General features: G+C 69.7%; 91 protein-coding genes, 1 tRNA gene, 9 pseudogenes and 1 riboswitch (2 of these 102 cut by a window edge). Of the genes and pseudogenes, 32 read left to right on the forward strand and 69 right to left on the reverse strand.

From position 1 onward, the window contains the following. Nucleotides 1-2,753, forward strand: partial view of a TonB-dependent receptor plug domain-containing protein gene (locus I8J32_RS00290; RefSeq protein ID WP_200614062.1) — the 3' portion only. Its footprint begins 229 nt before the window's first position; the window shows 2,753 of its 2,982 coding nt (coding positions 230-2,982); the start codon falls outside the window, past its left edge; its stop codon occupies nt 2,751-2,753. 430 nt (nt 2,754-3,183) lie between these two features. Here the strand turns inward: I8J32_RS00290 and I8J32_RS00295 are convergent, their stop codons facing one another. From I8J32_RS00295 to I8J32_RS00305, 3 genes are all read right to left on the reverse strand, one after another. Beyond that, entirely contained in the window at nt 3,184-3,963 is a 780-nt protein-coding gene (locus I8J32_RS00295; protein WP_200614064.1) for a DUF1223 domain-containing protein, read from the reverse strand. Between the two features lie 235 nt (nt 3,964-4,198). Then, nucleotides 4,199-5,989, reverse strand: coding sequence for a phosphoenolpyruvate carboxykinase (GTP) (locus I8J32_RS00300; RefSeq protein WP_200614065.1), 1,791 nt, complete (start codon nt 5,987-5,989; stop codon nt 4,199-4,201). A gap of 13 nt (nt 5,990-6,002) precedes the next feature. Then, nucleotides 6,003-6,710 carry a TetR/AcrR family transcriptional regulator gene (locus tag I8J32_RS00305; protein ID WP_200614066.1) on the reverse strand — a complete coding sequence of 236 codons (708 nt, stop codon included), beginning with the start codon at nt 6,708-6,710 and terminating at the stop codon, nt 6,003-6,005. A 235-nt stretch (nt 6,711-6,945) separates the two neighbouring features. On the opposite strand from I8J32_RS00305, the gene I8J32_RS00310 reads away from it, so the two are divergent. The 3 genes from I8J32_RS00310 (at nt 6,946) to I8J32_RS00320 (ending at nt 10,396) form a co-directional block, all read left to right on the forward strand. Continuing rightward, the gene (locus tag I8J32_RS00310) at nt 6,946-9,414 is read left to right on the forward strand and encodes an acyl-CoA dehydrogenase (RefSeq protein WP_200614067.1); all 2,469 of its coding nucleotides are present in this window, start codon (nt 6,946-6,948) and stop codon (nt 9,412-9,414) included. Between the two features lie 75 nt (nt 9,415-9,489). Beyond that, the gene (locus I8J32_RS00315; RefSeq protein ID WP_200614068.1) at nt 9,490-9,963 is read left to right on the forward strand and encodes a hotdog fold domain-containing protein; all 474 of its coding nucleotides are present in this window, start codon (nt 9,490-9,492) and stop codon (nt 9,961-9,963) included. Between the two features lie 67 nt (nt 9,964-10,030). Further along, nucleotides 10,031-10,396 (forward strand): hypothetical protein, encoded by a 366-nt coding sequence (locus I8J32_RS00320; RefSeq protein ID WP_200614069.1) that lies wholly within the window; start codon nt 10,031-10,033, stop codon nt 10,394-10,396. Between the two features lie 119 nt (nt 10,397-10,515). Here I8J32_RS00320 and I8J32_RS00325 read toward each other — a convergent pair whose 3' ends face one another. Genes I8J32_RS00325 through I8J32_RS00335 form a run of 3 tightly spaced genes read right to left on the reverse strand, consistent with a single transcriptional unit; the run spans nt 10,516 to nt 13,078 of the window. After that, nucleotides 10,516-10,866 (reverse strand): DUF1304 domain-containing protein, encoded by a 351-nt coding sequence (locus tag I8J32_RS00325; RefSeq protein WP_200614070.1) that lies wholly within the window; start codon nt 10,864-10,866, stop codon nt 10,516-10,518. A gap of 17 nt (nt 10,867-10,883) precedes the next feature. Continuing rightward, nucleotides 10,884-11,762, reverse strand: coding sequence for a metallophosphoesterase (locus tag I8J32_RS00330; RefSeq protein ID WP_200614072.1), 879 nt, complete (start codon nt 11,760-11,762; stop codon nt 10,884-10,886). Then, on the reverse strand, nt 11,759-13,078 hold the full coding sequence (locus I8J32_RS00335) for an NTP/NDP exchange transporter (protein ID WP_245156374.1): 1,320 nt from the start codon (nt 13,076-13,078) through the stop codon (nt 11,759-11,761). Before I8J32_RS00335 ends, I8J32_RS00330 begins: the two co-directional genes overlap by 4 nt. Before the next feature lie 158 nt (nt 13,079-13,236). Here I8J32_RS00335 and I8J32_RS00340 point away from each other — a divergent pair, with 158 nt between their 5' ends. Next, nucleotides 13,237-14,823, forward strand: a complete 1,587-nt coding sequence (locus I8J32_RS00340) for a GMC family oxidoreductase (RefSeq protein WP_200614073.1) — start codon at nt 13,237-13,239, stop codon at nt 14,821-14,823. 54 nt (nt 14,824-14,877) lie between these two features. On the opposite strand, the gene I8J32_RS00345 is transcribed toward I8J32_RS00340, so the two are convergent. The 3 genes and pseudogenes from I8J32_RS00345 to I8J32_RS00355 form a co-directional block, all read right to left on the reverse strand. Continuing rightward, nucleotides 14,878-16,548, reverse strand: a complete 1,671-nt coding sequence (locus I8J32_RS00345) for a tetratricopeptide repeat protein (protein ID WP_200614075.1) — start codon at nt 16,546-16,548, stop codon at nt 14,878-14,880. Nucleotides 16,549-16,640: 92 nt separating this feature from the next. Then, entirely contained in the window at nt 16,641-18,590 is a 1,950-nt protein-coding gene (locus I8J32_RS00350) for a M48 family metallopeptidase (RefSeq protein WP_200614077.1), read from the reverse strand. A gap of 322 nt (nt 18,591-18,912) precedes the next feature. Then, nucleotides 18,913-19,449, reverse strand: a pseudogene (locus I8J32_RS00355) (LemA family protein); the annotation flags it as partial. 82 nt (nt 19,450-19,531) lie between these two features. Here I8J32_RS00355 and I8J32_RS00360 point away from each other — a divergent pair. The 7 genes from I8J32_RS00360 (at nt 19,532) to I8J32_RS00390 (ending at nt 28,247) form a co-directional block, all read left to right on the forward strand. Then, the gene (locus I8J32_RS00360; RefSeq protein ID WP_207526702.1) at nt 19,532-20,818 is read left to right on the forward strand and encodes a serine hydrolase domain-containing protein; all 1,287 of its coding nucleotides are present in this window, start codon (nt 19,532-19,534) and stop codon (nt 20,816-20,818) included. Nucleotides 20,819-21,181: 363 nt separating this feature from the next. Continuing rightward, nucleotides 21,182-23,635: an LPS assembly protein LptD gene (gene lptD, locus I8J32_RS00365; protein WP_200614081.1), complete on the forward strand. Its 2,454-nt coding sequence runs from the start codon at nt 21,182-21,184 to the stop codon at nt 23,633-23,635. Then, nucleotides 23,632-24,999, forward strand: a complete 1,368-nt coding sequence (locus tag I8J32_RS00370; RefSeq protein WP_200614082.1) for a peptidylprolyl isomerase — start codon at nt 23,632-23,634, stop codon at nt 24,997-24,999. Before lptD ends, I8J32_RS00370 begins: the two co-directional genes overlap by 4 nt. Before the next feature lie 2 nt (nt 25,000-25,001). Continuing rightward, on the forward strand, nt 25,002-25,991 hold the full coding sequence (gene pdxA / locus I8J32_RS00375) for a 4-hydroxythreonine-4-phosphate dehydrogenase PdxA (protein ID WP_200614083.1): 990 nt from the start codon (nt 25,002-25,004) through the stop codon (nt 25,989-25,991). A gap of 93 nt (nt 25,992-26,084) precedes the next feature. Next, nucleotides 26,085-26,906: a 16S rRNA (adenine(1518)-N(6)/adenine(1519)-N(6))-dimethyltransferase RsmA gene (gene rsmA / locus I8J32_RS00380; protein ID WP_200614084.1), complete on the forward strand. Its 822-nt coding sequence runs from the start codon at nt 26,085-26,087 to the stop codon at nt 26,904-26,906. 74 nt (nt 26,907-26,980) lie between these two features. Then, nucleotides 26,981-27,358 carry a Co2+/Mg2+ efflux protein ApaG gene (gene apaG / locus I8J32_RS00385; RefSeq protein ID WP_200614085.1) on the forward strand — a complete coding sequence of 126 codons (378 nt, stop codon included), beginning with the start codon at nt 26,981-26,983 and terminating at the stop codon, nt 27,356-27,358. A 10-nt stretch (nt 27,359-27,368) separates the two neighbouring features. Beyond that, a complete protein-coding gene (locus I8J32_RS00390; RefSeq protein WP_200614086.1) occupies nt 27,369-28,247 on the forward strand; it encodes a symmetrical bis(5'-nucleosyl)-tetraphosphatase in 879 nt (292 codons plus the stop codon). A gap of 226 nt (nt 28,248-28,473) precedes the next feature. On the opposite strand, the gene I8J32_RS00395 is transcribed toward I8J32_RS00390, so the two are convergent. The 8 genes from I8J32_RS00395 to I8J32_RS00430 all read right to left on the reverse strand — a co-directional run bounded on the left by I8J32_RS00395 (nt 28,474) and on the right by I8J32_RS00430 (nt 34,397). Further along, nucleotides 28,474-28,992, reverse strand: coding sequence for a dihydrofolate reductase (locus I8J32_RS00395; RefSeq protein WP_200614088.1), 519 nt, complete (start codon nt 28,990-28,992; stop codon nt 28,474-28,476). Nucleotides 28,993-29,091: 99 nt separating this feature from the next. Beyond that, nucleotides 29,092-29,886, reverse strand: coding sequence for a thymidylate synthase (locus tag I8J32_RS00400; RefSeq protein ID WP_200614090.1), 795 nt, complete (start codon nt 29,884-29,886; stop codon nt 29,092-29,094). Between the two features lie 62 nt (nt 29,887-29,948). Continuing rightward, the gene (lgt, locus tag I8J32_RS00405; protein ID WP_200614091.1) at nt 29,949-30,851 is read right to left on the reverse strand and encodes a prolipoprotein diacylglyceryl transferase; all 903 of its coding nucleotides are present in this window, start codon (nt 30,849-30,851) and stop codon (nt 29,949-29,951) included. Nucleotides 30,852-30,958: 107 nt separating this feature from the next. After that, nucleotides 30,959-31,447, reverse strand: coding sequence for a TPM domain-containing protein (locus I8J32_RS00410; protein ID WP_200614092.1), 489 nt, complete (start codon nt 31,445-31,447; stop codon nt 30,959-30,961). 19 nt (nt 31,448-31,466) lie between these two features. After that, the gene (locus I8J32_RS00415) at nt 31,467-32,381 is read right to left on the reverse strand and encodes a TPM domain-containing protein (RefSeq protein WP_200614093.1); all 915 of its coding nucleotides are present in this window, start codon (nt 32,379-32,381) and stop codon (nt 31,467-31,469) included. A 28-nt stretch (nt 32,382-32,409) separates the two neighbouring features. Next, nucleotides 32,410-33,069: a LemA family protein gene (locus tag I8J32_RS00420; protein WP_200614094.1), complete on the reverse strand. Its 660-nt coding sequence runs from the start codon at nt 33,067-33,069 to the stop codon at nt 32,410-32,412. Nucleotides 33,070-33,187: 118 nt separating this feature from the next. Beyond that, nucleotides 33,188-33,913, reverse strand: a complete 726-nt coding sequence (locus tag I8J32_RS00425; RefSeq protein ID WP_200614470.1) for a TerC family protein — start codon at nt 33,911-33,913, stop codon at nt 33,188-33,190. Between the two features lie 103 nt (nt 33,914-34,016). Next, nucleotides 34,017-34,397, reverse strand: a complete 381-nt coding sequence (locus tag I8J32_RS00430) for a diacylglycerol kinase (RefSeq protein ID WP_200614095.1) — start codon at nt 34,395-34,397, stop codon at nt 34,017-34,019. A 250-nt stretch (nt 34,398-34,647) separates the two neighbouring features. On the opposite strand from I8J32_RS00430, the gene I8J32_RS00435 reads away from it, so the two are divergent. Further along, entirely contained in the window at nt 34,648-35,139 is a 492-nt protein-coding gene (locus tag I8J32_RS00435; protein WP_200614096.1) for a VOC family protein, read from the forward strand. 76 nt (nt 35,140-35,215) lie between these two features. Here I8J32_RS00435 and I8J32_RS00440 read toward each other — a convergent pair whose 3' ends face one another. From I8J32_RS00440 to I8J32_RS00470, 7 genes and pseudogenes are all read right to left on the reverse strand, one after another. Next, nucleotides 35,216-35,686 carry a hypothetical protein gene (locus tag I8J32_RS00440; protein WP_200614097.1) on the reverse strand — a complete coding sequence of 157 codons (471 nt, stop codon included), beginning with the start codon at nt 35,684-35,686 and terminating at the stop codon, nt 35,216-35,218. Between the two features lie 205 nt (nt 35,687-35,891). Beyond that, nucleotides 35,892-36,908 carry an isoaspartyl peptidase/L-asparaginase family protein gene (locus I8J32_RS00445; protein ID WP_407060979.1) on the reverse strand — a complete coding sequence of 339 codons (1,017 nt, stop codon included), beginning with the start codon at nt 36,906-36,908 and terminating at the stop codon, nt 35,892-35,894. Nucleotides 36,909-36,986: 78 nt separating this feature from the next. Beyond that, complete coding sequence (locus I8J32_RS00450; protein WP_200614099.1) at nt 36,987-38,219, reverse strand: ABC transporter permease; 1,233 nt, start codon at nt 38,217-38,219, stop codon at nt 36,987-36,989. Further along, nucleotides 38,216-38,926: an ABC transporter ATP-binding protein gene (locus I8J32_RS00455; protein ID WP_200614100.1), complete on the reverse strand. Its 711-nt coding sequence runs from the start codon at nt 38,924-38,926 to the stop codon at nt 38,216-38,218. The genes I8J32_RS00450 and I8J32_RS00455 overlap by 4 nt, the downstream gene beginning before the upstream one ends. Further along, nucleotides 38,923-40,452 (reverse strand): efflux RND transporter periplasmic adaptor subunit, encoded by a 1,530-nt coding sequence (locus I8J32_RS00460; protein WP_200614102.1) that lies wholly within the window; start codon nt 40,450-40,452, stop codon nt 38,923-38,925. Before I8J32_RS00460 ends, I8J32_RS00455 begins: the two co-directional genes overlap by 4 nt. A gap of 296 nt (nt 40,453-40,748) precedes the next feature. Continuing rightward, nucleotides 40,749-42,067 (reverse strand): annotated as a pseudogene (locus I8J32_RS17980) (sensor histidine kinase). Nucleotides 42,068-42,081: 14 nt separating this feature from the next. Beyond that, nucleotides 42,082-42,792, reverse strand: a complete 711-nt coding sequence (locus I8J32_RS00470; RefSeq protein ID WP_200614105.1) for a response regulator transcription factor — start codon at nt 42,790-42,792, stop codon at nt 42,082-42,084. Nucleotides 42,793-42,919: 127 nt separating this feature from the next. Between I8J32_RS00470 and I8J32_RS00475 the strand changes: the two genes are divergently transcribed. Next, nucleotides 42,920-43,261, forward strand: a complete 342-nt coding sequence (locus I8J32_RS00475) for a DMT family protein (RefSeq protein ID WP_200614107.1) — start codon at nt 42,920-42,922, stop codon at nt 43,259-43,261. A 30-nt stretch (nt 43,262-43,291) separates the two neighbouring features. Here I8J32_RS00475 and I8J32_RS00480 read toward each other — a convergent pair whose 3' ends face one another. The 4 genes from I8J32_RS00480 to nudE form a co-directional block, all read right to left on the reverse strand. Beyond that, complete coding sequence (locus I8J32_RS00480; protein ID WP_200614108.1) at nt 43,292-43,594, reverse strand: DUF962 domain-containing protein; 303 nt, start codon at nt 43,592-43,594, stop codon at nt 43,292-43,294. A gap of 73 nt (nt 43,595-43,667) precedes the next feature. Next, nucleotides 43,668-44,501: a nucleoside triphosphate pyrophosphohydrolase gene (mazG, locus tag I8J32_RS00485; RefSeq protein ID WP_207526703.1), complete on the reverse strand. Its 834-nt coding sequence runs from the start codon at nt 44,499-44,501 to the stop codon at nt 43,668-43,670. 44 nt (nt 44,502-44,545) lie between these two features. Continuing rightward, nucleotides 44,546-45,355 (reverse strand): 3'(2'),5'-bisphosphate nucleotidase CysQ, encoded by an 810-nt coding sequence (gene cysQ / locus I8J32_RS00490; RefSeq protein WP_245156376.1) that lies wholly within the window; start codon nt 45,353-45,355, stop codon nt 44,546-44,548. Then, the gene (gene nudE / locus I8J32_RS00495; RefSeq protein WP_200614111.1) at nt 45,352-45,900 is read right to left on the reverse strand and encodes an ADP compounds hydrolase NudE; all 549 of its coding nucleotides are present in this window, start codon (nt 45,898-45,900) and stop codon (nt 45,352-45,354) included. The genes cysQ and nudE overlap by 4 nt, the downstream gene beginning before the upstream one ends. 104 nt (nt 45,901-46,004) lie before the next feature. On the opposite strand from nudE, the gene bioA reads away from it, so the two are divergent. Continuing rightward, nucleotides 46,005-47,378, forward strand: coding sequence for an adenosylmethionine--8-amino-7-oxononanoate transaminase (gene bioA, locus I8J32_RS00500; protein ID WP_407060980.1), 1,374 nt, complete (start codon nt 46,005-46,007; stop codon nt 47,376-47,378). Then, a complete protein-coding gene (locus I8J32_RS00505) occupies nt 47,369-48,103 on the forward strand; it encodes a 16S rRNA (uracil(1498)-N(3))-methyltransferase (RefSeq protein WP_200614113.1) in 735 nt (244 codons plus the stop codon). Before bioA ends, I8J32_RS00505 begins: the two co-directional genes overlap by 10 nt. A 54-nt stretch (nt 48,104-48,157) precedes the next feature. On the opposite strand, the gene I8J32_RS00510 is transcribed toward I8J32_RS00505, so the two are convergent. The 3 genes from I8J32_RS00510 to I8J32_RS17905 all read right to left on the reverse strand — a co-directional run bounded on the left by I8J32_RS00510 (nt 48,158) and on the right by I8J32_RS17905 (nt 51,322). Then, nucleotides 48,158-48,631, reverse strand: a complete 474-nt coding sequence (locus tag I8J32_RS00510) for a chemotaxis protein CheW (RefSeq protein ID WP_200614114.1) — start codon at nt 48,629-48,631, stop codon at nt 48,158-48,160. A gap of 68 nt (nt 48,632-48,699) precedes the next feature. Beyond that, nucleotides 48,700-50,271 carry a chemotaxis protein CheB gene (locus tag I8J32_RS00515; RefSeq protein WP_200614115.1) on the reverse strand — a complete coding sequence of 524 codons (1,572 nt, stop codon included), beginning with the start codon at nt 50,269-50,271 and terminating at the stop codon, nt 48,700-48,702. Continuing rightward, nucleotides 50,264-51,322 (reverse strand): response regulator, encoded by a 1,059-nt coding sequence (locus I8J32_RS17905; RefSeq protein WP_343225243.1) that lies wholly within the window; start codon nt 51,320-51,322, stop codon nt 50,264-50,266. Before I8J32_RS17905 ends, I8J32_RS00515 begins: the two co-directional genes overlap by 8 nt. Here I8J32_RS17905 and I8J32_RS17910 point away from each other — a divergent pair. Beyond that, nucleotides 51,273-51,683: a hypothetical protein gene (locus I8J32_RS17910; protein ID WP_343225244.1), complete on the forward strand. Its 411-nt coding sequence runs from the start codon at nt 51,273-51,275 to the stop codon at nt 51,681-51,683. The genes I8J32_RS17905 and I8J32_RS17910 overlap by 50 nt on opposite strands. A gap of 681 nt (nt 51,684-52,364) precedes the next feature. On the opposite strand, the pseudogene I8J32_RS17985 reads toward I8J32_RS17910, so the two are convergent. Beyond that, nucleotides 52,365-52,730, reverse strand: a pseudogene (locus I8J32_RS17985) (Hpt domain-containing protein); the annotation flags it as partial. Nucleotides 52,731-52,732: 2 nt separating this feature from the next. Here I8J32_RS17985 and I8J32_RS17990 point away from each other — a divergent pair. Continuing rightward, nucleotides 52,733-53,146 carry a pentapeptide repeat-containing protein gene (locus tag I8J32_RS17990; protein WP_407061000.1) on the forward strand — a complete coding sequence of 138 codons (414 nt, stop codon included), beginning with the start codon at nt 52,733-52,735 and terminating at the stop codon, nt 53,144-53,146. A gap of 504 nt (nt 53,147-53,650) precedes the next feature. Here the strand turns inward: I8J32_RS17990 and I8J32_RS18180 are convergent. The 5 genes and pseudogenes from I8J32_RS18180 to pilG form a co-directional block, all read right to left on the reverse strand. Further along, nucleotides 53,651-56,706, reverse strand: a pseudogene (locus I8J32_RS18180) (Hpt domain-containing protein); the annotation flags it as partial. A 109-nt stretch (nt 56,707-56,815) separates the two neighbouring features. Further along, nucleotides 56,816-58,829 (reverse strand): annotated as a pseudogene (locus I8J32_RS17420) (methyl-accepting chemotaxis protein). Nucleotides 58,830-58,896: 67 nt separating this feature from the next. Then, nucleotides 58,897-59,463, reverse strand: coding sequence for a chemotaxis protein CheW (locus I8J32_RS00560; RefSeq protein WP_207526705.1), 567 nt, complete (start codon nt 59,461-59,463; stop codon nt 58,897-58,899). A gap of 1 nt (nt 59,464) precedes the next feature. After that, entirely contained in the window at nt 59,465-59,830 is a 366-nt protein-coding gene (locus tag I8J32_RS00565) for a response regulator (protein ID WP_207526706.1), read from the reverse strand. Nucleotides 59,831-59,848: 18 nt separating this feature from the next. Next, complete coding sequence (gene pilG / locus I8J32_RS00570) at nt 59,849-60,244, reverse strand: twitching motility response regulator PilG (protein WP_200614120.1); 396 nt, start codon at nt 60,242-60,244, stop codon at nt 59,849-59,851. A 230-nt stretch (nt 60,245-60,474) separates the two neighbouring features. Between pilG and gshB the strand changes: the two genes are divergently transcribed. Both gshB and I8J32_RS00580 read left to right on the forward strand, forming a co-directional pair. Then, the gene (gshB, locus tag I8J32_RS00575) at nt 60,475-61,434 is read left to right on the forward strand and encodes a glutathione synthase (protein ID WP_200614121.1); all 960 of its coding nucleotides are present in this window, start codon (nt 60,475-60,477) and stop codon (nt 61,432-61,434) included. Between the two features lie 112 nt (nt 61,435-61,546). Next, nucleotides 61,547-62,440 carry an energy transducer TonB gene (locus tag I8J32_RS00580; protein ID WP_200614122.1) on the forward strand — a complete coding sequence of 298 codons (894 nt, stop codon included), beginning with the start codon at nt 61,547-61,549 and terminating at the stop codon, nt 62,438-62,440. A 557-nt stretch (nt 62,441-62,997) separates the two neighbouring features. On the opposite strand, the gene lepB is transcribed toward I8J32_RS00580, so the two are convergent. The 6 genes and pseudogenes from lepB to mrcB form a co-directional block, all read right to left on the reverse strand. Next, on the reverse strand, nt 62,998-63,651 hold the full coding sequence (gene lepB, locus I8J32_RS00585) for a signal peptidase I (RefSeq protein WP_200614123.1): 654 nt from the start codon (nt 63,649-63,651) through the stop codon (nt 62,998-63,000). Between the two features lie 92 nt (nt 63,652-63,743). Continuing rightward, nucleotides 63,744-64,454, reverse strand: a complete 711-nt coding sequence (gene tsaB / locus I8J32_RS00590) for a tRNA (adenosine(37)-N6)-threonylcarbamoyltransferase complex dimerization subunit type 1 TsaB (protein WP_200614125.1) — start codon at nt 64,452-64,454, stop codon at nt 63,744-63,746. Between the two features lie 25 nt (nt 64,455-64,479). Continuing rightward, a complete protein-coding gene (locus I8J32_RS00595) occupies nt 64,480-64,878 on the reverse strand; it encodes a VOC family protein (RefSeq protein ID WP_200614127.1) in 399 nt (132 codons plus the stop codon). A gap of 43 nt (nt 64,879-64,921) precedes the next feature. Continuing rightward, a pseudogene (locus I8J32_RS00600) lies at nt 64,922-66,955 on the reverse strand (ATP-dependent DNA helicase); the annotation flags it as partial. Nucleotides 66,956-66,962: 7 nt separating this feature from the next. Beyond that, entirely contained in the window at nt 66,963-67,541 is a 579-nt protein-coding gene (locus I8J32_RS00605; protein ID WP_207526707.1) for a hypothetical protein, read from the reverse strand. Between the two features lie 29 nt (nt 67,542-67,570). After that, nucleotides 67,571-69,970, reverse strand: coding sequence for a penicillin-binding protein 1B (gene mrcB / locus I8J32_RS00610; protein WP_200614133.1), 2,400 nt, complete (start codon nt 69,968-69,970; stop codon nt 67,571-67,573). A gap of 415 nt (nt 69,971-70,385) precedes the next feature. Between mrcB and I8J32_RS00615 the strand changes: the two genes are divergently transcribed. Beyond that, a complete protein-coding gene (locus I8J32_RS00615) occupies nt 70,386-72,506 on the forward strand; it encodes a glycosyltransferase (RefSeq protein ID WP_200614134.1) in 2,121 nt (706 codons plus the stop codon). A gap of 15 nt (nt 72,507-72,521) precedes the next feature. Here I8J32_RS00615 and I8J32_RS00620 read toward each other — a convergent pair whose 3' ends face one another. Continuing rightward, entirely contained in the window at nt 72,522-74,183 is a 1,662-nt protein-coding gene (locus tag I8J32_RS00620) for a hypothetical protein (RefSeq protein WP_200614136.1), read from the reverse strand. 42 nt (nt 74,184-74,225) lie between these two features. After that, a pseudogene (locus I8J32_RS00625) lies at nt 74,226-76,399 on the reverse strand (RelA/SpoT family protein). Between the two features lie 105 nt (nt 76,400-76,504). Here I8J32_RS00625 and I8J32_RS00630 point away from each other — a divergent pair. Further along, complete coding sequence (locus I8J32_RS00630; protein WP_200614477.1) at nt 76,505-77,005, forward strand: hypothetical protein; 501 nt, start codon at nt 76,505-76,507, stop codon at nt 77,003-77,005. A 155-nt stretch (nt 77,006-77,160) separates the two neighbouring features. Beyond that, a pseudogene (locus tag I8J32_RS00635) lies at nt 77,161-77,466 on the forward strand (VOC family protein); the annotation flags it as partial. Here the strand turns inward: I8J32_RS00635 and hrpA are convergent. Further along, nucleotides 77,355-81,458: an ATP-dependent RNA helicase HrpA gene (hrpA, locus tag I8J32_RS00640; protein ID WP_455423544.1), complete on the reverse strand. Its 4,104-nt coding sequence runs from the start codon at nt 81,456-81,458 to the stop codon at nt 77,355-77,357. The pseudogene I8J32_RS00635 and the gene hrpA overlap by 112 nt on opposite strands. Before the next feature lie 218 nt (nt 81,459-81,676). Between hrpA and I8J32_RS00645 the strand changes: the two genes are divergently transcribed. Beyond that, the gene (locus tag I8J32_RS00645) at nt 81,677-82,240 is read left to right on the forward strand and encodes a Dps family protein (protein ID WP_200614141.1); all 564 of its coding nucleotides are present in this window, start codon (nt 81,677-81,679) and stop codon (nt 82,238-82,240) included. A gap of 114 nt (nt 82,241-82,354) precedes the next feature. Next, nucleotides 82,355-84,163, forward strand: a complete 1,809-nt coding sequence (gene recQ / locus I8J32_RS00650; protein ID WP_200614142.1) for a DNA helicase RecQ — start codon at nt 82,355-82,357, stop codon at nt 84,161-84,163. Nucleotides 84,164-84,783: 620 nt separating this feature from the next. Here the strand turns inward: recQ and I8J32_RS00655 are convergent. The 19 genes from I8J32_RS00655 to aspS form a co-directional block, all read right to left on the reverse strand. Beyond that, a tRNA-Lys gene (locus tag I8J32_RS00655) sits at nt 84,784-84,859 on the reverse strand. Nucleotides 84,860-84,995: 136 nt separating this feature from the next. Continuing rightward, entirely contained in the window at nt 84,996-85,676 is a 681-nt protein-coding gene (gene queC / locus I8J32_RS00660; RefSeq protein WP_200614144.1) for a 7-cyano-7-deazaguanine synthase QueC, read from the reverse strand. Between the two features lie 57 nt (nt 85,677-85,733). Continuing rightward, complete coding sequence (queE, locus tag I8J32_RS00665) at nt 85,734-86,408, reverse strand: 7-carboxy-7-deazaguanine synthase QueE (RefSeq protein ID WP_200614145.1); 675 nt, start codon at nt 86,406-86,408, stop codon at nt 85,734-85,736. Nucleotides 86,409-86,472: 64 nt separating this feature from the next. After that, nucleotides 86,473-87,279, reverse strand: a complete 807-nt coding sequence (gene ybgF / locus I8J32_RS00670; RefSeq protein ID WP_455423545.1) for a tol-pal system protein YbgF — start codon at nt 87,277-87,279, stop codon at nt 86,473-86,475. A gap of 142 nt (nt 87,280-87,421) precedes the next feature. Further along, a complete protein-coding gene (gene pal / locus I8J32_RS00675; RefSeq protein ID WP_200614148.1) occupies nt 87,422-87,937 on the reverse strand; it encodes a peptidoglycan-associated lipoprotein Pal in 516 nt (171 codons plus the stop codon). Nucleotides 87,938-88,206: 269 nt separating this feature from the next. Further along, the gene (gene tolB / locus I8J32_RS00680; protein WP_200614150.1) at nt 88,207-89,520 is read right to left on the reverse strand and encodes a Tol-Pal system beta propeller repeat protein TolB; all 1,314 of its coding nucleotides are present in this window, start codon (nt 89,518-89,520) and stop codon (nt 88,207-88,209) included. Between the two features lie 109 nt (nt 89,521-89,629). Next, on the reverse strand, nt 89,630-90,559 hold the full coding sequence (locus tag I8J32_RS00685; RefSeq protein WP_200614151.1) for a TonB C-terminal domain-containing protein: 930 nt from the start codon (nt 90,557-90,559) through the stop codon (nt 89,630-89,632). 61 nt (nt 90,560-90,620) lie between these two features. After that, nucleotides 90,621-91,064: a protein TolR gene (gene tolR, locus I8J32_RS00690; protein ID WP_200614153.1), complete on the reverse strand. Its 444-nt coding sequence runs from the start codon at nt 91,062-91,064 to the stop codon at nt 90,621-90,623. A 90-nt stretch (nt 91,065-91,154) separates the two neighbouring features. Continuing rightward, entirely contained in the window at nt 91,155-91,955 is an 801-nt protein-coding gene (gene tolQ / locus I8J32_RS00695; RefSeq protein WP_200614155.1) for a protein TolQ, read from the reverse strand. After that, the gene (gene ybgC / locus I8J32_RS00700) at nt 91,952-92,359 is read right to left on the reverse strand and encodes a tol-pal system-associated acyl-CoA thioesterase (RefSeq protein WP_200614157.1); all 408 of its coding nucleotides are present in this window, start codon (nt 92,357-92,359) and stop codon (nt 91,952-91,954) included. Before ybgC ends, tolQ begins: the two co-directional genes overlap by 4 nt. A 236-nt stretch (nt 92,360-92,595) precedes the next feature. Beyond that, complete coding sequence (gene ruvB, locus I8J32_RS00705) at nt 92,596-93,669, reverse strand: Holliday junction branch migration DNA helicase RuvB (RefSeq protein WP_200614158.1); 1,074 nt, start codon at nt 93,667-93,669, stop codon at nt 92,596-92,598. 117 nt (nt 93,670-93,786) lie between these two features. Next, nucleotides 93,787-95,703 carry a potassium transporter Kup gene (locus I8J32_RS00710; protein WP_200614160.1) on the reverse strand — a complete coding sequence of 639 codons (1,917 nt, stop codon included), beginning with the start codon at nt 95,701-95,703 and terminating at the stop codon, nt 93,787-93,789. 50 nt (nt 95,704-95,753) lie between these two features. Further along, nucleotides 95,754-96,344: a Holliday junction branch migration protein RuvA gene (ruvA, locus tag I8J32_RS00715; RefSeq protein ID WP_200614161.1), complete on the reverse strand. Its 591-nt coding sequence runs from the start codon at nt 96,342-96,344 to the stop codon at nt 95,754-95,756. After that, nucleotides 96,341-96,862 (reverse strand): crossover junction endodeoxyribonuclease RuvC, encoded by a 522-nt coding sequence (gene ruvC / locus I8J32_RS00720; protein ID WP_200614162.1) that lies wholly within the window; start codon nt 96,860-96,862, stop codon nt 96,341-96,343. The genes ruvA and ruvC overlap by 4 nt, the downstream gene beginning before the upstream one ends. Before the next feature lie 162 nt (nt 96,863-97,024). Next, nucleotides 97,025-97,756, reverse strand: coding sequence for a YebC/PmpR family DNA-binding transcriptional regulator (locus tag I8J32_RS00725; RefSeq protein ID WP_200614163.1), 732 nt, complete (start codon nt 97,754-97,756; stop codon nt 97,025-97,027). Between the two features lie 183 nt (nt 97,757-97,939). Then, nucleotides 97,940-98,602, reverse strand: a complete 663-nt coding sequence (locus tag I8J32_RS00730; RefSeq protein ID WP_200614164.1) for an alpha/beta fold hydrolase — start codon at nt 98,600-98,602, stop codon at nt 97,940-97,942. Then, a complete protein-coding gene (locus I8J32_RS00735; RefSeq protein WP_200614165.1) occupies nt 98,599-99,123 on the reverse strand; it encodes a GNAT family N-acetyltransferase in 525 nt (174 codons plus the stop codon). Before I8J32_RS00735 ends, I8J32_RS00730 begins: the two co-directional genes overlap by 4 nt. Before the next feature lie 3 nt (nt 99,124-99,126). Then, on the reverse strand, nt 99,127-99,444 hold the full coding sequence (locus tag I8J32_RS00740; protein ID WP_200614166.1) for a DNA primase: 318 nt from the start codon (nt 99,442-99,444) through the stop codon (nt 99,127-99,129). A gap of 5 nt (nt 99,445-99,449) precedes the next feature. Further along, entirely contained in the window at nt 99,450-101,237 is a 1,788-nt protein-coding gene (aspS, locus tag I8J32_RS00745; RefSeq protein ID WP_200614167.1) for an aspartate--tRNA ligase, read from the reverse strand. 461 nt (nt 101,238-101,698) lie between these two features. Between aspS and I8J32_RS17425 the strand changes: the two are divergent. Further along, nucleotides 101,699-101,818 (forward strand): annotated as a pseudogene (locus I8J32_RS17425) (DUF3011 domain-containing protein); the annotation flags it as partial. Nucleotides 101,819-101,924: 106 nt separating this feature from the next. Beyond that, a complete protein-coding gene (locus I8J32_RS00755) occupies nt 101,925-102,518 on the forward strand; it encodes a DUF3011 domain-containing protein (protein ID WP_245156460.1) in 594 nt (197 codons plus the stop codon). 91 nt (nt 102,519-102,609) lie between these two features. On the opposite strand, the gene I8J32_RS00760 is transcribed toward I8J32_RS00755, so the two are convergent. Beyond that, nucleotides 102,610-102,936, reverse strand: coding sequence for an FmdB family zinc ribbon protein (locus I8J32_RS00760; protein WP_200614170.1), 327 nt, complete (start codon nt 102,934-102,936; stop codon nt 102,610-102,612). Nucleotides 102,937-103,077: 141 nt separating this feature from the next. After that, nucleotides 103,078-104,946, reverse strand: a complete 1,869-nt coding sequence (locus I8J32_RS00765) for an ABC-F family ATP-binding cassette domain-containing protein (RefSeq protein ID WP_200614171.1) — start codon at nt 104,944-104,946, stop codon at nt 103,078-103,080. A 264-nt stretch (nt 104,947-105,210) separates the two neighbouring features. On the opposite strand from I8J32_RS00765, the gene ybaL reads away from it, so the two are divergent. Beyond that, a complete protein-coding gene (gene ybaL, locus I8J32_RS00770; protein ID WP_200614172.1) occupies nt 105,211-106,890 on the forward strand; it encodes a YbaL family putative K(+) efflux transporter in 1,680 nt (559 codons plus the stop codon). Between the two features lie 86 nt (nt 106,891-106,976). Here ybaL and btuB read toward each other — a convergent pair whose 3' ends face one another. Continuing rightward, the gene (gene btuB / locus I8J32_RS00775; protein WP_200614174.1) at nt 106,977-108,884 is read right to left on the reverse strand and encodes a TonB-dependent vitamin B12 receptor; all 1,908 of its coding nucleotides are present in this window, start codon (nt 108,882-108,884) and stop codon (nt 106,977-106,979) included. A 114-nt stretch (nt 108,885-108,998) separates the two neighbouring features. Beyond that, a riboswitch (cobalamin riboswitch) is annotated at nt 108,999-109,242 on the reverse strand. Between the two features lie 275 nt (nt 109,243-109,517). Here btuB and I8J32_RS00780 point away from each other — a divergent pair. Together I8J32_RS00780 and I8J32_RS00785 are read left to right on the forward strand one after the other, a co-directional pair. Then, the gene (locus I8J32_RS00780; protein WP_200614176.1) at nt 109,518-110,558 is read left to right on the forward strand and encodes a hypothetical protein; all 1,041 of its coding nucleotides are present in this window, start codon (nt 109,518-109,520) and stop codon (nt 110,556-110,558) included. Then, a complete protein-coding gene (locus tag I8J32_RS00785; protein ID WP_200614178.1) occupies nt 110,555-111,337 on the forward strand; it encodes a hypothetical protein in 783 nt (260 codons plus the stop codon). Before I8J32_RS00780 ends, I8J32_RS00785 begins: the two co-directional genes overlap by 4 nt. 63 nt (nt 111,338-111,400) lie before the next feature. On the opposite strand, the gene clpB is transcribed toward I8J32_RS00785, so the two are convergent. Beyond that, nucleotides 111,401-114,001, reverse strand: a complete 2,601-nt coding sequence (clpB, locus tag I8J32_RS00790; RefSeq protein ID WP_207526710.1) for an ATP-dependent chaperone ClpB — start codon at nt 113,999-114,001, stop codon at nt 111,401-111,403. A 136-nt stretch (nt 114,002-114,137) separates the two neighbouring features. On the opposite strand from clpB, the gene otsB reads away from it, so the two are divergent. Further along, nucleotides 114,138-114,983, forward strand: coding sequence for a trehalose-phosphatase (gene otsB / locus I8J32_RS00795; RefSeq protein ID WP_200614180.1), 846 nt, complete (start codon nt 114,138-114,140; stop codon nt 114,981-114,983). Further along, nucleotides 114,980-115,040, forward strand: the beginning of a protein-coding gene (locus tag I8J32_RS00800) for a glycoside hydrolase family 15 protein (RefSeq protein ID WP_200614181.1). Its footprint extends 1,721 nt past the window's final position; the window shows 61 of its 1,782 coding nt (coding positions 1-61); its start codon is at nt 114,980-114,982; its stop codon lies off the right edge, out of view. Before otsB ends, I8J32_RS00800 begins: the two co-directional genes overlap by 4 nt.

Here is a 115,040-nt window from a genome sequence, read left to right on the forward strand (position 1 = left end):
CGCAGCCGGTTTCTGCCGAAGACTTCCTGAAGCAGCAGCCCAGCGCCGTCCCGGCCATGGGCCCGGGCATGAACAACGGCAACGCCGGTGCCGCGACGCTGAACCTGCGTGGCCTGGGTGCGAACCGCACGCTCGTCCTGCTGGACGGCCGCCGCCTGGTGCCGTTCGATCTGAACGGCGTCGTCGACACCAACATCATCCCGGTCGCCCTGCTGCAGAGCGTGGACATCGTGACCGGTGGCGCCTCGGCCGTGTACGGCGCCGACGCCATCGCCGGTGTCGCCAACTTCGTGCTGCGTCGTGACTTCGAAGGCCTGGAAATCGCCTCGCAGTACGGCATGTCGCACGAAAACGACGGTGACCGCTGGCGCACCGACGTCACCATGGGTGCCAACTTCGACGACGGCCGCGGCAACGTGGCGCTGAGCGTTGGTCGTTCGCACACCGACGACGTCCGCCAGGGCTCGCGTCCGTGGGGCCTGGTCTCGCGTTCGTCGGCTTCCGGCAACGCGCAGGGTTCCGGCACCGCGACCCCGACCAACATCTTCGGTGAGTTCGATGTGGGCGGCACGGTCGACCAGACCACCGGCCTGATCACCGGCCCGAACGCGACCTACAACTTCAACCCGCTGAATTTCTACCAGGTCGGTGGCGATCGCTACCAGGCCACGGCCCTGGGCCGTTACGAAATCACCGAGAAGGCTGAAGCCTACGCCCAGCTGCTGTACACCAAGTCGGACGTCTTCACCCAGCTGGCCTCGTCGGGTACGTTCCTTGACACCTTCGCGGTGAACATCGGCAACCCGTACATCAACGACGCCATGCGCGCCCAGCTGTGCGCGGACCGTGCTGCCCTCAACGCCTCGGAAATCGCTGCTGGCGTGGATCCGGCTGACGCCACCCCGCTCATCGCCGACTGCTCGCTCAACAGCCTGGAGACGGTCAACCTCACGCTCGGCCGCCGCTTCACGGAAATGGGCCCGCGTCTGAATGACTTCTTCAACAAGACGTTCCAGTTCACGGTCGGCCTGCGCGGCGACCTGACGGACCACTGGCGTTACGACGCCTACTGGACCCACGGCGAATCCGACCAGCTGCAGACCCGCTCCAACTGGGGTTCGCTGTCGAAGGTCCGTCAGTCGCTGATCGCGATTGCCAACCCGGACGGCACGCTGTCGTGCGTCAACGGCGCCAACGGCTGCGTCCCGCTGAACCTGTTTGGTCCGTCGGGCTCGATCGCCGACGACCAGATCGGCTTCATCAACCAGGGTGCGCTGCTGACCCAGGGCGTCCGCCAGAACGTGTTCTCGGCGTCGGTTTCCGGCGACCTAGGCGACACCTTCAAGAGCCCGTGGGCTGATTACCCGATCGGCCTGGTGTTCGGTGTGGAGCGTCGCTCCGCCTCGGCCTTCAACGCCTCGGACACGGCCAGCCAGCAGGGTGACGTGCTCGGTACCGGCGGCGCCTCGCCGGACCTGGACGGCAAGTTCTCGCTGAAGGAGCTCTACACCGAGTTCCTGCTGCCGATCGTCAGCGGTCGCCCGGGCGCCTACGCGCTGAACCTCGAAGGCGGCTACCGTCGTTCGTCGTTCAACGTCGCCGGCGGCGGTTCGCAGTCCTACGGCACCTGGAAGTACGGCCTGGAATGGGCACCGATCGAAAGCCTGCGCTTCCGTGGCATGTTCCAGCACGCCGTGCGCGCGCCGAACGTCAACGAGCTGTTCTTCCCGCAGACCACGATCCTCGACAACCGCGACGAAGATCCCTGCGCCGATGACTCGCTGGATCAGGCGAACAACACCATCCCCGGCACGCTGGAATACCTGTGCGTCCAGACCGGCGTGCCGGCCTTCCGCATCGGCGGCGACCCGACGACCGAAGACGACGAAGGTCTGCAGCAGCCGTCGGCTGGCCAGATCAACGCCCTGTTCGGCGGCAACCTGAACCTCGACCCCGAAATCGCCGACACCCAGACCATCGGCCTGGTGTGGACCCCGACCTTCGGCGGCAACGAGTTCGCGCTGACCCTGGACTACTGGAACATCGAGATGGAGGACCTGATCTCGTCCTTCACCGCCGATGACGTCATCGACGGCTGCTACACCGCCGCCCTGAACCCGGGCTTCAACCCGGCCAACCCGTTCTGCGCGCTGCAGGGTCGTAACCCGGCCAACGGCACCTGGAATGGTTCGGGCTCGATCGGCGTGTACGAAGTCCTGAGCAACCTGGGCAACCTGGAAACGGATGGCTGGGACCTCGGCGCTCGTTACGGCTTCGAGATCGGCAGCGCGGGTCGCCTCGACCTGGCTCTCGACCTGACGCACACGATGAAGAACGACAACCAGGCCACTCCGATTTCGACGGTCCACGAGTGCGCCGGCCGTTACTCGGCCGCGTGCAACACGCTGACCCCGGAATGGAAGTTCAACCAGCGCACCGTGTGGGGCATTGGCGACTTCGAGTTCGGCCTGACCTGGCGTTATGTCGGTTCGATGGAAGCCGAAGAAGGCACCGGTCCGTGGTTCCCGGCGTACAGCTCCATCGACGCCTACAACTACTTCGACCTGTCGGCTACCTGGAAGGCTCCCTTCAACGCGCGCTTCACCTTCACGGTGAACAACCTCGCCGACAAGGAACCGCCGTTCGTGGGTAACACGATCGGTTCGACCAGCCAGAACAGCGGCAACACGTTCCCGCAGGTGTACGACGCGATCGGTCGCTTCTACACCCTCGGCGTGACGATGAAGTTCTAAGCGTCAGCTTCAACGCAGTACCGGGAGGCGGGCTTCGGCCCGCCTCCTTTTTTTTGGGCGCAGTCCAGGGTGAACGTCGGCGGCGCTCAGGTTCGGCAATCCTGCCGATTGAGCCCTGCTCCCAGGCCAGCTGTCGGCTTCGACGTCCGGGCGACGTCCGGGCCGACATTCGCGGCGGAAACATGCGCCACTCGAGGTCAGCGGCGTCGCTTCGCAGACTGCGTCACGCGAGGGGTGGACACGCGACCGTGCCACTCCGGCAACGCTCGTCATCTCGCCGCGCGTCGTGCGGCCAGGCACAGGGAAATGCACTGCGCCCCGCGGCGGCGCACAACGGCACGCGTGGATGGCGGCAGTGGCGCCATCCAACCCGTCTCAACCTGATGCGCGAACCGCTGCTTCCACTGCCCGCCGAAGGCCGCCGCTTCGGCTACTTCGCGCAGCCCGACAGCGGCATCTGCACCGCCTGCAGGCCGGCTCCATTGGTGCCGGACTCGGCGAACAGCACCAGACCCATGCGCGCCACGTCGGCATCGGCGGGCAGCGGGATCCGGGCATCGCCCGCGATCGGCTTCGCACCCAGTTGCCAGGGCCCGTGCAGCGCCCGCACGACGCGGTCGTGGTGGAGGGTGACGTTCTTGTTCTCGCCCGCGCGCACCGCGGAGGTCAGTCCGTCCTGGTAGAGCGCGAGCCACACGTACGCCGGTGCCGCGATGGCCGATTCGGGCGTCGCCTGAAAATCCACCTGCACGGCTCCGGGTTCGAGTTTCGCCGCCAGGCCCAGCCCGACGGGGGCGTCCTCGGCACGCGCCTGCAGCAACGATTCGACGGCGGCGGGCGAGCGCCATTTCACCATCACCTTTTCGCCGATCATCACCGCCGGGGTGACGAGGGCCTTGCTCTTCGCCCAGCCGATGCGCGCCTTCTGGCGCTGGGAATTCATCGGCAGCCCGAACCGGTCCACCCACCCCAGGTCGTCCCAGTAGTCGACATGGAAGGCCAGCGCGGCCGCCTGTATCCCCCCTGCTTCCTGCGTGAGCTGCGAGAGCCATTTGTCGGCGGGCGGGCAGTCGCTGCAGCCTTCCGAGGTGTACAGCTCCACCAGCGGCAACTGCGCGGTCCCGCTGGCGGCCGAACACGCGTCCGTCGCCGCCGATGCCTGTGGGAGCCAGGCCATCGCCAGGGCTGCGGTCAATGCACGAAGTCGCATGGGCACCTCCTGCCGCGCCGGCCCCGGGTGGGCCGGTCTCGCGCCGTCTCCTATGGTGCGCCGACCCGCCTCAGCGCGATATGCAGCGCTTGCGAAACCCTGCAGGCCGACGGCGAACCGACAAACCGGTGCAAGCCTGTCCGGTACTTCCCGCAAACCGGCCGCGGCGCTGCATGAAAAAAGCGACGGTCCCTGCGGACCGTCGCTTCCATGGAGCCCGAACCGGCCCCAGTCCTCAGCCGAGCGCGGCCGCTATGCGCTGCTGTTCGTCCTTCAGCGCCTGCGGCATGCGCGGGCCGTATTCCTCGAGGTACTGCCCGATGCTGGCGAACTCGGTCTGCCAGCCGGCGTGGTCGAAACCGAACAGCTTGTCCTGCGCTTCCTGGTTCAGCGCGATGCCGTCCAGGTTGAGGTCGGCCGGCCGTGGCAGGTGCCCGATCGGCGTCTCAACGGCCGCCGCCTCGCCCTTCACCCGCCGGATCATCCACTCCAGCACGCGAAGGTTGTCGCCGAAGCCCGGCCACATGAACTTGCCATCGTCGCCCTTGCGGAACCAGTTGACGTGGAAGATCTTCGGCAGCTTCGCGCCGGCCGCGTCGAAAGACAGCCAGTGCGCAAAGTAGTCGGCGAAGTTGTAGCCGCAGAACGGCTTCATGGCCATGGGATCGCGGCGCATCACGCCGACCGCGCCGGTAGCGGCGGCGGTGGTTTCCGAACCCATCGCCGCGCCGACCAGCACGCCGTGCGTCCAGTCGCGGGCCTCGAACACCAGCGGCACCAGCGAGGCACGGCGGCCGCCGAAGACGATGGCGCTGATCGGCACGCCCTGCGCATCCTCGGCGCGTGGCGAGTAAGACGGGCACTGCTTGGCGCTCACGGTGAAGCGGGAATTGGGATGCGCGGCCGGCGTCCCCTTGCTGAAATCGTAGTCATTTCCGCGCCAATCAATGACCGGCTTGCCGCCACCCAAGCCCTCCCACCACGGCTGGTTGTCCGCGGTGACGGCGACGTTGGTGAAGATGGTGTCGTGCGCGACGGTCTTGAGCGCGTTGGGATTGGAATTGATGGACGTGCCCGGCGCCACGCCGAAGAAGCCGGCCTCGGGATTGATGGCATACAGGCGGCCGTCGGCCCCGGGGCGCATCCAGCAGATGTCGTCGCCGACCGTCCACACCTTCCAGCCCTGGGCGCGGTAGCCCTCCGGCGGGATCAGCATGGCCAGGTTGGTCTTGCCGCAGGCCGACGGGAACGCCGCGGCGATGTAATGCGTCTCGCCCTGCGGATTCTCCAGACCCAGGATCAGCATGTGCTCGGCCAGCCAGCCTTCCGAACGTGCCTGGTGCGAGGCGATGCGCAGCGCATGGCACTTCTTGCCCAGCAGCGCGTTGCCGCCGTAGCCCGAACCGAAGGACTTGATCGTCAGTTCTTCCGGGAAATGCATGATGAAGCGGCGGTTCGGATCGAGCTCGCCGATCGAATGCAGGCCACGCACGAAGCTGCCCTCGCGCTCGATGCGCGCCAGCGCCGGGGCGCCCATGCGGGTCATGATGCGCATGTTGGCCACGACGTAGGGCGAGTCGGTGATCTCCACGCCGCAACGCGACAGCGGCGAATCGATCGGCCCCATGCAGTAGGGGATCACGTACATCGTCCGGCCCTTCATGCAGCCGTCGAACAACGCGTCCATCTTGGCGTGGCCTTCGGCCGGCGACATCCAGTGGTTGTTGGGGCCGGCGTCGTCCTGCCTGGGCGTGCAGACGAAGGTCAGGTGCTCGACGCGGGCCACGTCGTCGGGATGGGAGCGGTGCAGCCAGCTGTTGGGGTGGGTCTGCTCGTTGAGCCGGATCAGGGTGCCGTCGCCTTCCATCTTCGCGATCAAAGCCGCGTTCTCGGCGTCGCTGCCGTCGCACCAGTGGATGGTGTCGGGCTTTGTGAGCGCGGCTACTTGCGCGACCCAGTCATTCAGGGCGGCAAGCGTGCTGCGTCCAGTGTCATGCACTGGAGTTTTGGGCGACAGGTTGTTCATCAACGGGCCTTTCTCAAGGATTGGAATGGGGAATCAGGGTCGCGGCCATGTGCTCGACGTAGGCCTCGAACTCCTCGTGCTGCATCCGGGTCTGGTGCAGCTGCAGGTTCAACTGCAGGAAGCCGACGTAGGCCGAGTAGAGGAGCTGGGCGCGATGGCGCGCGTCGGTGCGCGCCAGGCCGGCTTGCCGGAAGGAAGCGGTGAGGTAGTCCAGGCGGCGTTCCGAAACGCGGCCGATCACCGGCTGGACCGCCGGGTGGTCCATGGCCTTGATCAGTTCGGAATAGACGACATGCGACTTGTATTCGTGCGCCACCAGGCTGAAGAGCGCGCGCAGGCGGGCCTTCGGATCGGTGATGGGTTCCAGTTCGCCGAACAGCAGGTCCTGCTCCATCTTCTCCCAACGCTCCAGCGCGGCGACCAGCAGCGCCTCGCGCGAGGGGAAATGCCAGTAGAAGCTGCCCTTGGTCACACCCAGCCGCCGCGCAAGCGGTTCGACCGCGACCGCGGCCACGCCCTGCTCGGCGATCAGGTCGAGCGCGGCGTTGGCCCAGTCGTCGGCGCTGAGCCGACCGGTGCGCTCGGGTTTCCCGCCTTCGGCCCTGGCATCGATCTGCTTCCCATCGGCGGGCCTTTCGGCATTCCGGGTGGCCTCGTCGCGGAGCTCGTCTCGAGCGGGCCCTGCGCGGGTCGGATCAGGCTTGGCGGCGGTGGTCGTCATGCCGGTCAGTTTAACCATACGGTGCCGACTGTGACAGTACGCACACCCTCATTGGGCCCCCGCCGCGGTCCAGGTTGACACGGCGGGAACCACGCAACCATACTCGGCCGTATGTTCAGCGTTTCATGCCATCGTTTGAATTCGCACCGGTGAAGCCCGCCGTTGTGGATCCACCGCTGGCGGCTGCTGGACCACTCGCCCTTTTTCGTCCGTCCGCTTCGCGTCGGAGTTCTGCATGAGCATCGCACTGCCTTTCCTTGCCCTGATCCTGGTGGGCGCCGTGGCGGCATATCACCGCCTGCGCCTGCCGATCTGGGTCGCCGCCACGATCAGCGTCCTGGTGCTGTGCCTGCTGGCCGGCGCCAACGTGACCGCCACGATCGTCGCCACCCTCATCACCGCCCTGATCGCCGTGCCGCTGCTGCTGCCGCAGGTCCGGCTGCCCTTCATCACCCGGCCGCTGCTGGGCTTCTACACGAAGATCCTGCCGCCGCTGTCGGAAACCGAGCGGGTGGCGCTGGAAGCGGGCACGGTCGGTTTCGAGGGCGAGCTGTTCTCCGGCAAGCCGGACTGGGATGTCCTGCTCAGCCAGCCCCGTCCAGCGCTCACGCCCGACGAGCAGGCCTTCATCGATGGCCCGTGCGAGGAACTGTGCCGCATGGTCAACGACTGGGAGATCACCCACGTCCACGCCGACCTGACGCCGGAGATCTGGGACTACATCAAGAAGAACCGCTTCTTCGGCATGATCGTGCCCAAGGAGTACGGCGGCCTGGGCTTCACCGCGCTGGGCAACCACAAGGTCATCCAGAAGCTGGCCACCGTCTCCACGGTGATCAGCTCCACCGTCGGCGTGCCCAACTCGCTGGGTCCGGCCGAACTGCTCATGCACTACGGCACGAAAGAGCAGAAGGACTATTACCTGCCCCGCCTGGCCGACGGCCGTGAAGTGCCCTGCTTCGGCCTGACCGGCCCCTGGGCCGGCTCGGACGCCACGTCGATCCCCGACTACGGCATCGTGACGATGGGCGAATGGAACGGCGCGCGCGTGGTCGGCGTGAAGCTGACCTTCGACAAGCGCTACATCACCCTGGCGCCCGTGGCCACGCTGATCGGCCTGGCCTTCCGCATGTACGACCCGGACGGCCTGCTGGGCGATCGCCGGGACATCGGCATCACCCTGGGCCTGTTGCCGCGGGAAACGCCCGGCGTGGAAGTCGGCCGCCGCCACTTCCCGCTCAACTCGCCGTTCCAGAACGGCCCCGTCCACGGCAGGGAAGTCTTCATTCCGCTCAGCCAGCTGATCGGTGGCGAAGCCTATGCCGGCAAGGGCTGGCAGATGCTCGTCGAATGCCTCTCCATCGGCCGTTCGATCACCCTGCCCTCCACCGCCAGCGGCGGCGCGAAGTTCGGCGCCGTGGTCACCGGCGCCTACGCGCGCATCCGCAAGCAGTTCGGCCTGTCGATCGGCCGCTTCGAGGGCGTGGAGGAAGCGCTCGCCCGGATCGGGGGCAAGGCCTATGCGATCAGCGCGCTGGCCGAAGCGTCGGCGGCGGCCGTCGCCCGCGGCGAACTGCCGGCCGTGCCGTCCACCATCTCCAAGTACCACTGCACCGAGATGGCGCGCGAAGTGGCCACCGACGTGATGGACATCCATGGCGGCAAGGGCATCATCCTGGGCCCGAAGAACTACGCGGGCCGCAACTGGCAGGCGCTGCCGATCATGATCACGGTGGAAGGCGCGAACATCATGACGCGCTCGCTGATGATCTTCGGCCAGGGCGCGATCCTCTGCCACCCGTGGGTGCTCAAGGAAATGAAGGCCGCCGGCCTGGCCGATCCGGACGAGCGCCTGCGCGAATTCGACACCAACCTCTTCGGCCACATCGGCTTCGCCCTGTCCAACGCCGTGCGCAGCTGGTGGTACGGCTTCACCGGCGCCCGCCTGGGCAAGGCGCCGGGCGACGCCTACACCCGCCGCTACTACCGCAAGCTCAACCGGTATTCCGCCGCACTGGCGGTGATGGCCGACACCTCGATGCTGCTGCTGGGCGGCAAGCTCAAGTTCAAGGAATCGCTGTCCGGCCGCCTGGGCGACGTACTCAGCCAGCTCTACATCGCCAGCGCCATGCTCAAGCGTTACGAGGACCAGGGCCGTCCCGCGGCCGACCAGCCGCTGCTGGCCTGGGCGATCCACGACGCGGTGAACAAGATCGAGACGGCGCTCTCCGCTGCCCTGCGCAACTTCCCGATCCGTCCGGTCGGCTACCTGCTGTGGATGCTGATCTTCCCGTGGGGCCGCCGCGCGCAAGCGCCCAGCGACCGCCTGGGACACAAGGTCGCCTCCCTGCTGATGTCGCCCAACGAGGCGCGCGACCGCCTCGCGCACGGCACCTTCATCACGCCCTGCGAGAACAATCCGGCCGGCCGCATCAACAGCTACCTGCCGAAGGTGATCCTCGCCGAGCCGGTGGAGCGCAAGTTCCTCAAGGCGCTGAAGAACAGCGACATCGAAGCACTGGACTTTACCGCCCAGCTGGACGAGGGCGTGCGCGAGGGGTGGATCACCCAGGACGAACGCCGCCAGCTGGAAGAGCTGCGCGAGATGACGATCGACGCAATCAGCGTCGACGATTTCGACACCGAGGAACTGCGTTCGGCCGGCTACCGGCGCGAAGGCCTGCACGCGCGCGCGGCGGCTTGACGCTCGCGATCGCAGCGACGGACGGCGGGCGCGTCCCGCCGTCCCTGCCTTCCGCCCGATCCCAGGAAACCGGCGATGACTCCACCCGTCCTCTCGATGTACCGCAAGCTCGTGCGCTGGCCGGCTGGCCGCTGGCTCTTCGCGCGCGCCGTGTGCTTCCGCGTGCCCTACTTCGGCACGATCGGCCCGCGTTTCCTCACGCTCGAACCGGGTCGCTGCGAAGCGACGATCGCCGACCGTCGCCGCGTGCACAACCACCTGGGGACGGTGCACGCGATCGCCCTGTGCAACCTGGCCGAACTCTGCGCGGGCATGCTCAGCGAAGTGTCGTTGCCGCCGACGATGCGCTGGATCCCCAAGGGCATGAGCGTGCAATACCTGAAGAAGGCGCGCGGCACCATGCATGCCGTGGCCACGCCGGACATTCCGATCGTCCATGCCGCGCAGGGCTACGACCTGCCGATCACCGTGCCGGTCACGGACCCGCAGGGCCAGGAAGTCTTCCGGGCGCACATCGTCATGTGGCTGACGCCCAGAAGCGGCGAATGATCAGGCCCGTTGCGGTCTGAAGCCCAGACTGGGCTTTGAAAGCCAAACGCTGGGCTTTGAAAGCCAAATGCTGGGCTTTGAAAGCCAAACGCTGGGCTTTGAAAGCCAAACGCTGGGCTTTGAAAGCCAAACACTGGGCTTTGAAAGCCAAACGCTGGGCTCTGAAAGCCAAACGCTGGGCTTTGAAAGCCAAACGCTGGGCTCTGGAAGCCAAACGCTGGGCTCTGGAAGCCAATCGCTGGGCTACGAAAGCCCGATGCTGGGCTCTGGAAGCCAAACCTTTGGCTCCGAAAGCCAAACTGTTGGCTTCCAAAGCCAGTCGTTGGACTCGAAAAGCCGAAAGCGGGGCCTTGAAGGCCCAATGCCGGGCTCCCGCGACCTGCCGCCGCCATCCCGTCCCGGCCAGCAGGCACAACCTGCTGGCGTTCGATGACGCGCGCACCCGTGGTCCGCCAGCGCGTCCCTCACCCCACAAACGGGGAAGGAGCTGATCGCCGCAAACGGGGGATGGACTTGCTCAACTCGAAGTCGCCTTGCCCACCCCTCCTCCACTCACCCCATCACCACGGCCACAATCGCCAGCAGTGCCGGCAGCGCCTGCACGAAGAAGATCCGCCGGTTGACGCTCCACGCGCCGTAAACGCCGGCCACCACGACGCAGGCCAGGAAGAACAGCGTGTACTCGCGTGAGCCCGTGGCCGCGGCGTACACCAGCCCGGCGGCGAGGAAGCCGTTGTAGAGCCCCTGGTTGGCGGCCAGGACGCGCGACTGCTCGGCCTTCTCCGGCGTCTGCCGGAAAACCTTCAGCCCCGGTGGGCGTGTCCACAGGAACATCTCGAGCACGAGGAAATAGACGTGCAGCAGGGCCACCAGGCCCACGAGGACGAGCGCGACAAGGGACATGCGACCTCCAGTTCGGATCAGGGATGCATTGGCGCCGGCGTCGCACCGCGCAACGTCAGGCGGGAAACTTCGGGCGGCACGCCGAAGCGCACCGGCAGGATGCTCGTGCCGATGCCGGGAGTGACGAACAGGTGGCGCCCGCCCTCGACGATATGCCCGATCGCATAGCGTTCGCCGTATTTCGACGGCACGATCGGCCGGCCGAGCAGCGGCAGCGCCACCTGGCCGCCATGCGTGTGCCCGGCCACGACCAGCGCCGCGCGAGCCGGCATGCGCGGAAACAGGTCGGGGTTGTGGGTCAGTGCGATCACCGGCAGGCCGTCGTGCGCCGCAGGTGCGAACGCGCGCACCAGGTCGGGCTCGCCCTCCCAGTAGTCGCCGATCCCGACGATCCACAGCTCGCATCCGCGCAGCCGCACGCGCCGCGCGTCGTTCTCCAGCATCACCACGCCCGCCGACTCGAGCGCGGCGCGCGTGCGCGGACCGTCGTCCCACCAGTCGTGGTTGCCCAGCACGGCGAACACGGGTTTGCGCGCGGTGAGCGGACGCAGGTGTTCGGCGATGGTGGCCGCGGAAACGTAGCGGCCCAGCGCCACGCCCTGGATCAGGTAATCGCCACCCAGCAGCACCGCGTCGCTGTCGCTGGCGGCCAACCGCTGCACGATGTGGTCCAGGCGCCCGATCCCGTTGTGCGGTGAGCCCACGTGCAGGTCGGCGAGCGCGTCCACGCGCAGGCCGTCGCACTGCGCGGGCCAGCCGGGCAGGTCCAGCGTGTGCGGTGCTTCGAGCAGACGGCGCGGTTCGATGACGAAGCCCCACGCGGCGCCCGCGAGCGCCAGCAGCGTCCCGGCGCGCCAGGCCCGCCGCAGACCGACGCGCCATGCGCCCGGTTTCACGGCTTGGCCGGCGCCGGATGGGCGGCCACCTGACCCTGCCGGGACATGCGCACACCGATCATCGCGGCCATCAGCGCCGCGGTCGCGCTGATCGCAGCGAAGCCGGCGGTGGCCACGCCCACCGCCCGCAGCGCGTTCATGCCCAGCGCGATGCCAAGGTCGCCGAAGCGCCAGACCGCGGTATCGACCGCATTCTGTCCCTTGTAGCGCTCGTTGCGCGGCACGCGGGTGAACAGGCTGTGCCGCGCCGGTTCGGCCATGCCGTACGCCAGCCCCCGGCTCACCACCAGCGCCACCACCACCGCCGGGAATCCGGCCACCAGCGGGGCGTGCGGGTCGGCGGAGAAGATCACCAGCGACAGCGCCACCAGGCTGACGCTGGCCCACACCGCGATCAGCACGCCGGGCCCGCGCCGCGGCAGCAGCCAGCGCGTCACGAACAGCTGCAACAGCACGGTCAGCACATTGGCGGCCAGGTCCGTCTCGGCGGCGAAGCGCGTGCGATCGACCGCGTTGGTGAACGTGGCGCCGGAGTAGTCGGCCACCAGGGCGTAATTGACCGTCCCGATGCCGTCGGCCAGCAGCAGCAGCAGCGCCATCGAACGCATGAACGGATGGGTGAAGATCTGCCGCAGGCCGTCCAGCATGCCGCCGCCGACGGCCGCCTCGTGGTGGCGTTCATGGCGACGCGCGCCATGGGCGCGTGCCCACCGGCCGAGCAGCATCGCGCACCCCACGGCGACGCACAGCAACGTGGCCGACACGCCCAGCAGCGGTGCGACGCCGATGACGTCCACCAGCGCGCGCGTCAGCAGCGGACCGGTGATCGCCCCCAGCGTGCCCGCGATGGCGATGACGGGAAACAGCCGGCGCGACTGCTCCTCGCTCCAGATGTCGGACATGAAGGTCCAGAACACCGACACCACGAACAGGTTGAACACGCTCACCCAGACGAAGAACACCATCCCCAGCGCGCGCGGGCTCAGCAGGCCCTGGTGGGTGAACAGCGGAATGAAACCGACCAGGCACGCCACGAAGAATCCATACACCGCCGGCACCACGACACGGCGCGGATACCGCGCTACCAGCGCCCCGAATACCGGCGCCAGCGCCAGCGTGGCGACGAAGGTCGCCGCGTAGAACCAGGGCAACTGGGTGGAGCCGACCGCCGCCGAGAGCTGCTCGCGCACGGGCCGCATGACGTAGTAGGCGGTCAGCACGCAGAAGAAGTAGACGAACGACAGCAGGACCGCGTGCCATTCGCCGGCCCGGACGCGCGAAGTGGGCACCGGCGCGGTGGCATCCGGAAGGTTCATGCGCGGCCCAGGGCAGGAGGAATGCGCGCACGGTAGCCCAAGGGACAGGCCACGGCCACCTTGCCAGGGCCCCGGGGGACGCGCCCGGGCCGCCCCGCGAGCATTTGCTCTAGTCCCCGGGCATAGTTTCCAGCCGATCACCGCGTGGGGCATCCGCCTTGTACGACTACATCATCATCGGCGGCGGCTCGGCGGGCTGCGTCCTGGCCAACCGGCTCAGCGAAGACCCGGACTGCCGCGTCCTGCTGCTGGAAGCCGGACCCCGCGACTGGAATCCCTTCATCCACATGCCCGCGGGGCTGGCCAAGCTGGTCAACCAGAAGTCGGTCAACTGGAACTACACCACGGCGCCCGAGCCGAACCTGGACAACCGGGTCATGTGGTGGCCGCGCGGCCGCGTGCTGGGCGGCTCCAGTTCGATCAACGCGATGTGCTACATCCGCGGCCTGCCCGCCGACTACGACGAGTGGGCGCGCCAGGGCGCCACCGGCTGGGACTGGGCGAGCGTGCTGCCCTACTTCAAGCGCAGCGAGAACAACACCCGTGGCGGCGACGCGCTGCACGGCGCCCACGGCCCCCTGCATGTCAGCGACCTGCGCTACACCAACCCGTTGTCGCAGGCCTTCATCGAAGCCGGGCAGCAGGCCGGGCACCCGCGCAACGACGACTTCAACGGCCCCTCGCAGGACGGTTTCGGCTTCTACCAGGTCACCCAGAAGGACGGCGCACGCTGTTCGGCGGCAGTCGCCTACCTGCACCCGGTGCGCGATCGCCACAACCTCACGGTCATCACCGGCGCCCAGGCCAATCGCATCACCTTCGACGGCCGTCGCGCCAACGGCGTGACGTACACGGTCAAGGGCCAGGCCTGCCACCAGGCCGCCACGCGCGAGGTCCTGCTGTGCGGGGGCGCGATCAATTCGCCCCAGCTGCTGATGCTGTCGGGCATCGGGCCGGCGGCGCACCTGCGCCAACATGGCATTCCCGTGCTGGCGGACGCCGCCCAGGTCGGCCAGAACCTGCAGGACCACCTGGACATCTGCACCCTGCAGCATTCCACCCAGCGCATCACCTACGACCGCCTCAGCGATGCGGCGATCGCCTTTGACTACTACCTGCGCGGCCATCGCGGCCCCGGCAGCAGCAACATCGCCGAGGCCGGCGCCTTCGTACGATCGGCACTGGCCCCCGATGCGCGTGCCGACGTCCAGATGCACTTCGTGCCGGCCATGCTCGACAACCACGGCCGCCATCGCCTCGCCGGCGACGGTTACACGGTGCATGCCACGTCGCTGCGACCGCGCAGCCGCGGCCAGATCCGCCTGGCCAGCGCCAGCGCGGGCGACAAGGCACGCATCGAAGCCAACTACCTCAGCGACGCGGAAGGCTTCGACCTGAAGATGATGGTGGAATGCGCGAAGCTCTCGCGCGAGGTCCTGGCGCAGAAGGCGTTCGACGAATACCGCGGCGCCCCGATCTTCCCCGCGCGCAACGACCTCACCGATGCCGAGCTGGTGGACTTCATCCGCGCCAAGGCCGAGACGATCTACCACCCCATCGGCACCTGCCGGATGGGCAGCGACGACACCGCCGTGGTCGACCCGCAGCTGCGCGTGCGCGGCGTCGACGGGCTGCGCGTCGTCGATGCCTCGGTCATGCCCAGGCTGATCGGCGGCAACACCAACGCGCCGACGATGATGATGGCCGAGCGCGCGGCGGATCTGATCGCGGGACGGTCGGCCTGAGGCCCACGCACAGCGCGCGCAAGCCGCACGGGGGGCTCCCCGGGCTCCCCGGCGTCATTGCCCGGCGTCAGGCTCCGCCGCCTGGGGGGCTGGCACCGGCTTGAGCTTGCCCAGTGCATCCAGATTGCTCAGGGGCACCGATACCGTTGCCACCTTTCGGCCCGGTGCTCGGTAGAAGGTCAGGCACAGATCAGTGCGGTTGGTGAATCTGCACGCGCTCCCGGCCTGCACGATTTCGCCCGGTTCCAATACCGCGCCGTGGTCGGCCGCACCCAGGCGTCTGCCCACGCGGTACCAGGTGTCGCGAACCGGCAAATCGATGCCGGGTTCCTTCCAGCCGGCCGGGCGCCCCACCTTTGCCAGCACCAGCCGGCGCACCTGCCTGCGTTCGGGACTCGTGCCCACCAGGGTCTGTTCCAGCAACGTGCGGCCGTCCGGGTGCCGGATGTCGGTATCCGCGCCGTTCGCCAGCAGCGCCTCGACCACCGCCACGTTGTCGGCCGCCACGGCACGGTGCAGGGCGGTACCGTAGTCCGGGTCGACGTAGTCGGCATTGACGCCCAGGCTGATCAGACGTTTTACATCCTGCGCCGACATCGCCCAGGCAGCCTCGCCGAACATGTCGCCCGCCAGGTCATCCCCGAATCCGGACACCAGACCGCCGTCCTTCAGGCCATAGATGGCCGGATACGTGGTTCGCCCGTGGCCCAGTCCGCGGGCCACATCCGCCAGGTCGACGTCCAACTGCCTGGCCTGCTCGAACAACGCCGAGGCCTGTGCCGGCTGGCCGTCACGGATGAGCAGGCCGGCTTTGACCAGCAGCATTTCGGCGTGGAAATAGCGGCCGGCACCAAAGTCCATAATCCCCAGCGCATCGCCCGAGTCGCTCAGGGCGCCGTCGGCGTTGCCCGCGTCCCGCCGGATCAGGGACCGCCCGTGCAGCAGCAGCGCCTTCTCCCTTCCCTCTGCGGTCTGCAGGGCCAGCGTGAGATAGCGTTCGGCCTTCTCGAAATCCTCCAGGGCCGACCATGCAGCGCCCAGTTGGCTGGCGGCAAGGCGTTTGCTGCCGTCATCCGCCGGACCGTCGATGACCTTCTCGAACTCCAGCACGGCTTGCCGGATCAGGGCCTTGTCGCCCCGGTACCAGGCCAGCGAGCGCAACGTCGTGCCCTTGCGCAGCCGCAGTTTCACGCTGCGCGGATCGATCGCCTCGGCACGCTCGAGCAGCTCGAGGCTTTCGTCGAATTGGCCGCGCACCCACTTGATCTGACCCAGAACGACCCAGCCATTGGCGTGGCGAGGATCGATCGCTACCGCCTGCCCGGCCAACTGCTCGGCGTGGTCCATCTGCTGGTGGTTCCAACCCGAGGGCGGCTCGCCGTCGCGGTTGCCCAGCCCCGCAACCGCGCGCAGGTATTCCACCCGCGCCAACTGCACCAGGATTTCCGGCTCCCGCGGATGCTGCTCGCGCAGGGCAAGCAATTGGGGTTCGGCGGATTCACGGCCACCGCTGTCCACCTGCTCGGCGAGGCGGGCAATCTGCTCGGCCAGTGGCTGTCCCGACGAATCGCGCTCGGCCCCGCCGGATGCGAGCTCCGACCCGGGCCGGTTCCCCTCCCCAGCAGCCGGCGCCGAACAGGCGACCGACGCGAACGTCAGCAGGGCCAGGCACGCCAGGGCGATGGCGGAACGCTTGAAGCGGTGGCACCAGAAGTAGGGTCTCACGCAAGGCAGCTCGAACGAAGGGCACACAGGGTACCTGCGTCCGGCCGTTGCCGACGCCGCGACAACTTCCCATCTCGCGCCGCCTGAGTCATTCAGGCGGCGCCGCCCGCAACAGCATTTGTTCCCTGCACGGCGAACAGCACCGGCGGCAGCGGGCAATGCAGCACGCCGCAGATCGTGCGCAGTAGTTCGGCTTCGGCCACGTCCATGCGACCGTCGTGGCCGATGGCCGCGGTGACGGCTTCCACCAGCGCCTGCTTGGCCAGCGGTTCCAGCGCATCCAGCGGCGCCCACACGTCATCCAGCGCGAGCACGCCGTTGTCGCGCGGGACGTAGGGGATCGCCACGCGCGGCAGCACGCGCTGCAGGCCGGCCAGGTAGGCGCGGCGCGCGGATTCGGGATCGGCATGCCCGTATTGCGCGACCACGGCCAGCAGCGTCGCGATCTCCACGCGCACGCCATCGAGCCGGGTGCGGCCGAAGACGGCGTGCCGCGACGGGTCCAGCGATTCGCGCACGTAGACGGTCAGCAGGCGCGCCAGGCAGTACTCGAACAGCGAGACCTTGGCGTCGGCGAAGACCATCGCGTTGGCGGCGTCCAGGAACATGTCCAGGTCGGGGCGCGGGCGCAGGCGCAGCACGGGGAATGCCAGGGAGGCCAGCGGCAGCCGCAGCATCGGATGGAGCGCGGCGACGTGTTCCTGGTGCAGGCGCCGGACGTCCATCGCGGCGTTCATGCCCAGCCGCGCGGAGACCTCCGCCGACTGGCGCTGGGCGACATCGGTGCGGTCGTCGAGCAGCAGCGCCAGCACCAGCGGGATCACCGTGTCGCGCTGCGCGGCCAGCGCGCGGATGGCATCGGGCATCCGGGCCACGATGGCATCGGCACGCCGGTAATCATCCGCTTCCGGATGCGCCACCTGCCGGACGACCTGCGCCGGGACGACGGCCTGGCGCTGGTCCGGTGCCGGCAGCGGCGGCGGAAGGGTGCCCGTATCGACCAGCCCCAGCAGCGCGTCCTCGTCCAGGCCACTGGGCGGCTGGGCGTGCCAGGCCTGCGCGAGCAGGGCCATCTGCTCCGATCGGAAGCCCGGTTCCAGTGCCTGGATGCGCTCGATCAGCGGCGGGTGCGTGGCGAACCACGAGGAGAAGCCGACGCCATCGCCGAACAGCATGTGGCTGACCTCCTCGGCGTCGGCGCGGTGGGACAGGCGGCTGCCTTCGCTGACGCCGCCGATCTTCTTGAGCGCCCCGGCCAGCCCCGTCGTCTGGCGGGTGAACTGCACGGCCGATGCGTCGGCCAGGCGTTCGCGCGAGCGGCTCACGCCGGCCTTGATCAGGCGACCGAAGAACAGGCCGATGCCGCCCACCAGCATTGCCACCAGCGCCGCGGCGAACACCGCCAGCGCGCCCTTGCTGTCATCGGCCAGGCGACCGTGTTCGAGGATCTTCCGACCGATCAGCGAGATCATCAGGATGCCGAACAGCACGCCAATCAGGCGGATGTTCAGGCGCATGTCGCCATTGAGGATGTGGCTGAATTCGTGGGCGATCACGCCCTGCAGTTCATCGCGGTTGAGGCGATCCAGCGCGCCGCGCGTCACCGCCACGGCGTCGGCCGGCGAATAGCCGGCGGCGAAGGCGTTGATGGCCGCTTCGTGTTCGAGCACGTACAGGCGCGGCATCGGCACGCCCGAGGCGATGGCGATTTCCTCCACCACGTTGCGCAGCCGCCGCAGGTTGAAGTCGGTGGCGTGCTCGGGCACGGCGGTGGCGCCCAGTTGCAGGGCCACGGCGTCGCCGCCGCCGCGCAGGCTGGCGATCCGGTAGAGCGAACCCAGGCCGATCACCGCCAGCGTGGCCAGGGTGAAGAACACCAGCGCGCCCACCGCGGTCGCCGGATCGCCATCGCCAAAAGCACCCACCGCGACCAGGGCAACCAGGTCCACCGCCAGCACGATGCCCAGCACCGCCAGCACGAAGAGCAGCAGCAGGCGCGAGGAATGGCGCCGGGCGGCGGCCTGGTGTTCGAAGAAATTCATGGCGGGGAAACGGAGGAAGGAAGCTTGGGGACGGGTCGCGCGGACGTCCGGTCGGCCATGTCATGGGGGCGCCGGGCGCGGGCACGGACCCCGCGTCGACGCCCTGGCGGTCGAACCTCACCCCCCATCGCGCCCCCCCGAGCCGTACTTGCCGCCCTAGAACGACACCTTCGGCGCCGCCCGGACCTGGGCCTGCTGCTCGGTCGGAATCTCCAGCAGCGCGGCCGGGGCGAACTGGAACATCCCGGCGACCACGCTGCCGGGGAAGACCTCCCCGGCGGTTGTTGTAGGCCATCACCGAGTCGTTGAAGGCTTGGCGGGCGAAGGCGACCTTGTTCTCGGTGGAGGTCAGCTCCTCGGTGAGCTGCATCATGTTCTGATTGGCCTTGAGGTCCGGGTAGGCCTCGGCGACGGCCAGCAGGCGCCCCAGGGCGCCATTGAGCTGGCCCTGGGTGGCGGCCAGCTGCTCCATGGCGGCCGGGTCGCCCGGACTGGCCTTGGCGGCCGACAGGCCCGAGATGGCCGCCCCCCGGGCCGCGATCACGGCCTCCAGGGTCTCCCGTTCGTGCTTGAGATAGCCCTTGGCGGTCTCGACCAGGTTCGGAATCAGGTCAAAGCGGCGCTGGAGCTGAACGTCGATCTGCGCGAAGGCGTTCTTGAACGCATTTCGGGCGGTCACCAGGCCGTTGTAGATGCCCACCGCCCAGAACGCCAACAGGATCACCAATCCCAACAAAATCAGAAGGCTGAACACGTTTGCTCTCCCCTTGCCTTGATAATTGGCGCTATGATCGAACGCGTTCGGAAGCATACGCAGGCGCAGCGAGCGATGAAAGAAAAAACCCGCCGCCGGCCCCATAGGATGTGGCAAGCCGGGTTGATCATCTCGTGCCTGATGACGCAGGCGCTGGGCTCGGCTGCGCAGACGCCGCTCCGCTGGGATGCCCCCCTCGCCGGCCCAGTCGCCGACGCGCGTATCGCGTTCGGGTTACATCGAACGCGGCCTCTCGCCCGATATCCGCCCGCTTGGCTCCGCCTTCGACATCGCCCAGTTCGAGGCGATGGCGCAGCAGCTGGTCGCCGACCAGCGCGTGCCCGGCCTCGCCATGGCCGTCGTCCACCAGGGTCGCGTGCTGAGCGCGCGCGGCTTCGGCATCACCGACACCCGTGCTCCGCTGCCCGTCGACGGCCACACCGTGTTCCGGCTGGCGTCGCTGTCCAAGGCGTTCGCCGGGACCCTCACTGGGCTCATGGTCAACGACGGCACCCTGCGCTGGGATACCCGCGTGACGCAGTACGTCCCGCAGTTCAACCTCGCCGACCACAACGCCGCGCAGCAGCTGACAGTCGCCGACGTGCTCAGCCACCGCGTCGGTCTGAGTCACAACGCGTTCGACCGGGACCTGGAAGGCAACGCCGATTACGTCACGCTGACGCAGAAGCTCGCCTATGCGCCGCTCAAGTGCGCGCCCGGCACCTGCTACAGCTACCAGAACATCGCCTTCAGCCTGATCGGCGACGTTGTCCAGGCCGCCGGCGGGCTGCCGTACGGGCAGGCCGTGCAGAAGCGCATCTTCCGTCCGCTCGGCATGAACGACGCAAGCGTGGGCCTGGAAGGCATCCTGGGCAGCGGCAACTGGGCGCGTCCGCACGTGCGCACGCGTGGCGGCTGGCTGCCGATGTACCCCAAGCCCACCTATTACCGCGTCGCGCCGGCCGCCGGCGTCAATGCCAGCGCCAGCGACATGGCGCAGTGGTTGCTGGCCCACACCGGCCACCGCCCGGACGTGCTCCCCGCCCCGCTGCTGGCCACGCTGCACCAGCCGCTGGTGGAGACCCCCACCGAACTGCGCGGTTCCGCGTGGCGCCGCGAGCGCCTGTACGGCGCCAGCTATGCGCTGGGCTGGCGTGTGTACGACTACGCCGGCAGCCAGCTGGTCTTCCACGGCGGCGCCGTGCAGGGCTACCGCGGCGTCGTGGCCCTGCTCCCCGACCGGGACCTGGGCATCGCGCTGATGTGGAACAGCGAGAGCTCGCTGCCGTCGGGCATGCTGCCGACCATGCTCGATCGCGCGATCGGCCTGAGTGGCCGCGAGTGGCTGGATATCGACCTGGGCAACGGCGACGACACGCTGTTCGTCAACACGCCCGCCACCAACGCCCCGCCGCGCGCGCATCCGCAGGAAGCCGGCACCGACGTCATCAAGTCGACGTCGGCTCCGCAATAATCCGGCCCAAGCTGCAACAACGGTCCACGGGTCCGTCCGCGGCCCCAGCGCGGCCGGTCCCATCCCTGTTTTTCCCGAGACCGCCGCCGCCCGCTCGCGGGCGTCGGTTCGCGCTGGCGATCGGTGGGTGACGCACTCGTGAAGGCCCGCCCGGTCGCCCGCGGGCGGCGGCGTTTTCTCCCTTTGCCCACGCCATTGGCCGCGGGCCAAGTCCTTGCCCAAGCCGTTGCCGATGGCCAGGGCTGCAGAATTCTGTGGCTGCGGACCGTAATGAACGCAGATGCCGGCACGATGGCGTCTGCATTGCCCGTATGCAGTGGATGGGGCAAGCTAGCGACCGTTTGGCCTGAACGGATCTGCCGCGTGCATAGAAGCCTCCGCCTGCTCCCGTTGTCGATCTGCATCGCGATGGCCCTGCCGGCCCACGCCCGCGACGACGACTACAACTGGAACCTGTGCCCGGTCACCGACACCCTGCCCGCCTTCAATGACGCCCCGGCGCCCGCCGGCACCCCCGACGAGCGCGGCGAGCAGCCCACGCAGATCGAAGGCGACGAACTGAAGGACACCGAGAACGAGAACACGGTGGTCCAGGGCAACGTGGCACTGAGCCGCGGCGACCAGTTCCTGGGTACCGACAAGCTCACCTACAACCGCGAGACCGGTGAGTACGTCGCCGAAGGCAGCGTCCGCTACCAGGACTCGGGCATGCGCGTGGTCGCCCAGCGCGCCTCGGGCAACCAGGACACCGACAAGCACCGCATCGAGGACCTGCAGTACCAGCTCAAGCGCCGGCGCGGCAACGGCGGCGCCGAAGCCATCGAGATGGATGGCTCGCAGGGTTCGCTCTACGGATCGACCTATTCCACCTGCGACCCCGGCCAGCGCGTCTGGGAACTGCGCGCCGGCCGCATCGACATCGACACCGAGGAAGGCATGGGCGTCGCGCACAGCGCGACCCTGCGCATCGGCAAGGTGCCCGTGCTGCACGTGCCTTATTTCGTCTTCCCAATCGACGATCGTCGCCGCACCGGCCTGCTGTATCCGTCGATCTCGCTGTCGGGCCGCAATGGCTTCGACTGGCGCCAGCCGATCTACCTCAACCTGGCGCCCAATTACGACGCCACGCTCAACCCGCGTTACATGAGCAAGCGCGGCGGCCTGCTGGGCGCCGAGTTCCGCTGGCTCTACTCGCAGGGTCGCGGCGAGCTCAGCGGCAACTACATGCCGCACGACAAGCTGCCCGGCGACGAGCCCGACCGTTATCTGTATTTCCCGGACAGCAACGTCCGCATCCCCGGCTCCAGCCTGCCCGAGGAAGACCGCGGGCTGATCCGGCTCAACGCGATCCATCGCCTGGGCAACACCTGGTACGCGCGCGCGAACCTGGGCTGGATCAGCGACACGCATTATTTCGAAGACTTCAGCAACAGCCTGTACGGCATCGCGTCCTATGCGGTGCGCAGCACGGCCGGCGTCTACGGCCGCGGCCGCTGGTGGGATGCGGGCGTGATCGCCGAACACCACCAGCTCGCCGACTACACGCTCACCGAACGCAACCTCCAGTTCGACCGCCTGCCGCGCGCCTACCTGCACTGGGCCCAGCCGTTCGGTCGCTTCTTCGAGGCCGGCCTGGATACCGAGGCGGTGCAGTTCGAGCACGAGGACGTGCGCCGGCCCGGGCCGGACGCCGATATTCCCGGCGGCACCCGCTTCGACATCAAGCCTTACATCAGCATGCCGCTGGAGGGCTCGTCGTGGTTCATCAAGCCCAAGTTCGCCTGGCGCTACACGAAGTACGAACTGGATGGCACGCCGACGGAACGGGCGGCGGAACACCTGGCCCGTTACGGCGTGCTGCCTGCACCCGGGCAGTACCAGAATGACAGCCCCACCCGCAGCCTCCCCGTCACCAGCGTCGACGCCGGCCTGTTCTTCGATCGGCAGACCAGCATCCGCGGCGACCGCTACCTGCACACGCTCGAACCGCGGCTGTTCTACCTCAAAGTCCCCTACCGCGCGCAGGACGACATCCCCTCGTTCGACACCACGCCGCTGACCTTCAGCTGGGGCCAGCTGTTCCGCGACAACCGCTATACCGGCGCGGACCGGCAGAGCGACGCCAACCAGCTCACGTTGGCCGTGAGCACGCGCCTGATCGGCGAAGCCGACGGCCGCGAGCGCCTCTCGGCGAGCCTGGGGCAGATCCGCTACTTCGATGACAGCCGCATCGTCCTGCCCAACGAGCTTCCCGCCGAACGCGGCGAGTCGGCGTGGGTGGCCGAGGCATCGGTGTCACCGAGTGACCGCTGGAACATCAGCGCCGCGTACCAGTGGGATCCCAAGTTCCACGGCACCGATCTGGCGAGCCTGCGCGCGCGCTATCTCATCGGCGACGCCGGCATCGTCAATCTCGGGTATCGCTACCGGCGCAATTCGATCAACCGGACCGACCTGCTCGAGCAGGCCGACCTGTCCTTCCTCTATCCGATCAATCCGAACTGGAGCGTGGTCGGGCGCTACTACTACTCGCTGCTCGATCACAAGGCGTTCGAGCAGCTGGCCGGCGTCCAGTGGGAAAGCTGCTGCCTCGCCGTGCGCGTGCTGGCCCGCCGCTACCTGCGCGACCGCACCGGAGACCTGAACAGTTCCTTCCAGGTGGAGTTCGAACTCAAGGGACTGGGGTCGGCGGGCCAGGACACGAGGCGTATCATGCGCCGTGCTATCCTCGGTTACGACCGCGACGACCTCTATCTCGTCCCGCCCTCGTCGGTGGACTTCACCGACAGCGACACTGTCCCTGATCCCACCCCATGAAGAAACTGTTTGCCTGCCTCCTCGTGGCCGCCGGCATTGCCGGCGCCCCCGCAGCCTTCTCACAGGCACCGTCCACCGGCCTGCAACCCGTCGACCGGATCGCCGCCATCGTCGACGAGGACGTCGTCCTGCGCAGCGAGCTTGATCGCGCCGTCGCCAACGTGCGCAGCCAGTATTCCGGCCGCCAGGTCGAGCTGCCGCCCGAAGAGGTCCTGGAACGCCAGGTGCTCGAGCGCCTGGTGCTGCAGAAGCTGCAGCTGGCCCGCGCCGAGCAGACCGGCGTGCGCGTCACCGACCAGGAAGTCGACGCCGCGCTGGGCAACATCGCGCAGCAGAACAAGATGACCATGGACCAGTTGCGCGCGCAGGTCGCCCGCGACGGCACGCCGTACGAGGACTTCCGTGCCTCCATCCGCGAGGAACTGATCATCCAGCGCATGCGCCAGCGCTTTGCGCAGACGCGCGTGTCGGTCAGCGAATCGGAAGTCGATGCGGCCATGAGCGCCCAGCAGGCCGGCGGCGTGCAGTACCACATGGCCCACATCCTGGTCGGCCTGCCGGAAGGCGCCACCCCGGAACAGATCGAAACCGCCAAGGGCAAGATCGAGGGCATCCAAGGCCTCATCAGCCGCGGTGAGATGGATTTCGCGGCGGCCGCCGTCCGCTACTCCGACAGCCCCAACGCGCTGGAAGGCGGTGATCTGGGCTGGCGCAGCGCCGACGAGATCCCGCCGGCATTCGCGCAGATGATCAGCCAGATGCAGCCGGGCCAGGTCAGCGCCCCGATCCGCGGCTCGAGCGGCTTCCAGCTGGTCAGGCTGGTGGAAGTGCGCAACGCCGAGCAGGGCAGCGGTGCCCAGATGGTCACCCAAGTGCATGCCCGGCACATTCTGATCCGTACCGAGAACGCGGTGGCCGACGCGGCCGCCCGCTCGAAGATCGACACGATCGCGGCCCGCCTCGCCGGTGGCGCCGATTTCGCCGAACTCGCCCGCGCCGAATCGCAGGACCCGAACAGCAAGCCCAATGGCGGTGATCTGGGCTGGTTCGTGCCGGACCAGTTCGGCCTCAGCTTCGGCAGCCAGCTGAGCGCACTGACCGACGGCCAGGTTTCCGCACCGTTCAACACCGATGCGGGCTGGCATATCGTCCAGCGTCTGGGAACGCGCCAGACCGATGCCGGCGAGCAGAACCGCCGCGCGCAGGTCAGCGACGTCATCGGCCGCCGCAAGCTCGAGGAAGAGTGGAGCCGTTACCTGCGCGAGATCCGTGGCGAAGCCTACGTGGTCGACATGCGCAAGGGCATCCCGACCGAGACGCCGGCCGAGGCCCCGCCCGCCACCACCACGCCGCCCAACGGCTGATCATGCGACCCGTCCGGCTCGCGCTGGTTCCGGGTGAACCGGCCGGCGTGGGTCCGGAACTGTGCGTGCGGCTCGCCCAGCAGCCGCGCGACCATGCTCTGACGGTCTTCGCCGATGCGCGCACGCTGCAGGCGGCCGCCCAAGTCCTGCAGCAGCCACTGCAACTGCTGCCCTTCGACCGCTCCCGGCCGGCCGCCGCCGACGCGCCTGGCACGCTGTCGCTGGTCGAGATCCCCCTGCCCGCCCCGCCCTCCTTCGGCACGCCCGATCCGCGCAATGCCGCCGCGGTCGTCCGGGCGCTGCACGCCGCCGCCGCGGGCTGCCTGGGCGGCACGTTCGATGGCCTGGTCACCGGCCCCGTCCACAAGGCCGCCATCAACGAGGGCGGGATCGCCTACACCGGCACGACGGAGCTGCTGGCGCGGCAGGCCGGCTGCGACGTGGTGATGATGCTGGCCAACGACATCGTCCGCGTGGCGCTGGTCACCACCCACCTGCCGCTGCGCGCGGTGGCCGACGCCATCACGCCACAGGCGCTGGCCGACACGCTGCGGATTACCCACGCGGCCCTGTGCCGGGATTTCGGGCTGGCCGATCCGGTGATCGCGGTGCTCGGGCTCAATCCCCACGCGGGCGAGGCCGGCCACCTGGGCCGCGAAGAGCTGGATGTCATCGAACCCGCCCTGGACCGGCTGCGGGCGCAGGGCATGCGCCTGGTCGGTCCTCTGCCAGCCGATACGGCCTTCCTGCCGGGCAAGCTCAGGGACTTCGACGCGGTGGTCGCGATGTACCACGACCAGGGCCTGCCGGTGCTCAAGTACAGCGGCTTCGAACAGGCCGTGAACCTGACCCTCGGCCTGCCCTACCCACGCGTGGCGGTCGACCACGGAACCGCGCTGGACCTGGCCGGCAGCGGACGTGCGGATCCGTCGAGCCTGTTCGCGGCCGCGCGCACCTGCGCGGCCATCGCACGCCTGCGACAAAGCGTCTGACCTCGCCCTCCCCACTGGCGTCCGCCGTGATCCTGCCCCGCCGCGCCGTGGCCACCATCGGCAGGCCCTCCCCGCGCAGGCCATAATCCCGCGATGACCCGCTCCAGCCTGCCGCGCTCCGGCACTTTCTCCGAACCGGCCAAGAAGCATCTCGGCCAGCATTTCCTGCACGACCGCGGGATCATCTCGGACATCGTCCATGCCGTGGATCCGCAGCCCGGCGACCGCCTGGTGGAGATCGGCCCGGGCCAGGGCGCGATCACGTTCCCGCTGCTGGACCGGCACGGCGAACTGACCGTGATCGAGTTCGACCGCGACCTGATCTTCCCGCTGACCGAGGCCGCACGCGCGCACGGCACGCTCGAGGTCATCCACCGCGACGTGCTCACGGTCGACTTCTCCGCGCTGGCCCACAACGGCGGCCCGATCCGCCTCGTCGGCAACCTGCCCTACAACCTGTCCTCGCCGATCCTGTTCCACGCGCTGGACCATGCGCCTGCGATCCGCGACATGCACTTCATGCTGCAGAAGGAAGTGGTCGACCGCATGGCCGCCGGCCCGGGCAGCAAGGTCTATGGCCGCCTGAGCGTGATGTTGCAGGCGTATTGCCACGTGACGCCATTGTTCACCGTGCCGCCCGCCGCTTTCCGGCCGCCGCCGAAGGTGGATTCGGCCGTGGTGCGGATGGTCCCGCGCGATCCGGCCAGCATCGGCGTCGTCGACCCGGCGGTGTTCGCCCATGTCGTGCGCGACGCGTTCGGCCAGCGCCGCAAGACCCTTCGCAACGCGCTGTCGCAGTTGTGCGACAGCCCGCAGATCGAGGCGGCCGGCATCCGCCCCGACGCGCGCGCCGAGCAGATCGAAGTGGCCGACTTCGTCACGCTGGCGAACCAGCTGGCCGCTCGCAGCGCGTGAGCGGCGGCCGTGCGGCACGCGCCGATGGCTGCGCCGCGTATCGCTGGACCCGGCCATCTGGCTACACTGTCGCCATGGAACGCCTTTACGCCATGCAGATCGACGTGGCGGCGCGCTACCTGGACGACCAGTCCGAACCGGCGCAGTCCCGCTACGTATTCGCCTACACCATCCGCATCCACAACAGCGGCAACGTGCCCGCGCGCCTGATCGCGCGCCACTGGGTCATCACCGACGCCAACGGCAAGGTGGAGGAAGTCGAGGGCGAGGGCGTGGTCGGTGAACAGCCCTACCTGCGTCCCGGCGAACGCTTCGAATACACGTCCGGCGCCGTGCTGGAGACGGACCTGGGCATGATGCGGGGCGACTACAAGATGCTGGCCGACGACGGCACGCGCTTCGAGGCGCCGATCCCGCAGTTCACCCTGACCGTGCCACGGACCCTGCACTGATGGTGGCGGCATGAGCGTCTGGGCCATCGGCGACCTGCAGGGCTGCTACGACGCGACCCGTCGACTGCTGGACACGATCAACTTCGATCCCGCGCGTGACCGCCTGTGGTTCTGCGGCGACCTGGTCAACCGCGGCGGGCAATCGGTGGAAACGCTGCGCCTGGTGCACTCGCTGCGGGCCAGCAGTGTGGTGGTGCTGGGCAACCACGACCTGTCGCTGCTGGCCATCGGCGAGCGGCGCGAGGAAGAACAGCGCAAGGTCAATCCCGACCTGCAGGGCGTGCTGTTCGCCCCGGACGGACGTGAACTGCTGGGCTGGCTGCGTATGCAGAAGCTCATGCACGTCGACCGCGAGCTCGGCTGGATGATGGTGCATGCCGGCATCGCGCCGAAGTGGACCAGCCAGCTGGCCGAACGCTATGCCCGCGAGATCGAGGAACGGCTGCGCGGCGACCAGTTCGGGCGCCTGCTCAAGAACATGTACGGCGACAAGCCGGCTTGGCATCCCAAGCTCACCGGCCTGGACCGGGAGCGCGCGATCATCAACATTTTCACGCGCCTGCGTTACTGCACGCCGCGCGGCCGCATTTCCTTCGAAGACAAGGGTCCGCCAGGCACGCAGCCGCCCGGCCTGTACCCGTGGTATTCGGTGCCCGGGCGGGTGGAGCGCGACCTGAAGGTCGTCTGCGGCCACTGGTCGACGCTTGGCCTGTTCATTGGCCACGGCGTGCACGCCATCGACACGGGCGCGGTGTGGGGCGGAAAGCTCACCGCGCTGCAGTTGGACACCGACGAACTGCGCGTCGTGCAGGTGCGCGGCCGCGACGTGCCCGCCAATCCGCCACGCCCGCGCCCGCCCCACCATCGGCCGGCGCCCCCGCCGCGCTGACGCGGCGTGACGGGGAGCCGGCGTACCCGGTGCTGACCAGAGGCCGCCGAAACCTGGCGGTGCCCTGGTACCTGGCCGGGATTTCCCCGTTTCCTGGGCGTCCTGACCGGCGCGCCGCCGATGGCACGCCACTGGTGATCCACAACTTCGGCGGGGACACGCGCGGAGCAGACCGGCTGCTTGCCGGCGCGATCACCGGCCAGTACTGGCCGGTGCTGGCAACCGCTCAGTCCGCGACGTCGGACGCGACGTCGACGCGCGAGTAATCGACGAATTCGAAGGCATGCTTGTGGCGGGCATCGCGCACGTGGCTTTCGCGCGCCATCTGCGTCCACTGCGCCGCCTCGAATCGCGGGAAGAACACGTCGGCGCCGTCGACATCGGTGTCGACGTGGGTCAGGTGCATCCGCTGCGCCACCGGCAGGCAGAGCGCGTACACCTCGCCGCCACCGATCACGCACAGTTCCAGCGCCTCCTGCTGGCGGGCCAAGTCGAGCGCCTCGTCCAGCGAGGCGACCGCTTCCATGCCCTCGAAGGGTGCCGTGCCCGAACGCGTGAGCACCAGGTTGCGCCGCTGTGGCAACGCGCGGCCCAGCGACAACGCCGTCTTCGCGCCCATCAGCACCGGCTTGCCCAGCGTGAGCGCCTTGAAGCGCTTGAGATCATCCGGCAGGTGCCAGGGCAACTGGTTGCCCCGCCCGATCGCGAAGCGGCGGTCCAGGGCGGCAATCAGGCTGATGCGCATCGCAGTCGTCCTCCGGGCGGTCCTGTTCGAGGTCTGTCGGGTTGCGGACGAGTATCGCGACCGGCGCGTGTGCGATCGATCATCGGCATCCTGGCGAACCTAGACCGCGACCGGCGCCTTGATCGCCGGCATCGGGTCGTAGCCTTCGATGGCGATGTCGTCGAACGTGAAAGCGGCCAGGTCGTCCACGCCGGGGGTCAGGCGCAGGCGCGGCAGCGGCCGCGGCGTGCGCGCGAGCTGCTCGCGCGCCTGCTCGAAGTGGTTGGTGTACAGGTGCGCGTCGCCGAGCGTGTGCACGAAGTCGCCGACGCCCAGTCCGCACACCTGCGCGACCATGTGCGTGAGCAGCGCATAGCTGGCGATGTTGAACGGCACGCCGAGGAAGATGTCGCCGCTGCGCTGGTAGAGCTGGCAACTGAGTTTCCCGTCGGCGACGTAGAACTGGAACAGGGTGTGGCACGGCATCAGCGCCATGTCCGGCAGGTCGGCCACGTTCCATGCCGAGACGATCAGCCGGCGCGAATCGGGATTGCGACGGATCTCGTCGACCACCCACCGGATCTGGTCGATTTCGCGCCCGTCGGTGCCCGCCCAGCGCCGCCACTGCTTGCCGTACACCGGGCCCAGCTCGCCGTCGGCATCGGCCCACTCGTCCCAGATCGATACCTTGTTTTCGCGCAGGTACGCCACGTTGGTCTCGCCGCGCAGGAACCACAGCAGTTCGTGCACGATCGACCGCAGGTGCAGCTTCTTGGTGGTCACCAGCGGGAACCCCTGGGCCAAGTCGAAGCGCATCTGCCAGCCGAACACGCTGCGGGTGCCGGTGCCGGTGCGGTCGGCTTTGTCCTGGCCGTGTTCCAGCACGTGGCGGAGGAGGTCGAGGTACTGCTTCATGTCGGAACCTTGCAGCTCATGCGTTGGAGATCGAGTCCTGCGGCGTGGGTCGCGCTTCGTAGTCAGGCCGCGCTCGGCGCCAGCGTGGGCGAGCGGCGCGAGCGCCACAGCCAGAACAGGCCCAGTGCGATCAGCGGCACGCTCAGCACCTGGCCCATCGTCAGCCAGCCCATCGCCAGGTAGCCCGCGTCGCCGACCTGCGCATCGGGCACCCGCACGAACTCGACGATGAAGCGGAACGTGCCGTACAGCAGCGCGAACACGCCCATCACCGCGTAGCGGGGGCGCGGCTGGCGCGAGAACCACCACAGCAGCACGAACATCGTCAGCCCCTCCAGGCCTGCCTGGTACAGCTGCGAGGGATGCCGGGCGTAAGCGTCCAGCGCTCCGGTGGCGAACTGGGCCTGCAGCTGATCGAGCGGAATCCCCTGGAGCTGGGGATCGGTGGGAAACACGACGCCCCAGTCGCCCTGCGTCGGCTTGCCGAACAGTTCGCCATTGATGTAGTTGCCGAGGCGGCCGAACCCCAGGCCCGGCGGCACCAGCGGGGCAACGAAATCCAGCGTGTCGGCCAAGTGGTGGCGATGCCGGCGCGACCACAGCCACGCGGCCACCAGCACGCCCAGCAGGCCGCCGTGGAAACTCATGCCGCCCTGCCAGATCTTGAACACCTGCAAGGGCTCGGCGAGATAGGTCGACAGGTCGTAGAACAGGATGTAGCCCAGCCGGCCGCCCAGGACCGCGCCCAGTGCGCCGTAGAAGATCAGGTCGCCGAAGCCCTGCTCGTCCACGCCGGGCAGCCGCCCGGCACGGATCCGGCTGCGCCCCAGCCACCAGGCGGTGGCGAAGGCGAACAGGTACATGACGCCGTACCAGTGGATCTGCGGATGGACGGTACCCACGACCGGCAGGTTCCAAGTGCCGAGGTCGAGTGCGATGGGATCGATCTGGTGCAGTACCGTCATGCGGGGTGAGCCGTGGGGGAATAGCGCATTGTGCCTTGGCCGGGCCGGGCCGCACATGGCAGGCCGCGCAACGCGGCGGTGCGCAGGCCGCAGGCCGACGGGGGGCGTCAGAACACGTGGGGTTCGTCGGGTAGCTCGTTCTCGTCGACGTAATCGGCGTCGCGCGGGAAGTGCGCCTCGACCAGCGCCGACAGGGCGGCCACGCCCTGCAGCACGGCCTCCAGCGCTTCCCCGGCGCGCAGGCGCTCTTCGACCAGCTGGCACGCGCCCCGCCACTGCTCCGGGCTGACCAGGCCCTGGAATCCGCGATCGGCCACGATCTCGATGCGGTGGTCGGCCAGCAGCAGGTACAGCAGCACGCCGTTGTTGGCGCGCGTGTCCCAGACCCGCAGCTGTGCGAAGACGTCCTGCGCGCGGGCGCGCGCGGTCACGCCGGCCAGGACGGCGCGCGGATGCAACGCGCTTTCCACCGCGAAGCGCACCTCCCCGGTGTGGCGCGATTCGGCCGCATGGATCGCCTGCGCGATGCGCTCGAGCGCATCGGCGGCGAACAGACGCCGCGTGCCGGGGGCGAACAGGTGCCGGAGCAGTCGCATCAGGGTCTCCATCTCGCCGCTACCAGCTGCCGGAGGCGCCGCCGCCTCCGCTCATGCCGCCGCCACCAGACCAGCCGCCACCGCCGCCGCCGAAGCCGCCGCCACCAAAGCCACCGCCTCCAAAACCGCCGCCGCCAAAGCCGCCCCAGCCACGGTTTCCGGCATAACGACCGCTCGGCAATCCGAGCAGGCCCACGAACAGGCCGATCAAGGCGCCGATGCCGCCCACCAACGCCAGCGACGACAGCATCCAGGCGACGCCGCCGGCAGCCGCGCCGCCCAGTACGCCGCGGACCAGCTTCGGAACGGGATTGAGGAAGCCGCGGGCGACCTGCGCCACGATGAACGCGGCGAACAGGCCGAACAGCCAGTTGCCACCTTCGCGCTCCCCGCCGGCACCGCGGGGGGTCGCCGCCATGGGTGCCGGCAGCGGCTCGCCGTCGACGAGTTTCACCAGGGTGCCAGTGGCGTCGAGCAGGCCGCCGCCGAAATCGCCCGCGCGGAACTTCGGAACCAGGTATTCGTTGATGACACGGATCGCCGTGGCGTCGGGAATCGCACCTTCCAGGCCGTAGCCCACCTCGATCCTGGCGCGCCGGTCGTCCTTGGCCACGACCAGCAGCAGCCCGTCATCCACGCCCTTGCGCCCCAGCCGGTACGTCTCGTACGCGCGCACGGCGTACTGCGCGATGTCCTCGGGCTGGGTGGTCGGCACGACCAGCACCTGCAGCTGGCTGCCCTTGCGCTGCTGCAGCGCTACGGCCTGCGCTTCGAGCCGGCTGCGGGTCATGGCGTCGATCGAGGCGGTGGTGTCGATCACCGGGCCGGTGAGCGGTGGCACCGCGGCGAGCGTCTGCGCGGCCGCCAGGGCGGGCGCGCAGGCGAGCAGCGCCACCATCGCACCCGCGTGCAGCGCCCGTGCGAAGCCGGTCATCCCGTAATCCCGCCGGCACCCGTGGCGGTCACCCGCCCGCCGGCGCCGGTTGCTTCTGCTGGGCCGGCGGCGGCGGCGGCGCGGGCGGCGCAGGCGGCGCGGGCGGCTGGCCGAAATCGACCTTGGGGGCTTCCTGGATCTGCTGCACGTTGTCGACGGTGAAGTTGGGCTTGGTCTTGTAGCCGAACATCATCGCGGTGAGGTTCTGCGGGAAGGAGCGGATGAAGGTGTTGAAGTCCTGCACCGTCTGGATATAGCGCTGGCGCTCGACGGTGATGCGGTTCTCGGTGCCTTCCAGCTGCGCCTGCAACTGCAGGAAGTTCTGGTCGGCCTTGAGCTGCGGATAGTTCTCGCTGACCATCAGCAGGCGGCCGATCGCGCTCTGCAATTCGCCCTGCGCCTGCTGGTAAGCCTGCAGGGAGGCCGGATCGTTGGCGTTGACGTTGATGCTGCCGACCTTGGCGCGCGCCTCGGTGACCTGGGTCAGGACCTGCTGCTCATGGCTGGCGTAGCCCCGGACCGTGGCGACCAGGTTGGGCACCAGGTCGGCGCGGCGCTTGTAGACGTTGAGCACCTGCGACCAGGCGGCGTTCACCGCCTCGTCCTTCTGCTGGATGCTGTTGTAACCGCAACCGCCGAGCAGGCCGGTCATGGCCAGCAGCAGCACGAGCATCGCGAACCTGCGCATGGGATACCCCCAGGGTGGACTGGGGTGCATTGCACCATCGGGCCGAATTAAGGCGATGTGATGACGAGGCGCCGCCGGCGCCCGCAGAGGGGCGCCGGGGCCGGATTGCGCAACGGCGTCAGTCGGAGGCCATGCGGGCCCGCGCGTTGCGCTTGGCCCACAGGTTGAGGCACTCCACCAGCGCCGAGAAGCCCATCGCGCCGTAGATGTAGCCCTTGGGAATGTGCACGGCCAGGCCGTCGGCGATCAGGTAGACACCCACCAGCACGATGAAGGCCAGCGCCAGCATCTTGATGGTCGGGTTGCGCTCGATGAAGTGGCCCAGCGGAGTCGCGGCCATCAGCATCACGCCCACGGCCAGCAGGATCGCCGCCACCATCACGGGCGTCTGGTTGGCCATGCCGACCGCGGCGATCACCGAGTCGAGCGAGAAGACGATGTCGATCACGGCGATCTGGGCGATCACGCCCATGAACGACACCGCGGGCCGCGTATGGATGTCATCGGACTCCGCTTCGCCGGCGATCAGGTCCTTGATCTCCATCGTGCCCTTCACCAGCAGGAACACACCGCCCAGGATCAGCACCAGGTCGCGGATGGAGATGCCCATGCCGAAGACCTTGAACAGGTCCTGGGTCAGCCCTGCCAGCCAGGCCAGGGTCAGCAGCAGGAGCACGCGCGTGATGCACGCCACGGCAATGCCGAACTTGCGCGCCTTCTCGCGCTGCACCAGCGGCAGCTTGCTGACCGCGATGGAGATGAAGACCAGGTTGTCGATGCCAAGCACGATTTCAATCGCGCTGAGGGTGACCAGGGTGATCCAGGTCTGCGGATCGGTGAGCATTTCAATCACGAGCGATGGTTCCGTTGGAAGGCGGCAGGCAGGCTGCGCGACAAGCGAAGTGCAGGCAGGCGGGATTCAGGGCGGCGCGGCCAGGCGGGCAAGGCTACAGCACGCGCGGGAGCAGGATCGCGGCCCACACCAGCACGACGTTGATCATCAGCACGAATACCGCGGCCGAACCCATGTCCTTGGCACGTCCCGCCAGCTCGTGGAACTCGGCGCCGTAGCGCTCGATGACGGCCTCGATCGACGAGTTCAGCAGCTCGATGCTCATCACCAGCAGCATCGAGCCGATCAGCAGCACGCGCTCCACCGGGGTCTGTCCCAGCCACCAGCCCAGCGGCGCCAGGACGACAAACAGGTAGACCTCCAGCCGGAAGGAGGATTCATGCAGCCACGCGGCGTGCAGGCCCTGCATGGACCACTTGGCGGCCTTGAAGATGCGCGCCGGGTGGCGCGGCAGATGACCGGTGGTGTCAGCCATGGGCGGCTCCAGTGTCGGGCAGGGGGCGATGAAGCGGCGCGGCGCGCGGCGGGATGAGGGAGATGCGCATGGAACCGGGATGGTGAGGCCGCGAACGGGGCCGGGGCGGCTGCGCCTCGGGTGCCGGGCCAGCCGGCGGATTCTGCCACACCGCCCCCCGCGCCGCCCCGCGCGAAATCGCCAAAGGGATCATTGCCGGTCCGCCCGGTGCGGCGCAGCCTGCCGGTTCCACCCGCATGGAGCGCCTCTCATGGCCGTCAACCCCGTTCCCGAGGGCTACCACAGCGTCAATGCCTACCTGATCGTCGAGGACGCCCACCGCGCGATCGCGTTCTACACCCGCGCTTTCGGTGCCCAGGAGATCTACCGGTTGCCGATGAAGGACCCGCAGGGGCGCGAAAAGATCGGCCACGCCGAGATCCGCATCGGCGACACCCACCTCATGCTGTCCGACGAATGGCCCGAGATGGACGCCCTGGGGCCCAACCGCCGCGGCGGCCCGACGACGAGCTTCGTGATCTACGGTCCCGACGCCGACGCCGCCTGGCGGCGCGCCGTCGACGCGGGCGCCCGGGCCGACCGGCCGGTGAAAGACGAATTCTGGGGCGACCGGATGGGCACGGTGATCGACCCGTTCGGGCACAAGTGGACGCTCGGCACCCACGTCAGGGATGTCAGTCCAGCGGAAATGGCGCAGGCGATGGAGCATTGGTGCCAGCAGAACGCCGCGCAGGACTCATGAGCGCTGCGCGGCCGGCGCGCGGGCGCACGCCGCCGCACAACGGACGGCGGCGCGCAGCCGCCGCCGGTGGACGTCGTCAGGCGTTGCCGGTGCGTGCATGCGCACCGTGCATGATCGCCATCCTCAGCTTCAGCTCGCCCGCGTCGTCGCGCTTGAGCAGGTAGGTCGAAGTTTCCGCGCCGGCCTCATTGCCCTGGACATCGAGCCAGGGCCAGCGCACCTCGACGAGCGCCAGGTGGGGGCTGATCCACTCCAGCCATTGGATCTGCGGACGCGTATCGCCGATGCCCTGCGCGTTGTACTGCTCGCGCGCACCAGCGAAGAACTCCGCCACTTCGGCCAGGGTCTTGACCGCCTGCTCGTGTTCGTCGCCGACCACCAGCGCCGGGACTGCCCAGCATTCGGCGGCCAGGTCGCCGTTGCCGGTGGTGACGGCCGTGGCCAGGGTTTCCAGCACGCGCAGGACCTGCGCGTCGTGCGCGCCGCCAAGGCCGGACCGGCCGTGCACGGACGCGTGGGACGGTGCGCGATGCATCTCCTGTCGCATGGGGCCTCCAGGGCTTTTCCGGGGCGTGCAGGTGTACCGCCGGCCGGGTTACCGGCAGGTGTGGCGCGGGTTAAGACCCGGACAGCGGGCGGGCAAGCGCCAGCATCCGCGCCGGGCGGCCAGCTCAACGGGACCGGATCCGGCGAGACGGGATGGCGGACGCGCTGGCGGGACAGTCAAGCCGGAAAGCGCCGGCGTAACGGCCTCAGCGCTCTTTTTCGTCCCGGAAGATGGCCGTGCCGCGCGTGCCGTCCGGTCTCACCCAGGCGCGATACATGCCCGAGGTGTTGAACGGCATGGCGATGTTGCCCTTGCGGTCCAGCGCGATGGCGCCGCCGTCGCCGCCCGCGCGGGGAACGATCACATTGATGACTTCGTGCGCGGCGTCGGCCAGGGCGTCGCCCCGGTAGGCCACGCGCGCGCAGATGTCGTGCGCGACCGCATTGCGGATGTAGAACTCGCCCCAGCCGGTGCCGGACACGCCGCAGCCTTCGTCGGCCCACGTGCCCGCGCCGATCACCGGCGAATCGCCCACCCGGCCCCAGCGCTTGTTGGTCATGCCACCGGTACTGGTGGCCGCGGCGATGTGGCCCTGGGCGTCCAGTGCGACCGCACCCACGGTGCCGAAGTACTTGCCCTTCTCGACCAGCGCCGCGCCCTTCTTCTCCCGCGCCTGCGCATCTTCCAGCTGCTGGCGGCGACGCGGGGTGTCGAACCAGCTGTTCTCCACGCGCTCGATCTCCGGGCGCGAATCGGCGAAGGTCTCCGCGCCCGCACCGGCCAGCATCACGTGCGGGCTGTGCTCCATGACCGCGCGGGCGAGCTTGACCGGATTGCGCACGGTGGTCACGCCCGCCACCGCACCGGCGCGGCGCGTATGGCCTTCCATCACCGCGGCATCGAGTTCGTGGCCGCCGCGCGCGTTGAATACCGCACCCTTGCCGGCGTTGAAATGAGGCGATTCCTCCATCACCACGATGGCTGCCTCGACCGCATCGACCGCCGGCCCGCCCTTGGCCAGGACGGCATTGCCGGCATCGAGCGCGCGCCCGAGCGTGGCCCGGATCTCGCGTTCGTCCTCGGGGCTCAGGGCGGTACGTTCGATGACACCGGCGCCGCCGTGGATGACCAGCGCCGTGCGCGGCGTATCGGGCGTGGCATCGGATTCGACGTAGGCGGTCATGGCGACGAGCGCGATCAGGGGCAGGACGAAATAGCGCATGCGCGGGGATCCTCGTGGCCGGTCAGGATAGCCCAGCAAGCCATGGACCCATGTGATTCCGCCGGATCCGGCAAAACCTCATTGCTGCCGCAGGGCCTCGATCGGATCGAGCTGCGAGGCCTTGCGCGCCGGGTAGTAGCCGAAGAACAGGCCCGTGGCGATCGAGAACCCCGCGGCCAGCGCGATCACCTGGCCATTCACCTGCACCGGCAGCGACTGCGCACTGGCGAGCAGCAGCGCCCCGGCAATGCCGATGCCGATGCCCAGGACGCCGCCGATCAGCGAGATCAGCATTGCCTCGGCGAGGAACTGCCGGCGGATGTCGCGGGGGCCCGCGCCCACCGCCATGCGCAGGCCGATCTCGCGGATCCGCTCGGTCACCGACACCAGCATGATGTTCATGATGCCGATGCCACCGACGACCAGCGAGATCGTCGCCACCGCGCCGAGCAGCCAGGACATCAGGCGCGTGGCCTGGGTCCGCGTGGCCACCACCTGGGCGATGTTGCGCACGGTGAAGTCGTCGTCGTCGCCCGGCTGGAGACCGTGCCGCTGGCGCAGCAGCGCTTCGACCTCGGTCTGCACGTAGTCCACGTCCTCCGCGCGCCCCACGCCCAGCGTGATCTCGCGCACGGCGCCGGCCGGAATGCCGGTCGCACCCATCAGCCGGCGGCGCGCGGTTTCCAGGGGGACCAGCACCACGTCGTCCTGGTCCTGGCCGAAGCCACCCTGCCCTTTGGAGGCCAATGTGCCAGCGACGGTGAAGGGCACGCGCCCCAGCCGCACGGTCTGCCCCAGCGCGTCTTCGTCGCCGAACAGCTCGCGCCGGACGGTCTCGCCCAGGATCACCGACTTTCCGCCACCGCTGTAGTCGCGCGCCTCGAAGCCGCCGCTTGCCAGCGCCCAGCCGTTGATGTCGAAGTAGTCCGCCTGCACGCCCTGCCACTGCGTGGACCAGTTGTTCTCGGCGTACACGATCTGGCTGTTGCCGCGCACCGAGCCGGCGACGTACTGCACTTCGGGGATCTGCTCACGGATCGCGTCGGCGTCTTCCTGCGTGAGCGTGTAGCGGCTGCCCTGCGCCACGCGCGCGCCCCCTCCGCCGAAACTGCCGGCGGCGCCGATATCCAGGCGGTTGGAGCCCAGACCGGACACCAGCTTGTCGATTTCCGCCTGCGTGCCCTGGCCGATCGACACCATCACGATGACGGCGGCGATGCCGATGATCACCCCGAGTGAAGTAAGCGCGCTGCGCATCCAGTTGCCACGCAGCGCGAACAGGGCGGTGCGGATGACCTCGAGGAGGTTCATGCCGCCTCCTCGTGCAGTTCGCCATCGCGCATGGCGAAGATGCGGTCGCAATGATGGGCCACGTCGGGATCGTGCGTGATCAGCACGATGGTGTGGCCCTGCGACTGCAGCTGTTTGAACAGCGTGAGGATCTCCTCGCCGGTGCGGCTGTCGAGCGCACCCGTGGGTTCGTCGGCGAGCACGATCGGCGGGCGGTGGATGAGCGCGCGCGCGATGGCTACCCGCTGCTGCTGGCCGCCCGACAGTTCCGTGGGGCGATGGTGGACCCGGTCCTCCAGGCCCACTGCAGCCAGTGCCTCTTGGGCGCGCGCCAACCGTTGCGCGTGCGGCACGTTCGCGTAGGCCAGCGGCATCGCGACGTTTTCAAGCGCGCTCATGCGCGGCAACAGGTTGAAGCCCTGGAACACGAAACCGATCTTGTCGCGTCGCAGGGTGGCCCGCGCCTGTGCATCCAGGTGCTCCACATCGACCCCGTCGCACAGGTACCGGCCGCTGCTGGGCGTGTCCAGGCAGCCCAGCAGGTTCATCAGCGAAGACTTCCCCGAGCCGGACGGGCCCATGATCGCGGCGAATTCGCCGGCCTCGATGCGCAGGTCGACATCGTGCAGGGCGATGACCTGCGCCTGGCTGCCCGGCGAATAGACCTTGCCCAGGCCGTGGGTGAGGATGGCGGCCGGCGCGGCTGCGTCGCTGCGCGTCGCGTTCATTCCTTGCCGCGCTCGCTGCCCGTCACCAGTGCGTCGCCTTCGGCCACGTCGCCGGCGATTTCGGTATGCGTGCCATCGCTGGCGCCGACGCGGACGGTGACCGCCTTGGGCTCGCCATCGACGAGCTTGTAGACCGGCGCGCGGCGCGCGCCCAGCAGCGCGGCCAGATCGGCGTCCCAACGCGCCTGTTGGGCCGGTGCCAGCGTCGCGCGGAAAGCCGCGAATTGCTGGTTGAAGCGTTCGGCCATGCGCTGCCGCATCGCGCCGCTGTTGGCCTCGCCCGCACTGCGCCGGTTGCCGCCGCCTGGAATGCCCCGCGCACCGCCGAACAGCGAGCCGCCTGCCGCCTCGCCCTGCGAATCGCGCTCACGGGCCTGGCTGCGCTGGCGCACCTGCTCGAGCGCGGCATCGAACGCGGCCTGCTGGCGCGCGTCGAGCCGCAGACCGGCCGCGATGTGCGGCAGTTCCGAGGCAAGCCCGCCGCCACGGGCGCCCTGCCCGCCGGCGCCACCGGAACCCTGCGCCTCTTCGGCCGGCTTGAAGCGCAGCGCGGCATTGCTGATGCGCAGCACGTCGCGGCGCTGGCTGACCTCGATCTCCGCGTTGGCCGTCATGCCCGGCAGCAGGGACTGGTCGGCGTTGTCGACGGCGACGACGACCGGGTAGGTGATCACGTTGTTGGTGTTGGTCGCGGCCAGCCGCAGCTGCTGGACCTTGCCACGGTACTGGCGCTCGGGATACGCATCGACGCTGAATCCCACCGCCTGGCCGGTGCGGACCTTGCCGATGTCGGCTTCGTCGATGGCCAGCACGATCTCCATCTGCGACAGGTTCTCCGCGATCTGGAACAGCACCGGCGCCGTCATGGTCGCAGCCACAGTCTGCCCGGGCTCCACCGCGCGGGTGAGCACGACGCCTTCCACCGGTGACCGGATCACGGTGCGTTCCATGTTCAGCCGCGAGCTGCGCGTCGAGGCGATCTGCTGGTGGATCTGCGCCTGCGCCGCGCTCACCTGCGCGCGCGCCTGGTCGAGCGCGGCCCGTGCCAGGTCCACGTCGCTGCGGGAGATGAGCTGGCTGCGCACCAGTTCGGCCTTGCGCGCGTGGTCGGCATCGGCGTTGCGCAGGGCCGCCTGCGCGGTGGCCAGGGCGGCGCGGGCGCTGTTGACCGCGGCGTCGCCTTGGGCGATCTGGGCCTGGTAGGTGCTCGGGTCGATGCGGGCGATGACCTGGCCACGTGCGACGTGGTCGTTGAAGTCGACCAGCACGTCGGTCACCTGGCCGGAAATCTGGCTGCCGACTTCCACCGTCGAGATCGCCGCGAGCGTACCCGTGGCCGAGATCACGACCCGGATGTCTCCCCGGTCGACCGTCGCGGTGCGGTAGCCGGACGCGTCGCCCCCGCCATTGCCCCGGCGCAGGGCGAAGGCGGCGACCGCCAGCACCAGGGCCACCAGGCCCACGACCAGCAGGCGCCGACTCCAGACGGAGCGGCGCGGAGGAGCAGTGGGCGATCGTGCGGTCATGGAATGGATTCTGATGCGGCGGGGTGCGCGGGCAACGCGGAATGGGGACGATGCGTTGACATCGCCGGTCTCGCGGGTTCGCCTGCGGTCAGCGTGCCCCGGCCGGCGCGGACGGGGCATGAATGATGCGACGAACCGGCCGTATCCGGAACGGAAGGGGTCAGGGGGAATTCAGACCGCAGTCCCGGATGCACTCGAGGAGGCGTCATCCCGCACCCGATGGGCCAGCGCGGGCCTGAACACACGGGACTGGCCGTGCAGTCCGACCCTATGCCTGCACGTCGCCGGCGCGATGCTCAGGCCGCGCCCGGCGCGGCGTCAGGCCGGCCGAAGCGGATCAGGACCGTGGTCCCCTCGCCCGGAGTACTGCTCAGGCTGACCGGCCATCCGAAACGCTCCCCCAGTCGGCGAACGATCGACAAACCCATGCCCCGGCCTTCCTCGCGCAGGGGATCGGCGCGATAGAAGGGATCGAAGGCCCGGGCGACGGCATCGGCCGTCATCCCGATGCCGGTGTCGCGCACCTCGATGCGGTCGGGACGCAGGTGCAGGTCGATCCGCCCACTGTCGGTGAAGCGCACGGCGTTGCTGAGCAGGTTGCCCACCATCACCGCCAGCACGTGCGGCGGCGCGAACAGGTGCGGCGCCCCCTCGTCGGTGACGGCCAGCTCGATCGGACGTCCCACCAGCAGCGGCTGCACGCGTTCGATCTCGTGCGCGACGATCTCGCGCACGTCGAACTCCTCGCTGACCGGCTCCACTTCGGCTTCGCGCGCCAGGATCAGGAAGGCGTCGATCACCGCTTCCATGTCGCGGCCGGCGCGCTGCACGCGCAAGAGCGAGCGCTGCTGGCGCGCGCTGGAATCCGGATCGGCCAGCATCAGGTCGGTCGCCACGCGGATCACGGTCAGCGGCGTGCGCAGTTCGTGGCTGGCATCGCGGGTGAAATTGCGCTCGCGCTGGACGAACTGGGCGACGCGGTCGCCCAGGGCCCGCCAGTGCGCCGGCCAAGCCCTGCACTTCGTCGCCGGATTCGAACGGGAGGTTGTGCGCGCGAATGGCCGACAGGTCCGGTGCGCGCGGGTCCCACCGTGCCACGACCCCGGCCAGCCAGCTCACCGGTCCCACCAGGCGCTTGGAGGTACGGTAGGTCCACCATGACAGCCCGTAGCCGATGAGCAGCGCCATCAGCGCCGAACCCAGGGTGCTCCACAGGATCGCCCCGTCCAGCAGGTCGGTGTCGTAATCCAGGACCAGCCGTCCACGCGGCGTGCTGTCGACGTAGACCGCGTGGCCGGGACGCTCATCCAGGTGATGCAGCCCGGGAGGCAGGTCGCGCAGGTCCACGGGCAGGCTCGCCGCCGAAGCACCAGCGGGCGTGAAGTGGCTGCTGATCATGCGTCCACGGGGCAGCGCACGTTCCAGATCGCCCCCCGGGGGTTTCCCAGATCGGGGCGGCCCAGAACGCCGCTGCCTCCCGCTGAACGGTGTCGCGCACGATCACGCTCCGCAGGAGCGTGGCGCCCAGCGCCGTCATCGCAGTGATGACGATGCTGGCCACCAGCGCCTGCATGATGAAGGCTAGCTTGATCCTGCGCGGCAGCGCGTGCTGCATGGGACGTCCGCCGCTCAGTCAGGCGGCTGCGATATGTCGGCCACGCGATAGCCCGCGCTCTGCACCGTATGCAGGAGCTGCTTGTCGAAGGGTTTGTCGATGGTCTTGCGCAGGTTGTACAGATGGCTGCGCAGGGTGTCGGAGTCGGGCAGGCCGTTGCCCCAGATCTCGCGCTCGATTTCCTGGCGGCTGACGACCCGCGGCGATTCCCGCATCAGGATCGTCAACAGGCGCAGACCGATGGGCGACAGCTGCAGTTCGGTGCCGGCGCGGGTCACGCGCAGGCTGGCCGGGTCCAGCACCAGGTCGGCGACCTTGAGCACTTCGCCGCCCACCTGGCGCCGCTCGCGGCGGATCAGGGCACGCAGGCGCGCTTCCAGTTCCTGGATCGCGAAGGGCTTGGTGAGGTAGTCGTCGGCGCCCACGGACAGACCGTTGAGCTTCTCGTCGAGGGTGTCGCGCGCGGTGAGCATGAGGACCGGCGTTGACTTGCGGGCCTCCTCACGCAGCTTCTTGCAGACCTCGATGCCGTCCATGCGCGGCAGCATCAGGTCCAGGACCACCACGTCGTAGCTGTTCTCGGTGGCCAGGCGGAAGCCGTCCAGGCCGTCGGCGGCGTAATCCACCTCGAAGCCACGGCCTTCCAGGTACTCCCCCACCATCTCAGAAATGTTGCGGTTGTCCTCCACGATGAGGACCAGCCCGCCATCCCGCGTCGTCTGCATTGGATGCTCTCCCAGGGTTCGACTTCAGGTTTGTGAAGTTGCACTTGGAGCGGTAGACGCACCGTGAAGGCGGCCGATACGCTGGGGATCCATTCATCCAGCTGCCTGCGGCTCCCGCGGCCCCCACATGATCTTCGACCGTCTTGCCCCTGTTTTCCTGCTGCTCGGCTCCAATGTCTTCATGACGTTCGCCTGGTATGGCCACCTCAAGTACAAGTCCGCGCCGCTGACCTGGGCCATCGCTGCCAGCTGGGGCATCGCCCTGTTCGAGTACTGCCTGATGGTGCCGGCCAACCGGATGGGCAGCGCGTTGTATTCGGCGCCACAGCTCAAGGGCATGCAGGAGGTGATCACCCTGCTGGTCTTCGCCGGCTTCTCCACCTGGTACCTTGGCGCGCCCCTGAAGTGGAACCACTGGGCCGGCTTCGCGCTGATCGTGGTGGCCGCCTGGCTGATCTTCCTGGATTGACCCGCGGGGCCTGCGGCGCGGGCAAGCCGATCAGAGCCTGATCCGCCCGGTGAGGATGTCTTTGAACATCACCCAGTCACCCAGGAACGAATAGAGCGGGTGCTTGAACGTCGCCGGCCGGTTCTTCTCGAAGAAGAAATGGCCCACCCAGGCGAATCCGTAGCCGCACAGCAGGGCCGCCAGCACCAGCCACCCGTTACGCGTCCACGCCGCGGCGGCCAGCAGTGCCAGTACGCCGCAACTGCCGAAGAAGTGCAGCCGACGTGACACCGGGTGGCGATGCTCGCTGAGGTAGAAGGGATAGAACTCCCGGAAACTGGCGAAGCGGCGCATGGCGGGCTCCTGACGGATCGCTGCTGGACGGGTGGCGGGCAGGTCGGAGCCGGAGGTGCGCGCGGCGCGCGCCCTAGGGCTTTCCGGCGGCCTTCGCCCGCGCCCAGTAGCGATCCTCGGCGTCCAGCGGCAGGTCCGCAAGCCGGACCCCGTCGGCGCCAGCCAGGGTTTCCATCATTCGGAAACGCCGCTCGAACTTGAGGTTGGCCCGACGCAACGCGGCGCCGACGTCGATCTTGCCGTGGCGGGCGACATTGGCCGCCACGAACAGCAGGTCGCCCACCTCCTCCTCCAGCCGGTCGCGGGCGGCGGCATCGGCCGCGTCGGCCTGGACCGCCGCGAACTCCGTGCGTACTTCCTCGATCTCTTCGTGCAGCTTCGCCAGCACCGGCGTGATGTCGGGCCACTCGAAGCCGACCGCGGCCGCGCGCTTCTGCAGCTTCACCGCCCGCTGCCACTCGGGCAGGCCACGCGCGATGCCGGCCAGGGCCGACTCGTCGCGCTCGCCGGCGGCCTCGCGCTCGCCGCGCTTGTGTTCCTCCCACGCCACGGTCTGCGCGTCGGCATCGGCCACCTGCGCATCGGCGAACACATGCGGGTGGCGGCGGATCATCTTGTCGCTGATGGCGGCGACGACGTCGGCGAACACGAATGCGCCCTGCTCGCGCGCCATCTGCGCGTGGAAGACCACCTGCAGCAGCAGGTCGCCCAGTTCGTCCTTCAGCGCCGGCAGGTCCTGCCGGTCGATGGCATCGGCCACCTCGTAGGCTTCCTCGATGGTGTACGGGGCGATCGTGGCGAAGTCCTGCTGCACATCCCACGGACAGCCGCCCTGCGGGTCGCGCAGGCGCGCCATGATCGCCAGCAGGGTCTGGATGTCGCCGTGGTCCTGGGGCAGATCGGTCATGCGGGATCCGGTGGGTTCGATGGGTGGCGATATGCCTGGAAGACTCAGCCCTGCCACTGGCGCCACGGCAGTGCGGGGTCGCCGATCGCGATGAAGTCGCCGTTGAGCACGCGGTCGCGCTGGTTGTAGCGGAACGGACGGCCCTGCGGATCCACGACCGCGCCGCCGGCGCCTTCGAGCACGCACTGGCCGGCGGCGGTGTCCCACTCGCTGGTGGGGCCGAAGCGCGGGTAGACGTCCAGCGCGCCCTCGGCGATGCGGCAGAACTTGAGGGACGAGCCCAGGCCGACGGGTTCCACCTCGCCCATGCGGTCGATGAAGGCCTGGGTCCGGGTATCGCGGTGGGAGCGGCTTGCGGCCACGCGCAGCGGGGCGGTCGCCGGTGCGCGCACGTGCAGCGGCTGCTCCCGTCCACCCTCGCGGCGCAGGGCGCCCAGGGCCGCGCCGCCATGCCAGGTCACGCCCGTCACCGGCGCCTGCACCACGCCGAACACGGCCACGCCGTCCTCGACCAGGGCGATGTTCACCGTGAACTCGCCGTTGCGCTTGACGAACTCGCGCGTGCCATCGAGGGGGTCGACGATCCACAGGCGGCGCCAGCTGCGACGCAGGCCGGTGGCCACTTCATGGGCGGACTCCTCCGACAGCACGGGAATGTCGGGGGTGATCCGCGCCAGCCCATCGACGATGCACCGGTGCGCGGCCATGTCGGCGGCCGTGAGCGGGGAATCATCGTCCTTGTGCTCGACGGCGAACTCGCTGTCGTAGATGGCCAGGATCGCCGCCGCGGCGTCATGCGCCAGCGCCACCACGGCTTCGCGCGTGGCGGCGTCGATGCCGGGTGCGGCGGTCACTGCTGCATCCCCAGCCATTCGCGCGCGATGAACAGTGCGGCGATGCTGCGGCCCTCGGAAAAATCCTCGCGCAGGATCAGCTCGTGCAGCGCGTCCAGCCTCCATGGAATCACTTCCAGCTCCTCGGGTTCATCGCCTTCCAGGCGTTGCGGGTACAGGTCGCGCGCGATGACCAGCTGCGCGGTATGGCTCATGTAGGTCGGCGCCAGCGTGAGGTCGCGCAACAGGGTGAGCGATCGGGCACCGAATCCCGCCTCCTCCTTGAGCTCGCGGTCGGCCGCCTGCAGCGCGGTCTCGCCTTCGTCGATGCGGCCCTTGACCAGGCCCAGTTCGTAGCGGTGCACCCCGGCGGCGTACTCGCGCACCAGCAGGACGGTGTCGTCGTCGATCAGGGGCACCACCACCACGGCGCCATGGCCGCGGCCGTGCAGGCGCTGGTAGTTGCGGCGCTGCCCGTTGGCGAACTCGAGGTCCAGCCGTTCCAGCCGGTACGGGCCGGCCTCGTGCTCGGTGATCCCGTGGATCGTCGGCAGGCGGCGGCTCATGGCGCCGGTCGTCCAGCCGGATGCGGCTTGCACGCGCGGATGGCGGCAGCGGCCGGGCGGGCTGCGATAATGTGCGGATGCAGGACACGATTCACGATGGGACCATGATATCGGACGCCGATGCCTGGCGTTCGCGCGACCTCGCCGTGCTGTGGCACCCGTGCACGCAGATGCGCGAGCATCCGCACACGCTGCCGCTGCTGCCGGTGGCCCGTGGCGAGGGCCCCTGGCTCATCGACCACGACGGGCGGCGCTATCTCGACGCGATCGCCAGCTGGTGGACCAACCTGTTCGGCCATGCCGAACCGCGCATCGCCGCGGCGATCGCGCGTCAGGCGGTGACGCTCGAGCATGTCCTGCTGGCCGGCTGCTCGCACGCGCCGGCGGTGGAACTGGCCGAACGCCTGCTCGCCATCGCACCGCGACAGCCGGGCCGGCCGCCCCTGGCCAAGGTGTTCTACGCCGACAACGGCTCGGCCGGGGTGGAGGTTGCGCTGAAGATGGCGTTCCACTGGTTCCGCAACCGCGGCGACAACGCCCGCACGCGCTTCATCGCGCTGGAGAACGGTTACCACGGCGAGACGCTGGGCGCCCTGGCCGTGGGCGACATTCCGCTTTACCGCCGTGTCTATGCCCCGCTGCTGGCGGAGGCACTGTTCGCGCCTTCGCCCGACGCCTACCTGTGCCAGCCCGGGCAGTCGCCCGCGCAGCGCGCGCAGCAGGCGGCCGACGGACTGCGCGCGCTGCTGGAGCGGCACGCCGGCGAGGTCTGCGCGCTGATCCTGGAGCCGCGCGTGCAATGCGCGGGCGGGATGCGCATGTACGACCCCGTCTACCTGCGGCTGGCGCGCGAGCTGTGCGACCAGTACGGCGTGTTCCTCATCGCCGACGAGATCGCCTCCGGCTTCGGCCGCACCGGAACGCTGTTCGCCTGCGAACAGGCCGGGATCCAGCCTGACCTGCTGTGCCTGTCCAAGGGGCTCACGGGTGGCGCATTGCCGCTGGCGGCGGTGCTCGCCACGCAGTCGATCTACGACGGCTTCCTCGACGACTCGCGCGAACGCGCCTTCCTGCATTCGCACAGCTACACCGGCAATCCACTGGCCTGCGCCGCGGCGCTGGCCAGCCTCGGGATCTTCGACAGCGACGACGTGCTGGCGCGCAATGCGCGCACGTCACAGGCGATGGCCGCGCTGGCAAGGCCTCTGGCCGCCCACCGGCACGTGGCCGACGTCCGCCAGGCGGGCATGATCGTCGCCTTCGAACTGACCCCCGGTGGCCGTCGCGACGCAACTTTCGATCCGTCGCTGCGCGTCGGCCTGCGGGCTTACCGCGGGGCGCTGGAACGGGGCGTGCTGCTGCGGCCGTTGGGCGACGTGCTGTACTGGATGCCGCCGTACTGCATCGACGACGAAGCGTTGGACCTGCTGGCGCGCGTCACTGCCGAAGTCATCGAGGAGGCGACCGCATGCGCCTGACCCGCGTGTTCGTCGAGGCGCCGCTGCGCGCCGGCACCGAGCTGTCGCTTCCGGAAGGACCTGCCGCGCACCTGGTCCGCGTGCTGCGCCTGGAGGCGGGCGACGCCTGCGTGCTCTTCAACGGCGACGGGCACGACTACCCGGCGAAGGTCGTACTGGCGACCAAGCGCGAGTTGCGCGTGGCCATAGGCGCGGCGCACGCCGTCGACAACGAGTCACCGCTGGCGATCACCCTGCTCCAGGGCGTGGCGCGCGGCGAAAAGATGGACCTCATCCTGCAGAAATCCACGGAACTGGGCGTGGCGCGATTCGTGCCGGTGTGGTCGCAGCGCAGCGAGGTGAAACTCGACGAGGCCCGCACGGCCAAGCGCCTGGCGCACTGGCGCGGCGTGGTCGGCGCGGCCTGCGAGCAGTCCGGCCGCGCACGGGTGCCTGAAGTCGCTCCGCCGCTGTCATTGGCCGCCGCTCTGGAGGCCCTGCCGGCCGGGGGCACGCGCCTGCTGCTCGACCCGGAAGCCAAGAATTCGCCCGCGGGGCTCACCCACGCCGCGGACGGTTTCGTACTGGCGGTCGGGCCGGAAGGCGGGTGGTCGCCGCTGGATCGGGACATGCTGGTTGCCGCCGGCTTCCAGGGCATGCGACTGGGACCGCGGATCCTGCGCACCGAGACCGCCGGGCTGGCGGCCATCGCGGCGCTGCAGGCGCGCGTCGGAGATCTGGTCTAGTCCGCAACCCTCAGCGCGGGTGTCGTGGCCCGCGCGGGCCGCCGACAGCGGGGCTCAGGCCGCTTCGGCCAGCGCGCCGCCGATCAGCGACTCGACCACTTCCAGGTTCGGGATGAACGCCTCGTCCTCGTTGAGCCAGACGCGGGCGTGGACGCCCTGCGGCAGGTGGTCGTCGGGTTCGTGCAGCAGGCGGTCGTGCGACACCGTGACCAGGCGCGGGAAGCCCTGGGTCAGCATGGCGAAATACGGGCTGCGGGCCTCGCCGGAGCCCAGGGCCTTGAGCACGACGACCTTGGTGCCCAGTCCGCCCTGCTCGGGCGCGATGCCGGTCAGGCGCGAGAAGGAGATCAGCGGCACCTGCCAGCCGCGCCAGCGCATGCGGCCCAGCAACCATTCGGGCGCGCCTTCGATCGGTTCCGGCGGAGCGAAGGACAGCACCTCGGCGATCGTCGCGTTGGGCAGCAGCAGCCTGGCGCCCGTCAGCGCGATCAGCACGCCGCGGATATCGTTTTGCTCGAGGGTCGTCATGGGTGCGGTTCCGCGCGGGAAAGTCAGGTGTACGTGTTCGGGTGCAGGAAATCAGGTGTAGCCGGGGATCAACGGTTCCAGCGCTCGGCCAGTCGCCGGGCCAAGTCCTGCGGCTTGGCGGCCGCGCCACCGCGCGAGGCCAGCGCAGCCGGGGCCGCGACGTCGTAGCAGCCATCCAGCGCCTGGGCCGCCACCAGCGCGCCGCCGGCGGAAAGCTTCATCACCGCGTCGACCAGGCCGGGATCGCTGCCGCTGAGCATCAGCACGGCGCTGTCGCCGGCGGGCAGCGCGGCCAGCAGGTCGCCGGGCATCTCGTTGAACTGCATGCCGCGCGCGCCTTCCTCCACGCCCACCGTCGGCGGCAGGATGTAGACCGAGGACGCTTCCACGGGCCGGCCCGGCACCGCCAGTTCAACCAGCAGCTGGGTGGCGCGTTGCATCTGCGCGACCAGCTTGTCGTAGTGCCCGCCGTCCAGCCGCTGCTGCACGAGGACAGCGCGCGGGAAGGTGTCGGGCAGCGCACCCAGCAACTGGCGCACCGCATCCGGCCCGCCGATGCCGGCCATCACCAGCACAGCGCCGCGCACCTGCGTGGGTGCCCGGTCCACGACCAGCTCCATCGACGCGATGCGGCTGTGCAGGTCCGCCAGGTCGTTCTGGAAGCGGTCCGACTCGCGGGTGTCGTCGCCCTGGACTTCCAGGCCTTCGACCTGGATGGGCGCATCGGTGTCGTCGAGCAGTTCGAGTTCAAGCCGCGCCGCCTGGGGCGCGACCGGGCCCGCGCGGTGCTCGCCGGCGTCGCCGGCGGCCGCATCGTCCAGCCCGGAGGCGAACGACTCGATGTTGGCGTGCAGGTCGATCGGTTCGATCGCATCGGACGTGGTGGTCAGGAACTCCTCGTCCAGCTGCAACGGGGCGAAGGTGATTTCCGGAGCCTCCAGCGACGGCAGATCGTCGTGCAGGCCCTCTACGGGCGCGACACTGGCGGACTGGCCTGGCGGCTCCAGCGAGCCGGGCACTTCGAGCCCGGGCAGTTGCGAAACGTGGGCCGGCATGTCGAATGCCGTGGATTCCAGCTCCAGCATCCCCAGCGACAGCGCGTCGGCCTCGGGCGCAGGCGCTGCGGACGCGGCGGTGCTGGCGTCGGCCGAAGGCTCGGGCAGCTGCAGGTCGGACAGCGACCACTCCGCAGCCACCTCGGCCTCCTGCGACACGGAGGGCGTCGGCGGGGTCTCGGGGGTAGCCGCGGTCTGGGTGTGTTCCGGAGCCGCGACGCCGCCGTGGCCGGGCGGCAGCACGTCGCCGGAGCGGTGCAGCTTGGCGGCCAGGTGGCGCACCCAGCGCGCCGCATCCCAGCCCACGCGCCCGACCGCCATTTCGGCTTCCTCGAACAGCACTTCCACCGACGCGTCCGACAACAGGGCGTCGAAGCGGTCCAGTGCCTCGTCCGTGGCGGCATCGAGGACGATCAGCGCGACGTCCGGTCGCGCCGCCATCACTTCGGACGGATCGGTCGCGGTCGGGTCGGCTTCGAGCACGACATCAGCGGCGGCCTCGGCCAGCGCCTCGCGCATGCGGTCCCGGGCCGGGCCCGGGCGGGCCAGCAACACCACACGGCGGGCGCTGTCGTTCTCACTCATTGGTTCGCGCTATCCCTAGCAGTTCAAACACGTTGCGCATCAGTTCCGGCTCCTGGTACGGCTTGCCCAGGTAGCGGTTGACGCCAATGTCGAAGGCGCGCTGGCGGTGCTTCTCGCCGGTACGCGAGGTGATCATCACGATCGGCACGTTGCGCAGGCGCGGATCGGCCTTCATCGCGGTGGCCAGCTCGTAGCCGTCCATGCGCGGCATCTCGATGTCGAGCAGCATCAGGTCGGGCACGCGGTCGGCCAGTTTCTCCAGCGCGTCCAGGCCGTCCTTCGCGGTCATGACCTCGAAGTTGTGGCGCTCCAGCACGCGGCCGGTGACCTTGCGCATGGTGACGGAGTCGTCGACCACCATCACCATCGGCACGCGGCGGTGCTCGACAGGCGGTGCGACAGGCAGCAGTTCCTCGGTGCCGACCATCGCCTGGCGACGCACCAGCGGCGCGACGTCGAGGATCACCACGACGCTGCCGTCGCCCATGATCGTGGCGCCGAAGATGCCCGGCACCGAGGCCACCTGCGGGCCCACCGGCTTCACCACGATTTCGCGGTTGCCCAGCACCTGGTCGACGCTGACCGCCGCGCGCAGGTCGCCGGCGCGGACGAGCAGCAGCGGCATCTGCATCTGGCCTTCGGCCTTCGCCGTGGCGTGGCCGACGAGCGTTCCCAGGTCGTGGACCGGATAGTCCTCGCCACCGTACTGGTACGCCGCATCGGCCTTGGCCAGCAGGTCGCGCTGCATGCGGCCGACGCCGCGGACCGAGGCGATCGGCACGGCGAAGGTCGTCTCGCCGATGCGCACGAACACCGCTTGGGTGACCGCCAGCGTCTGCGGCAGGCGCAGCGTGAAGCGGGCGCCCTTGCCCGGTTGCGAATGGATGTCGATCGTGCCGCCGAGCTGGCGCACTTCCGAGGCCACCACGTCCATGCCGACGCCGCGACCGGCCAGGCGGCTGACTTCGTCGGCCGTCGAGAAGCCCGGCTCGAAGATCAGCATGTCCAGGTCGCTGTCGCTCAGCACCGCGTCGCTGCGGACCCAGGCCACGTTCCTCGCCGCGACGGCGGATGGCCTCGCGGTTGAGGCCGGCGCCGTCGTCGGACACTTCCAGCACGACTTCCGACCCTTCGCGGCGGATGGCGATGCTGATGGCGCCTTCTTCGGACTTGCCGGCCTTCTTGCGCTTTTCCGGCGTTTCCAGGCCGTGCGCGACGGCGTTGCGGAGCATGTGCTCCAGCGGCGCGGTCATGCGCTCCAGCACGTTGCGGTCCAGTTCGCCCTGGGCATTGCCCAGCTTGAGCTGGACCTGCTTGCCCAGCTCGCCCGATGCCTGGCGCACGACGCGGCGCAGGCGCGGCAGCAGCGCATCGAAGGGCACCATGCGCGTGCGCATGAGGCCTTCCTGTAGTTCCGAGCTCACGCGCGACTGCTGCAGCAGCAGGGTTTCGTACTGGCGGGTCAGGTCGTCCAGCGTGACCTGCAGGGAGCCCTGGTCGGTGGCCGATTCGACCAGCGCGCGCGAAAGCTGCTGCAGGGTGGAGAAGCGGTCGAGCTCGAGCGGATCGAACGTCGCGTCCGTCGCTTCGTGCTCGCGCTGGTAGCGGGCGATGATCTGCGCTTCGGTCTCGATTTCCAGACGCCGCAGCTGGTCGCGCATACGGATGTTGGTCTGGTCCATTTCCGCGATGGCCGCGCGGAAGGCACCCAGCTGCTGTTCCAGGCGGGCGCGGTAGATCGCGACTTCGCCGGCGTAGTTGACCAGGCGGTCCAGCAGGTCGGCGCGGATGCGCACCTGTTCCTGCGGGGCGCGCGCGCCGATGTCCTCGTCGTCGGCATGCGGCGCCTCGACCATCGGGGCCGACAGCGGCTTGAGCTCGACCACCGGCTCGAGCGCGTGGCCGGCCTGCGCATGCGCCGGCTCGCCCGCGAGCGCCAGTGCCTGGCCCCTGGAGCGCGCGTCGAACAGCGCGATCAGGCGTTCGGGCAGCGCGATCGCGCGACGCTCGCCGACGCGGGTGACCATCGAATGCAGACGGTCGAAACCGCGTTCCAGCAGCGGCACGCCGTCGCTGCCGAGTTCGACGCGGTGCTCGACGACGGACTCCAGCAGGGATTCCATGACGTGGCCGAGTTCGCCCACGGCCATGATGCCGGCCATCCGCGCGCCACCCTTGAGGGTGTGCAGGTCGCGCTGCAGCCCCACCAGCGGCTCGCGCGAACCCGGATCGGCGCGCAGCTGCGCGAGCAGACCGTCGGAATGGTCCAGCAGATCCGCGCCTTCCTCGACGAAGATGTCGACCAGCTCCGGGTCCAGCCCGGACAGGTCCAGCGCCTCATCGGGATCCTCGCTGCTGGCCTGGGCCTGCGCCAGCAGGGCGGCAACGGCCGGATCGATCGCGGCGGGCGCGGGCGCGGCGGCCGGCACTGCGGCGGCTTCCTGCTCGCGGGCCGCCACCAGTGCTTCCTGCTCCTCACGCAGCTCGGATTCGAGGCGTTCGGTTTCCAGACGCTCGGCTTCGGCACGTTCGGCTTCGGCACGTTCGGCTTCGGCACGTTCGGCTTCGGCACGTTCGGCTTCGGCACGTTCGGCTTCGGCGCGCTCGGCTTCGGCACGCTCGGCTTCGGCACGTTCGGCTTCGGCGCGCTCGGCTTCGGCACGTTCGGCTTCGGCACGTTCGGCTTCGGCGCGTTCGGTTTCCGCGGTCTCGCGGGCAACCCGCTCGGCTTCGGCGTATTCCTGCTCCAGGCGAGCGTATTCGGCTTCCTCTTCGGCAGCGATGCGCTCGGCTTCCAGGCGCGCCGTCTCGGCGGCCTCGGCCTGCACACGCTCGGCCTCCAGTCGGTCGGCTTCAGCCCGCTCGGCTTCACTGAGTGCGGCCTGGGCACGTTCGGCTTCGGCTCGCTCGGCTTCGGCACGTTCGGCTTCGAGACGTTCGGCTTCGAGACGTTCGGCTTCGAGACGTTCGGCTTCGAGACGTTCGGCTTCGAGACGCTCGGCTTCGGCACGCTCGGCTTCGGCACGCTCGGCTTCGGCACGTTCGGCTACGGCACGTTCGGCTACGGCACGTTCGGCTTCGGCACGTTCGGCTTCGGCACGCTCGGCTTCGGCACGTTCGGCTTCGGCACGCTCGGCTTCGGCACGCTCGGCTTCGGCACGCTCGGCTTCGAGGCGTTCGGCTTCGAGGCGCTCGGCTTCCAGGCGCTCGGTTTCCCCTGCCTCGGCCTGCGCGCGCTCGCTGTCGAGCAGCGCCACTTCCAGTTCGGCAAGATCCGGCAGCGCTTCGGTCTCCACGCCCCGGTCTTCCGACAGGCTGATGACCATGGTGCCGCTGTCCTGGACCAGGCCGTCGGCCAATGCCTCGGCTTCGACCAGGGTCAGGGTGCCCTCGCCGATGTCGCCGGCCAGGTCGGTGTACTCGCTCATGTCGAACGAGGTCAGTTCGGTTCCCAGCGCTGCCTCGTCTTCCACCACCGGCACGTGACGGGCTTCGGGCAGGCTGTCGCGCAGGGCCTGCATGCGGGCCGCGAGGCCTTCGAAGCGCGGTACGTAGGCGCGCGGCGACTGCAGGCCGGCCAGGGTGTCGGCGATGGCGCGCGCGACGGCACCCAGGCCGTCGACGCCCTCGTCGGTGGGCACGGCGCCGGCCACGAGCAGGCGCTTGATATAGGTTTCGGTCGGACCGGTGATCTCGGTGATCACCGGGACCTCGGTCATCGCGAACGCACCGTTGAGCGTGTGCACCGCGCGCTGCAGGGCCTCGGTGGCCGGCTGCGGCACCGCCGCCGAAGCGGCAAGCCAGGCTTCGATGGTGACCAGGTGGCCCGCCACTTCGCCCGCCAGGATCTCCAGCAGCACCGGGTCAACCGACGCGGCGACGCCGGGCAGTTCGGCCGGCGCGGCCTCCGGGGCCGGTGCTTCTTCGGCCGCGGCTTCGGGCTGTGCGCCCAGGTCCATGGAGACGGCGGTGATGTCGCCGACGATCGTGTCGACCGGTTCCGGTGCGGCCACGACCTCGGGTTCGGGTTCGGCCACGGCCGGCGCCGGCGCCGGCGCCGTGTAAATGGCTTCCTCACCGGCGGCGAGCCGCTCGGCGACGGCTTCCAGGCCAGGCAGGTCGGCGGTGATCACGCCTTCGCCGCGCAGCGCGCCGTGCAGCTGGGGCAAGGTGTCGTAGGCCTGGCCCACCAGGGCCAGGACGGCCGGGGTGGCCGGACGCGTGCCGTCGAGCACGCGGTTGAGCATGTTCTCGACCTTCCAGCTGAACTCGCCGAGCGTCTTGGCGCCGACCAGGCGACCGCTGCCCTTGAGCGTGTGGAAGACGCGGCGGATCGGCCGCAGGCGCTCGCCGTCGTCGGGCGCGTTGCGCCACGCCGGCAACAGGCCGCCGAGGTTGTCGATTTCTTCCTGGAGCTCTTCCAGGAACACTTCGCGGATGTCGTCGTCGATGTCGTCGCTGCGTTCGAAACCACCGGCGGCGACGCCGGCCGGACCTGCGGCGACGGGCGCCGGAACCTGCGCTTCGACCGGGGCCGGGGCAGCAGGCGGGGCCGCCTCGGCTGCGGGCGCGGCCGCCTGCGGTGGTTCGGACACCTGCGGGTGGGACACGCCCTGGAACGGTTCGATGCGGTTGAAATCGAGCGCATGGGCCAGTTCGGGCGAAGCCTCCACCGGAGTGGGCGGCGCGACGGGCGCCGGCTCGACGACGGCGGGCTCGACCGGCGCCGGCGCGGCTTCCAGCGCGGGCAGCGGCCAGTAGCGCAGGCGCTCCAGCGCGTAGCGGGCGATCTCGAGGATCTCGTCGCGCGCCGGACGCTGGTCGCGCAGGGCTTCCAGGTAGTACTCCAGGCTGGCCAGGGCATCGGCCATGGTGTCCAGCTGCTGGCTGTTGGGGACGCGCTTGCGGGTCAGCAGTTCGACGTCGACATAGCGCTGCACGGCCACCAGGTAATCGGCCGGCAGGGGCTGTTCGAGCATGCGCAGGGCGCCGCCGACTTCCTCGAGCAGGCGCGGCACTTCGGCCAGTTCGCCATGGTCCCAGCCGGTCTCCACGAAGGCGACGAAGGACTGGCGGGCATCGCCGAAGTTGGCGATCGCTTCGCGCACGACCACGTCCAGCACGCGCCGGCGCTCGCCGGATGCCAAGGTCGTCGTCGCCGGTGTCGGGCAGGCCCAGGCGGGCCACCTGGTCGTCGAGCGAGGCGTCCACGTACAGCAGGGCGCCGGCGACGTCGAGCAGGGCGCCCTCGTCGGCCGCGCGCTGGCCGCTGACGATGTCGCGCATCGCATCGCGCTGCTGGAGCACGACGTTGCGGGCCACGTTGAGCCCCATCATGCCCAGCGTGTCGCTGACGCGGGTCAGTGCCTCGACCTGCGGCCGCAGTTCGTTGACGTCCGTCTGGCGGGTGCGCAAATGCAGGTCCAGCGCGTCCTTGACGCGCAGGAGGTCTTCCTTGATCGCCGCCGAGACGGTGTCCAGCAGCGCGCGGTTGCGGCCGCTGAGGCTGCCGCGGGCGTGTTCGAGTTCGTCCTCGCTGGGCAGCTGGGCGGCCAGGTCGAAGGTCTGGCGCAGCGTGTCGAGCGCCGGGTGGCTGCGGCCGTGGTGGGCCACGTGATAGAGCAGCTGCCGGGTCGGCTCGGCCAGCGCATCCGGGCGTGGCGCGCTGAAGCCGTCGTCGCCCAGCATCTGGCGCGTCTCGCGCTCGACGCTGGCGAAGGCCTGGCGCACGCCCTTGTGGGCGTCCAGCGCGCCGTCGCGCACCGCGCCGGCGACCGACGAGGCCACCCACAGCATGCGCCGCAGGGCGTTGTTGTCGACCTGCGCGAACAGCGCGTCGATGTTGTTGGCCAGCACGCCGGCGTCGGCGGGCGAGCCGTCCTCGGGCCAGCTGGCCAGCGCGTCGCGCAGGGCGCCCAGGCGGGCCATGGCGTCCCCGGGGCCAGCCTTGGCGGCCGGCGCGGAGGGCACGGGCACGTCTTCGGGCAGCGGACGATCCAGGTCCGGCGAGAACAGCACGCTCTCGCTCAGCCCGGTTTCACCGCGCGAGGCGCGCAGTTCGTTGAGCAGGGGCAGCAGCACGATCGGAATGTCGCGATGGCCGCCCTGCAGGCGTTCCAGGTAATCGGGCAACTGGACCACGCCGCGCATCAGCGCGGACACGGCGTCGTCGCGTTCGGCCACTTCGCCGCGCAGCAGGCTCAGCGCCAGCCGCTCCATCTCCTCGGCCACCATCGCCGGGGCGTACAGCTCGATCATGCGCAGCGTGCCGTGCACCTGGTGCATGTGCCCGGCGCACGCCTTCATGTGCCCGGTCTGCGAGGGCGCTTCGGCGAAGGCCTCGATCTCGTCCCGCGCATGGCGCAGGGTCGTATCGAGCTCGGGTTTCACCCAGCCCAGCGTGGTGGTGTCGATCGCGTCGCGCAACACGGTCATCGGGAACCTCCGCGTGCGCGCGCAACCACGGCACCCGCGTCATGCGCGGTTGCCTGCACGCGGCTTTTTGCCTTCAACCCATCCATCGCGTCGTAGTCCCCGGTTCGCTTCAGGCCGGCAGCTTGAAGTCGGCGACCGAACGGCGAAGGTCCGCCGCCAGCTGCGCGAGGTTTCCGATCGACTGCGCCGTCTGGCTCGCACCCTGCGAGGTCTGCGCGGTGATCGACTGGATCGTGTTCATCGTGACGGTGATGCCCGACGCGGCGCTGGACTGCTGCTTGGCGGCCACCGAGATGCCCTGAATGAGGCCCGACAAGTCGGACGACACCTTTTCGATCTCGCCCAGCGCGGTACCCGCGTCTTCGGCCAGTCGGGCGCCGGCGACCACTTCCGAGGTCGTCTGCTCCATCGAGGACACCGCTTCGTTGGTGTCGGACTGAATCGTCTGCACCAGCGTTTCGATTCGCTTGGTCGCGTTGGACGCGCGTTCTGCCAGTCGCTGCACTTCGTCGGCCACCACCGCGAACCCGCGGCCCGCCTCACCGGCCGAGGCCGCCTGGATGGCCGCGTTCAGCGCCAGGATGTTGGTCTGCTCGGAGATGTCGTTGATCAGTTCAACGATCGAGCCGATTTCCTGCGAGCTTTCACCCAGCCGCTTGATTCGCTTCGAGGTTTCCTGGATCTGGTCGCGGATCGAGTCCATGCCGGCGATGGTCTGGCGCACGACGCCCGCGCCCTTGGTCGCGATCTGCACCGAGCGCTGGGCCACGTCGGCCGACTCGGCGGAGTTCTTCGACACCTGGTCAATGCTGGCCGCGATTTCGCTGATGCGGTCGGAGGCGGAGCTGATCTCCTGGGCCTGGTGTTCGGCGGCTTCGGCCAGGTGCATGGCGGTGGCCTGCGTTTCCTGTGCGCTGGAGGCCACCTGCACCGAGGTGTCGGTGATCGTCTGCACCAGGCTGCGCAGCTGCTCGACGGCGAAGTTGATCGAGTCGGCGATCGCGCCGGTCATGTCCTCGGTCACGGTCGCCTTCACGGTCAGGTCGCCTTCTGCGAGCGAACCCATTTCGTCCAGCAGGCGCATGATGGCCTCCTGGTTACGGTCGTTCAGTTCCTTGGTGGTCTGGTAGCGCTTCTGCTGCGCGCGGTTCAGCGAGAACAGCAGGCCGCCGATGGCGATGATCGCCGCCAGGCCCGAGAGGATCGACACCAAGGATGTGGCCGAGCGGGTTCTTGCTGGTCACCGAACCGAAGGCGGTCAGCGAGTTGAACAGCGACTGGCTCTGGCTGAGCAGCGTGTTGGATTCGTTGGTGATCGTCGACGCGGCGCCCTGGGCGGTGAACAGGTTCTTGGAACCGGCCAGGATGGCGTCCAGGTCCTTCTTCATGTCGGTCCACAGCGTCTCGGCCTGGCCGAGCGCGGCGAGCGCGCCGCCGTTGGACAGCGGGGTGATGCTCAGCGTGGCGTCGCCCTTGCGCAGGCCGGCCAGCACGTTGCCGAACACCGAGGCGTTGCGGCGCAGCTGTTCACCGGCGACCGATGCGCCCGGACCGCCGGCGCGCATCGAGGTGATGCTCTTGTCCATCGCGCCGGCCAGCACGTTCTGGCGCAGCGCCAGGTAGACCTGCGAGGCGGGCGAACCGCTGGACGACATCGCGCGGACCAGTTCGTCCAGGCGGGCCTGCAGCTGCGGCACCTTGCTGGCGAAGCTGTCGGCGTTCTGCGCCAGGCCGGTCACCGCGGCTTCCGAGGCGATGACCAGGTCGGCGTTGCGGCCCACCAGTTCCCAGGTGTTGCTGACCGTGCCGATCTCGCCCGAGACGCCCAGCTCGTTGCCGAAGCGCGAGTTGAGGTCGTTCACGTCCGAGTCCATCTGCGACTTGGTGGCCTTGAACGCGGCGTAGGCCTCCTTGTCACCGCTCACCGCCTCGGCGCCCTGCACCGCCAGGCGCTGCGAGTTCACCTGCAGTGCCGATGCCGAGGAGCTGGCGTTGGCCAGGCGTCCGCCCTTCCAGGTCGCGTAGCCGGCGTTGAGGCCGAAGATCGCCACCGAGATGCCCAGCACCGTCAACCAGGTATTGACGCCGAGACCGCGGCCTTTGGGATTCATCACAGTGCTCATGGTTCAACCTCGTTGACGATGCAGTTGCCGCGTGCGGCAGGGCAGATTCAGGACTGGCAAGCGCGGCTCAGGCCGCGGCTTGGCGGAATTCGGGTGTGCGGGCCAGCCTGTCCAGGCTGAAGATTCCCCACAGGTGTTCATCGATGCGGTAACCGCGGTCGATGAAGTGGGCATACCGTCCCTGGGCCAGTTGCGCCTGTTCCATCTGCTCACCCTCGAGCAGCTGCGGCTGGGTGAAACTGCGCTGGCCGAACAACTCGTCGATCAGCACGGCGACGTCGCCGCCGGGCTGGCGCACCAGCAGCACGCGCTGGCTTTCGTGCAGCACCGTGCGTTCGCCCTCGAGGAACTGCTTGAGGTCGACGATGGGCGGCAGGTTGCCGCGCACGTTGGCCACGCCCAGCATCCACGGCTGGGAGCCGGGCACGGGCGTGATCACGGGCAGCGGCAGGATCTCGCGGACCTCGTCGAAACCCGAGGCCAGCCGGCGGGCGCCGACGCGATAGCCCACGCCGCGCCACAGGCCGGGCGCGTCGAGCTGCTCGGGCAGGCCGGCGACGTGTTCGAGGCTGCGGCGCTCGTAGTCGGCCAGCAGATCGAACGGGCCGAGGGGCGCAGGTGCGGTCTTCTTCACTTCAATGACCCAGTACGGCGTTGATCCGGGCGATGAACTCGTCTTCGCGCGGCGGCTTGACGATGTAGTCCTTGGCGCCCTGGCGCATGCCCCAGGCCCTGTCGGTTTCCATGTCCTTGGTGCTCAGGATCAGGACCGGGATGGCGCTGGTAGCCGCGTCGCGCGACAGCGCCCGCGTGGCCTGGAAGCCGTTCATGCCGGGCAGGACCACGTCCATGATCACCAGGTCCGGCAGCTCGCGCTTGCACGCGACGATGCCGTCCTCGGCGCTGCCGGAGCTCAGGACCTCGTGGCCGTTGCGCTCCAGCAATTGAGTCAGAACCGCCGTGTCGGTCGGCGAGTCCTCTATGAGCAGGATTCTTGCCATGCGTGCCCTACCCCCCGGTCAGGCGTGTACATGTGTGCGGATTGCGTCGAGGAGTTCCTCGCGCGTGAATGGCTTGGTCAGGTACTGCTCGGAACCGACGATGCGCCCCCGGGCCTTGTCGAACAATCCGTCCTTGGACGACAGCATGATGACAGGCGTGTTCTTGAACAGGTGGTTGTTCTTGATCAGCGCACACGTCTGGTAGCCATCCAGGCGCGGCATCATGATGTCGACGAAGATGATCTGGGGTTGCTGGTCGGCGATCTTGGCCAAGGCCTCGAAGCCGTCAGTGGCGGTCACCACGTCGCAGCCCTCGCGCTTGAGCAGGGTCTCCGCAGTGCGCCGGATGGTCTTGGAATCGTCGATCACCATGACCTTCAGGCCGTCGAGGTTGCTGTTGCCGCCCTCTTGCATGCTTTCCTTCCCCATTGTGTGCGAACGCTGTGCCCCCGCACATCGCGAAGCGCCTTTATTTCAAGCCCTGCGCGGACTGTCAAGCACGGATCGTCTTTTGCGCCCATCCTGAATGTGCGGGGGTTCTCGGCTGGAGCGGCGCCTGCCGTGGTGCGTCTGGAACGTCAGGTTCCGCGGCACAAGATGACGCGGCTGCTACCATCCCCGCTCCATTTTCGACCGGCGCCACCATGCCGTTGGACATCGTCGTAGTGATGGACCCGATCGGGTCGATCAGGATCGCCAAGGACTCCACCTTCGCCATGCTGCTGGAAGGCCAGCGCCGCGGGCACCGCCTATGGTACGTCCGGCCGGGCGGCCTGGCGGTGGTCGCCGGGCGGGCCCAGGCGACCGTGGCGGCCCTGCAGGTGAAGGACGACCCGGCTGGCTGGTACACGCTGGGTGACTGGGCGCCCCGGGTGCTGGGACCGGCCGACATCGTCCTGATGCGCAAGGATCCGCCGGTCGATCCGGACTTCGTCAACGACACCCAGATCCTGGGCCTGGCCCAGCGGGCCGGCGCCCGGGTGGTCAACGACCCGCAGGGCCTGCGGGACATGAACGAGAAGCTGGCGGCCCTCGAATTCCCCCAGTGCGTGCCCGAAACGGTGGTCAGCCGCGAGGCCGCCGTCCTGAAGGCCTTCGTCCTCGAACAGGGCGAGGCCGTGCTCAAGCCGCTGGACGGCATGGGCGGGCGCTCCATCTTCCGGGTCCGCGCCGGGGACCCGAACGTCAACGTGATCCTCGAGACCCTGACCCAGGGCGGCCAGCACCTGGCCATGGCCCAGCGCTACCTCCCGGAAATCACCGAGGGCGACAAGCGCATCCTGCTGGTCAACGGCGTGCCGGTGGACTACTGCCTGGCGCGCATCCCGCAGGGCGACGAGTTCCGGGGCAACCTGGCGGCCGGCGGGAAGGGCCGGGGCCAGCCGCTGAGCGAGCGCGACCGCTGGATCGCCGCCCAGGTCGGGCCGGAGCTGGTCCGACGGGGCATGGTGTTCGTCGGCCTCGACGTGATCGGCGACTGGCTGACCGAGGTGAACGTCACCAGCCCGACCTGCATCCGCGAACTGGACGCGCAGTTCGGCCTGAACATCGCCGGCCTGCTGTTCGACGCCCTCGAGGCCGGCGCGGGGATGCCCGGGGCATGAAGCCAGCGCGTGGGCCGGGCGCCCGAACGGAGCTTCACGTCACCCCGGCGACGCCCGCCGCGGTGGCACACTCGCCGGGTCATCCCGGTGTCGTGTTCCCGCTTCCGTCCCCATGAGCACCCTTGCCGCCCAGATCCCGCCCCACCCGGGCGAGTACGCCGTCGGCGAGAACCGGCGCATCAGCGCGACCATGGTGCTGTCGGTGCTCATCCACTCGATCGTGCTGCTGGGCGTGGGCTGGGCCGTCGAAAGCGCGGCCCCGATCACGCCGACGCTGGACGTGATCCTGACCCAGACCACCTCGCCGCTCACCCAGAAGCAGGCCGATTTCCTCGCCCAGGCCACCAACCAGGGCGGCGGGGAGCACGACAAGGCCACCCGGCCGCGTGAAACCCAGTCGGGCCCGGCCCCGCAGCCGGAACCCGGCATCGCCCCGCGCACCCTGCGGGCGCAGTCGCCGGCGCCCCAGCCCGCCCCCCAGGACCGCGTCGCCAGCAGCCTGCGCGGCGAAGCCACCGTCGCCCGCGCCCAGGCGACCCCGCCCCCGGACACCCCGGTGATGCCGCGGGGCCGGGAAAAGATCGCCCGCGACATGGCGATGGCGCGGCTGGCGGCCGAGATCCACCTGCGCTCGGAGCGCTACGCCAAGCGGCCCAAGCGCAAGTTCGTCTCCGCCAGCACCCAGGAATACGCCTGGGCCACCTACCTGGCCGAATGGGTCCGCCGGGTGGAACGGGTGGGCAACCTCAACTATCCGGACGAGGCCCGCCGCCGGCGCCTGGCCGGCGCGGTGGTCATCACCATCGCCATCCGCCGCAACGGGACGGTGGAAACCGCGCAGATCGTGCAGTCCAGCGGCATCCAGCTGCTCGATTCGTCCGCCCTGCGCATCGCGCGGCTGGCCGAACCCTACGCCGCCCTGCCCCACACCGAGGAAGACCCGGACATCCTGCATGTCACCCGCACCTGGCAGTTCCTGCCGGGCGGGGAAATGATCGACGACTGAGGCGGGGTGACGCCCGGCCGGGCGGTGGCTTCCGGACTCAAGCGCTCCGGGGAGACATGCCGGCATGTGGCCGGACAGTTGCCGGATCTCTCCCGACATATCCGGGCATATGTCCGGACAGTCTCCCGAACTCTCCCGACATATCGCGGCATATGTCCGGACAGTCGCCGGAACTCTCCCGACATATGCGGGCATATGCCGGACACTCACAGGAACTCTCCCGACATATCGCGGCATATGGCTGGACAGTCTCCGGAACTCTCCCGACATATCGCGGCATATGTCCGGACAGTCTCCGGAACTCTCCCGACATATCGGGGCATATGTCCGGACAGTCGCCGGAACTCTCCCGACATGTGCGGGCATATGTCCGGACAGTCTCCCGAACTCTCCCGACATATCGGGCCATATGGCCGGACAGTCCCCGGATCGCTCCCGACCTGTGCCGGCACGTGCCCACGGAGCGTCCGGCACGTTTCAAGGAACTCCCGCCTTCCGCAGAACCGCTCAGCGGGGCCTTCGATGCCCCGGCTGACCCGGGGGAGCATTCCGGCAACTCAGAGCTTCTTCCACACCGGGCCTTCGCCCGAGCGCCAGTACACGCCCACCGCCCGGGCATAGAGCGAGCGGGCGGGGACCAGGCCGAAGAAGCGGCCGTCCAGGCTGCGGCCGCGATGGTCGCCCATCACCAGGACCTGGCCCGGCGGCAGGGTGAGGGCGAGGACATCCGGGCCACCCCCGGCATCCAGGTTGAGCTGGGCGCTGCGCGCGCCGAACCGCTCCAGGTCCGGCGCCTGCGCCGTGGACAGGGGCTGGCCGTTGATCGTCACGTGCCCGTCGAGGACGCTGACCGTGTCACCGCCGACGGCCACCACGCGCTTGATCAGCCGCTCGCCGTCGGCGGGCGACTTGAACACCACGACGTCGCCCCGGGCAGGCGCGTCGCGGGGCAGCAGGACGGTGTCGGTGAAAGGCACGCGGACGCCGTAGGCCGACATGTCCACCACCACGTGGTCGCCGGGGACCAGGGTCGGCTCCATCGAGCCGCTCGGCACCGTGTAGTGGTTGGCGAAGGACGTCCGCGCGAGAGTCAGCAACACCAGCATCAGCAGCAGCGGCCGGCCCTCGTGGCGCAGCCAGGCGCGCACGCGGCCGGGGGCAGCGCCTTCCGGGGCGTGACGGGCGGTCGGGACTTCGCGGGTCGTGGGCATTGGCAGGCTCCGGGGGCGTGGGCGTCCGCGCCCCATGCGCGGATCGTCGCCCTCCAGTTCCAGACCGGCCGGGACCGCGCCGAGTTCCCGGCTCAGCGCGAGGCGCGCAGGGCCTGCTGCTCGGCGATGGTCAGGGCGACGTTGTTGCGCAGGTAGGCCGGCTCCACGCGCTCGGGCGGCAACGCTTCGCCACGCGCGAAGGCCAGCGCCGCCAGCCGGGCGACATCGCCGGCGCGCGGCAGTGCGGCGGGGTCGATGGTGGCCAGGCGGTCGCCCAGCGTGCGCGCCAGCAGGCCGTCGGCGGCGGAAAACCCCGTGCCCACGCCGTGCCAGCGCTCACCCTGCAAGCGGCCGTCGGCTTCGGGCAATTCGACGCGCTCGGGCGCCAGTACCTGTTCGGGACCGGTGGCCACGGCGTCGCCGTCGCGCAGCTCGAAACCGGCGGCGTAGACCTCGCCCATGCGCGCGTCGATGGACGCCAGCACGCGCGGCCCCGGCGCCTGCATCGCCAGCGCGGCGAGCGTGGACACCGCCACCACCGGCCGATCCAGCGCGAAGGCGATGCCCTGCCCGATCGCCACCGCCAGGCGCACGCCGGTGAAGGCGCCGGGCCCACGGCCGATCGCGATGGCGTCCAGGTCGCCGCGGGCGACGCCGGCCCGGGCAAGCAACTCGTCCGCCCAGGGCAGCGCGAGTTCGGCGTGCCGGCGCGGCGCGAGTTCGAAGCGTTCGAGCACCTCGCCGTCCAGCCACAGGGCGACGGAACAGGCTTCGGTGGCGGTTTCGAAGGCGAGCAGTTTCATGCGCGTGCAGTATGGACCGGCGCGGTCACATGCCGGCCGCCGGTTGCCACAGCTCGATCAGCGTGCCGTCCGGATCCACCACGTACCCGAAGCGGCCCTGCTCGCTTTCCTCGAAGCGCTCCAGCACCTGGCAGCCTTCCGCGCGCAGGCCGGCGAGCGTGGCGTCGAGGTCGTCGACGCGGAAATTCAGCATGAACTCGCGCGCGCTCGGCGCGAAGTATTCGGTGCTGCCGGCGAAGGGCGAGAACACCGTGCAGGCCTCGCCCCCGGTATCGGCGCGACGCCAGGGCAGCACCGCCCCGCCCCAGGATTCCATCGGCAGGCCCAGGTGGGTGGAATACCAGTTGGCCAGGCGGGCGGGATCGGGCGACTTGAAGAACAGGCCGCCCAGCCCGTGCACGCGCGGCTTGGTCGAATCACTCATGGACGGGCTCCGCATCGAGGGGGGTGGACTCACAGTCTGGCGCAAAGAAGGCCTGCACGTCCTCGATGCGCCGGCTGCGCGGCAGCTGCGGCAGCGAGTCGAAGAACACCTTGCCGTAGGTCTTGGACAGCAGTCGCGGATCGCACAGCACCAGCACGCCGCGGTCGCGTTCGGATCGGATCAGCCGGCCGGCGCCCTGCTTGAGCGCGATGACGGCCTGCGGCAGCTGCTCGTCGCGGAACGGATTGCCGCCGTTGCGCCGGATCGCTTCGAGCCGCGCCTCGAAGACGGGGTCATCAGGCGCCGCGAACGGCAGCTTGTCGATGATCACCACGCTCAATGCCTCGCCCGCCACGTCCACGCCCTCGCGGAAGCTGGCCGCCCCGAGCAGCACGCCGTTGCCGGAAGCACGGAAACGCTCGAGCAGCACCGGTCGCGGGGCCTCGCCCTGGACGAACAGCGGCCACGGGCCGCCGCGCAGCTGCTCGGCGGCTTCGCGCAGCGCGCGGTGCGAGGCGAACAGGACGAAGGCGCGGCCGCGCGAGGCTTCCAGCACCGGCCGCAGCTTGTCGACCATGCTCTGCGTGTAATGGAAGACCCCCGGGTCGGGCAGGCCGGGGGGCAGATAGCACAGGGCCTGCTGCGGCCAGTCGAACGGACTGGGCGCGAGCAGCGTGCGCGGTTCGGCCAGCCCGAGCTTGGCGGCGTAATGATCGAAGCGTCCTTCCACGGCCAGCGTCGCCGAGGTGAACACCCAGGCGGCCTGCGAACGTTCGCGGTGTTGCGCCAGCGGTCCGGCGACGTCCAGCGGAGTGCGGCTCAGGCGGAAGCCGCGCGCCGTCAGTTCGTACCAGTGCACGCCGGTGTCTTCGCGCGCAGGCGCTGCGGTGGCGGCGGCGTCCTGCGCATCGGCGTCGGCGTCGGCGTCCGCGGAGCGCCTCGCCGCGAACGGGTCGTGTTCGGCGGTTGCCGCGGGCGCGCTCTCGGCGGCCACCGCGCCTTCCGCGCGCCAGCGCTGCAGGCGGCCGGTGAATTCCTGCGCCCGCGCGGCGCAGCCGTCGAAGCCGGGCGAGGCCTCGCGCAGGCCCAGCAGCACGCCGTGCAACTGGGCCAGCGCCGCTTCCAGCGCATCGAAGGCCTCTTCCGAAGCGGCCAGTTCCGCGGCGCGGCGGCGCGTGCCGCGCACCGGCAGTTCGTCCATCGCCGCGCGCAGGGCACGCACGGCCTGTTCGAGCTCGCGCGCCGGCCCCTGCACCGTGGCCAGCGCGCCGGCCACCTCCTTGCATTCGGCCAGCGCGTCGCGCGCCAGCTCCACCAGCGGCCGCGCACTGAGCGCCTCGCCGAAGAACTGCGCGGCCAGGTCGGGCAACTGGTGCGCCTCGTCGACCACGAAGGCCTGGGCGCCGGGCAGGATCTCGCCAAAGCCTTCCTGCTTGAGGGCGAGGTCGGCCAGCAGCAGGTGATGGTTCACCACCACCACGTCCGCCGCCTGCGCGCGCTGGCGCGCCTGCACGACGAAGCAGTCGCCGAACAGCGGGCACTCGCTGCCCAGGCAGTTGTCGGTGGTGGAGGTCACCATCGCCAGCAGCGGCGAATCCTCGGGCAGCGCTTCCAGTTCGGACAGGTCGCCCATGCGGGTGCGGCCGCTCCAGGCCACGATGCGCTGGAACTGGGCGATCTGCTCGCGGTTGGCGAACTTCGGCTCGCCCTTGGCCTGGTTGAGACGATACAGGCACAGGTAGTTGGCGCGGCCCTTGAGCAACGCGGTTTTCAGGCCACGGCCCAGCGCGTCGCGCACGCGCGGCAGGTCGCGGTGGAACAGCTGGTCCTGCAGCGCGCGCGTGCCGGTCGAGACGATGGTCTTCAACCCCGACAGCAGCGCCGGCACGAGGTAGGCGAAGGTCTTGCCGGTGCCGGTGCCGGCTTCGGCGATGAGCGTGCCGCGGGTCTCGAAGGCATCGGCGATCGCCGCCGACAGGTCCTGCTGGGCGGGGCGCGGGGCGAAGGCGTCGATGTTGCGCGCCAGGTCCCCGCCCTCGCTCAGCGCGGCGCGGCTGGCATCGGCTAATCGTCCCATCGAAGGTTCAGTACCGCTGCGGCGCGGCGACGGTACAGGCCTCGCGCTGCGCGCGCGCCTGCCTCACCTGCGCGGCGGCCTCGCCCACGCGCGCGGTGGCCTGCGCTTCGGACTCGCCGCGACGGATCACGCGGTCGTTGGCGCGCAGCAGCGCGGTCTGCAGCAGCGTTTCCCAATGCCGGCGGCACAGCGGACCGGCCGCCGAGCCCAGCGCGATGGCCTGGCGCGCGAAGCCTTCCGCGCCCGGTGCATCGCGCAGGAGCAGTGCGACCTCGGCGCGGTCCTGCAGGAGCGCGGGATCCTGCGCCTGCAGCGCGATGGCGCGGTCGAGCAGGTCGGCCGCGCCGCGGTACATGCGCTTGCCTTCCAGTTGCGCGGCCTGCTGGCGCAGGTCCTCGACCTTGGGATCACGCAGCGGCTGCACTTCCAGTTCGCCGCCCGTGGCCTGGCCGGCGGCACGCACGGTGGCGGCCAGCGCGACGCCGTCGAATGCGGCGGCGGGCGGCGTGGGCGCGGGCGCACTCGCGCAGGCAGCCAGCGCGAGGGCGGCGGCGAGCGGTATCAGCAGGGACAGGGTCGGTCGCATGGGGATCGTTTGTTCCAGGGTCCGGCGCATCACGGCTCCGGCGGCGGCGGTGGCGGCGGCGCCTGGGCGTCGTCGTCATCGTCGTCGTCGCCCAGCCCGAACCAGTCGCGCCAGCTGCGGCGCTCCTCTTCACCCTCGACAGGCTCGGCGACGGGGCACGGGCCATACGCGGGCGCAAAGCCCTTCACGAATGCGAAGCGGCGCGCACCGCCGCAACTGGCGTCGGTGCTGTGGGTGTTGATGACCCACTGCCAGTCGATGCCTTCGTCGCCGACCTTCAACGGCGCACTGGGCAGGCGGGCGAAGATCGAGGACCACACGCGCATCGCACCGGTGGCGCCGTACAGGCCGGTTTCCTTGTTCTGGTCGTTGCCGACCCACACCACGGCGAGGTGGTCGCCAGTCCAGCCGGCATACCAGCTGTCGCGGCCGTCATTGCTGGTGCCGGTCTTGCCGGCCGAGTTCAGCCGGCCCAGGCCGTCGCGCATCAGCGGCGACGCCGTGCCGCTGGTGACCGTGTGCTGGCCCGCCAGCGTGATCAGGCGCGCGGCGATCGCATCGCCTTCCTGTGCCGGCGCCGGCGCGGTGTCGTAGCGCTTCAGGGCCCGGCCGTTGGCGCCGAGCACGCCGCGCACGGCATGCAGCGGCTGGATCTCGCCGCCGCTGGCCAGGAACTGGTACAGCTGCGCCATCGCGTACGGGCTCTGGTCGACGGCGCCCAGGATCAGCGAGGGCCGCGGCTCGGCCTGGATGCCCGCCAGCGTGTGGATCAGGTCGGCGATGCGCTCGGGCGCCACCTGCATGCCCACGCGCACGGTGGCCTGGTTGTAGGACATGGCCAGGGCATCGATCAGGCGCACCGTGCCGTGGCTGCGGCCGTCGGAATTGCCCGGGTTCCAGCGCTTGCCGCGGCCCAAGTCCACCGATACGGGCGAGTCGTCGACGTAGCTGGCCAGCGAGAAGCGTTCCGGCGTGGCCAGCGCGAGCATGTACACGAAGGGCTTGAGCAGCGAGCCGACCGGCCGCTGCGCTTCCACCGCGCGGTTGAAGCCGTGCTCGGTGTGGTGGCGGCTGCCGACCACGGCCAGCACCTCGCCGTTGTGCACGTCGGTGAGCACCAGGCCGGTCTGCAGGGGCGGACGGCGCTTGCTGTCCAGGCTCTTGAGCGTGCGGGTGACCGCACCCTCGGCCAGCGCCTGCGCCGAAGGCGACATCGCGGTCATCACGCTCAGGCCGGCGGAGATCAGTTCATCGGACGGGTAGTCGCGCGCCAGCTGGCGCCGCACCAGGTCGATGTAGGCCGGGAAGCGGTTGGGCGCCAGCGTGCCCGCTTCCTTCGTCACCCCGAGCGGCGCCTTGAGCGCGGTCTGGTACTGGGCGTCGTCGATCAGCTGGGTCTCGTGGAACTCGCCGAGCGCGAAATCGCGGCGTGCGCGCGCGGCCTCGGGATTGCGGCGCGGATCGTAGGCCGACGGCCCCTTGACGATGCCCACCAGCAGCGCGATCTGCTCGGGCTTGAGGTCGGCCAGGTCGCGGCCGAAATAGAACTCGGAGGCCGCGGCCACGCCATGGATCGCCTGCGATCCGCGCTGGCCCATGTACACCTGGTTGAGATAGGCCTCCAGGATGTCGCGCTTCTCGTAGCGCGCGTCGATGATCAGGGCGTAGAGGATCTCCTTGCCCTTGCGGCGCAGCGTCTGCTCCTTGCCGATGCCGAGCAGGCCGCTGCGGGCCAGCTGCTGGGTCAGCGTGCTGGCGCCCTGGCGCCTGCCGGTGGCGCTCTTGAACGCCGCGCGGATCATGCCGGTGAAGTCGATGCCGATGTGGCTGTTGAAGTCGCGGTCCTCGACCGCCTGCAGGCCGGTGACCAGCAGCTCGGGGACTTCCTCGATGCGGACCAGGCGGCGTTCTTCCTGCTTCTGGCCGTACAGGCTCGCGATGCGCGCCGGGTCCAGGCGAGCCGCCTTGAGCGCCTGCTTCTGCCCGGCCTCGCGCACGTTGGCCACCCGCCCGCCCGACAGCGAGACCTCGAGCCGGCGCGCACGCACGGCGCCGTCGACATCGTTGAAGCCGCGGCTGGAGATGCGCCAGCGCCCGCCATCGCGCTTGTAGCTTCCCACCCGGCTGCCGTCGCCTTCGTGGTAACCGGCGGCGTCGAGTTCGGTCTTGAGCGTGCCCGCGTCCATGGCCAGGCCGGGCCGCAGCTCGAGCGGCCGCGCGTAGACACGGGTGGGGACCTGCCACTGCAGGCGTCCGAACCGCTCGGACACCTCGTGGTTGAGATAGAGCATGTAGGGGATCAGGAATCCCAGGCCCAGGCCCAGCGCGGCCAGTGTCCAGGTCACCAGCCGGCGCTTCCACTGGCCGCTGGTGGACTCGCCGTCCTGGTCGCTGTCGTCTTCGTCGTAGTCGATGGGGGTTCTGGGCATTGGGCGATATCGGGCCGGTCGGCGGAAGCGGAAGGACGCAGGGGGAATGCGACGAGGGGTGCAGCGGTGGATCGGTGAAGCCTGACGCGGTCGCGCAGGCACGTCGCGGGGACAGGCCGACGCGCAGGGCCCGGTAGGCCATCGGCCGCCCGGGTGACACAATGACGGCCGTCGACCCGGGCCCGCCGAGTCTAGCGCAGCGGGCCGGGGCCTCCCTGAGCCGTCCATCCCGGTATTCCGCCGTACCCGACCCGGGTGCGCGACCCGCAAGCGGCACGCGCGACGATGGCCGGGGCGGCTTACCGCACGCGGCCGATTGTTCCATGCTGGCGACGTCGGACGGACGCCCGGGGCGCCGGCCCCGTTCACGCTTCATTCCACGAAATTGCGGCAGGAGTTGCATGCAGGCTGATCGATGCGCATGAGCTGGACCGACCTGCGGTTCGTGCTCAACCGGGGCGCCGGCCTGGTCCGGCGCGGCCTGACCAGCCTGCGCACGCGCGGCCTGCACGCCACGTGGGCGCGCGTGACGCGCCAGTTCCGGCGCGTGCCGACGGCGCAGCGCGCCGCGCTGGAACTGCCCACGGCGCGGCCTTTCGAACCGTTCACCCTGCCCTGCAGCCACACGCCCCGGGCGAGCATCGTCATTCCGGTGTTCAACCAGTTCGCGCACACGCTGGCCTGCCTGCGCGCGATCGCGGCGCACCCTCCGCGCGCGGAGATGGAAGTGATCGTCGTCGACGACGGCTCCCGCGACGACACCGTGTCCTGCCTGTCGCAGGTGGCCGGGCTGCGCCTGCACGTGCGCGCGGCCAACGGCGGCTTCATCGCGGCCTGCAACGACGGCGCCGGCCTTGCGCGCGGGCAGTACGTGGTGTTCCTCAACAACGACACGATTCCGCAGGCCGGCTGGCTCGATGCGCTGCTGCAGACCTTCGACGACCATCCGGGCACCGGCCTGGTCGGCGCGCAGCTGCTGTATCCGGACGGACGCCTGCAGGAAGCCGGTGGCGTCGTGTTCAACGACGGCAGCGCGTGGAACTACGGCCGGCTGGAGTCACCGCTGGATCCCCGCCATGCCTGCGTGCGCGAGGCCGACTACTGCTCGGGCGCGGCCATCGCCATCGCACGCGACCTCTTCGCGCAACTGGGCGGTTTCGACACCCGCTACGCACCGGCCTACTACGAGGACACCGACCTCGCCTTCGCCGTGCGCGCCGCCGGCCTGCGCGTGCTGTACCAGCCGGCCGCGAGCGTGGTGCACCTGGAAGGCGCGACCGGCGGCACCGACACCAGCACCGGCCCCAAGGCCGCGCAGGTGCGCAACCAGCAGGTGTTCGCCGCGAAGTGGCAGGCGGTGCTGCAACGGCACCTGCCGCCGGGCGATCCGCACGCGGCCGCCTTCGGGCACGGCCAGCGGCCGACGGTGCTGGTGGTGGACGTGCTCACGCCGCAGCCGGACCGCGATTCGGGATCGCTGCGCCTGGTCAACCTGATGCGCCTGCTGCGCGAGGAAGGGGCGCACGTCGTGTTCCTCCCCGCCGATCTCGCGCATGACGGCCCGTACACGGTGGGCCTGCAGCAGCTGGGCGTCGAGGCCTGGCACGCGCCGTTCGCGCCGCGCGTGACCGCGTGGCTGGCGCAGCACGGCCATCGCTTCGACGCCGCGATCGTGTGCCGCCACTACGTGGCCCGCGATTTCCTGCCCGTGCTGCGAGCGCACGCGCCGCGCGCGACCCTGGTGTTCGACACCGTCGACCTGCACTACCTGCGCGAACGCCGCGGCGCGCAGCTGGCCGGCGACGCCGCGCTGGCCCGCACGGCCGAACGGACCCGCACGCTGGAACTGGGCGTGGTGGCCGACAGCGACATGACGTGGGTGGTGAGCGAGGTCGAGCGCGAGCTGCTGGCCACCGACGCCCCGCAGGCCCGCGTGCAGGTGCTGTCCAACCTGCACCGGGTGGCCGGCCCCGGCGCGCCCTTCGATCAGCGCCGCGACCTGGTCTTCGTGGGTGGCTTCCGCCATCCGCCGAACGTCGATGCAGTGACGTGGTTCGTGCGCGAGGTGTTCCCGCTTGTGCGCGCCCGACTGCCCGAGGTGGTGTTCCACTGCATCGGCGGCGACGTCCCGCCAGCCATCGCCGCGCTGGCCGCGCATGAGGGCGTGCGCGTGCACGGGCACGTGGCGGACATCACGCCCTACATGACCGGGGCGCGCGTGGCGCTGGCGCCGCTGCGCTATGGCGCGGGGGTGAAGGGGAAGATCAACCTGAGCATGGCCCACGGGCAGCCGGTGGTCGCCACCAGTTGCGCGGTGGAAGGCATGCACCTGCGTGCGGGCGAGGACGTCCTGGTGGCCGATGACGCGGCGGAATTCGCCGACGCCGTCGTGCGCGCCTATCGCGACCCAGCGCTGTGGGCGCAGCTGGCTGCGCAGGGCCTGCGCAACGTGGAAGCGCACTTCTCACTCGACGCCGGTCGCGCCGTGGTGCGCGAACTGGTCGCCCGCGCCGCCGCGGGGCGCGCCGCGCGCTGACGGCGCGGCGCCGGATCAGGGATCCGACACCCGCCCCTGCGCCAGCGTCGCCGCGCGCACGCGCTGGGCGAGCGGTTCCAGATCGGCGCTGCGCGGATCCAGCTTGCGCGCCAGGGCGAGCGCCTCCTGCGCTTCGACCAGTTCGCCGGCACCCAGGCGTTCATTGCCCCGCGCGATCCAGCGCCGGGCCAGCTCGCGCCGGCCTTCGCGCACGGCACCGGTGTTGCCTTCCAGCGCGCGTCGCGCGTCAAGGCACGCGCCGGCGCGGATCAGCCGGTTGCCGCTCAGGGCATCGTCGAAGCATTCGGCGGCCGCGGGCACCAGCCGCGCCATGGCGCCGCGCACGCGCGGGTCGTCGGGCGCGAGCGCGTTGGCGGCGCGCAGGCGGTCGAAGGCGCTGTCGCCCGGCGGCGTCAGCAGGTCGCCGCGCTGCTGCGCGCGCGCGGCGGCCTCGAGCAGTTCGCCCACGCGCCGGTTGCGCTGCGCGGTGGCCGGCGCGGCTGCCAATGAACGCTGCGCCTGGCGCGCGCGCGCCAGATGCTGTTGTGCCTGGGCGACGGCCGGCACTTCGTCGTCGAGCGCCGCGGTTGCGGCCTGCGCCCGGCGCAGTTCCTGCAGCGCGGACGGGAAGCGGAAGTCGGCGGCGTGGCGTTCGCTGGCCTGGGCGTGGCGGGTGGCCACCGCGACCAGGCCACGGCGCGCGGTCTGGTCGTCGGGATCCAGTTGCCGCAGCGCGTCGAATCCGCGGCGCGCCGCCGCCAGCTGCCCGGCTTCCAGCGCCGCCTGCGCGCGCGTGCGCTCGCGTTCGGCCACCCGGGCGCGGTGCTCCAGCGCATCGGGCAGGCCGACATGGCCCGGATCGGCGGATTGCACGCGGCCGATGATCGCGGCGGCGCGGGTGAACTGGCCGGCATCCAGGGCGTTCATCGCCTGCTGCAACAGGTCGGCCAGCGTGTCCTCGCGCCCCTCGAGCGCCTGCAGCCGGTCCGGCTGCAGTTCCAGCACCCGCAGGTACAGCGGCAGTGCGGCGGCGGGACCATCGTCCAGATGACCGGCCGCGCGGGCCGCCGCGGCGTCGGCGATCAGTGCGTCCAGTCCGCCCGCATCGGCCTGCGCGGCACGCAGTTGCTCGGACAGCGCGAGGATCTGCGCGCGCGGCATCGCCAGCTCCGCCGCCAGCGCAAGCAACTGCCGCGCCTGCGCGTACTGCTGCCGGGCGGCCGCGGCGCGGGCCTGGGCCAACGCCGCCTGGCCGACGCGATTGAGCCCGGCGCGCGCGTCGCTGCGGTCGGGATCCAAGGCCAGGGCCGCTTCATAGAGTTCGCGCGCGCCCGTGCCGTCGGCGGCCGTGAGGCGGCCGGCCGACAGTGCGCGCGCCGCCTGCTGGTGCAGGGCCTGCGCCCGCGTCTGCGGCCACAGCCGCTCCGACAAGGGCTGGCGGAGCGCGAACAGCAGCACGAGCAGCAGTCCAGCGGCCAGGCCGATCGGCAGCCAGGGTAGTCGCGAAACCAGGCGGCCGCGCAGATAGCGCCAGCCGGGCGCGCGACGCAGGACCGCGGCGACGTCATGCCGCCACGCGTGGGCGGCGCCTGGACCGGCAGCGCGCGGAGCCGACCGCGGCGCGGGACGCGTGGCCGTGGTCCGCGTCGGGCCGGGTCGGGTGTCCTGTGGATCCATCGCGGCCAGCATACCGCCGCGGCGATGACCGCACCGTGGCCGTCAGCAGCGCTGCGCGGACTCCACGCCGGGCAACGCCGCCAGCTTGCCCAGCAGCGCCGACAGCTGCCCGTAGTCGCTGACCCGCAGGCGCGCATGCAGACGCACGCGCGCACCGTTGCGCTCCAGCTGGCTGCTGATGCTGGCGACGTGCGCGTTGGCCTGGGCGATGACGTTGCTGACTTCCTTCAGCAGCCATTTGCGGTCCAGCGCCAGCACGTCGATGTCGACTTCGTACCCGCTGCCCTTGCGTCCCCACTCCACCGGCAGCACGCGCTGCGGCTGCGCGCCGGCCAGGCGCAGGTAGGCGGCACAGTCGGGGCGGTGGACGCTGACGCCGCGGCCGCGGGTCAGGTAGCCCACGATCGGTTCGCCCGCCACCGGTTGGCAGCAGCGGGCGAGCTGGACCAGCAGGTTGCCCACGCCCTCCACGGTGAACTCGGTGCTGCGCCGGGCCGCCGGCCTCGGAGCGCGGCTTGGCGTGATCGGCGGCGCCGGTTCGCTCGGCGAGGCGGCGGCACGCTCGTGTTCCAGCAGCAGGCGGCCCACCTGGTGCGGCCCCAGGTCCCCGAGCGCGACCTGCACGAACAGGTCGTCGTCGCCGGCGAGGGCAAAGCGCTCGCGCGCGGGAGTCAGGTCGGCCCCGAGCAGACCCAGGCGGCGCAGTTCCTTCTCCAGCAGTTCGCGGCCCGCCTGCACGTTGCGGGCGCGATCGAGCTAGTGGAACCACGCCCGCACCTTTTCGCGCGAACGGCTGCTGGCCAGGAAGCCGTTGGCCACCACCAGCCAGTCGCGGCGCGGCTCGCCCGTCTTGGCGGTCAGGATTTCCACGCGGTCGCCGCTGCGCAGCTTGTGGTCGAGCGGCACGATGCGGCCGTCGACCTTGGCGCCGCGGCAGCGGTGTCCGACCTCGGTGTGCACGTGGTAGGCGAAATCCAGCGGCGTGGCACCGGCGGGCAGGTCGATCACCTCGCCCTTGGGCGTGAGCACGTAGATGCGGTCCTCGACCAGCTCGTTGTCGAACTCGCCGCGCAGCGCGCCTTCGCCACCGTCGGCATGCGATTCGAGCAGGCGCCGCATCCAGGGCGATCTTGCGGTCGAAGGCGGCGTCGGCGCTGTGGCTGCCGGCTTCCTTGTACTTCCAGTGCGCGGCCACGCCCAGTTCGGCCTGGCGGTGCATCTCGAACGTGCGGATCTGCACTTCCAGCGTCTTGCCTTCCGGGCCGATGACAGCGGTGTGCAGCGAGCGGTAGTCGTTGCGCTTGGGGCGCGCGATGTAGTCGTCGAACTCGCTGGGGACCGGCACCCAGGTGGCGTGCACGACGCCCAGCGCGGCATAGCAGCCGGCGATGTCGTCGACCAGCACGCGCACGGCGCGCAGGTCGTAGAGTTCGCTGATCGGCGCGTCCTTGCGGCGCATCTTCTTCCAGATGCTGTAGATGTGCTTGGGACGCCCGGCGACCTCGGCGCGCAGCCCCTGGGCGGCCATCGCGTCCTGCAGGGTGCGCCTGACCTGCTGGATGTAGCGCTCGCGATCGCCGCGCTTCCTCGTCGAGCAGGCGCGCGATCTGCTTGTAGGTATCCGGCTCCAGGTGCCGGAATGCCAGGTCCTCCAGCTCCCATTTCAGCTGCCAGATGCCCAGGCGGTTGGCCAGCGGCGCGTGGATGTCGCGCGTGAGCTGGGCCAGGGCAACCCGCTCGGCCAGTGGCAGATGCGCCGCCTGGCGCATCCGCGCCAGCTGGCGCGCGAGCAGGATCGGCACCACGCGCAGGTCGCGCACGATCGCCAGCAACAGGCGCCGCAGGCCTTCGCTGCTGGCCTGCGATCCCTGCTGGGCATGCAGCGACCACACCTGCTGTGCAGCCTGCTGCCCGTCCAGCAGGGCGGCCACGGTTGGATGGGATTTCTCCAGGCCGGCCGGCCGCACCGGAACGAACGCATGCAGGATGGCCGCGGCCAGCGTCTCGCCGTCGGCCCCCAGCCTCACCAGGGTGTCCAGCGTGATCTCCAGCACCGGTTCCGGGTCACGCCGCGCGATGGCCTCGCCGGTGGCGAGCGCCCGTGCGACCGCGTCCTGCAGGTCAGGCACGATCGACTGCAGCACCGCCGGGGCGACCGACGACAGGCCCAGGCGGGCCAGCAGTGCATCCAGATCGGGCGGGGCGGAAGATTCCATCACCAATACCGCGGCGGTACGGGTCCAACGTGGGGTCGGTCTACACTAGCCGGCAACCGACCCGAGGAACAGCACATGGCCTTGCTACCGTCGTACCGCCGCTCCATGGCGACATGCGCATCGCGCATGAGCCTGTCGTTGATGATCGCGAGCTGCCTGGCCCTGGCGCCGGCCGCCGCCTTCGCGCAGGCGCCCATCGAGCAGCAGATGACGCCGGAACAGTTCAAGGCCGCCGGGCTGGACAAGCTGTCGACGCAGGAACTGGCCAATCTCAACGCGTGGCTCAACAACACGCTCGAAGTGGAAACGACCAAGGCCGCCGCGGTCGCGAAGGAAAAGGTCGAAACCGAGAACCGCGGCTTCGCCACCTTCGGCCGCAGCGATCCGATCGAAGCCCGGCTGGTCGGCGAGTTCCGTGGCTTCGCCCGGGGCCGCAGCTACACGCTCGACAATGGCCAGGTCTGGCAGCAGGTCGACGACGCGGTGCTGCACGGCGTGCGCATGACCGACCCGCAGGTGCGCATCAAGCCGGCGCTGGTCGGCAGCACCTGGTACATGACCGTCCAGGGCCGCAACACCACCGCCACGGTGCGCAGGATCAAGTAAGCCCGCCGCGCGGTACGACGGCGTCGCTGCGGCGGCGCTGTCGTGCCACTGTCGCCGGATTGCAGGCGTCCGTGAAACGGATCCGGCGAGCCGCATCGACACGCCGTGAACAGGCCGGGGCCACAATGCAGTCCGCCCCTGAACGAGTGACGCCCATGCAGATCCGGCTGGCTTCGGTGACGGTCGACGACCAGGACAAGGCGCTGCGCTTCTACACGCAGGTGCTGGGCTTCCAGCTGGCCAACGACATTCCCATGGGCGAGTTCCGCTGGCTCACGGTCAGCGCGCCCGAAGGTGCGCAGGGCGTTGAGCTGGTGCTGGAGCCGATGGGCTTTGCCCCGGCCCGCGACTACCAGCGGGCCCTGTACGAGGCCGGCATCCCGGCCACCGCCTTCCTCACCGACGACATCCAGGCCGAGGCCGCCCGTCTGCGCGCGGCGGGCGTGGTCTTCCGCAGCGAGCCCACCCCGATGGGCGCGATCACCACGGCGCTGTTCGAGGACACCTGCGGCAACCTGATCAATGGTGCAGCCGCCGCCCGGGTGAGCCTGACTAGCGCAGGGCGGCCAGCTTCTGGGCGAGCTTCTTCGGCGACACGCCCCCGCGCGTGCCCAGTTCCTGCGCAAACAGCGACACGCGCAGTTCCTCCAGGTCCCAGCGCAGCGCCTGCCAGCCCGGTGTGTCGTCCTCGCCCGCGGCCTGCGCGGCGCGCAGCGCGTCCACGAAGGGCTTGAGCTCGAGCATGCGCGCCTGGTCGCGGGTGGGATCGCGCAGGGCGCGTTCGCCGCGCAGCGACAGCGCCTTGAGGTAACGCGGATACTCGCGCAGCACGGGGGGCCGGCACATCGCGCAGGAAGCCCGGCGGCGCCAGCAGCGACAGGTGCATCCACATGTCGTCGAGGTTGCCGCGGGCCCAGCCCATCAGGGGCGACTCCAGCGTCGCGCGCACTTCGGCGATCGCGGCGAGGATGGCTTCGGCCTGGCGCAGGCGTTCCATGGCTTCGGGGAACAGCGCCTTGGCCACGGCATCGCGCCGGGCGGCGAACGCCGCGGCGTCGCGGATGGCGTCCAGGCCGTCGGCCGTCAGCGCCTGGAAGGCGCCGTCGACCAGGTCCAGGCGCAAGCGGTCGCCGTCCTTCAGGCCGTCGGCGCGCGGCGCGTGCGACTCGATCGCCGCATACAGCAGGCCGGTCTTCGGCGCGACGGGCAACTGCTTGCGCGCCTGCCGGAGCTTGTCGGCCAGTGCCAGCGCGAGCAGGCGGCGCACGCCGTGCGGATGCGCCTCCACGGCAATCTCGCGCTGGGCGTGCACGCGCAGGGATGCGCTGTCGCCGTCGTCGTGCAGGGCCGGATAGGCCGGCACGCCGCCCGCGCCGGCCACGGCTACGGGGATGGGCGTGTCCGGAAAACTGGTGAGCGCCTGGCGCGCCAGACCCTGCGCCGCGCGCGCGGCGAACGCGTCGGCGGCCCGCTGCCCGAACTGCTGGCGCAGCGCATCCAGGTCACGCGATTCGGCCAGCACCGACTTGCCGTCGCGGTCCAGCAGCCGCAGGTTCATGCGCAGGTGCGGCTCGAGCGCGGTCTCGTCGAAATCGGTGGCCGCCACCGCCACGCCGGTGAGCATGGCCAGGAACCGCGCGAGCTCGCCGGACATCGCGTCGGCCGTGGGCTGCGCATGCGCCTCGACGAAGGCGCGGGCGAAATCGGGCGCCGGAACGAAGTTGCGGCGCAGCGTCTTGGGCAGGCTGCGGATCAGCGCCGCGGCCTTGTCGGCAGCGAACCCCGGCGCCAGCCAGGTCAAGCGGGCCGGGTCCAGCGCGTTGAGCAGGTGCAGGGGCACGGCCAGCGTCATGCCGTCGTCCGGCGCGCCCGGGTCGAAGCGGTAGACCACCGCCAGGCGCACGTCACCCAGCGCCAGATACGGCGGGAAGCGCGCGGCCTCGGTTTCGCCGCCGATCATCAGATCATCGAGCGACCACTCCAGCGCGGCCTTCTCCGCCGCGGGCAGCTTGCCGAACCAGGCATCGAGCGCCTGCGCGTTGTGCACGTGGGCCGGCAGGCGGTCCAGGTACCACTGCGCCATCCAATCCTCGTCCACGACCAGGCCGGCGCGACGCTGCTTGGCTTCCTCCTCGCGCGCCTTCTCCAGCGTGGCCAGGTTGCGGGCGAGGAAGGCCACGCGGGTGTTGATCTCGCCGGTCACCAGCGCGTCGCGGGCGAACAGCACCCGGCTTTCTTCCGGGTACAGCGCGCCGTAGTGGACCGGACGCTTGGGCGCCAGCACCAGGCCGAACAGGCTGATCTGCTCGCTGCCGACCACGCGGCCCTGCGAGCGCGACCAGCGCGGGTCGTGATGGCGGCGCGCCAGCAGGTGCGGCAGTTCCTGGATCGCCCAGTCCGGCTCGATGGCCGCGTTGGTCAGCGCCCACACGCGCTCGGTGTCGAGCACGGTCGCCGCCATCACCCACGGCGGCGGCTTGCGCGCCAGCGGGGAGCCGGGGAACAACTGGAACTTGCGGCCGCGCGGACCGTCATACACGCCCTTGTCGCCACGCAGGCCCAGCTGCGTCGGCAGGCCGGCGAGCAGCGCGCGATGCAGGGTCGCGTAGGCCGTGGACTCGGGCTGCTCCAGGGTGCTGCTGATCGGCCAGGCCAGTTCATCGCACAGCAGGCGAAGCTGGCGGTGCAGCTCGCGCCACTCGCGCATGCGCAGGAACCCCAGGAAGTGCTTCTCGCACCACGCGCGCAGTTTCGACTGCGTCAGTTCCTCGTGCGCGGCGTGGTAGGCGTCCCACAACTTCAGGATGCCCACGAATTCCGAACGCGGATCGGCGAACAGCGCGTGCGCGTTGTCGGCCGCGGCGCGCTGGTCGGCGGGCCGCTCGCGCGGGTCCTGGATGCCCAGGAACGCGGCGATCGCCAGCATCTCGCGGAGGCAGCCGTGCTGGTGCGCCGCCACCAGCATGCGGGCCAGCTTCACGTCGACGGGCAGGCGCGCCATCAGCTTGCCAGTGGCGGTCAGCTGCCGGGTGTCCTTCGCCGCCAGGTCGACCGCGCCCAGTTCGGACAACTGCTGCCAGCCGTCGGCGACCGCGCGCGGATCGGGCGGTTCCAGGAACGGGAAATCCTCGATCCGGCCCAGCCCCAGCGACAGCATGCGCAGGATCACGCCGGCCAGCGCGGCGCGGCGGATTTCCGGGTCGGTATAGCGCGGCCGCGAGAGGAAATCGGCTTCCGAATACAGGCGGTAGCAGATGCCTTCGGCGACGCGGCCGCAGCGGCCCTTGCGCTGGTCGGCGCTGGCCTGCGAGATGTCTTCGATGTGCAGCCGGTCGAGCTTGCCGCGCGGGCTGTAGCGCTTGACCCGGGCCAGGCCCGGGTCGACGACGTAGCGGATGCGCGGCACCGTCAGCGAGGTTTCCGCGACGTTGGTCGCCAGCACGATGCGCCGTTTCGGGCCGGGGTTGAACACGCGGTCCTGGTCGCGCACCGACAGCCGCGCGTACAGCGGCAACACCTCGGTTTCGCGGTACTTGCGCCGCTCCAGCGCCTGGTGCGCATCGCGGATCTCGCGTTCGCCGGACAGGAAGATCAGCACGTCGCCGCGGGGGTCCTCGCGGGTGATCTCGTCGCAGGCGGCCAGGATGCCGTCGTTGACGGTCCGCTCGCCCTCCATTGCCTCGCCGGCGCGCGGCGGCCGCGCAGTCGGCGTGTCCGGGGTCGCGCCGTCCAGGGGCCGGTAGCGCACGGACACCGGATAGCTGCGGCCTTCGACGTTCACCACCGGCGCGTTGTCGAAGTGCGCGGCAAAGCGCTCGGTGTCGATCGTGGCCGAGGTGACGATGACCTTCAGGTCCGGCCGTTTGCGCAGCAGCTGCTTGAGGTAGCCCAGCAGGAAGTCGATGTTGAGGCTGCGCTCGTGCGCCTCGTCGATCAGCAGGGTGTCGTAGCGCGACAGCCAGCGGTCGGTCTGGATTTCGGCCAGCAGGATGCCGTCGGTCATGAACTTCACCGCCGTCTGTTCGCTGACGTTGTCGGTGAAGCGCACCTGGTAGCCGACGAAGCCGCCCAGTGGCGTGGCGAGTTCTTCGGCGACACGCCGCGCCACCGCACGGGCGGCGATGCGGCGGGGCTGCGTGCAACCGATCATGCCGCCGGCGCCACGTCCGGCGGCCAGGCACAGCTTGGGCAACTGGGTGGTCTTGCCCGAGCCCGTTTCACCGGCGATCACCACCACCTGGTGGCGCCGGATCAGGTCGACGATGCGGTCGGCCTCGGCGGCGATCGGCAGGGACGTGTCCACCGGCGCCGCCGGCAACGCTGCCGCGCGCGCTTCACGCTGCCCCACCGATGCGGCCAGCGCCTGCGCGAAGGCCGCCTGCGCCGCCGCATCCGCGGGCGCGCCCGCCCAGCGCGACCACAGGCCGTGCAGGCGGCCGCGGTCGCGGCTCATCGCGCCGTCGATCGCCCGCCGCGCCTGGGCCAGTTCGGGCGTGAGCGGTCCGGCGGCTTCGCGCCCGGCGGCGCGCGGCTGGCTCCGACCCCGCCGGGGGGCCTTCCTGGCATGTGCATCGATAGGGTTCATCTATCCAACCAACAGGAACAATTCACTTCAACGGCCGGGCGCGCAGGGCTATTGTCACCGCTCGACCCCCTTCCAAGGAGATGCGCATGGCCAAGACCGGAACTTCCAGGGCGGCCTCCTCCAAAGCAGCCCCGTCCAGGGCAGCCCCCACCAAGGCCGCCGTCGAAGCGGCGCCCGCGATCGATATCGGGATCAAGGGGCCCGATCGCAAGAAGATCGCCGACGGCCTGTCGCGCTTCCTGGCTGACAGCTTCACGTTGTACCTGAAGACCCACAATTTCCACTGGAACGTGACCGGCCCGATGTTCAACGCGCTGCACATCATGTTCGAGGGCCAGTACAACGAGCAGTGGGTGGCGCTGGACGAGACGGCTGAACGCATCCGCGCACTGGGTTTCAACGCCCCGGGGTCCTACGTCGAATTCACCCGGCTGACCTCGATCGCCGAGGAGCGCGGCCTGACGGACACAGCGGAATGGCGCGAGATGGTGCGCCAGCTGGTGGTGGGCAACGAGGCTGTCGCCCGCACGGCGCGCGAAGTGCTCAAGACCGCCGATGCCGGTGGCGACGATCCCACGGTCGACCTGATGACCCAGCGCCTGCAGGTGCACGAGAAGAACGCCTGGATGCTGAGGTCGCTGCTGCAGTAGCGCCTCCGGCAGGTCCTGCGGCCGCCGCCGACGCCGCCGCGGGATCGATTCCCACCGCCGTGCGCGGCGGCGTTCTCGCGCGGACTGCGACAGGGATTGGGTAACCTTGTGCGCATGTCAGACGCCGCCCTCGACCTGCTCCAGCGCATTTTCGGCCACCGCCAGTTCCGCGGCGAACAGGCGCAGATCGTGGCCCAGGTGGCCGGTGGTGGCGACGCGCTGGTGCTGATGCCGACCGGCGGGGGCAAGTCCCTGTGCTACCAGCTGCCCGCGTTGCTGCGCGAGGGCTGCGGCATCGTGGTCTCGCCGCTGATCGCGCTGATGCAGGACCAGGTGGAGGGGCTGCGCCAGCTCGGCGTGCGGGCGGCGTACCTGAATTCCACCCTGGATGCCGGCCAGGCGTCGGATGTCGAACGCGCGCTGCTGGCCGGCGAGCTCGACCTGCTCTACGTCGCCCCCGAACGCCTGCTCACGCCGCGCTTCCTGTCCCTGCTCGACCGCGCGCAGATCGCCCTGTTCGCCATCGACGAGGCGCACTGCGTCTCGCAGTGGGGCCACGATTTCCGCAAGGAGTACCGCGAGCTCACCGTGCTGCACGAGCGCTGGCCGCAGGTGCCGCGCATCGCGCTGACCGCCACCGCCGACGCCCCCACGCGCGAAGAGATCGCCGAGCGGCTCACGCTGGAGCCGGCCCGCACGTTCGTCAGTTCCTTCGACCGTCCCAACATCCGCTACACCATCGTCCACAAGGACAACGGCGTGCGGCAGCTGCAGGATTTCCTGGCCGCCCATCGCGGCGACAGCGGCATCGTCTACGCCTTCTCGCGCAAGCGGGTGGACTCGATCGCCGAACAGCTGCGCGAAGCCGGCGTCGACGCCCTGCCCTACCACGCCGGCATGGATTCGGCGGCGCGCGCCGCGAACCAGCGCCGCTTCCTGCAGGAAGACGGTGTGGTGATGGTGGCCACCATCGCCTTCGGCATGGGCATCGACAAGCCCGATGTGCGCTTCGTCGCCCACGTCGACCTGCCCAAGTCGATCGAGGGCTACTACCAGGAAACCGGCCGCGCCGGCCGCGATGGCGAGGCCGCGCACGCGTGGCTGTGCTACGGGCTGGGCGACACCGTCAACCTGCGCCAGCTCATCAACCAGTCCCAGGCTGGCGAAGAGCGCAAGCGCCTGGAGTTGCGCAAGCTCGACGCGCTGCTGGGCTACTGCGAATCCACCGCCTGCCGCCGCCAGTCGCTGCTGGGCTGGTTCGGCGAGCCGCACGCGGGCGCCTGCGGCAACTGCGACAACTGCCTGGATCCGCCGCAGACCTGGGACGGCACCCAGGCCGCGCGCAAGGCGCTGTCCTGCGTCTATCGCACCGGCCAGCGCTTCGGCGCGGCCCACGTGATCGACGTGCTGCGCGGCGTGCCCGGCGACCGCGCCACCCAGCTGGGCCACGACACGCTCAGCACCTGGGGCATCGGCGCCGATCTCGACGAGCGGCAATGGCGCAGCGTGTTCCGGCAGCTGGTCGCCCACGGCCTGCTGGAGGCCGACGAACACGGCGCGCTGCGCCTGACGGCGGCCAGCGGAGCGGTCCTGCGGGGCGAGCAACCCCTGCATTTCCGCGTCGATCCGCCCAAGGCGGCGCGGCGCAGCCGGCGCGACCGCGACGCGCGCGAGAAGGACGCCGACTTCGACCTGCCCCCCGAGGCGCTGCTGCGGTTCAACGCCCTGCGCACCTGGCGCTCGGCGGCCGCCAAGGCGCAGAACGTCCCGGCCTACGTCATCTTCCACGACAGCACCCTGCGCGCCATCGCCACCCACGCGCCGGAAGACCTCGACGAACTGGCCCGCATCCCGGGCATCGGCGCAGGCAAGCTGGAACGCTACGGCGACGACGTGCTGCAGCAGTTGTTCGACGCGGCCTGAGGTAGGGAACGCGGGTGCGCGCGGCTGCCCGCAGCCGCCGCGCGGGCCGCTCATGGATGGTGTGGCCGTGGGCGCGTGCGCGCGCCGAGGACGAAGGGGCATCGGCCGGGGGCGTGGCGGAAGGCCTCGACAGGATTCCGGAAGCCACCACGGCCTTCCCGAAGACGCTACGGCCTTCCGGAACGGCCTTCCCGAAGACGCTACGGCTTTCCGGAAGGCGCTACGGCCTTCCCGAAGACGCCTGGGGCCTCCAGAAGGCAAATATTGGATTCCGGAATCCGGAAAAGGGATTCGGGAATGCGAAATCCGGATTCGGGAATACCGATTCCGGATTCGGGAGGGCGATTTTCGGACTCCCGAATCCTGCCCGGGATTCGGGCAGCCGGATTCCGGACTCGGGAATACCGATTCCGGATGACGGAAGGCATTTTTCGGATTCCGGAGTCCCGCAAAGCCTGCGGGAAGGCCAATCCAGGATGCGCGAAGCCGAAATCCGACTCCGGCCCGGCTGCGGCCTCTGCAGCAAGCACGGAGCCCGCCATGGAAAGCGGGTGACGCAGGCGCCCAGAAGGCAACCAGCAGGCCGACCAGAAAGCCGCCCCGAGCGCACGATCCGTAAGTGGTGGGTCGTGACGGATTCGAACCGTCGACCAGCGGATTAAAAGTCCGATGCTCTACCGACTGAGCTAACGACCCAGATTGTTGCGTGCCGGCCGCGAAGGCTGGCGGTGGCCTCTGGAAACGGGCGGCGGCGCGGCCGGGCCCGGAGCCGGCTGGCCGGGGCGCGCATTCTAGCGCAGGCCGGGTCCGGCCGCAGTGGCCGTACCCGGAGTCAGGCGTAATGGGTGGGGTCGGCCACGCCCGCGGTGGTGAAACCCTCGGCGCGCAGGCGGCAGGCGTCGCAGTGGCCGCAGGCGCGTCCGTCGGCGTCGGCCTGGTAGCAGGAAACCGTCTGGGCGAAATCGACGCCCAGGCGCAGGCCTTCGCGGACGATGTCGGCCTTGCTCATGTGCTGCAGCGGCGCGTGGATGCGCAGGCCCGCGCCTTCCACCCCGGCCTTGGTCGCCAGGTTGGCCAGGTGCTCGAAGGCCTCGATGAATTCCGGGCGACAGTCGGGATAGCCCGAATAGTCGACGGCGTTGACGCCGCAGAAGATGTCGCTGGCGCCCAGCACCTCGGCCCACCCCAATGCCACCGACAGCATGATCGTATTGCGCGCCGGCACGTAGGTGACCGGGATGTCGGCGCCGATGACATGGCCGTCGTCGTCCACGGGCACGGCGATGTCGTCGGTCAGCGCGGAGCCGCCGATGCTGCGCAGGTCGACATTCACCACCTTGTGCGCGACGGCGCCCTGCGTGCGCGATACCGTGGCGGCGGCGTCGAGCTCGGAGGTGTGGCGCTGCCCATAGCGCACGCTCAGCGCATGCACGGCGAAGCCCTGCTCGCGCGCGATGGCGAGCACCACCGCCGAATCCATTCCGCCCGACACCAGCACGACGGCGTTCTTCATGTGACCAGACTCCAGGGCGCGCGCGGCGCCGACGTTGCGTGGACGTGGACGGCCGGCCTAGCGACCGCGCTCGTCGTTCCAGAGGATCTTGTGCAGCTGCATCTGGAAGCGCACCGGCAGGCGGTCGGCGACGATCCAGTCGGCCAGTTCACGCGGCTGGACCTGCCCGAAACTGGGCGAGAACAGCACCTCGCAGGTGTCCTGCAGGCGGTGTTCGGCGACGACGTCGCGGGCCCACTCGTAATCGGCGCGCGAGCAGATCACGAACTTGACCTGGTCGTGCGCGGTGAGCTGGGCCAGGTTCTCCCACAGGTTGCGGTGGACTTCGGCCGAACCGGGCGTCTTGATGTCGAGCACGCGCGACACGCGCGGGTCGACCGCGGCGATGTCCAGTGCGCCGGAGGTTTCCAGCGACACCTCGAAGCCGGCATCGCAGAGCTGCTGGAGCAGCACCAGGCAGCGCTTCTGGGCCAGCGGCTCGCCGCCCGTGACGCAGACGTGGCGCACGCCCTGGCGCCGGACCTGCTCGACGACGTCGTCGATGGTCCACCAGTCGCCGCCGTGGAAGGCGTAGGCGGTGTCGCAGTACTGGCAGCGCAGCGGGCAGCCGGTGAGGCGCACGAACACGGTGGGCCAGCCCGCCTGGCGGGCCTCGCCCTGCAGCGAGAGGAAGATTTCGGTGATCTTGAGGCGGTCCGCGGAGGCGGCCACCTCGGTCGGTACGGCGCTCATGCCGCCATTGTACCGTGCGTCCGCGTCCGGCCCGGTGGCCAGAGGGCGGCCGAAACCCGCGGATTCAGCGCTGCATCTGGCCCAGCTGCATCGCGCTGAGGCGATCGGAGGCGGTGCGTGCCGCGTCGGTGCCCGGGTAGCGGGAGACGACTTCGTTCAGCGCCGCCTGTGCGCCGTCGAAGTCGCGGGCGCCGTACATCGACAGCCCCACCTTCAGCAAGGCACCGGGGGCCTTGTCGTGGGTCGGGTAGCGATCGATCAGCATCTGGAACTGCTCGCGCGCCAGGGTGTAGTTCTGCGTGACGTAATAGCTTTCGCCCAGCCAGTACAGGGCGTTGGGCGCGAAACTGCCGCTGGGGTACTGCGCCAGGAAGCCCTGGAACAGTTCAGCGGCCTGGGCGTACTGCCCGGCCTTCAGGGCGCCGAAGGCTGCGTCGTAGGCGGCGCGTTCACCGGCACCCTGCGACAGGGCGCCCGGATCGCCATAGACAGCGGGCTGGCGGTCCTGCGGGACGGGGGCGGCGGCCTTGGGGGGCGTGGCCGGGGTCGTGACCGGCGTGGCAGGCGGCGTGATCGGCGCCGCACCGCCCTCGAGCCGGGCCAGCCGGCTGTCGAGATCGATGTACTGGCTCTTGCTGGACGACAGCAGCTGCTGGTTCTGCTGCTGCAGCTCCTCAACCTGGGCCTGCAGCGTCTGCACCTCGGCACGCAGCTGGTTGAGCTGGTTGAGCATGTCCACATTGGCCTGGTTGTTGGCGGCCCGCGCCTCGAGCGTGGCCACGCGGTCGGCCAGGCTGACGCGCTGGGCGTGGGCCGGCGCGGCGAAGGCCAGGGTCAGGGCGACGGTGGCCAGGAGAAGACGAGGGCGCAGGGCAGGACGCATGGCGGCTTTCCGGAAAATGGCGAGGACGAAGCAGATCTTGCGCGCCCGGGATCAACGGGGCCTGAGCGCGGTGCCGGATGGAACGACGGCCGACCCCGAGGGGCCGGCCGTCGCGCTCCAGCAGGGCGAATCAACGCGCGGTGTAGACGATCTCGACGCGGCGGTTCTTGGCCCAGCAGTCTTCGGTCGAATCGGTGCAGGTCGGGCGCTCTTCGCCGTAGCTGCTGACCATGACCTGCGAGCCCGAGCCGCCGTTGGCCTGGATGCCCGAGGACACGCCGTTGCCGCGGCGCTCGCCCAGGCCCTGGTTGTACTCGCGGCTGCCGCGCTCGTCGGCGTGGCCTTCAAGGGTCATGCGCGAGGACGGACGGTCACGCAGGTACTTGGCGTGGCAGGCGACGATGGCCTGGAACTCGGGACGCAGCGAGTCCTGGTCGAAGTCGAAGTACACGACGCGCTGGCGCAGGCAGGCGTCGGTGTCCAGGTCTTCGGGACCGTAGGCGCCCGGCGTGGTCGGGGTCTCGGTGACCGGAGTGGTGGTGCTGGGACCGGTGTCGGCCGGCGGAACTTCCTTCACTTTCTTCGAGCAGGCCACGGCCGTGGTGCACAGCAGCGCGGCGACCAGAATGCGGGCGGTGTTGTTCATGGTGTCCTCGTCTATGAGCTTGGAAACAGGGGGATGGCGCGGGTTGGCGATCGTGCTTTTTTAGGATCGTGCTTTTTCAAGATCGTGCTTCTTCAAGATCGGGTGCTTCTTGAAGATCTTGCTTCTGCAATCGTTCCATTGAAACGGTCTGCAGTCGCGGCGGAACGGATCGCTGACTCGCGCAGCGGTGGTGCCATCGGTGGCGCGGAGCGGCGGTGCATCCGAGGCGCGCCGCGCACCGTGTGGTTCGGGTGGTGGGTTCTTCGGACTCAGGGATTCGGACGACCACGGAACGGGCCCCACGCCGGTTCGCGCACGTCGCCATCGGCCAGTACCAGGCGCTGGCGCACGCGGGCGTCGGAGGAAACGGCGTACAGCACGTCCCGGCGGCCTTCACGGGCAGCATAAAGGATCATCATTCCATTGGGTGCGAAGCTGGGCGACTCGTCGAGCGAGCCGGGGGAGAGGTTGGTCCAGCTGCCGCCCACGCCGCGATCCATCATCGCGATGCGGTAGTTGCCCCCGCCCTGGGTGACGGCGATCTTCTTGCCGTCCGCCGAGACGGTCGGGTCGGCGTTGTAGCTGCCCTGGAAGGTGACGCGCGAGGCACCGCCACCGGAGGACGGCACCTGGTAGACCTGCGGCTTGCCGCCACGGTCGGACACGAAGTACAGGCTGGCGCCGTCGCCGCTCCACACCGCCGAGGTATCGATCGCGGAGTGGTTGGTGATCTGGGTCAGCGCGCGGCTGCCCAGGTCCATCACGTAGATCTCCGGGTTGCCGCTCTTGGACAGCGTCAGTGCGAGTCGCCGGCCATCGGGCGAGAACGACGGAGCGCCGTTGATGCCGCGGAACCTGGCGATGTGCTCGCGCGCACCGCTGGCGATGGTCTGCACGTAGACCGACGAGTTGCCGCCCTCGTAGCTGACGTACGCCAGGCGGCCGCCATCCGGGCTCCACGCCGGCGATAGCAGCGGCTCGGTCGAGCGCACGACGGTCTGCGGGTTGAAGCCGTCGCTGTCGGCGACCATCAGCGCATAGCGCGCACCCTTGCCCACGCCCGATGCGGTGACATAGGCGATGCGGGTGTAGAAGGCGCCGCGGACGCCGGTGATCTTCTCGTACACCGCGTCGGCGACCTGGTGGGCGACGTCGCGCATGGCGTTGGCGCGCGCGGTCAGCGCGTACCCCAGCAGGCGCTCGGTGGGCTTGGCCGTGTCGAACAGTTCGTACTCGACGCGGAAGCCGCCATCGCCGGTGTCGGCCACGCGTCCGACCAGGATGTAGTCCTGGTTGAGGGCGGTCCAAGTGGGAAAGTTGATCTCGCTGCCGCGCGAGGGCCGCTCGACGATGTCCTGCGGCGGCAGGCTGCGGAAGGCGCCGGACCGGTTGAGGTCGGCGGCGACCACCTGGGCGATGTCGGTCTGCATCCCGGGCGCCCCCTGCATCGGGATCACCGCGATCGGCGTGGCCGACGCGTTGCCACCGACGATGTCGATGTCCAGGCCGCCCGATTGCGCGTGGGCCGCGAGCGGCATGAGGAGGACGAGCAGGCGGGTCAGCCAGGCGAGAGGTCGATTCATCAGTGCTCCATGCCAGATCCGGGATTGATCTGTTCAGGTTTGGGGGAATTGTTAACAGCTACCCGGTGAACGCTGGCTCAAAGCTGAACCAGCTGAACGTGCCAACTGACTAGCGGTCTTCGGCACGGAAGTTGAGGTTGAGCTGGCGCGCGAACACCGACTCGAAGCCGGCGTACGGCAGCGGCTGGGCCTTGAGGACGGCCGCCTCGACCGATCGCCGGCCCTGTTCGTCCAGCGCGCAGGGGGAGGCGACTTCGGCCGACATGACCTGCCCGCCCGGCAGCTGGCGGATGATCACGCGGCACTGGCTGCCCACCGCCACCGACTCGGGGCGGGTCCATTTCGACAGCACGGCGGCCTGGATCGCCGCGACGTAGCGGGCCCGCAGGCCGTCGTCCTGCCCGCCCGCCCCGGTGGCGGTGGCATCGGCCTGGGCCGCCGCTTCGGCGGCATTGCCCGCGCGGACCTGCGCCAGCTGCTGCAGGCGCTGCTCGGCCAAGTCGGCCTCGCGGGCGGCGGCGGCGCGGCGGCGGCGGATGTCCTCGAGCTGCTTCTGGCGCTGGCGCTCCATTTCGGTCAGCCGCTCCTGGCGCTGGGCGGCCTGCTGGCGCTCCTGCTCGGTCAGGTCCACCTGCTCCTGGCGCTGCTTGGCTTCCTGGACCTTGTCCTCGGTGGCCGGCGTCGGCGTGGGCTGGTCGGTGACTTCGGCCTGGTCGACCTCGTCGGGCACCGGGATGAAATCCTGTGGCTGCGGCTGCTCCTCGACCGGCTCGGGGAGCGGCTCGGGCAGTTCGGGCTCGGGTTCGGGTTCCGGCTCGGGCACGGGTTCGACGATGGGCTCGGGCTTCTGGCGCAGGGTGCGCTGCATGGCCGCGGACAAGTCGCTGGTGGCCATCAGCTCGGCCGAGATCGCGCCCGCGGCCGCCGGCGCGCCGCTGCGGGTCCACCACATGCCGGCGAACAGCAGCAGGAACAGCAGCACGTGCAGCGCGATGGCAAGGCCAAGGGCGCGCGCGGTATCGCCCGGAGTTTCCTTCATGGCTGCGCCCCGCCGGACGCACCGGCCAGGCGGACCGCGACCATGCGGGCGGATCCCTCGATCACTTGGCGGCACCCTGCTTGGGCTGGCTCATCAGCCCGATCTTCTTGACCTGCGCGCGCTGGAGCAGCTCCATCACGTTCATCACGTCCTGGTACTTGCCCTCGCCGTAACCGGCGACGAAGACCGACGCGTCCTGGTTCTGGGCGACGATCGCGCGCACGCGCGCCTCCAGGCCCTGGGCGGTGACCGTTTCGTTCTGCCCGGCCTTCACCGCCAGGGCGAGCGCGCCGTCGGGATACACGCTGACGACGATCGGGTCCTCTTTCGCGTTGACCGACTTGGCGTTCGAGCGCGGCAGGTCGACGTCCACGCCGAGCGTCAGCAGCGGCGCGGTGACCATGAAGATCACCAGCAGCACCAGCATCACGTCGATGTAGGGGACGACGTTGATCTCGGCCTTGAGCTTGCGCTTGCGATGGCGGCGCATGGAAAGGGCGGTCATGGCGTGTTCCTCGTAAATCCTGGTCAAACAGCCCGGTCAAACAGCCCGGTCAACAGCCGGGTCAACGGCCGGGGCGGGCCGTCGGGGTCGTCATTCGTCCACGTGCGCCTGGCGCTGCAGGATCGAGGAGAACTCCTCGGCGAAGGCGTCGTAACGCACGGCCAGCCGCTCGACGCCATTGGCGAAGCGGTTGTAGGCCCAGACGGCGGGGATGGCGACGAACAGGCCCATCGCGGTGGCCAGCAGCGCCTCGGAGATGCCCGGTGCGACGTCCTTGATGCCCACCTGCGCGCCGCTGGCGAGCAGGCCGTGCATCGTCACCATGATCCCGAACACGGTGCCGACCAGGCCGATGTAGGGCGCGGTGGAGCCGATGTTGGCCAGCAGTTCCAGGTTGTGCTCCAAGCCGTCGATCTCGCGCGAGCCGGTCGCGCGCATCGCCCGCTGCGCGCCTTCGAGCTGCACCCGCGCGTCGGTGCTCCTGCGCTGGCGCAGGCGGTCGAACTCGCGGAAGCCGGCCTCGAAGATGGATTCCAGGCCGCCGATCGGACCGCGGCCCTGGGTGGCGCCGGCATAGAGCTTGGTCAGCTCGGCGCCAGACCAGAAGCGTTCCTCGAAACGCTCGGCCTCCTTCTGCGCGCGGGCGATGACGCTGCGCTTGCGGAAGATGATCACCCATGACACGACCGAGGCGACGATCAGCAGCGCCATGATCAGCTGCACGGGGAGGCTGGCGTCGAGCACGAGCTGCAGCAGGTTCAACTCGCTGCCGCCCGGCGCGGCGGCGACGCCGGCGACGGCCTGCTGCGCCAGTTCCGCGGACTGCGCGGGCGCATCCTCGGGCAGCGCTTCGACGGTGGCCTGCATGGCGATGAGGGTTGCGGGGGTCATTCGTCGTTCTCCACCAGGGCGTTCAATTCGTCATACAGCGGTTGCGGGATGGGCGCGGGACGGAAGTCGATGCCCAGCGCCGCCACGCGGACCTGGGCGGTGAGCAGCAGGTCCGGACCACGCCGGATCTGCTGGCCGAACACCAGGCTGGCGCGCCGGCACTCGCGGACGCGGGCGGTGACTTCCAGCGCATCGTCCAGCCGCGCCGGTTTCAGGAAATCCAGCTGCATCGCGCGGACCGCGAACAGCAGGCCGTATTCGCGCCGCAGCAGGTCCTGGCCGTAGCCCTGCGCACGCATCCATTCGCTGCGCGCGCGCTCCAGGAACGCGACGTACTGCGCGTGGTACACGACACCACCGGCGTCGGTATCTTCCCAGTAAATCCGGACAGAGTGGCTGAACATGCGTTAAGAAACGGCGCTCACGGGAAGGGGGATTGCGAAGAAGCCAGGGCATGCGATCGCGGTGCGCGCGCTGCGGGAGATCTTGACAGGCCCGCTGCGGCATTGGTCATGACCATTGCACGGGCGATCGAGAACTGCGGGGCATGCACGGTGGGAAGTGCGAACTCCAACCGTCCGCGAGCACCGGCGACGTGCTGCTGCGTGGCCGATCGCGCCCGCAGACCGGCGCGGCGCACTCACGTGGCCTGTTCCTCGTTCCCCGGTTCCTGATTTGGGGTGTCCAGCCTTTCGGCGAACAGGTCCTTTGCCCCCGCCTTGGGCCTGAAACCCATGTGGCGATAGGCCTTGGGCGTCGCCATCCGGCCGCGTGCCGAGCGCACCAGGTACCCCTGCTGGATCAGGTAGGGCTCGATCACGTCCTCGAGGGTGCCGCGCTCCTCGCTGAGCGCCGCGGCCAGGGATTCCACGCCCACCGGGCCGCCGTCGAAGGCTTCGATGATCGTCGTGAGCATGCGACGGTCGAGGTCGTCGAACCCTTCCGCATCCACCTTGAGCATCTTCATCGCCGAGTCGGCGGTCTCGCGCGTGATCGCACCGTCGGCCCTGACCTGCGCGTAGTCGCGCACGCGGCGCAGCAGGCGGTTGGCGATGCGGGGCGTGCCGCGGGAGCGGCGCGCGATCTCCGCGGCGCCATGCGGGTCGCAGTCGATGCCCAGGATCTGCGCGGAGCGACGCACGATGCGGGTCAGCTCTTCGGCGCTGTAGAACTCCAGGCGCTGGACGATGCCGAAGCGGTCGCGCAGCGGCGCGGTCAGCAGGCCGGCGCGGGTGGTCGCCCCGATCAGGGTGAAGGGCGGCAGGTCGAGCTTGATCGAACGGGCCGCCGGGCCCTCCCCGATCATGATGTCGATCTGGTAGTCCTCCATCGCCGGGTACAGCACCTCCTCGACGACGGGCGACAGGCGGTGGATCTCGTCGATGAAAAGCACGTCGTGCGGCTGCAGGTTGGTCAGCAGCGCGGCCAGGTCGCCGGCCTTCTCGATGACCGGACCCGAGGTCTGGCGCAGGTTCACGCCCAGTTCGTTGGCGATGACGTGGCTCAGCGTGGTCTTGCCCAGTCCGGGCGGGCCGAAGATCAGCACGTGGTCGAGTGCCTCGCCCCGTCCCCTGGCCGCCGAGATGTAGATCTGCATCTGTTCCCGCACGGGCGCCTGGCCCAGGTACTCGTCCAGCCGCCGGGGCCGGATCGACGCTTCGATGGCGTCCTCTTCGCGGGTGGCGGCGGGCGAGACGATGCGTGGGTCGGTCATGGGGGGATTGTGGGGCAGAAATGAGGGGGAGAGGAGTGAGAAATGAGAGAAAGCATCAGCCGGCGCCAAGGGATGGCTTTTCCTCTCTTCTCACTCCTACCCCCTGACTCCTGCGCTTCAGATCTCGACCTGCGCGCCCAGCTCCACCAGCCGATTGCTCGGAATCCGGAAGAAGCCCGTGGCGGGGGCGGCATTGCGATGCATGACCGCGAACAGCTTGTCGCGCCACACCGGCATGCCGCGGTGGCGGCTGGCGATGACGGTCTCGCGGCTGGCGAAGTACGTGGTGTCCATCGGATCGAAATGGATGCCGCCCTGGTCGCAGCTGCGCATCAGCGCGAGCGGGACGTCGGGCGTCTCCATGAAGCCGAAGCGGATGACCACGCGGTAGAAGTCCTCGCCGCCGATGGAATCGATCTTGAGGCGACGGTCGCGCGCCGCGTAGGGCACGTTGAGCGTTTCCACCGTCAGGAAGGCATTGCGTTCGTGCAGCACCTTGTTGTGCTTGAGGTTGTGCAGCAGTGCATGCGGCACCACGCCGGTCTGCGCGGTCATGAACACGGCGGTGCCCGGAACGCGCACCGGTGGCGCCAGCATCAGGCCGGGCAGGAAGGTGTCGAGCTGGATGCCCTCCTTGCGGATTTCGGCGTGCAGCAGCTCGCGGCCGCGGCGCCAGGTGCGCAGCACGGTGAACACCAGCAGGCCGAGCACCACCGGGAACCATGCGCCGTCGAGGAACTTCACGCCATTGGCCACCAGGAACGCCAGCTCGATGACCGCGAACAGCACGCACAGCGGCAGCACCCAGGTCCGATGCCGGGGCCAGGTGGCGCGGGCCACCAGCGCCAGCAGCAGGGTGTCGATCAGCATCGTGCCCGACACCGACACGCCGTAGGCAGAGGCCAGCGCCGTCGAGGTCCGGAAGGTCAGCACCAGGGTGATCACCGCCAGCATCAGCGTCCAGTTGATCGCCGGGATGTAGATCTGCCCGATGGTTTCCTTGGAGGTGTGCTTGATCTGCATGCGCGGGATGTAACCCAGCTGCATCGCCTGCCGCGCCACCGAATATGCCCCGGTGATCACCGCCTGCGACGCGATCACCGCCGCGGCCGTGGCCAGCACGATCATCGGGTACAGCGCCCACTGCGGGATGCCCAGGTAGAAGGGATTCTTCGCCGCGGCGGGGTTGTCCAGCAGCAGCGCGCCCTGCCCCAGGTAGTTCAGCATCAGTGCCGGCAGCACGAAGAAGTACCAGCCATAGCGGATCGGCTTGGCGCCGAAATGGCCCATGTCGGCGTACAGCGCCTCGCCGCCGGTGACCGCCAGCACCACCGCGCCCAGGATGAAGATGCCGTGCCAGCCGTGCTCGATGAAGAAGCGGGCGCCCCACAACGGGTTGAAGGCCTTGAGGACTTCCGGGCTCTGTCCGATGTTGTGCAGGCCGATCGCGGCCAGGGCCGCGAACCAGAGCAGCGTGATCGGGCCGAACACCTTGCCCACCTTGTGCGTGCCGAAGCGCTGGGTGGCGAACAGCGCCATCAGCACCAGCACGGTCAACGGCACGACATAGGCATGCAGTTTCGGGGCGGCCACCTCCAGCCCTTCGATCGCCGACAGCGTGGTGATCGCGGGCGTGATCACACCGTCGCCGAAGAACAGCGACGCGCCGAAGATACCCAGGATCCCCACCGCATACGCGGAACGCGAGCCCTTGCCGAGCGTGCGCTGGGCCAGCGCCATCAGCGCCATGATGCCGCCCTCGCCTTCGTTGTCGGCGCGCATGATGATCGTCACGTACTTGAGCGTGACCACGATCATCAGCGCCCAGAAGATCAGCGACAGGATGCCGAGCACGGTGTCGTGGTTGGCGACCAGGCCGTAGTGCGGCGTGAACGCTTCCTTCAGCGTGTACAGGGGACTGGTGCCGATGTCGCCGAAGACGACACCGATCGCACCGACCACCAGGCCCGCGAGGCCGACGCTGCCGTGCCCGTTGTGGCCGTGCGAAGGGGTGGAACTAGCGGTACTGGCCATGGGCCTTCCGGGAACGTGCGGGGTCGGGCGGGCTGGACGGACGGGCCGGCTCAGCGGAGCGCGGACTGTAGCGCTTTGCGGATGATGGTGGCAGCGTCATCGCCGGCGGCGACCGCGGCCGCGGCCATGCGGACGGCCTCGGCGGGCTTGTAGCCCAGCTGCTGGAGGGCGCTGACCGCCTCGGATTGGGGATCATGCGGGCCGCCGCCGGCGTTCAGCGTCGCGCCCACGCCGGCCAGGTCGGCCGCACGGTCACGCAGTTCCACGACCATGCGCTCTGCTGTTTTCTTGCCGATGCCCGGGATGCGCGTCAGCGCGGTGATGTCGCCGGACTGCACCAGGCGGGCGAATTCGTCCACGGACACGCCCGAAAGCACCGCCAGCGCGATCTTCGCGCCGATGCCGGTCACCTTCTGCACGTCGCGGAACAGCCGCCGCTCGCCCTCGCGCAGGAAGCCGTACAGCGAGACGCTGTCCTCCTTCTGCGCATAGTGGGTGAACAACGCCACTTCACGGCCGAGCTCGGGCAGGTCGTAGAAGGTGCTCATCGGCGCCTCCAGCTCATAGCCCACGCCGTTGACGTCGACGACCAGCCAGGGCGGCTGCTTGTGGACGATGATGCCTTTCAGGCGACCAATCATTTGCGACCCCAGGCCTGCGTGGTGCTGATCCCCAGCCGCTGCGCGGTGGAGCGTACGTGGGCATGGGTGATGGCGACGGCGAGCGCGTCGGCCGCGTCGGCCTGCAGCTTGCCCTGCAGCCCCAGCATCATGCCCACCATGTGCTGGATCTGGGCCTTGTCCGCGCCGCCGGTGCCGACCACGGCCAGCTTGACCTCCTTGGCGGCGTACTCGTGCACGGGCAGGTCGCGCAGCACCGCCGCGCACAGGGCCGCGCCGCGGGCCTGGCCCAGCTTCAGCGCCGAATCGGGGTTGCGTGCCATGAACACCTTCTCGATGGCGACCTCGTCGGGCCGGTAGGTGTCGAGGATCTCGCCCAGCTGGTCGAGCAGCCGGCGCAGGCGCTGCGGGAACTCGCCCTCGCCCAGCAGCAGCAGCGGCGCGTGGAACACGTGGCGCGGCCGTCCCGTGGTGTCGACGTCGACGATGCCCACGCCCGTGCGCTGCGAGCCGGGATCGATGCCCAGGATGCGGGTCATGGAACCAACTGGACGACGGCAATGCGGGCTGGGAATGGATGCACGACGATGGCCGGGGACGGATTGCGCCGTGCCCATGCGCGGTCTGGCCCGCGGCCATGGCGGTCACCGGCGACCGGGAACGCCCGTTCCGGCCGCCCGATCCCCGCCTCCCGCGCCTGGCTACGCATACGCGTCTTCGCCGAGATCGGCATTCGAATACACGTTCTGCACATCGTCCATGTCTTCCAGCCAGCGCAGCAGCTTGACCACCTGCTGCGCGGTGTCGCCGCTGACGGCGACGTCGTTGTCGGCGCGCAGGGTCACTTCACTGAGCTCCGGCGCCAGGCCAGCGGCTTCCATCGCCGCCTTGACCGCGTTGAAGGCATCGGGCGAGGTGATCACGTCGATCGCGCCGTCTTCCGGGTAGACGACGATGTCGTCGGCGCCCGATTCGATGGCCGCTTCGGTGATCTTCTCCTCGTCCGCGCCGGGCGAATACGAGAGCACGCCCAGCTTGCGGAACATGAAGGCCACCGAGCCATCGGTGCCCAGGTTTCCGCCGAACTTGCCGAAGGCATGGCGCACGTCGGCCACGGTGCGGACCTTGTTGTCGGTCAGGCAATCGACGATGACGGCCACGCCGCCGGGCGCGTAGCCCTCGTAGCGGATTTCCTCGTAGACCACGCCTTCCAGTTCGCCGGTCGCCTTCTTGATGGCGCGCTCGATCACGTCCTTGGACATGTTCACGCCCAGGGCCTTGTCCACCGCCGTGCGCAGGCGCGGATTGCCCGACGGATCGCCGCCACCGGCGCGCGCCGCCACGCTGATCTCGCGGATGATCTTGGTGAAGATCTTCCCGCGCTGGGCGTCCACCGCGTTCTTGCGGGCTTCGATGGAAGGGCCACGACCCATGGATGATTCCGTGCGTGATCTGGAAGGGATGGTTATTTTAGCCCGGGAACGCGGCGCGATCGGGCAGCGATGAAATCGGGCCTCGCCGCGGCACCCGCCGATGGACAGCGCCCAGGCCGCGAGGCGTGCACCGGGCCCTGCGCGACCACGCGCGTCGGTGGCCCTGCTTTCATTTGACCCGGATCAGCGACCCGGCCCGTCGCGCCCGGCCTGGGCCGGCCCCGGTGGGGCCTGCGCGGCGTGGAACGTCCCGTGCTGCAGGAACGCGGACGCCAGCGCCGCCACCTCGGGAGAAAACAGCATGCCGCTGTGGCTGGCGTGCACCACGGCGTGGTCGGCGATCCCGGGCAGGCGCGTCTCCTCGACCGAGACCGAGCCATCGTGCTCGCCCTGGAAGGTGCCGAACAGATGACCCAGGCCCACCGGTGAGGTGCCGGCGATCACGCCCACCTGCGCACGTCCGCTCCATTGCCCGAATCCGCCTTCCAGCAGCGTCGCGGCCCGGCCCAGCGTCACCGCCGACCACGCATGGCGTCGCATGCCCTGCGCCGCACCGCTGCCACGCAGCGGCGAACCCAGGCACAACAGCCGCTCCACCGGCAGTTGCGGGTGCTGGACCAGCGCCTGCATCGCCACCAGGCCGCCCAGGCTGTGGGCGACGACGTGGCAGGGTTCGCGCGCCAGCGTGTCCACGAGCGAGGGCAGCGCCTGGTCGGGCCCCTGCGCGACGCCGTAGTAGCCGAACGTCTCGCACTGGAAACCCGCTTCAGACAACCGCGCGGCCAGCCAGCGCATCACCACGCCGGGCATCCAGATGCCGTGCAGCAGGACGACGCGGCGGATCATGCGGTGCGCGCGTCGCGCCGGTAGATGAACTCGTGGTCGCGCTGCTGGCCGACGATGAACTCGTACTCGCCGGCCTTTTCGAATCCGTAACGGCCATAGAAGCGCTGTGCGCCGAAGTTCTCCGACCACACGCTGATCCAGATCGTGCGCGGACCCTCGCGTTCCAGCCACTCCAGGGCCTGCTCGAACAGGCGGGCACCGGTGCCTGAGCCCTGGCAATCCGCGCGCAGGTACAGACGCTTGAGCTCACCATCCCCTGGCTTCACGTCCGCATGCGGCAGCCCGCTGGGCCCGGCCAATGCATAGCCGATCGCCTCGCCCGCCGTGTCGTGCGCGAGCCACAGCGCGTAGGCCGCGTCGCCGAGCAGCTTCGCGTAGGCCTGCGGGGTGTGTGACTGCTCCAGGAAAGCCTGCAGGTCTTCCTGCGAATACAGGTGGCCGAAGCTTTCCACGAAGGTGCGCGCGCCCAGCGTCGCGAGCGCGTCGGCATCGGCGGGCACCGCGCGGCGGACGACATGCATGGCTCAGGCGCCCTCTTCGTCCGCTTCTTCGTCTTCTTCGCCTTCCTCGTCTTCTTCCTCGTCCGAGTCGTCCTCTTCGGATTCCTCGTACTCCTCGTCGGACTCGTCTTCGTCCTCTTCGTATTCGTAGTCGCCTTCGCCGAAGTCCTCGCCGTCCCAGCGGCCTTCGCCATCCGGGACGAAGGCCAGCGACTGGGCGGCACCGGCCGTCACGCGTACCAGCCAGCCGCCGAACACGCGGGCGCGCTGGGTGGTGAGCGCGTCTGCCGCGCCCTCATTGGCGAGTGTTTCCCACTGCAATGCGAATGCTGTTTCGGTCATGGCGGTCATTCTTTGGAGGAAACCTTGGGGCGCACCTGCACGTGCACTTCGGCCAACTGCGCTTCCGGCACCGGCGAAGGCGCGCCGGTCATCAGGCACTGCGCGGTGGTGGTCTTCGGGAAGGCGATGACGTCGCGAATGGATTCGGTGCCCGCCATCAGCGCGGCGATGCGGTCGATGCCGAAGGCGATGCCGCCGTGCGGCGGCGCGCCGTACTTGAGCGCGTCCAGCAGGAAGCCGAACTTGCCTTCCGCCTCCTCCGCACCGATGCCCAGCAGTTCGAACACCGCCGACTGCATCTGCGAGTTGTGGATGCGGATGGACCCGCCACCGATCTCGTTGCCATTGAGCACCATGTCGTAGCCGCGCGACACGGCGGTCCTGGCATTGGCGCGCAGGTCCTCGATCGAATCCACGGCCGGCGCGGTGAAGGGATGGTGCAGCGCCACGTAGCGGCCTTCCTCTTCGTCCCACTCGAACATCGGGAAGTCGGTGACCCACAGCGGCGCCCAGGCGTCGGCAACCAGGCCCAGGTCGCGGCCCAGCTTCAGGCGCAGCGCGCCCATGAAGTCGGAAGCCGACTTGTACGTCGCCGCACCGAAGAAAATCGCGTCGCCCGTGGTGGCGCCGGTGGCCTGGACGATGGCGGCCAGGGTGGCGTCGTCGAGGAACTTGGCGATCGGCGAGTTGAGGCCCTCGCGGCCGCGGGCCGCGTCTTCGATCTTCATCCAGGCCAGGCCCTTGGCGCCGAACTTGGCCGCGTGCGCGGCATAGTCGTCGATCTGCTTGCGCGAGAACACGCCGCCGCCGGGTGCACGCAGGGCGACCACCCGGCCGTCCTCGTGGTTGGCCCAGTCGGTGAAGACCTTGAATTCGCAGGACTTCACCAGCCCGGCGACGTCGGTCAATTCCATCGGATTGCGCAGGTCGGGCTTGTCCGAGCCGAAGCGGCGCATGGCCTCCTCGTAGGTCATGCGCGGGAAGCTTGCGGCCAGTTCCACGCCCATCACGTCACGGAACACCGCGCGGATCATGTCCTCCACGGTGTCCTGGACGTCGCGCTCGGTCACCCACGCGAACTCCATGTCGAGCTGGGTGAACTCGAGCTGGCGGTCGGCGCGCAGCGCCTCGTCGCGGAAGCAGCGCGCGATCTGGTAGTAGCGGTCGAAGCCGGCCATCATCAGGATCTGCTTGAACAGCTGCGGCGACTGCGGCAGGGCGTAGAACTCCCCGGGGTGCATGCGGGCCGGCACCAGGAAGTCGCGCGCGCCCTCGGGCGTGGCCTTGGTCAGGATCGGCGTTTCGATGTCCTGGAAGTCGCGTTCGTCGAGGTAACGGCGCAGCGCCGCGACCAGCTTGGTGCGCGTGCGCATCTTGCGCTGCATGTCGGGCGTGCGCAGGTCCAGGTAGCGGTAGCGCAGGCGGATGTCCTCGCCCGGATTCTCGTGCGCGTGGAACGGCAGCGGCTGGGCCTTGTTGAGCAGTTCGATCCTGGTGGCGACGATCTCCACCTGGCCGGTGCGGATCTTGTCGTTGACGCTCTGCCGGCGACGCACCACGCCGGTCACGCGCAGGCAGTCCTCGTAACCGACATGGGCGGCGGCGGCGACGACCCCGGCGTTGCCGGCGGTGTTCTCATCGGGTTCAGCCACGATCTGCACGATGCCCTCATGGTCGCGAAGATCGATGAAACACAGACCACCAAGGTTGCGGGCGACGTCGGCCCAGCCACAGAGGGTGACGGTCTGACCGACCAGGGCCTCGTTGATGAGGCCGCAGAAATGGGTGCGCATGAAAGCTCCGGGAAGTGCGTTCGGTCCGGCCAGAGGGGCCGGGCCAGGTTGCATCCGGCCGCTGGCCGGGAACACGGCATTTTAACGGCAGTGGCGGGTTACTGGTGCCCGGGCGTTGCCCGGGGCTGGTCCGGAACATCGACATCGACGGGGGAACCATGAAAAACCTGTACAAGCCGCTCCTGGCGGCCCTGTGCCTGATCGCCCTGGCCGCGCCCGCTGCGGCACAGGTCAGGCCGAAGGCCTACGCGCCGGAAAACCTCCACAGCCTCCCGATTCCCGACCAGGAACGGGTCATCGCCCTGGAATACGAGGAGCAGTCCGGGGGGCAGCGCATTCCCGACGATCAGATGCGCTTCTACCTCGACCAGGTGAACCGTTCGAACTGGGGCTTCAGCCGGATCAAGACCGACATCGCCCAGTCTCTGGGTGGCGTCGAGGGATCGGACCCCGGCGCGTCCATGCGCTGCGAAAGCACCGACAACCGCCGCCGCACCTGCACCACGCCCTGGCGCGGCCGTTCCCGCCTGGTCAGCCAGCTGTCGGGCTCCTCCTGCATCGAGAACCGCAGCTGGACCGCGGGCTATGGCGAAGTGACCGTCTGGAACGGCTGCCGCGCGCAGTTCGCCGAAGCCTGGAGCGACGGCGGCGGCGACGGCGGCTTCGACCCCCGGCTCGGTCCAGCCGATCCGCTGCGAGAGCGACAGCAGCCGCACGCGCACCTGCCGGACGCCATGGCCGGGGCCCTCGCGGGTCAGCCGGCAGATGTCGGACACCCAGTGCATCGATGGCCGCACCTACGATTCGCGCGACGGCGAAGTGGAGGTCTGGGGTGGCTGCCGTGCGGAGTTCCTGCCGCGCTGGAATGACGGCACCGATCCGGGCGCCGGCGGCACGATCCGCTGCGAAAGCACCAACAACCGGGCCCGTACCTGCGACGTCCCCTGGCGGGGCGCGAGCCGGGTGGTCCGCCAGCTGTCGGGCACGCCCTGCACCCAGGGGTATTCCTGGGAATCCAGCAATGGCCGGATCACCGTGATGCGCGGCTGCCGCGCCGAGTTCGCCTCCGGCGGCTCCAGCTGGCCGAACAACGCGCGCTCGGTCACCTGTTCCAGCGACAACGGCCAACGCACCTCGTGCCACTGGCCGCCGGGCCAGGGCCAGCCACGGGTCCTGCAGCAGCTTTCACGCGAACCCTGCATCGAGGGCAGGAGCTGGGGCATGGAAAGCCACAACACGATCTGGGTCAGCCGGGGCTGCCGCGCGCGGTTCGGCGACTGACCTCACGGCAGGTTCCAGAAATGAAGACGGCGGCTCCGGGAGGGGCCGCCGTTTTGTTTTCGGGCCTGGATCCGCCTGCCCCCGCGGGAGTTCAGGTCGCCGGCTTGCTGGGCGTGCTGGGCGCCGCCGGCGCGGGAGCCGGGTCGGCCTTCTTTTCGGCCAGCTTGGTGTCGGTCTTGGCATCGGGGGACGGGGTTGCACCGCCCTCCCCGGCCAGGTTGCGCTTCTTGTCGCCGTCCTTCTTGAAATCGGTCTCGTACCAGCCGCCACCGGCCAGGCGGAACTGCGGAGCGGTCAGCTGGCGCCGGATCTGCGGCTCACTGCAGGCGGGGCAGTCGGTCGGGTCAGGATCGGACAGCCGCTGCAGGCGGTCGAACCGGTGGCCGCAGTGGGCGCATTCGAAGGCGTAGATCGGCATGGGATGCGGTGTGGCCAGCGGCCTGGGGAAACGGAGCGCACAGGATGGGGGCCTGGCGCGGGGAATCAAGCGTTTTCGCTTCCTGGACCCCCGCGTCTACCGGAAAACCGCCTGGGCCTTCCGGACCGGCGGGGCGCCCGCTCACGCCGCGTCGTACAGCCCCAGCAGGCTCTCCTCGGCCTTGGCCAGGTCGGCGACCAGCGCGTCGCGCTGGCGGGAAAGCTCGGTGGCGTTGGTGCCGCCGTCGGCGTAGACGTCCGGGTCGGCCAGATCCATGTCGATGGCGTGTAGTTTCGACTCCAGTTCGGCCACCAGGGCCTCGGCCTGCGCGAGCTTGTGCGCGTTGGCCTTCTTCCTGGGCCCGGCGGGTGCGGGGGCGGCCGCGGCGGCGGGCGCGAGGGCCGGCGCCTTGGCCCCGGCCTTGGGCCGTGCCTCGGCGGTATCGCGCTGGCGCAGCCAGATCGCGTAGGCGTCCAGGTCGCCGTCGAAGGGCTGCGCCACGCCGTCGGCCACGCGCCAGAACGTTTCGCAGACCAGGCCGATCAGGTGGCGGTCGTGCGATACCAGCACGATCGCGCCATCGAAGGTCGCCAGCGCTTCGGCCAGCGCCTCGCGCATGTCCAGGTCGAGGTGGTTGGTCGGCTCGTCCAGCAGCAGCACGTTCGGCTGGCGCCAGGCGATCAGGGCCAGCGCCAGTCGCGCGCGTTCGCCGCCGGAGAACTTGTCGACCGACTCGAAGGCGCGATCGCCGGGGAAATTCCACTTGCCCAGGAAATCACGCAGCTGCTGCGTCGACACGCCGGGGGCGATGTCGCCCAGATGGTCGATCGGACTGGTGCCTTCGCGCAGCGACTCCACCGTGTGCTGGGCGAAGTACCCGATGCGCAGGTCCGGATGGCCGCCGCGCTCGCCGGTGAGCAACGGGATCTCGCCGACCAGCGACTTCACCAGCGTCGACTTGCCGGCGCCATTGGGACCCAGCAGCGCCACCCGGTCACCGGCCTCGAGGATGAAGCTGGTCTGGTCGAGCACCACGTGCTCGCCGTAGCCGCAGTCGGCGTGGATCAGGCGCAGCAGCGCGTGCGGCAGTTTCGCCGGCGGCGGGAATTCGATGCGCAGCGCGCGCTCGGCACGGACGGCCTCGGTGTTGGCCATCTTCGCCAGGCGCTTGACCCGCGACTGCGCCTGCTTGGCCTTGGCGGCGCTGGCGCTGAAGCGGTCGATGAAGCTCTGCAGGTGGGCGCGCTCGGCCTGTACCTTCTCGTGCGTGATCTGCTGCAGGCGCAGGTGCTCGGCGCGCTGGCGCTCGAAGGCGGTGTAGTCGCCGGTGTAGAGCTTGGCCTTGCCGTCGTGCAGGTGCAGCGTGTGCGTGGTGACCTCGTCGAGGAACTCACGGTCGTGCGAGATCAGCAGCAGCGTGCCGGGGTACTTGAGCAGCCACTGTTCCAGCCACAGCACGGCGTCGAGGTCGAGGTGGTTGGTGGGCTCGTCCAGCAGCAGCAGGTCGCTGGGCGTCATCAGCGCGCGCGCCAGGTTCAGGCGCACCCGCCAGCCGCCGGAGAATTCCTTCACTGCCCGCGCGTGGGTGTCGGCGGTGAAGCCCAGGCCGTGCAGCAGCTTGCCGGCCCGCGCGGTGGCGTCGTAGCCGCCCAGTTCCTCGAGCTGGTGGTGGGCCTCGGCGACCGCTTCCCAGTCCTCGCGCTCCATCGCCTCGCGCTCGGCGCGGATGACGGCGTGCACCTTCGCGTCGCCGGACAGGACGAAGTCCAGCGCGGGATCGTCCAGCGCGGGGGTCTCCTGGGCGACGCTGGCGATACGAACGCGCGCGGGCACGTCGATATCGCCCTTGTCGGCCTCGACTTCGCCCTGGATCGCCGCGAACAGCGAGGACTTGCCGGTGCCGTTGCGGCCGATGACACCCAGCCGCCAGCCGGCCTGCAGGGCCAGGTCGACGTTGGACAAAAGGAGGCGTTCGCCCCGACGCAGGGCGAAATCACGGAAGGCAATCATGGGGGAATTGTAAGCGGGCGGCGGCCACGGGCGGGACTGGATGCGCGCGTCAATCGCGCAAATGTGGCGGAAATGGCGGGCATCGTGCCGATCGGGGTGCCCGGCGGGCGCCGCCGGCCCCGCCACGGTCACGGCCGGCGCGTTAAGGTGGGCGCTCGGGACGCCCGCGCGGCGCCCCTCGCGCGCAGCCGCCGTGTCGATCCGGGGCCGCCGCATTCCGCGCCACTCCCCGGCATCCGCCATCCGCCATCCGCAAAGGAGCCCATGCACCACACCTCGCTCATCGCCATCCTCGTCGCCGGCTTCGGCCTGGCCTTCATCTTCGGCGCGATCGCGCAGCGACTGCGCATGTCGCCGCTGGTCGGCTACCTGATTGCCGGCGTGGTCGCCGGCCCGTTCACGCCCGGCTTCGTCGGCGACCCGACCCTGGCCCCCCAGCTGGCCGAGATCGGCGTGATCCTGCTGATGTTCGGCGTCGGCCTGCACTTTTCCCTGCGCGACCTGCTGGAGGTCAAGGCCATCGCCGTGCCCGGCGCGGTGATCCAGATCGCGCTCGCCACGCTGATGGGCTGGGGGCTGGCGCGCATGTTCGGCTGGACCGACGGCGCGGGCATCGTGTTCGGCATGGCGCTGTCGGTGGCCAGTACCGTGGTCGTGCTGCGCTCACTCGAGGAACGGCGCCTGCTGGACACCAACCGCGGGCGCATCGCGGTGGGCTGGCTGATCGTCGAGGACCTGGTGATGGTGATGGTGCTGGTGCTGCTTCCGGCACTGGCGGGCATGTTCAAGGGCGCCGACCTCGACGGTGTGGCCATTGGCACGGCGCTGATCAAGACGCTGTTCAAGGTCGGCGCGTTCGTCGCGCTCATGCTGCTGGTCGGACGCCGGGTGGTGCCCTGGCTGCTGGAGCGGGTCGCAGGGACCGGCTCACGCGAACTGTTCACCCTGTGCGTGCTGGCCATCGCACTGGGCGTGGCCTTCGGATCGGCCGAACTGTTCGGCGTGTCCTTCGCTCTGGGGGCCTTCTTCGCCGGCCTGCTGCTGAACGAGTCCGAGTTCAGCCATCAGGCGGCCAACGAGACGCTCCCGTTGCGCGATGCCTTCGCGGTGCTGTTCTTCGTCTCGGTGGGCATGCTGTTCAACCCCTCCATCCTGGTCGAGCGCCCGCTGCAGGTGCTGGCCACCTTCGCGATCATCGTCGTAGGTAACGGCACGATCGTCTGGGGACTGGCTCGCCTGCTCGGCAAGAACCAGAACTCGGCGCTGCTGCTGGGTACCAGCCTGGCGCAGATCGGCGAGTTCTCCTTCATCCTCGCCGGACTGGGGGTGCAGCTGAAGGTGCTGCCCCAGGAAGGGCTGGACCTGATCCTCGCCGGCGCGTTGCTGTCGATCACCTTCAACCCGCTGATGACGCGGGCGCTGGACCGTCGCCGCGCGGCGGAGACCGCGCAGGTGCAGGCCACCGCCGACGCGCTGGCCGCCGTGCCGCAGGACATCGACCGCCACGTGCTGCTGATCGGCTACGGCCGCGTGGGACGCGAACTGGCCCGCGTGCTGTCCGACCACCACGTGCCGCTGGTGGTGATCGATGACGAGGACTACCTGATCGACCGCGCCCGTGCCGACGGCATGCACGCTGTGCGCGGCAACGCCGTCAACGAAGCGGTCCTGCGCGAAGCCGCCCCCGAGCGGGCGCACATGGCCCTGCTGGCCATTCCCAACGCGCTGGAGGCCGGCCAGATCATCACCACCCTGCGCCGCGTGAACCCGACGATGAGCATCGTCGCGCGTGGCCACAGCGACGCCGAGGTCAAGCACCTGCTCGAGCACGGCGCCGACGCGGCCGTGATGGCCGAGCGCGAACTGGCGCACAGCATCGCGGAAATGGTGATGGCGACGCCCACCTACCGCGGGGCGAAACACCTGCCCCCGGCGGCGGTGTGACGGCCGGGATGTAACCCAGCGCCCTGGGCTCCTTCCCGCTTACGGGGGAAGGAGCCCGCACCGCCCGAGCGCGGCAGTCCGCCGGACTACTGCCCGCTGTACCGCAAGCTCACGAACCAGCTGCGACCGGGCTGCGGATAGAACGCGACGGTCTCGTAGTCCTTGTCGAACACGTTGTCGAGGTTGAGCTGCACCGACCAGGCCTGTGCGAACCGGTAGCCCACGCGCACGTCGGTGGTGCCGTAACCCGGAACGCGCACGAAGTTGCCCGGATCGTCGTAGCGCTCGCCGGCGCCATTGACGCTGCCGCCCACCGACCACGCACCGAAGCTGCGGTCCACGTCGATGCGTCCGCTCAGGCGCGGGCGGCGCGGCAGCAGGTTGTCGTCGCCGAAGCCGCCGCTGTCGTTGCGCGGGTCGAGCCAAGTCGCGTTGGCCTGCACGCTCCAGCCGGCCAGCGTCGTTTCGGTCGTCACTTCCACGCCGTGGATGCGTGCCTTGTCGATGTTGTTCGGCTGGCCGAACGGACGGGTCGGGGTCGGCGTCGGGTCGTAGGCGATCAGGTCGTCCACGCGCGTCTGGAACGCGTTGACCGACCAGCCGCCCCAGCCATGCTTGCCGCGCAGGCCCAGTTCCGCGCTGGCCGAGGTCTCCGGCGACAGGGCCGCGTTGCCGAAGCCGGGGAAATAGAGGTCGTTGAAGGTCGGCGCCTTGTAGGCGGTGCCGTAACTCGCCGTCAGGCGCAGCGCATCGGTGAAGTCCCACCCCCACAGCACGCTGCCGGTCGTCTCGCCACCGAACTGGGTGTCGTCGTCGCGGCGCAGGCTGGCCTGCAGGGCATGCGCGCCGAAGCGCTGCTGCCACTGCCCGAACAGGCCGCGGTTGATGCGCTGCTCGACGTCGTAGGTCGTGGTGCCGCCGACCTGGTCCTCGCGCCAGTCGAAGCCGACGCTCAGCAGGGCCTGGCCGACGCCGAAGTCGCCCTGCAGCGAACCACTGTCGCGGCGGGTGTCGAAGCGGTCGATGAACACACCGTCGTAGTAGTTGTGGCTGGTGTCCTCGCTGCGGCCGGCATTGAGGGTCACCGTGACCTGCTCGCTGGGCGTGTAGCGCACGCGGCTGCCGAGGATCTCCTGCACCACGTCCGACTCATTGGACCAGCTGCTGTCGTAATCGTTGTGGCCTTCAGCCCGCAGCGCACGCGCCTCGACGTCCCAGGCCGGGGTGAACCGGTAGCCGCCACCGAGCGACAGGGAGCTGTTGCGGTAACCGTCGCGATCGGGATCGAGGGCGAAATCGTCCCAGGGCGAGGCGGGATTGTCGCGGTAGGAATCGATGCCGCCGGTGGTTTCGTGCGCGGCGTGCACCGAGTACCAGCCACCGTGCCCGCCGGAGGCGTCGCTGCGGCCGGACACGCCTGCGCCGTAGCGCTGGGTGTCGAAATTGCCGGCACCGATGTTGACGGTCGCCTGGAAGGGGCCGTGCGGGCGACGGGTGAATATCTGGATCACGCCGCCGACGGCGTCGGCGCCGTACAGGCTCGACACGGGGCCGCGCACGATCTCCACGCGCTCGATCTGCTCGACCGGCAGGTCCTGGAAGGCCATCCCGCCACTGGTGGCCGATCCGGCGCGCACGCCGTCGATGAGCACCACCACGTGGTCGGAATCGGTGCCGCGCAGGAAGCTGGACGCCACCTTGCCCGGCCCGCCATTGGCGCCGATGGTGAGGCCCGGGACGCCCCGCAGCAGGTCCGGCAGCGACGCGGGTGCGCGGCGGTCGATGTCCTCACGGGTGATCACCGTCACCGCGGCGAGCGTCGCGTCGATGGTCTGCGCGGTGCGCGTGGCGGTGACCACGACGTCGTCGAGGTCGGTGGCCGGGTCGCTGGCCGGGTTGCCGGCCGGCTGCGCCCGCACGGTCGGGACGATGAGGGACGCGAGCGCAAGCGCCAGCAGCGAGCGCCGCGGCGTGGAAAGGAAAACGGAACGCATGGCAATACTCCTAGGCCGCGCCTGCCCGCGCGGGTATACCGGGAAAGGGACAGGCGGGGAGGGAGTGGCGAGACGGCACGCGGATGCATGGCCCCGCGACATAGCCCACCGCATGTCGGGAAAGGCCTTGGGGCCGGTCTCCGGGCTCGTGCGCGGACGCTGAAGCGCGTCCAGGAGCGGCGCCTTCCCGTGCATCGCGCACAGTGGCATTCGCCATTCCCGGGCCATCCTGGGCCCAACACCTACCGTTGCGGGGGCAGCTCCGGAATAGCCGCCCTGTCGACCAGACAGGGGGCGCACCGGATTCCCGTTTCAACCGTCGCAGCACGCGACGGTCACCTCAGGCGGCGCGAAGTCTAGCAGGCGCCACGAATTAGTTGCAGCGCCGAGGATTTCGAGCGCGCCGCAGCGCGCAGCGACAACAATGCGGCGCCGGCTGGAGCGGGCCGAGGCCGGGCACCTCACCCACCCCCCGCCCCGCCTGACCGTTCCCCCCCGACTTGCGCGTTGGAGTGGGCAGGAACCGCGCGTAGGGACAACGCCATGGCCTCGATGCAGAAGCCCCCGCTCCGGGTGCATGCCAGGCCGTCGCGCGGCAGCGGGCTCAACGGCCCCGCCGGCCGATGACGAACGATGCAGGCCCGGCCACCCGCCCACCACCCTCGATCGCGCGCGCCGGACCCGGCGCCGGCGCCCCCGATTACCGCCGCGCTGCCCGAAGCGATCGGCATCGCCACCGGCCTGAAGGGGTTCCTGCTCTGGGTGGGCGGCTCGCTGGCGGGCATCACCGCCATGCTCTATGCCTGCGGCTACCTGGTGACCCGGGCCCACATGTCGATGCTGGGCCTGTATGGCTTCGTCACCTACGACAGCGACCACTTCCTGCAGGAAGGCGCCAAGTTCCTGTTGACCATGGCCCAGGAGATGGCCGAGATCGTCGCCGTGCTGCTGGCTGTGCTCGGCCTGCTCCTGCTGGTGCCGGGCTGCCTGGCGCTTTGCGGCCGGCGACGGCGGGACGCATGGCGGGAACGCTACCGGGGCTGGCGGCAACGCAGCGCGGTCGAACATACGTGGGAACGCGGCCGCTACCTCCTCTACGGCGCCGCCTTTGTCTATCTCATCGCCAAGACGGGCTTCGTCCTCGATCTGCTGTACGCGCCGCTGGGAGTCGCCAACCTGCTCTACGACGGGGCCGCCCCCGTCTGCGCCACGTTCGACGCGACCGATTCCGCCTGTCTGCGCCAGGCGCTGCTGCGGGGGGAAGCCGACAACCTGGGCGCCGCGTTCGACGCGCAGTTGTACCTGGCACTGACCGTCGTGCTGCTCGCCTGCGTGACCTGGTGGATCGTCATGCCCTGGAAATGGCGGGCCTGGCTGATCGCGCCGTTCATCGTGTCCGTCGCCCTGTGCCTGTTGCTGCTGCCCATGGACTACGGCGTACTGCAGCGCCCGACGATCTACCCGGTACTGCGCCTCGTCCGCGAACCGCCGGTGGCGGCCACGCCCGGGCGCCTATTCCTGATCAGCAAGACCGATGGCGAATTCGTCGTCTGGGACGCGGTCGCGCACAAGGTCACATGGATACCGGCCGGCGGCATCTCCAGCGCCGAGATCGTGCAGGTGCGTGACCTGTTCGAGCCGGTGCCCGCATCGTCACAAGGAACCGACCCATGAAAACCCTCGCCGCCATCGTCGTGCTGGGCCTGTGCAATATCCTGGCCTGCGCCACCGTCTCCGCGCAGTCGCCGCCGCGACAACAGATAGGAACCCTCGCGGCCGACGGGGACAACGCCTACATCAACGGCACCCGCATCAAGAAGCGGACCAAGTACAAGATCTTCGATGGCGACACGATGGCCACCGGAGCGGACACGAGCGTCCGCCTCGATCTCACCATCGGCGGCTACGACGGCTACATCCAGCTGGACGAGGACACTGATCCCAACCTGATCGTCACGGCACGCTGCGTCGCCATGGAAATGCTGAAGGGGAAGGTGCTCGTCCATGCCAAGAACATCTGCCTGAAGTCCCCCAAGATCCAGCTGGTCACCAAAAGCCTGATCAATCTCGAGGCGAGCGACGCGGGCGACGTGCTGACGGTCATCGAAGGCAGCGTGGACCTGGAGGTGCCGATCGCCACCACGGTCGGCGCCTACTGGCGCTACACCGTCCGTGCCGATGGCACGGCCGAGGCGCAGAAGATCGACTCATACGAAGCGGAACGGACGATCGAGTGGCAGAAGCAGTACTTCCGCGGCATGCCGACCTGGCTGAAGGTGATAATCGGCTTGGTCACCGCCTACGCGGTTCACGAGATCATCGACCACAACCACAACCCGCCGTCCTCGCCACCGCCGGCGACGCCGACGCCCGTCATTCCACCCGGCAGCGATGTGACCCCACCGCCACCCCCGCCGCCCCCGCCGCCCCCGCCGCCGCCGCCGATCGGCTGATACGGAGCGACAGGCATCGCCGCGGCAACCGCAGGGCCACGCCCACGGACGTGGCCGGCCATCTCAGCCCTTGCGGAACACCAGGTGCCCGCCTTCGGCATCCACCTGCACGGTATCGCCGGCGGCGAACTCGCCGGCCAGGATCTTCGTGGCCAGAGGGTTTTCCAGCTGCTGCTGCACCGCCCGCTTGAGCGGCCGCGCACCGTACACCGGGTCGAAGCCGACGTTGCCCAGCAGCGCCAGCGCCTGGTCCGACAGCACCAGCCGCAGGCCGCGCTCGGCCAGGCGCTTGTCCAGGCCGCGCAGCTGGATCTTCGCGATCTCGCGGATCTGCGCCTTGTCCAGAGGATGGAAGACGACGATGTCGTCGAGCCGGTTGATGAACTCGGGCCGGAAGTGCGACTGGACCACGCCCATCACTGCCGCCTTCATCTGCGTGTAGGCCTCCGGTGAGCCGTCGCCGCCGGCGCTGTCGACCGCCATGTCCTGGATCATCTGCGAGCCCAGGTTGCTGGTCATGATGATCACCGTGTTGCGGAAATCGACCGTGCGGCCCTCGCCATCGGTGAGGCGGCCGTCGTCGAGCACCTGCAGCAGGATGTTGAACACGTCCGGGTGCGCCTTCTCGACTTCATCGAGCAGGATCACGCTGTACGGACGGCGGCGCACGGCCTCGGTGAGGTAACCGCCCTCCTCGTAGCCGACGTAGCCCGGGGGCGCGCCGACCAGGCGGCTGACCGCGTGCTTCTCCATGAACTCGCTCATGTCGATGCGCACCATCGCGTCGCTGGAGTCGAACAGGAACTCGGCCAGCGCCTTGGACAGCTCCGTCTTGCCCACGCCGGTGGGACCCAGGAACAGGAACGAACCCGATGGCCGATGCGGGTCGGACAGCCCCGCGCGCGAACGGCGGACGGCATCGGAGACGACCTTGATCGCCTCGGCCTGGCCCACGACGCGCGCATGCAGCTGGTCTTCCATCTTCAGCAGCTTCTCGCGTTCGCCTTCGAGCATCTTGCTGACCGGGATGCCGGTCCAGCGCGAGACCACTTCGGCGATCTCCTCTTCGGTGACCTTGTCCTGCAGCAGGGTGAAGCCCTGGGTCTCCACTTCCTGCGCCGCCTTCAGCTGCTTTTCCAGCTCCGGCAGGCGACCGTACTGGAGTTCGCTCATCGCGGCGAAGTCCTGCTTGCGCTGGGCCGCCTCCAGTTCCAGCCGGGCCTGCTCGATCTGCTCCTTGATCTTCGTCGCGCCCTGCAGGGTGGCCTTCTCGGCCTTCCAGATCTCCTCCAGGTCGTTGAACTGGCGCTCGAGCGTGGCGATCTCAACCTCGAGATCCGCCAGGCGCTGCTTGGAGGCCTCGTCCTTCTCCTTCTTCAGCGCCTCGCGCTGGATCTTGAGCTGGATCAGCCGGCGTTCCTTGCGGTCGAGTTCCTCCGGCTTGGAATCGATTTCCATGCGGATGCGCGAGGCCGCCTCGTCCATCAGATCGATGGCCTTGTCCGGCAGCTGGCGGTCGGCGATGTAGCGATGGGAGAGCGTGGCCGCGGCGACGATGGCCGGGTCGGTGATCTCCACGCCGTGGTGCACCGCGTACTTTTCCTTGAGTCCGCGCAGGATGGCGATGGTGTCCTCCACCGACGGCTCGCCCACCAGCACCTTCTGGAAGCGCCGCTCCAGCGCGGCGTCCTTCTCCACGTACTTGCGGTATTCGTCGAGCGTGGTCGCGCCGATGCAGTGCAGCTCGCCGCGCGCGAGCGCGGGCTTGAGCATGTTGCCGGCGTCCATCGCGCCCTCGGCCTTGCCGGCGCCGACCATCGTGTGCAGCTCGTCGATGAAGAGGATCACCTGGCCTTCGTTCTTGGCCAGGTCGTTGAGCACGGCCTTCAGGCGCTCCTCGAACTCGCCGCGGAACTTCGCGCCGGCGATCAGCGCGCCCATGTCCAGCGACAGCACGCGCTTGCCCCGCAGGCCTTCGGGGACCTCGCCATTGATGATGCGCTGGGCCAGCCCCTCGACGATTGCGGTCTTGCCCACGCCCGGCTCGCCGATCAGGACCGGGTTGTTCTTGGTGCGGCGCTGCAGGACCTGGATGGTGCGGCGGATCTCCTCGTCGCGGCCGATCACCGGATCGAGCTTGCCACTCTCGGCGCGCTCGGTCAGGTCGATGGTGTACTTGTCCAGCGCCTGGCGCTGGTCTTCGGCATTTTCCGACTGCACGGCCTCGCCTCCCCGGATCTTCTCGATCGCCGCCTCGATCCTCGCCTTGTTGCCACCGGCGGCCTTCAGCGCGCGGCCCACCTCGCCGCCGTCGTCAAGCGCGGCCAGCACGAACAGCTCGGTGGCGATGAAACTGTCGCCGCGCTGCTGGGCGAGCTTGTCGGTGACATTGAGCAGCCGGGCCAGGTCGTTGCCCACACTCACGTTGCCGGCCTGCCCGGTGACCTTGGGCAGCTTGTCCAACGCCTCGGACAGGCGCTCGCGCAACAGCGGCACGTTCACGCCGGACTGGGACAGCAGGGGCCGCGTGCTGCCGCCGCTCTGGTCGAGCAGCGCGGTGAGCAGGTGCGCGGGTTCGATGAGGCTGTGGTCGCGACCCACGGCCAGCGACTGGGCGTCGCTGAGGGCCTGCTGGAAGCGTGAGGTGAGCTTGTCCATTCGCATGGGCGGGATTCCCGGGAAATACCTGGCGAAGTACGGGGAAACGGCGCTGCGGCCGCGATGCTCACCAGATGCGGCCCGGGGCCGCCCGATTCAAGCGTCCACCCGATGCTTACATGCGTCTGTTCAAGATGCGTGGATGAGCGCAGACCCCGACCGCCTGCCGCCTCCGCCATCCCCCGCCCGCGACTGGGCCCTGCTGCTGGATGTGGATGGCACCCTGCTGGAATTCGCACCTCATCCGGACGGGGTGCGCGTGCCCGACGGCCTGGTGGACGACCTGGCCCGCCTTCACGCCGCGCTGGGCGGCGCCCTGGGACTGGTGAGCGGACGCCGCCTGGAAACCCTCGATGCGCTGTTCGCGCCGCTGGTGCTGCCGGCGATCGGACTGCATGGGTTGCAGCGGCGCGACGCTGGCGTCAGCGTCCACGCGGCGCCACACGAATGGGCCGTGGTCTGCGCAGGCGCGCTGGCGCTGTGCGCGAAATTCCCTGGCGCGCTGGTCGAGGACAAAGGCCTGACCCTGGCGCTGCACTGGCGCAATGCGCCCGCCGCCGAGGAGCCGCTGCGCGAATTCGCGCATTCGGCGCTCATCCAGTTGCCCGGCTACCAGCTGCAGCCCGGCCATGACGTCGTCGAACTGCGCCCGGACGGCCACGACAAGGGCGACGGCATCCTGGCGATGCTGCAGTCGCCGGCGTTCCAGGGACGCCTGCCCGTGTTCGTCGGCGACGATCTCACCGACGAGCACGGTTTCGACGCGGTCAACCTGCGGCATGGCCTGAGCGTGCGCGTGGGCCACCGCGAACCCACCGCGGCCATGTATGGGCTGCGCGACCCGGCACACGTCCGCCGCTGGCTGGCGCAGGCGGCGATGCTGCTCGGCCCGGACACACCCACCCGCCCCACCACACCGCAGCCCGGCCCGCGCGAAGCGACGGCGGACGAGCTTGCGGTGGGCGCCACCAGGGAGACGATCCGATGACGGCAACCCTCGACCTTGGCGTGGTGGGCAACGGCACCATCGCGGCACTGATCGACC

The sequence above is a fragment of the Lysobacter solisilvae genome, from assembly GCF_016613535.2.
In the GTDB taxonomy this organism is placed as follows: Bacteria; Pseudomonadota; Gammaproteobacteria; order Xanthomonadales; family Xanthomonadaceae; genus Agrilutibacter; species Agrilutibacter solisilvae.

Excerpts from the sequence above, each read along its gene's own strand:
- I8J32_RS00295 (WP_200614064.1), bottom strand. The coding sequence starts at position 3,963 with ATGCGACTTCGTGCATTGACCGCAGCCCTGGCGATGGCCTGGCTCCCA.
- I8J32_RS00300 (WP_200614065.1), bottom strand. The coding sequence starts at position 5,989 with ATGAACAACCTGTCGCCCAAAACTCCAGTGCATGACACTGGACGCAGC.
- I8J32_RS00305 (WP_200614066.1), bottom strand. The coding sequence starts at position 6,710 with ATGACGACCACCGCCGCCAAGCCTGATCCGACCCGCGCAGGGCCCGCT.
- I8J32_RS00310 (WP_200614067.1), top strand. The coding sequence starts at position 6,946 with ATGAGCATCGCACTGCCTTTCCTTGCCCTGATCCTGGTGGGCGCCGTG.
- I8J32_RS00315 (WP_200614068.1), top strand. The coding sequence starts at position 9,490 with ATGACTCCACCCGTCCTCTCGATGTACCGCAAGCTCGTGCGCTGGCCG.
- I8J32_RS00320 (WP_200614069.1), top strand. The coding sequence starts at position 10,031 with ATGCTGGGCTTTGAAAGCCAAACGCTGGGCTTTGAAAGCCAAACGCTG.
- I8J32_RS00325 (WP_200614070.1), bottom strand. The coding sequence starts at position 10,866 with ATGTCCCTTGTCGCGCTCGTCCTCGTGGGCCTGGTGGCCCTGCTGCAC.
- I8J32_RS00335 (WP_245156374.1), bottom strand. The coding sequence starts at position 13,078 with ATGAACCTTCCGGATGCCACCGCGCCGGTGCCCACTTCGCGCGTCCGG.
- I8J32_RS00350 (WP_200614077.1), bottom strand. The coding sequence starts at position 18,590 with ATGAATTTCTTCGAACACCAGGCCGCCGCCCGGCGCCATTCCTCGCGC.
- I8J32_RS00360 (WP_207526702.1), top strand. The coding sequence starts at position 19,532 with ATGCCCCCCTCGCCGGCCCAGTCGCCGACGCGCGTATCGCGTTCGGGT.
- I8J32_RS00370 (WP_200614082.1), top strand. The coding sequence starts at position 23,632 with ATGAAGAAACTGTTTGCCTGCCTCCTCGTGGCCGCCGGCATTGCCGGC.
- pdxA (WP_200614083.1), top strand. The coding sequence starts at position 25,002 with ATGCGACCCGTCCGGCTCGCGCTGGTTCCGGGTGAACCGGCCGGCGTG.
- rsmA (WP_200614084.1), top strand. The coding sequence starts at position 26,085 with ATGACCCGCTCCAGCCTGCCGCGCTCCGGCACTTTCTCCGAACCGGCC.
- apaG (WP_200614085.1), top strand. The coding sequence starts at position 26,981 with ATGGAACGCCTTTACGCCATGCAGATCGACGTGGCGGCGCGCTACCTG.
- I8J32_RS00390 (WP_200614086.1), top strand. The coding sequence starts at position 27,369 with ATGAGCGTCTGGGCCATCGGCGACCTGCAGGGCTGCTACGACGCGACC.
- I8J32_RS00395 (WP_200614088.1), bottom strand. The coding sequence starts at position 28,992 with ATGCGCATCAGCCTGATTGCCGCCCTGGACCGCCGCTTCGCGATCGGG.
- I8J32_RS00400 (WP_200614090.1), bottom strand. The coding sequence starts at position 29,886 with ATGAAGCAGTACCTCGACCTCCTCCGCCACGTGCTGGAACACGGCCAG.
- lgt (WP_200614091.1), bottom strand. The coding sequence starts at position 30,851 with ATGACGGTACTGCACCAGATCGATCCCATCGCACTCGACCTCGGCACT.
- I8J32_RS00410 (WP_200614092.1), bottom strand. The coding sequence starts at position 31,447 with ATGCGACTGCTCCGGCACCTGTTCGCCCCCGGCACGCGGCGTCTGTTC.
- I8J32_RS00415 (WP_200614093.1), bottom strand. The coding sequence starts at position 32,381 with ATGACCGGCTTCGCACGGGCGCTGCACGCGGGTGCGATGGTGGCGCTG.
- I8J32_RS00420 (WP_200614094.1), bottom strand. The coding sequence starts at position 33,069 with ATGCGCAGGTTCGCGATGCTCGTGCTGCTGCTGGCCATGACCGGCCTG.
- I8J32_RS00425 (WP_200614470.1), bottom strand. The coding sequence starts at position 33,913 with ATGCTCACCGATCCGCAGACCTGGATCACCCTGGTCACCCTCAGCGCG.
- I8J32_RS00430 (WP_200614095.1), bottom strand. The coding sequence starts at position 34,397 with ATGGCTGACACCACCGGTCATCTGCCGCGCCACCCGGCGCGCATCTTC.
- I8J32_RS00435 (WP_200614096.1), top strand. The coding sequence starts at position 34,648 with ATGGCCGTCAACCCCGTTCCCGAGGGCTACCACAGCGTCAATGCCTAC.
- I8J32_RS00440 (WP_200614097.1), bottom strand. The coding sequence starts at position 35,686 with ATGCGACAGGAGATGCATCGCGCACCGTCCCACGCGTCCGTGCACGGC.
- I8J32_RS00445 (WP_407060979.1), bottom strand. The coding sequence starts at position 36,908 with ATGCGCTATTTCGTCCTGCCCCTGATCGCGCTCGTCGCCATGACCGCC.
- I8J32_RS00450 (WP_200614099.1), bottom strand. The coding sequence starts at position 38,219 with ATGAACCTCCTCGAGGTCATCCGCACCGCCCTGTTCGCGCTGCGTGGC.
- I8J32_RS00455 (WP_200614100.1), bottom strand. The coding sequence starts at position 38,926 with ATGAACGCGACGCGCAGCGACGCAGCCGCGCCGGCCGCCATCCTCACC.
- I8J32_RS00460 (WP_200614102.1), bottom strand. The coding sequence starts at position 40,452 with ATGACCGCACGATCGCCCACTGCTCCTCCGCGCCGCTCCGTCTGGAGT.
- I8J32_RS00470 (WP_200614105.1), bottom strand. The coding sequence starts at position 42,792 with ATGCAGACGACGCGGGATGGCGGGCTGGTCCTCATCGTGGAGGACAAC.
- I8J32_RS00475 (WP_200614107.1), top strand. The coding sequence starts at position 42,920 with ATGATCTTCGACCGTCTTGCCCCTGTTTTCCTGCTGCTCGGCTCCAAT.
- I8J32_RS00480 (WP_200614108.1), bottom strand. The coding sequence starts at position 43,594 with ATGCGCCGCTTCGCCAGTTTCCGGGAGTTCTATCCCTTCTACCTCAGC.
- mazG (WP_207526703.1), bottom strand. The coding sequence starts at position 44,501 with ATGACCGATCTGCCCCAGGACCACGGCGACATCCAGACCCTGCTGGCG.
- nudE (WP_200614111.1), bottom strand. The coding sequence starts at position 45,900 with ATGAGCCGCCGCCTGCCGACGATCCACGGGATCACCGAGCACGAGGCC.
- bioA (WP_407060980.1), top strand. The coding sequence starts at position 46,005 with ATGATATCGGACGCCGATGCCTGGCGTTCGCGCGACCTCGCCGTGCTG.
- I8J32_RS00505 (WP_200614113.1), top strand. The coding sequence starts at position 47,369 with ATGCGCCTGACCCGCGTGTTCGTCGAGGCGCCGCTGCGCGCCGGCACC.
- I8J32_RS00510 (WP_200614114.1), bottom strand. The coding sequence starts at position 48,631 with ATGACGACCCTCGAGCAAAACGATATCCGCGGCGTGCTGATCGCGCTG.
- I8J32_RS00515 (WP_200614115.1), bottom strand. The coding sequence starts at position 50,271 with ATGAGTGAGAACGACAGCGCCCGCCGTGTGGTGTTGCTGGCCCGCCCG.
- I8J32_RS17910 (WP_343225244.1), top strand. The coding sequence starts at position 51,273 with ATGTCCAGGTCGCTGTCGCTCAGCACCGCGTCGCTGCGGACCCAGGCC.
- I8J32_RS00565 (WP_207526706.1), bottom strand. The coding sequence starts at position 59,830 with ATGGCAAGAATCCTGCTCATAGAGGACTCGCCGACCGACACGGCGGTT.
- pilG (WP_200614120.1), bottom strand. The coding sequence starts at position 60,244 with ATGCAAGAGGGCGGCAACAGCAACCTCGACGGCCTGAAGGTCATGGTG.
- gshB (WP_200614121.1), top strand. The coding sequence starts at position 60,475 with ATGCCGTTGGACATCGTCGTAGTGATGGACCCGATCGGGTCGATCAGG.
- I8J32_RS00580 (WP_200614122.1), top strand. The coding sequence starts at position 61,547 with ATGAGCACCCTTGCCGCCCAGATCCCGCCCCACCCGGGCGAGTACGCC.
- lepB (WP_200614123.1), bottom strand. The coding sequence starts at position 63,651 with ATGCCCACGACCCGCGAAGTCCCGACCGCCCGTCACGCCCCGGAAGGC.
- tsaB (WP_200614125.1), bottom strand. The coding sequence starts at position 64,454 with ATGAAACTGCTCGCCTTCGAAACCGCCACCGAAGCCTGTTCCGTCGCC.
- I8J32_RS00595 (WP_200614127.1), bottom strand. The coding sequence starts at position 64,878 with ATGAGTGATTCGACCAAGCCGCGCGTGCACGGGCTGGGCGGCCTGTTC.
- I8J32_RS00605 (WP_207526707.1), bottom strand. The coding sequence starts at position 67,541 with ATGCGACCGACCCTGTCCCTGCTGATACCGCTCGCCGCCGCCCTCGCG.
- mrcB (WP_200614133.1), bottom strand. The coding sequence starts at position 69,970 with ATGCCCAGAACCCCCATCGACTACGACGAAGACGACAGCGACCAGGAC.
- I8J32_RS00615 (WP_200614134.1), top strand. The coding sequence starts at position 70,386 with ATGCGCATGAGCTGGACCGACCTGCGGTTCGTGCTCAACCGGGGCGCC.
- I8J32_RS00620 (WP_200614136.1), bottom strand. The coding sequence starts at position 74,183 with ATGGATCCACAGGACACCCGACCCGGCCCGACGCGGACCACGGCCACG.
- I8J32_RS00630 (WP_200614477.1), top strand. The coding sequence starts at position 76,505 with ATGGCGACATGCGCATCGCGCATGAGCCTGTCGTTGATGATCGCGAGC.
- hrpA (WP_455423544.1), bottom strand. The coding sequence starts at position 81,458 with ATGAGCCGCGACCGCGGCCGCCTGCACGGCCTGTGGTCGCGCTGGGCG.
- I8J32_RS00645 (WP_200614141.1), top strand. The coding sequence starts at position 81,677 with ATGGCCAAGACCGGAACTTCCAGGGCGGCCTCCTCCAAAGCAGCCCCG.
- recQ (WP_200614142.1), top strand. The coding sequence starts at position 82,355 with ATGTCAGACGCCGCCCTCGACCTGCTCCAGCGCATTTTCGGCCACCGC.
- queC (WP_200614144.1), bottom strand. The coding sequence starts at position 85,676 with ATGAAGAACGCCGTCGTGCTGGTGTCGGGCGGAATGGATTCGGCGGTG.
- queE (WP_200614145.1), bottom strand. The coding sequence starts at position 86,408 with ATGAGCGCCGTACCGACCGAGGTGGCCGCCTCCGCGGACCGCCTCAAG.
- pal (WP_200614148.1), bottom strand. The coding sequence starts at position 87,937 with ATGAACAACACCGCCCGCATTCTGGTCGCCGCGCTGCTGTGCACCACG.
- tolB (WP_200614150.1), bottom strand. The coding sequence starts at position 89,520 with ATGAATCGACCTCTCGCCTGGCTGACCCGCCTGCTCGTCCTCCTCATG.
- I8J32_RS00685 (WP_200614151.1), bottom strand. The coding sequence starts at position 90,559 with ATGAAGGAAACTCCGGGCGATACCGCGCGCGCCCTTGGCCTTGCCATC.
- tolR (WP_200614153.1), bottom strand. The coding sequence starts at position 91,064 with ATGACCGCCCTTTCCATGCGCCGCCATCGCAAGCGCAAGCTCAAGGCC.
- tolQ (WP_200614155.1), bottom strand. The coding sequence starts at position 91,955 with ATGACCCCCGCAACCCTCATCGCCATGCAGGCCACCGTCGAAGCGCTG.
- ybgC (WP_200614157.1), bottom strand. The coding sequence starts at position 92,359 with ATGTTCAGCCACTCTGTCCGGATTTACTGGGAAGATACCGACGCCGGT.
- ruvB (WP_200614158.1), bottom strand. The coding sequence starts at position 93,669 with ATGACCGACCCACGCATCGTCTCGCCCGCCGCCACCCGCGAAGAGGAC.
- I8J32_RS00710 (WP_200614160.1), bottom strand. The coding sequence starts at position 95,703 with ATGGCCAGTACCGCTAGTTCCACCCCTTCGCACGGCCACAACGGGCAC.
- ruvA (WP_200614161.1), bottom strand. The coding sequence starts at position 96,344 with ATGATTGGTCGCCTGAAAGGCATCATCGTCCACAAGCAGCCGCCCTGG.
- ruvC (WP_200614162.1), bottom strand. The coding sequence starts at position 96,862 with ATGACCCGCATCCTGGGCATCGATCCCGGCTCGCAGCGCACGGGCGTG.
- I8J32_RS00725 (WP_200614163.1), bottom strand. The coding sequence starts at position 97,756 with ATGGGTCGTGGCCCTTCCATCGAAGCCCGCAAGAACGCGGTGGACGCC.
- I8J32_RS00730 (WP_200614164.1), bottom strand. The coding sequence starts at position 98,602 with ATGATCCGCCGCGTCGTCCTGCTGCACGGCATCTGGATGCCCGGCGTG.
- I8J32_RS00735 (WP_200614165.1), bottom strand. The coding sequence starts at position 99,123 with ATGCATGTCGTCCGCCGCGCGGTGCCCGCCGATGCCGACGCGCTCGCG.
- I8J32_RS00740 (WP_200614166.1), bottom strand. The coding sequence starts at position 99,444 with ATGACCGAAACAGCATTCGCATTGCAGTGGGAAACACTCGCCAATGAG.
- aspS (WP_200614167.1), bottom strand. The coding sequence starts at position 101,237 with ATGCGCACCCATTTCTGCGGCCTCATCAACGAGGCCCTGGTCGGTCAG.
- I8J32_RS00760 (WP_200614170.1), bottom strand. The coding sequence starts at position 102,936 with ATGCCGATCTACGCCTTCGAATGCGCCCACTGCGGCCACCGGTTCGAC.
- I8J32_RS00765 (WP_200614171.1), bottom strand. The coding sequence starts at position 104,946 with ATGATTGCCTTCCGTGATTTCGCCCTGCGTCGGGGCGAACGCCTCCTT.
- ybaL (WP_200614172.1), top strand. The coding sequence starts at position 105,211 with ATGCACCACACCTCGCTCATCGCCATCCTCGTCGCCGGCTTCGGCCTG.
- btuB (WP_200614174.1), bottom strand. The coding sequence starts at position 108,884 with ATGCGTTCCGTTTTCCTTTCCACGCCGCGGCGCTCGCTGCTGGCGCTT.
- I8J32_RS00780 (WP_200614176.1), top strand. The coding sequence starts at position 109,518 with ATGCAGGCCCGGCCACCCGCCCACCACCCTCGATCGCGCGCGCCGGAC.
- I8J32_RS00785 (WP_200614178.1), top strand. The coding sequence starts at position 110,555 with ATGAAAACCCTCGCCGCCATCGTCGTGCTGGGCCTGTGCAATATCCTG.
- clpB (WP_207526710.1), bottom strand. The coding sequence starts at position 114,001 with ATGCGAATGGACAAGCTCACCTCACGCTTCCAGCAGGCCCTCAGCGAC.
- otsB (WP_200614180.1), top strand. The coding sequence starts at position 114,138 with ATGAGCGCAGACCCCGACCGCCTGCCGCCTCCGCCATCCCCCGCCCGC.